Annotated in this window: 102 protein-coding genes, 1 other RNA gene and 2 pseudogenes (1 of these 105 running past the window's edge); 60 read left to right on the top strand and 45 right to left on the bottom strand. The window is 63.9% G+C overall.

Annotated features, from left to right (window positions below; translation table 11 throughout):
* Positions 1-451, bottom strand: partial view of a transketolase gene (gene tkt / locus D3226_RS11515; protein WP_202382746.1) — the beginning only. Its footprint begins 1,637 nt before the window's first position; only the first 451 of its 2,088 coding nucleotides appear in the window; its start codon is at positions 449-451; the stop codon falls past the left edge of the window.
* A 90-nt stretch (positions 452-541) separates the two neighbouring features.
* Between tkt and D3226_RS11510 the strand changes: the two genes are divergently transcribed.
* Together D3226_RS11510 and D3226_RS11505 are read left to right on the top strand one after the other, a co-directional pair.
* Positions 542-1,462, top strand: coding sequence for a heme o synthase (locus D3226_RS11510; RefSeq protein ID WP_202382745.1), 921 nt, complete (start codon positions 542-544; stop codon positions 1,460-1,462).
* Positions 1,463-1,543: 81 nt separating this feature from the next.
* On the top strand, positions 1,544-2,284 hold the full coding sequence (locus tag D3226_RS11505) for a hypothetical protein (RefSeq protein WP_202382744.1): 741 nt from the start codon (positions 1,544-1,546) through the stop codon (positions 2,282-2,284).
* Positions 2,285-2,304: 20 nt separating this feature from the next.
* Here D3226_RS11505 and D3226_RS11500 read toward each other — a convergent pair whose 3' ends face one another.
* Positions 2,305-3,252, bottom strand: coding sequence for a COX15/CtaA family protein (locus D3226_RS11500; protein WP_202382743.1), 948 nt, complete (start codon positions 3,250-3,252; stop codon positions 2,305-2,307).
* 263 nt (positions 3,253-3,515) lie between these two features.
* Between D3226_RS11500 and sufB the strand changes: the two genes are divergently transcribed.
* From sufB to D3226_RS11470, 6 genes are all read left to right on the top strand, one after another.
* On the top strand, positions 3,516-4,934 hold the full coding sequence (gene sufB, locus D3226_RS11495) for a Fe-S cluster assembly protein SufB (RefSeq protein ID WP_202382741.1): 1,419 nt from the start codon (positions 3,516-3,518) through the stop codon (positions 4,932-4,934).
* A gap of 2 nt (positions 4,935-4,936) precedes the next feature.
* Positions 4,937-6,115 carry a Fe-S cluster assembly protein SufD gene (gene sufD / locus D3226_RS11490; RefSeq protein WP_202382740.1) on the top strand — a complete coding sequence of 393 codons (1,179 nt, stop codon included), beginning with the start codon at positions 4,937-4,939 and terminating at the stop codon, positions 6,113-6,115.
* Positions 6,115-6,447, top strand: a complete 333-nt coding sequence (locus D3226_RS11485; RefSeq protein ID WP_202382739.1) for a non-heme iron oxygenase ferredoxin subunit — start codon at positions 6,115-6,117, stop codon at positions 6,445-6,447. Before sufD ends, D3226_RS11485 begins: the two co-directional genes overlap by 1 nt.
* Complete coding sequence (gene sufC, locus D3226_RS11480; RefSeq protein WP_202382738.1) at positions 6,444-7,202, top strand: Fe-S cluster assembly ATPase SufC; 759 nt, start codon at positions 6,444-6,446, stop codon at positions 7,200-7,202. The genes D3226_RS11485 and sufC overlap by 4 nt, the downstream gene beginning before the upstream one ends.
* Before the next feature lie 16 nt (positions 7,203-7,218).
* Entirely contained in the window at positions 7,219-7,569 is a 351-nt protein-coding gene (locus D3226_RS11475; protein WP_025132587.1) for a metal-sulfur cluster assembly factor, read from the top strand.
* Between the two features lie 118 nt (positions 7,570-7,687).
* The gene (locus tag D3226_RS11470; protein WP_202382737.1) at positions 7,688-9,286 is read left to right on the top strand and encodes an ABC-F family ATP-binding cassette domain-containing protein; all 1,599 of its coding nucleotides are present in this window, start codon (positions 7,688-7,690) and stop codon (positions 9,284-9,286) included.
* Positions 9,287-9,373: 87 nt separating this feature from the next.
* Here the strand turns inward: D3226_RS11470 and D3226_RS11465 are convergent, their stop codons facing one another.
* Genes D3226_RS11465 through D3226_RS11455 form a run of 3 tightly spaced genes read right to left on the bottom strand, consistent with a single transcriptional unit; the run spans position 9,374 to position 10,909 of the window.
* Positions 9,374-10,285, bottom strand: coding sequence for an SURF1 family cytochrome oxidase biogenesis protein (locus tag D3226_RS11465; protein WP_237462796.1), 912 nt, complete (start codon positions 10,283-10,285; stop codon positions 9,374-9,376).
* Entirely contained in the window at positions 10,275-10,520 is a 246-nt protein-coding gene (locus tag D3226_RS11460; protein WP_202382736.1) for a hypothetical protein, read from the bottom strand. The genes D3226_RS11465 and D3226_RS11460 overlap by 11 nt, the downstream gene beginning before the upstream one ends.
* A complete protein-coding gene (locus D3226_RS11455) occupies positions 10,517-10,909 on the bottom strand; it encodes a DUF3099 domain-containing protein (protein WP_202382735.1) in 393 nt (130 codons plus the stop codon). Before D3226_RS11455 ends, D3226_RS11460 begins: the two co-directional genes overlap by 4 nt.
* A 140-nt stretch (positions 10,910-11,049) precedes the next feature.
* Here D3226_RS11455 and fabG point away from each other — a divergent pair, with 140 nt between their 5' ends.
* Together fabG and D3226_RS11445 are read left to right on the top strand one after the other, a co-directional pair.
* Positions 11,050-11,760 (top strand): 3-oxoacyl-ACP reductase FabG, encoded by a 711-nt coding sequence (fabG, locus tag D3226_RS11450; protein ID WP_202382733.1) that lies wholly within the window; start codon positions 11,050-11,052, stop codon positions 11,758-11,760.
* 50 nt (positions 11,761-11,810) lie between these two features.
* Positions 11,811-12,620, top strand: coding sequence for an isocitrate lyase/PEP mutase family protein (locus tag D3226_RS11445; RefSeq protein ID WP_202382731.1), 810 nt, complete (start codon positions 11,811-11,813; stop codon positions 12,618-12,620).
* Between the two features lie 49 nt (positions 12,621-12,669).
* On the opposite strand, the gene serB is transcribed toward D3226_RS11445, so the two are convergent.
* Positions 12,670-13,311 carry a phosphoserine phosphatase SerB gene (gene serB / locus D3226_RS11440; RefSeq protein ID WP_202382729.1) on the bottom strand — a complete coding sequence of 214 codons (642 nt, stop codon included), beginning with the start codon at positions 13,309-13,311 and terminating at the stop codon, positions 12,670-12,672.
* Between the two features lie 75 nt (positions 13,312-13,386).
* On the opposite strand from serB, the gene D3226_RS11435 reads away from it, so the two are divergent.
* The gene (locus tag D3226_RS11435; protein WP_202382727.1) at positions 13,387-14,172 is read left to right on the top strand and encodes an ABC transporter ATP-binding protein; all 786 of its coding nucleotides are present in this window, start codon (positions 13,387-13,389) and stop codon (positions 14,170-14,172) included.
* Between the two features lie 113 nt (positions 14,173-14,285).
* On the top strand, positions 14,286-14,534 hold the full coding sequence (locus tag D3226_RS11430; RefSeq protein ID WP_202382725.1) for a type B 50S ribosomal protein L31: 249 nt from the start codon (positions 14,286-14,288) through the stop codon (positions 14,532-14,534).
* Between the two features lie 158 nt (positions 14,535-14,692).
* On the opposite strand, the gene D3226_RS11425 is transcribed toward D3226_RS11430, so the two are convergent.
* Positions 14,693-15,391 (bottom strand): exonuclease domain-containing protein, encoded by a 699-nt coding sequence (locus tag D3226_RS11425; RefSeq protein WP_202382724.1) that lies wholly within the window; start codon positions 15,389-15,391, stop codon positions 14,693-14,695.
* A 108-nt stretch (positions 15,392-15,499) separates the two neighbouring features.
* On the opposite strand from D3226_RS11425, the gene D3226_RS11420 reads away from it, so the two are divergent.
* From D3226_RS11420 to D3226_RS11405, 4 genes are all read left to right on the top strand, one after another.
* Complete coding sequence (locus D3226_RS11420) at positions 15,500-16,369, top strand: alpha/beta fold hydrolase (RefSeq protein ID WP_202382723.1); 870 nt, start codon at positions 15,500-15,502, stop codon at positions 16,367-16,369.
* Complete coding sequence (locus D3226_RS11415; protein ID WP_202382721.1) at positions 16,366-17,232, top strand: TrmH family RNA methyltransferase; 867 nt, start codon at positions 16,366-16,368, stop codon at positions 17,230-17,232. The genes D3226_RS11420 and D3226_RS11415 overlap by 4 nt, the downstream gene beginning before the upstream one ends.
* Positions 17,229-18,041: a phosphatase PAP2 family protein gene (locus tag D3226_RS11410; RefSeq protein WP_337248982.1), complete on the top strand. Its 813-nt coding sequence runs from the start codon at positions 17,229-17,231 to the stop codon at positions 18,039-18,041. The genes D3226_RS11415 and D3226_RS11410 overlap by 4 nt, the downstream gene beginning before the upstream one ends.
* Positions 18,042-18,578: 537 nt before the next feature.
* Positions 18,579-19,325 (top strand): VIT1/CCC1 transporter family protein, encoded by a 747-nt coding sequence (locus tag D3226_RS11405; protein WP_202382719.1) that lies wholly within the window; start codon positions 18,579-18,581, stop codon positions 19,323-19,325.
* An 87-nt stretch (positions 19,326-19,412) separates the two neighbouring features.
* Here the strand turns inward: D3226_RS11405 and D3226_RS11400 are convergent, their stop codons facing one another.
* On the bottom strand, positions 19,413-19,649 hold the full coding sequence (locus D3226_RS11400) for an Rv0909 family putative TA system antitoxin (RefSeq protein ID WP_202382718.1): 237 nt from the start codon (positions 19,647-19,649) through the stop codon (positions 19,413-19,415).
* 224 nt (positions 19,650-19,873) lie between these two features.
* Between D3226_RS11400 and D3226_RS11395 the strand changes: the two genes are divergently transcribed.
* On the top strand, positions 19,874-20,239 hold the full coding sequence (locus tag D3226_RS11395; RefSeq protein WP_237462794.1) for a VOC family protein: 366 nt from the start codon (positions 19,874-19,876) through the stop codon (positions 20,237-20,239).
* Between the two features lie 34 nt (positions 20,240-20,273).
* On the opposite strand, the gene D3226_RS11390 is transcribed toward D3226_RS11395, so the two are convergent.
* Genes D3226_RS11390 through D3226_RS11380 form a run of 3 tightly spaced genes read right to left on the bottom strand, consistent with a single transcriptional unit; the run spans position 20,274 to position 23,189 of the window.
* A complete protein-coding gene (locus D3226_RS11390; RefSeq protein ID WP_337248981.1) occupies positions 20,274-20,891 on the bottom strand; it encodes a type II toxin-antitoxin system PemK/MazF family toxin in 618 nt (205 codons plus the stop codon).
* Positions 20,888-21,955, bottom strand: coding sequence for a cell division protein ZapE (gene zapE / locus D3226_RS11385; RefSeq protein ID WP_202382717.1), 1,068 nt, complete (start codon positions 21,953-21,955; stop codon positions 20,888-20,890). Before zapE ends, D3226_RS11390 begins: the two co-directional genes overlap by 4 nt.
* Before the next feature lie 16 nt (positions 21,956-21,971).
* Positions 21,972-23,189 (bottom strand): alpha/beta hydrolase family protein, encoded by a 1,218-nt coding sequence (locus D3226_RS11380; protein WP_202382716.1) that lies wholly within the window; start codon positions 23,187-23,189, stop codon positions 21,972-21,974.
* Between the two features lie 84 nt (positions 23,190-23,273).
* On the opposite strand from D3226_RS11380, the gene D3226_RS11375 reads away from it, so the two are divergent.
* The 5 genes from D3226_RS11375 to D3226_RS11355 all read left to right on the top strand — a co-directional run bounded on the left by D3226_RS11375 (position 23,274) and on the right by D3226_RS11355 (position 30,764).
* Positions 23,274-23,906 (top strand): DUF3000 domain-containing protein, encoded by a 633-nt coding sequence (locus D3226_RS11375; RefSeq protein WP_202382975.1) that lies wholly within the window; start codon positions 23,274-23,276, stop codon positions 23,904-23,906.
* Positions 23,907-23,909: 3 nt separating this feature from the next.
* Positions 23,910-25,091, top strand: coding sequence for an HRDC domain-containing protein (locus D3226_RS11370; protein WP_202382715.1), 1,182 nt, complete (start codon positions 23,910-23,912; stop codon positions 25,089-25,091).
* A 126-nt stretch (positions 25,092-25,217) separates the two neighbouring features.
* Complete coding sequence (locus D3226_RS11365; protein WP_237462822.1) at positions 25,218-26,411, top strand: thiolase family protein; 1,194 nt, start codon at positions 25,218-25,220, stop codon at positions 26,409-26,411.
* A gap of 6 nt (positions 26,412-26,417) precedes the next feature.
* Positions 26,418-28,553: a 3-hydroxyacyl-CoA dehydrogenase NAD-binding domain-containing protein gene (locus tag D3226_RS11360; RefSeq protein WP_202382713.1), complete on the top strand. Its 2,136-nt coding sequence runs from the start codon at positions 26,418-26,420 to the stop codon at positions 28,551-28,553.
* Positions 28,554-28,769: 216 nt separating this feature from the next.
* Positions 28,770-30,764 carry an HNH endonuclease signature motif containing protein gene (locus D3226_RS11355; RefSeq protein ID WP_202382712.1) on the top strand — a complete coding sequence of 665 codons (1,995 nt, stop codon included), beginning with the start codon at positions 28,770-28,772 and terminating at the stop codon, positions 30,762-30,764.
* A gap of 155 nt (positions 30,765-30,919) precedes the next feature.
* Here the strand turns inward: D3226_RS11355 and dxs are convergent, their stop codons facing one another.
* From dxs to dut, 5 genes are all read right to left on the bottom strand, one after another.
* Positions 30,920-32,842: a 1-deoxy-D-xylulose-5-phosphate synthase gene (gene dxs / locus D3226_RS11350; protein ID WP_202382974.1), complete on the bottom strand. Its 1,923-nt coding sequence runs from the start codon at positions 32,840-32,842 to the stop codon at positions 30,920-30,922.
* A gap of 281 nt (positions 32,843-33,123) precedes the next feature.
* Positions 33,124-35,811 carry an aconitate hydratase AcnA gene (acnA, locus tag D3226_RS11345; RefSeq protein WP_202382711.1) on the bottom strand — a complete coding sequence of 896 codons (2,688 nt, stop codon included), beginning with the start codon at positions 35,809-35,811 and terminating at the stop codon, positions 33,124-33,126.
* Positions 35,812-35,873: 62 nt separating this feature from the next.
* Positions 35,874-36,650: a DUF3159 domain-containing protein gene (locus D3226_RS11340; protein ID WP_202382710.1), complete on the bottom strand. Its 777-nt coding sequence runs from the start codon at positions 36,648-36,650 to the stop codon at positions 35,874-35,876.
* Complete coding sequence (locus tag D3226_RS11335) at positions 36,647-37,360, bottom strand: DUF3710 domain-containing protein (RefSeq protein WP_202382709.1); 714 nt, start codon at positions 37,358-37,360, stop codon at positions 36,647-36,649. The genes D3226_RS11340 and D3226_RS11335 overlap by 4 nt, the downstream gene beginning before the upstream one ends.
* Before the next feature lie 55 nt (positions 37,361-37,415).
* Positions 37,416-37,862, bottom strand: a complete 447-nt coding sequence (gene dut / locus D3226_RS11330; protein WP_202382708.1) for a dUTP diphosphatase — start codon at positions 37,860-37,862, stop codon at positions 37,416-37,418.
* A 78-nt stretch (positions 37,863-37,940) separates the two neighbouring features.
* On the opposite strand from dut, the gene D3226_RS11325 reads away from it, so the two are divergent.
* Positions 37,941-38,435, top strand: coding sequence for a DUF3093 domain-containing protein (locus D3226_RS11325; RefSeq protein WP_202382706.1), 495 nt, complete (start codon positions 37,941-37,943; stop codon positions 38,433-38,435).
* A gap of 138 nt (positions 38,436-38,573) precedes the next feature.
* Here the strand turns inward: D3226_RS11325 and D3226_RS11320 are convergent, their stop codons facing one another.
* Complete coding sequence (locus D3226_RS11320; protein WP_125099741.1) at positions 38,574-38,864, bottom strand: DUF4193 domain-containing protein; 291 nt, start codon at positions 38,862-38,864, stop codon at positions 38,574-38,576.
* A gap of 221 nt (positions 38,865-39,085) precedes the next feature.
* Between D3226_RS11320 and sepH the strand changes: the two genes are divergently transcribed.
* Complete coding sequence (gene sepH, locus D3226_RS11315; protein ID WP_202382705.1) at positions 39,086-40,516, top strand: septation protein SepH; 1,431 nt, start codon at positions 39,086-39,088, stop codon at positions 40,514-40,516.
* Here the strand turns inward: sepH and D3226_RS11310 are convergent.
* Positions 40,513-41,784 carry an alkaline phosphatase family protein gene (locus D3226_RS11310; protein ID WP_202382703.1) on the bottom strand — a complete coding sequence of 424 codons (1,272 nt, stop codon included), beginning with the start codon at positions 41,782-41,784 and terminating at the stop codon, positions 40,513-40,515. The two genes, sepH and D3226_RS11310, sit on opposite strands and share 4 nt — an antisense overlap.
* A 10-nt stretch (positions 41,785-41,794) precedes the next feature.
* Here D3226_RS11310 and D3226_RS11305 point away from each other — a divergent pair, with 10 nt between their 5' ends.
* Positions 41,795-44,245 carry a DNA gyrase/topoisomerase IV subunit A gene (locus tag D3226_RS11305; RefSeq protein WP_202382702.1) on the top strand — a complete coding sequence of 817 codons (2,451 nt, stop codon included), beginning with the start codon at positions 41,795-41,797 and terminating at the stop codon, positions 44,243-44,245.
* An 18-nt stretch (positions 44,246-44,263) separates the two neighbouring features.
* Here D3226_RS11305 and D3226_RS11300 read toward each other — a convergent pair whose 3' ends face one another.
* Both D3226_RS11300 and D3226_RS11295 read right to left on the bottom strand, forming a co-directional pair.
* Positions 44,264-45,142 carry an EamA family transporter gene (locus D3226_RS11300; RefSeq protein WP_202382701.1) on the bottom strand — a complete coding sequence of 293 codons (879 nt, stop codon included), beginning with the start codon at positions 45,140-45,142 and terminating at the stop codon, positions 44,264-44,266.
* A gap of 249 nt (positions 45,143-45,391) precedes the next feature.
* Entirely contained in the window at positions 45,392-47,509 is a 2,118-nt protein-coding gene (locus D3226_RS11295) for a DNA gyrase subunit B (protein WP_202382700.1), read from the bottom strand.
* Between the two features lie 197 nt (positions 47,510-47,706).
* Between D3226_RS11295 and D3226_RS11290 the strand changes: the two genes are divergently transcribed.
* Complete coding sequence (locus D3226_RS11290) at positions 47,707-47,928, top strand: DUF7455 domain-containing protein (RefSeq protein WP_202382699.1); 222 nt, start codon at positions 47,707-47,709, stop codon at positions 47,926-47,928.
* A 113-nt stretch (positions 47,929-48,041) separates the two neighbouring features.
* Here D3226_RS11290 and D3226_RS11285 read toward each other — a convergent pair whose 3' ends face one another.
* A complete protein-coding gene (locus D3226_RS11285; protein WP_202382698.1) occupies positions 48,042-49,454 on the bottom strand; it encodes an RNA polymerase sigma factor in 1,413 nt (470 codons plus the stop codon).
* Positions 49,455-49,658: 204 nt separating this feature from the next.
* On the bottom strand, positions 49,659-50,600 hold the full coding sequence (locus D3226_RS11280) for a PAC2 family protein (protein ID WP_202382697.1): 942 nt from the start codon (positions 50,598-50,600) through the stop codon (positions 49,659-49,661).
* A gap of 245 nt (positions 50,601-50,845) precedes the next feature.
* Between D3226_RS11280 and lpdA the strand changes: the two genes are divergently transcribed.
* Together lpdA and sucB are read left to right on the top strand one after the other, a co-directional pair.
* Positions 50,846-52,219 carry a dihydrolipoyl dehydrogenase gene (gene lpdA, locus D3226_RS11275; protein WP_202382696.1) on the top strand — a complete coding sequence of 458 codons (1,374 nt, stop codon included), beginning with the start codon at positions 50,846-50,848 and terminating at the stop codon, positions 52,217-52,219.
* 41 nt (positions 52,220-52,260) lie between these two features.
* A complete protein-coding gene (gene sucB / locus D3226_RS11270) occupies positions 52,261-53,949 on the top strand; it encodes a 2-oxoglutarate dehydrogenase, E2 component, dihydrolipoamide succinyltransferase (RefSeq protein WP_202382695.1) in 1,689 nt (562 codons plus the stop codon).
* Positions 53,950-54,034: 85 nt separating this feature from the next.
* Here the strand turns inward: sucB and D3226_RS11265 are convergent, their stop codons facing one another.
* The gene (locus D3226_RS11265) at positions 54,035-54,352 is read right to left on the bottom strand and encodes a hypothetical protein (protein WP_202382694.1); all 318 of its coding nucleotides are present in this window, start codon (positions 54,350-54,352) and stop codon (positions 54,035-54,037) included.
* A gap of 345 nt (positions 54,353-54,697) precedes the next feature.
* Here D3226_RS11265 and D3226_RS11260 point away from each other — a divergent pair, with 345 nt between their 5' ends.
* The 3 genes from D3226_RS11260 to glnA (D3226_RS11250) all read left to right on the top strand — a co-directional run bounded on the left by D3226_RS11260 (position 54,698) and on the right by glnA (D3226_RS11250) (position 57,372).
* Positions 54,698-55,387, top strand: coding sequence for a DUF4191 domain-containing protein (locus tag D3226_RS11260; RefSeq protein ID WP_202382693.1), 690 nt, complete (start codon positions 54,698-54,700; stop codon positions 55,385-55,387).
* Between the two features lie 5 nt (positions 55,388-55,392).
* Positions 55,393-55,821 (top strand): RDD family protein, encoded by a 429-nt coding sequence (locus D3226_RS11255; protein ID WP_202382692.1) that lies wholly within the window; start codon positions 55,393-55,395, stop codon positions 55,819-55,821.
* A 126-nt stretch (positions 55,822-55,947) separates the two neighbouring features.
* Positions 55,948-57,372 (top strand): type I glutamate--ammonia ligase, encoded by a 1,425-nt coding sequence (gene glnA, locus D3226_RS11250; protein WP_202382691.1) that lies wholly within the window; start codon positions 55,948-55,950, stop codon positions 57,370-57,372.
* A gap of 58 nt (positions 57,373-57,430) precedes the next feature.
* Here the strand turns inward: glnA (D3226_RS11250) and D3226_RS11245 are convergent, their stop codons facing one another.
* From D3226_RS11245 to D3226_RS11225, 5 genes are all read right to left on the bottom strand, one after another.
* On the bottom strand, positions 57,431-59,071 hold the full coding sequence (locus D3226_RS11245; protein WP_237462789.1) for an MFS transporter: 1,641 nt from the start codon (positions 59,069-59,071) through the stop codon (positions 57,431-57,433).
* The gene (gene glsA, locus D3226_RS11240) at positions 59,049-60,080 is read right to left on the bottom strand and encodes a glutaminase A (protein WP_202382972.1); all 1,032 of its coding nucleotides are present in this window, start codon (positions 60,078-60,080) and stop codon (positions 59,049-59,051) included. Before glsA ends, D3226_RS11245 begins: the two co-directional genes overlap by 23 nt.
* A gap of 459 nt (positions 60,081-60,539) precedes the next feature.
* Positions 60,540-63,599: a bifunctional [glutamine synthetase] adenylyltransferase/[glutamine synthetase]-adenylyl-L-tyrosine phosphorylase gene (locus D3226_RS11235; RefSeq protein ID WP_202382690.1), complete on the bottom strand. Its 3,060-nt coding sequence runs from the start codon at positions 63,597-63,599 to the stop codon at positions 60,540-60,542.
* An 18-nt stretch (positions 63,600-63,617) separates the two neighbouring features.
* The gene (glnA, locus tag D3226_RS11230) at positions 63,618-64,955 is read right to left on the bottom strand and encodes a type I glutamate--ammonia ligase (RefSeq protein WP_202382688.1); all 1,338 of its coding nucleotides are present in this window, start codon (positions 64,953-64,955) and stop codon (positions 63,618-63,620) included.
* Between the two features lie 145 nt (positions 64,956-65,100).
* Positions 65,101-65,310, bottom strand: coding sequence for a methionine aminopeptidase (locus D3226_RS11225; protein WP_202382686.1), 210 nt, complete (start codon positions 65,308-65,310; stop codon positions 65,101-65,103).
* A 66-nt stretch (positions 65,311-65,376) separates the two neighbouring features.
* Between D3226_RS11225 and map the strand changes: the two genes are divergently transcribed.
* Positions 65,377-66,246, top strand: a complete 870-nt coding sequence (gene map, locus D3226_RS11220) for a type I methionyl aminopeptidase (RefSeq protein WP_202382684.1) — start codon at positions 65,377-65,379, stop codon at positions 66,244-66,246.
* Positions 66,247-66,329: 83 nt separating this feature from the next.
* Here map and D3226_RS14915 read toward each other — a convergent pair whose 3' ends face one another.
* From D3226_RS14915 to D3226_RS11180, 8 genes are all read right to left on the bottom strand, one after another.
* Positions 66,330-67,403, bottom strand: a complete 1,074-nt coding sequence (locus D3226_RS14915) for a hypothetical protein (RefSeq protein WP_202382682.1) — start codon at positions 67,401-67,403, stop codon at positions 66,330-66,332.
* A 218-nt stretch (positions 67,404-67,621) separates the two neighbouring features.
* On the bottom strand, positions 67,622-68,173 hold the full coding sequence (locus D3226_RS11210) for a hypothetical protein (RefSeq protein WP_202382681.1): 552 nt from the start codon (positions 68,171-68,173) through the stop codon (positions 67,622-67,624).
* Positions 68,174-68,246: 73 nt separating this feature from the next.
* An RNA gene (gene rnpB / locus D3226_RS11205) (RNase P RNA component class A) lies at positions 68,247-68,622 on the bottom strand.
* Between the two features lie 14 nt (positions 68,623-68,636).
* Positions 68,637-69,380, bottom strand: a complete 744-nt coding sequence (locus tag D3226_RS11200) for a zinc ribbon domain-containing protein (RefSeq protein ID WP_202382679.1) — start codon at positions 69,378-69,380, stop codon at positions 68,637-68,639.
* A 34-nt stretch (positions 69,381-69,414) separates the two neighbouring features.
* On the bottom strand, positions 69,415-70,317 hold the full coding sequence (locus D3226_RS11195) for a Nif3-like dinuclear metal center hexameric protein (protein ID WP_202382678.1): 903 nt from the start codon (positions 70,315-70,317) through the stop codon (positions 69,415-69,417).
* A gap of 2 nt (positions 70,318-70,319) precedes the next feature.
* A complete protein-coding gene (locus D3226_RS11190) occupies positions 70,320-70,985 on the bottom strand; it encodes a methionine ABC transporter permease (protein WP_202382676.1) in 666 nt (221 codons plus the stop codon).
* The gene (locus D3226_RS11185; RefSeq protein ID WP_202382674.1) at positions 70,985-72,013 is read right to left on the bottom strand and encodes an ATP-binding cassette domain-containing protein; all 1,029 of its coding nucleotides are present in this window, start codon (positions 72,011-72,013) and stop codon (positions 70,985-70,987) included. Before D3226_RS11185 ends, D3226_RS11190 begins: the two co-directional genes overlap by 1 nt.
* 151 nt (positions 72,014-72,164) lie before the next feature.
* Positions 72,165-73,058 (bottom strand): MetQ/NlpA family ABC transporter substrate-binding protein, encoded by an 894-nt coding sequence (locus tag D3226_RS11180; RefSeq protein WP_202382673.1) that lies wholly within the window; start codon positions 73,056-73,058, stop codon positions 72,165-72,167.
* 213 nt (positions 73,059-73,271) lie between these two features.
* Between D3226_RS11180 and D3226_RS11175 the strand changes: the two genes are divergently transcribed.
* The 4 genes from D3226_RS11175 to D3226_RS11160 all read left to right on the top strand — a co-directional run bounded on the left by D3226_RS11175 (position 73,272) and on the right by D3226_RS11160 (position 77,745).
* Positions 73,272-74,711: a glyceraldehyde-3-phosphate dehydrogenase gene (locus D3226_RS11175; protein ID WP_202382671.1), complete on the top strand. Its 1,440-nt coding sequence runs from the start codon at positions 73,272-73,274 to the stop codon at positions 74,709-74,711.
* Positions 74,712-74,769: 58 nt separating this feature from the next.
* A complete protein-coding gene (locus D3226_RS11170; RefSeq protein WP_202382669.1) occupies positions 74,770-75,618 on the top strand; it encodes a universal stress protein in 849 nt (282 codons plus the stop codon).
* 146 nt (positions 75,619-75,764) lie between these two features.
* Entirely contained in the window at positions 75,765-76,436 is a 672-nt protein-coding gene (locus D3226_RS11165; RefSeq protein ID WP_237462788.1) for an MBL fold metallo-hydrolase, read from the top strand.
* A gap of 34 nt (positions 76,437-76,470) precedes the next feature.
* Complete coding sequence (locus tag D3226_RS11160; RefSeq protein WP_337248980.1) at positions 76,471-77,745, top strand: MFS transporter; 1,275 nt, start codon at positions 76,471-76,473, stop codon at positions 77,743-77,745.
* Here the strand turns inward: D3226_RS11160 and D3226_RS11155 are convergent.
* On the bottom strand, positions 77,742-78,272 hold the full coding sequence (locus D3226_RS11155) for a flavin reductase family protein (protein ID WP_420029095.1): 531 nt from the start codon (positions 78,270-78,272) through the stop codon (positions 77,742-77,744). The genes D3226_RS11160 and D3226_RS11155 overlap by 4 nt on opposite strands.
* Before the next feature lie 133 nt (positions 78,273-78,405).
* Between D3226_RS11155 and D3226_RS11150 the strand changes: the two genes are divergently transcribed.
* Positions 78,406-78,894, top strand: a complete 489-nt coding sequence (locus D3226_RS11150) for a glutathione peroxidase (protein ID WP_202382667.1) — start codon at positions 78,406-78,408, stop codon at positions 78,892-78,894.
* 34 nt (positions 78,895-78,928) lie between these two features.
* Entirely contained in the window at positions 78,929-79,201 is a 273-nt protein-coding gene (locus D3226_RS11145; protein WP_202382666.1) for a DUF4031 domain-containing protein, read from the top strand.
* Positions 79,202-79,224: 23 nt separating this feature from the next.
* On the opposite strand, the gene D3226_RS11140 is transcribed toward D3226_RS11145, so the two are convergent.
* Together D3226_RS11140 and D3226_RS11135 are read right to left on the bottom strand one after the other, a co-directional pair.
* Entirely contained in the window at positions 79,225-80,142 is a 918-nt protein-coding gene (locus D3226_RS11140) for an NAD-dependent epimerase/dehydratase family protein (RefSeq protein ID WP_202382665.1), read from the bottom strand.
* Positions 80,139-80,387, bottom strand: coding sequence for a putative antibiotic biosynthesis monooxygenase (locus D3226_RS11135; RefSeq protein WP_202382664.1), 249 nt, complete (start codon positions 80,385-80,387; stop codon positions 80,139-80,141). Before D3226_RS11135 ends, D3226_RS11140 begins: the two co-directional genes overlap by 4 nt.
* An 88-nt stretch (positions 80,388-80,475) precedes the next feature.
* Here D3226_RS11135 and D3226_RS11130 point away from each other — a divergent pair, with 88 nt between their 5' ends.
* On the top strand, positions 80,476-81,093 hold the full coding sequence (locus tag D3226_RS11130) for a TetR/AcrR family transcriptional regulator (protein ID WP_202382663.1): 618 nt from the start codon (positions 80,476-80,478) through the stop codon (positions 81,091-81,093).
* A 377-nt stretch (positions 81,094-81,470) separates the two neighbouring features.
* On the opposite strand, the gene D3226_RS11125 is transcribed toward D3226_RS11130, so the two are convergent.
* The 6 genes from D3226_RS11125 to mobF all read right to left on the bottom strand — a co-directional run bounded on the left by D3226_RS11125 (position 81,471) and on the right by mobF (position 93,970).
* A complete protein-coding gene (locus D3226_RS11125) occupies positions 81,471-81,758 on the bottom strand; it encodes a hypothetical protein (RefSeq protein WP_202382662.1) in 288 nt (95 codons plus the stop codon).
* Between the two features lie 158 nt (positions 81,759-81,916).
* The gene (locus tag D3226_RS11120; RefSeq protein ID WP_202382660.1) at positions 81,917-83,986 is read right to left on the bottom strand and encodes an ATP-binding protein; all 2,070 of its coding nucleotides are present in this window, start codon (positions 83,984-83,986) and stop codon (positions 81,917-81,919) included.
* Positions 83,979-85,355 carry an SIR2 family protein gene (locus D3226_RS11115; RefSeq protein ID WP_202382659.1) on the bottom strand — a complete coding sequence of 459 codons (1,377 nt, stop codon included), beginning with the start codon at positions 85,353-85,355 and terminating at the stop codon, positions 83,979-83,981. Before D3226_RS11115 ends, D3226_RS11120 begins: the two co-directional genes overlap by 8 nt.
* 900 nt (positions 85,356-86,255) lie before the next feature.
* Positions 86,256-89,777 carry an NACHT domain-containing protein gene (locus D3226_RS11110; protein ID WP_202382657.1) on the bottom strand — a complete coding sequence of 1,174 codons (3,522 nt, stop codon included), beginning with the start codon at positions 89,775-89,777 and terminating at the stop codon, positions 86,256-86,258.
* 115 nt (positions 89,778-89,892) lie between these two features.
* On the bottom strand, positions 89,893-90,264 hold the full coding sequence (locus tag D3226_RS11105) for a sulfate permease (RefSeq protein WP_237462787.1): 372 nt from the start codon (positions 90,262-90,264) through the stop codon (positions 89,893-89,895).
* Positions 90,265-90,421: 157 nt separating this feature from the next.
* Complete coding sequence (gene mobF, locus D3226_RS11100) at positions 90,422-93,970, bottom strand: MobF family relaxase (protein ID WP_202382655.1); 3,549 nt, start codon at positions 93,968-93,970, stop codon at positions 90,422-90,424.
* 276 nt (positions 93,971-94,246) lie between these two features.
* Here mobF and D3226_RS14750 point away from each other — a divergent pair.
* The 21 genes and pseudogenes from D3226_RS14750 to D3226_RS11000 all read left to right on the top strand — a co-directional run.
* Positions 94,247-94,636, top strand: a pseudogene (locus D3226_RS14750) (DNA cytosine methyltransferase); the annotation flags it as partial.
* Between the two features lie 43 nt (positions 94,637-94,679).
* Positions 94,680-95,120 carry a hypothetical protein gene (locus tag D3226_RS14745; protein ID WP_237462877.1) on the top strand — a complete coding sequence of 147 codons (441 nt, stop codon included), beginning with the start codon at positions 94,680-94,682 and terminating at the stop codon, positions 95,118-95,120.
* A gap of 489 nt (positions 95,121-95,609) precedes the next feature.
* Entirely contained in the window at positions 95,610-95,663 is a 54-nt protein-coding gene (locus D3226_RS15185; protein WP_011113070.1) for a chloramphenicol resistance leader peptide, read from the top strand.
* 21 nt (positions 95,664-95,684) lie between these two features.
* A complete protein-coding gene (gene cmx / locus D3226_RS11085) occupies positions 95,685-96,860 on the top strand; it encodes a chloramphenicol efflux MFS transporter Cmx (protein ID WP_202382647.1) in 1,176 nt (391 codons plus the stop codon).
* Positions 96,860-97,848, top strand: a pseudogene (locus D3226_RS11080) (IS481 family transposase). The gene cmx and the pseudogene D3226_RS11080 overlap by 1 nt, the downstream one beginning before the upstream one ends.
* A 311-nt stretch (positions 97,849-98,159) precedes the next feature.
* Positions 98,160-99,815, top strand: coding sequence for an ABC-F family ATP-binding cassette domain-containing protein (locus tag D3226_RS11075; RefSeq protein ID WP_202382646.1), 1,656 nt, complete (start codon positions 98,160-98,162; stop codon positions 99,813-99,815).
* Positions 99,812-101,080, top strand: coding sequence for an MFS transporter (locus tag D3226_RS11070; RefSeq protein WP_202382645.1), 1,269 nt, complete (start codon positions 99,812-99,814; stop codon positions 101,078-101,080). Before D3226_RS11075 ends, D3226_RS11070 begins: the two co-directional genes overlap by 4 nt.
* Positions 101,081-101,091: 11 nt before the next feature.
* Positions 101,092-102,090 carry a helix-turn-helix domain-containing protein gene (locus tag D3226_RS11065; RefSeq protein ID WP_237462786.1) on the top strand — a complete coding sequence of 333 codons (999 nt, stop codon included), beginning with the start codon at positions 101,092-101,094 and terminating at the stop codon, positions 102,088-102,090.
* A gap of 224 nt (positions 102,091-102,314) precedes the next feature.
* Positions 102,315-103,403, top strand: a complete 1,089-nt coding sequence (locus D3226_RS11060; protein ID WP_202382644.1) for an ArdC-like ssDNA-binding domain-containing protein — start codon at positions 102,315-102,317, stop codon at positions 103,401-103,403.
* Entirely contained in the window at positions 103,403-104,308 is a 906-nt protein-coding gene (locus D3226_RS15180) for a bifunctional DNA primase/polymerase (RefSeq protein ID WP_202382642.1), read from the top strand. Before D3226_RS11060 ends, D3226_RS15180 begins: the two co-directional genes overlap by 1 nt.
* Positions 104,305-105,039, top strand: a complete 735-nt coding sequence (locus D3226_RS11050) for a DUF2637 domain-containing protein (protein WP_202382641.1) — start codon at positions 104,305-104,307, stop codon at positions 105,037-105,039. The genes D3226_RS15180 and D3226_RS11050 overlap by 4 nt, the downstream gene beginning before the upstream one ends.
* 497 nt (positions 105,040-105,536) lie before the next feature.
* Positions 105,537-106,382 carry a hypothetical protein gene (locus D3226_RS11045; RefSeq protein WP_202382640.1) on the top strand — a complete coding sequence of 282 codons (846 nt, stop codon included), beginning with the start codon at positions 105,537-105,539 and terminating at the stop codon, positions 106,380-106,382.
* A complete protein-coding gene (locus D3226_RS11040) occupies positions 106,379-107,449 on the top strand; it encodes a ParB N-terminal domain-containing protein (protein WP_202382638.1) in 1,071 nt (356 codons plus the stop codon). Before D3226_RS11045 ends, D3226_RS11040 begins: the two co-directional genes overlap by 4 nt.
* A gap of 70 nt (positions 107,450-107,519) precedes the next feature.
* Entirely contained in the window at positions 107,520-108,221 is a 702-nt protein-coding gene (locus tag D3226_RS11035; protein ID WP_202382636.1) for a hypothetical protein, read from the top strand.
* The gene (locus D3226_RS11030; protein ID WP_202382635.1) at positions 108,221-109,396 is read left to right on the top strand and encodes a M23 family metallopeptidase; all 1,176 of its coding nucleotides are present in this window, start codon (positions 108,221-108,223) and stop codon (positions 109,394-109,396) included. The genes D3226_RS11035 and D3226_RS11030 overlap by 1 nt, the downstream gene beginning before the upstream one ends.
* Positions 109,393-109,659, top strand: coding sequence for a DUF6112 family protein (locus D3226_RS11025; protein WP_202382633.1), 267 nt, complete (start codon positions 109,393-109,395; stop codon positions 109,657-109,659). Before D3226_RS11030 ends, D3226_RS11025 begins: the two co-directional genes overlap by 4 nt.
* 131 nt (positions 109,660-109,790) lie before the next feature.
* Positions 109,791-110,060, top strand: coding sequence for a DUF6112 family protein (locus D3226_RS11020; RefSeq protein WP_202382632.1), 270 nt, complete (start codon positions 109,791-109,793; stop codon positions 110,058-110,060).
* Between the two features lie 33 nt (positions 110,061-110,093).
* Positions 110,094-111,449: a conjugal transfer protein TrbL gene (locus tag D3226_RS11015; RefSeq protein ID WP_202382630.1), complete on the top strand. Its 1,356-nt coding sequence runs from the start codon at positions 110,094-110,096 to the stop codon at positions 111,447-111,449.
* A 6-nt stretch (positions 111,450-111,455) separates the two neighbouring features.
* On the top strand, positions 111,456-112,925 hold the full coding sequence (locus D3226_RS11010; RefSeq protein WP_202382629.1) for an SCO6880 family protein: 1,470 nt from the start codon (positions 111,456-111,458) through the stop codon (positions 112,923-112,925).
* 26 nt (positions 112,926-112,951) lie between these two features.
* Positions 112,952-113,728 carry a hypothetical protein gene (locus D3226_RS11005; protein ID WP_202382628.1) on the top strand — a complete coding sequence of 259 codons (777 nt, stop codon included), beginning with the start codon at positions 112,952-112,954 and terminating at the stop codon, positions 113,726-113,728.
* Positions 113,725-115,245 carry an ATP-binding protein gene (locus D3226_RS11000; RefSeq protein WP_202382627.1) on the top strand — a complete coding sequence of 507 codons (1,521 nt, stop codon included), beginning with the start codon at positions 113,725-113,727 and terminating at the stop codon, positions 115,243-115,245. The genes D3226_RS11005 and D3226_RS11000 overlap by 4 nt, the downstream gene beginning before the upstream one ends.
* Positions 115,246-115,343 lie beyond the last annotated feature (98 nt).

The raw sequence follows: 115,343 nt of genomic DNA, 5'->3' as shown, positions 1-115,343 counted from the left end.
CCGGCGCGGCCTCGGGATCGAAGAGACCGCGCTCGTAGCGGGCGGCATAGGCGAAGCCCACGGCGGAAGCGAGCCCCTGGCCGAGGGGGCCAGTGGTGATCTCAACGCCGTCGGTGTGACCGTACTCGGGATGACCGGGCGTCTTTGAGCCCCAGGTGCGGAGCGCCTTCAGGTCGTCGAGCTCCAGGCCATAGCCGCCCATGTAGAGCTGCACGTACTGCGTGAGTGAGGAGTGGCCCACAGAGAGGATGAAGCGGTCGCGGCCCACCCATCCGCTGTCGCTCGGGTCGTGGCGCATCACCTTCTGGTGCAGCAGGTACGAAACGGGTGCGAGGCTGATCGCCGTACCGGGATGCCCGTTCCCGACCTTCTCAACGGCATCCGCCGCGAGGACGCGCGCGGTGTTGACCGCGAGATCGTCGATTTCATCCCACTGCAATTCGATTCCCAAGACTGACCTTTCATTGGGGAAGAAGATACGGAGGCGCCGCCCGGCGGTCCACGGACAATCCTAGCCGGAAGGGGGTACCATGGGGGGGTGATGTCCACGCAGATCCCCACGCAGGAAGCGCAGCCCCGCCGCTCATTCGGTCGCACCGTCAAGAACTACGTTGCGCTGACCAAGCCACGAGTGATGGAGCTACTGCTCGTGGTCACCGTCCCCGCGATGATTCTCGCGCAGGGAGGGCTGCCGAACCTGTGGTTGGTACTCGCCACGCTTATCGGCGGTGCGATGAGTGCCGGGTCTGCGGGAGCGTTCAACTGCTACATCGATCGCGACATGGACCGCAAGATGAAGCGCACGGAGAACCGGCCGCTCGTCACCGGCGAGATCTCCGATCGCAATGCGCTGGTGTTCGCCTGGGTACTCGGTGCGCTCTCCGTGGTCTGGCTGTTGGCCACCACGAACTGGCTCGCTGCGGCACTCTCGGCCGCCGCGATCTTTTTCTACGTGGTCATTTACACTCTGCTGCTCAAGCGGCACAGCGAGCAGAACATCATCTGGGGCGGCATCGCCGGCTGCTTCCCCGTGCTCATCGGCTGGGCCGCAGTGACGGGTTCACTTGACTGGCCAGCCTGGGTCTTCTTCCTCATCATCTTCCTCTGGACTCCGGCGCACTACTGGCCGCTCTCCATGCGGTACCGCGACGACTACGCTGCAGCGGGGGTACCGATGCTCGGCGTGGTGCGCGGGCGCGCCACCGTCGGCCTGCAGGTGATCCTCTACGCGTGGGCGACCGTCGTGTCGAGCCTCCTGCTGATCCCCGCCCCAGGCATTGGCTGGCTGTACACGTCCGTCGCGCTCCTCGCTGGTGGCTACTTCATCCTCCAGTCGCACCGCCTCTACGGCAGCGCAATTCGTGGTCAGGAGGGAAAGCCGATGCAGGTGTTCCACGGCTCGATCACCTACCTCTCGGTACTCTCGATCGCAATCGCGGTCGACCCGCTCCTCCCGTTCTAAGAACGGCGAGTCGTCGTCGTGACGGAGCAGAGCTCCGGCGAACGAGTTGCGCTACCGCAACGACCACTTTCACGTCGCAGCGTGGTGATCGCCTCGTGCGCTGCGGGAGCGCTCGTACTTGGCGCTGGCGTTGCGAGCGCGGTGGTGCTTCGCGAGTACTCGCAGGAGACCGAACGTTTGTGTGCGGCCGCGCTGAGCGAGTACCGTGAGCTGCTCAGCACGGAGCTCAGCGGCGCGCGGGGCGACGCAGCGACCGCGATTGCGTCCGCAACGCCGGCCGAGCTCGCTGCCGCGGTGGCCGGGGCGAGTGACATCGCCCCCTCGCGGGCGGTGCAGGATGGGGTCGATGCGACGGAGCGCGCGCTCGACGACGCGAGTGAGGTGCGTGTGAAGCCAGCGTGCACGGACCGCAGCCAACTTGCCGCACTGGCAACAACGAAGAGCGAGGCGGAGGACCTCATCGCGGGGCTCACAACCGCTACGACTGCGCTCACTGACGAAGTGCGCGTGTTCAGCGCGGCGGAGCAGCAACGGATCGACGCCGCACGATCCCGGGCAGATGCAGAGCGACGCGCGAAAGAAGCAGCCGAACGCGAAGCTGCTGCCGCTGCGGAGGAAGCAGCGTTGGCCGAGCAGAACCAGCTCGTCGAGGAACCCGCCCAGGAGTTTGTGCCGGGCATGGGTGAAGGAGAGTGGCTGTCCGGCCCCGAACTCGCCGAGTCGCTCGAAGTCACCTGGGACCCGAGTGCCGGGCATGACAACTACCTGCCGAACACGCAGCCTGGCGGCGGCGGGGATGGGAGCGGCGGGCAACCCTGGTAGGGCCGCCCGCCCAACCGCGACTAGGCGCGCTCGGTGACCGGCGCCACCCGTTGGCGGGTTTCGACGAGCGCGAGGAAGAGCCCAGCGGCCAACAGGCACGCGAGCACCATGTGGATGCCCACAAGGATCGGTGGAAGCGCCATCCGTGCCTGGAGCACGCCGACAATGATCTGCGCGATCATTACCACGATTGACCAGCCTGCCCAGCGAGCGACGCGGTAGGCGCGCTCGCTCCGGGCCAGGAACACCGTTACTGCTGTGAAGAGCAGCGTGCCGTACGCGGCGACCGCGTGCACGGTCTGCAGCGCTTCGGAATCAAGTCCATTGCGAGCGGCTCCGCCGTCTCCGGCGTGCGGGCCCGAGCCCGTGGTGAGAATGCCGAGAACGACCGCGACGAAGCCAAAGATCCCTGCGAGCCACACGGTCTGCAGCAGGGGAGCGGACACCGAGAGACGACGCGGACCCGGGCCGCTGTACACGCGGAGCACGAGCAGAGCAGCGAGCATGACGAGCACCACGCTCGAGAGGAAGTGCAGCCCGACCACGTAGGGGTTCAGGCCAGTGAGTACCGTGATGCCGCCAATGATCGCTTGGATGAATACACTCAGTGCGGGCACCACGGTAAGCCAGAACAGGTCACGGCGCTGCTTGCGGAAGCGCCACACGGCGATGACCGCGAGGATCGCAACGATCTCCAGCAGGAAGAACAGCGTCCGGTTACCGAACTCGATGTAGGAGTGGATGCCCATCGCTGGGTTGTTGACGAAGGACTCGTCGGTGCACTTGGGCCAAGTATCGCAGCCCAAGCCAGAGCCGGTGAGACGCACGGCGCCGCCGGTCGCAACGATCAGCACCTGCGTGGCAAAGACCCACCAGGCGAGCGCCCGGACGCGGGAAGTCACCCCATCGGGCATCCAGCCGGAGAACCGGCGTGCTGTGGTCGCTTCGGTCGTGGTGGCGCTGGACACCGGGGCTCCTCTCGGGTGCCTCTCAGAGGTTGCTGAGGCGCTGCGCGCGCCCCTCCCGAAACCGGGTTAAAACCTGTAGAATGAGAAGCTGTGGTTGCGTACGGCGAACCCGGGTCAGGTGCAGGGCACCGGATCGGTTCCGTCCGAAGCCCAGACTACTGCACCGCTGCAGGGAACCCGATGCGTGCACTCCGCACCTCGCGAGCCGGATTCTCCGGATTTGCGCTGGGTTGCCCGGCGAGACGAATAATGAGGGAGGGATCATGCCGGAGGTATTGATCGACCGGCCCGAGCTTGAAGGCTTGGGTCAGTACGAATTCGGCTGGCACGACAGCGATAAGGCTGGCTCGGAAGCGAAACGCGGCCTGAGCGAGCAGGTCGTGCGCGAGATTTCGGAGCTCAAGAATGAGCCCGAGTGGATGCTGCAGCGTCGCCTGAAAGCTCTGCAGATCTTTGGTCGGAAGCCGATGCCCGCGTGGGGCGCGGATCTCTCCGGCATCGATTTCGACAACATCAAGTACTTCGTGCGCTCCACGGAGAAGCAGGCAACCTCCTGGGAGGAACTGCCTGAGGAGATCAAGGAGACGTACGAGCGGCTCGGCATCCCCGAGGCTGAGCGCCAGCGCCTCGTTGCCGGCGTTGCTGCGCAGTACGAGTCGGAGGTTGTCTACCACCAGATCCGCGAGGATCTGGAAGAGCAGGGCGTCCTCTTCCTGGACACGGACACCGCGCTCAAGGAGCACCCCGAGATCTTCGAGGAGTACTTCGGTACGGTCATCCCGTCGGGTGACAACAAGTTTGCCGCGCTGAACACGGCCGTCTGGTCGGGCGGCTCGTTCGTGTACGTCCCCAAGGGTGTGCACGTAGAGATCCCGCTCCAGGCCTACTTCCGTATCAACACGGAGAACATGGGCCAGTTCGAGCGCACGCTCATCATCGCCGACGAAGGCAGCTACGTGCACTACATCGAGGGTTGCACGGCTCCCATTTACAAGTCGGACTCGCTGCACTCGGCCGTGGTTGAGATCATCGTGAAGAAGAACGCGCGCGTTCGCTACACGACGATTCAGAACTGGTCGAACAACGTGTACAACCTCGTGACGAAGCGTGCGATCGCTGAAGAGGGCGCGACCATGGAGTGGGTCGATGGCAACATCGGCTCGAAGGTCACGATGAAGTACCCGTCGATCTACCTCACGGGCGAGCACGCCAAGGGTGAAACGCTCTCCGTCGCGTTCGCTGGCCCCGGTCAGCACCAGGACACCGGCGCGAAGATGATTCACCTCGCACCGCACACGAAGTCCTCGATCCTCGCGAAGTCGATCGCTCGCGGCGGCGGCCGTAGCGGCTACCGAGGTGAGGTTCGTGTTGAGGCCAACGCGCACCACGCAGCTAACTCTGTGGTCTGTGACGCGCTGCTCGTCGATACGATTTCTCGTTCGGACACGTACCCCGCGATTGACATCCGCACCGATGATGCAACCCTCGCGCACGAGGCCACCGTCACCCGCGTGAGCGAAGAGCAGCTCTTCTACCTCATGAGCCGCGGCCTCTCGGAGGAGGAGTCGATGGCGATGATCGTTCGCGGCTTCATCGAGCCGATCGCCCGTGAGCTCCCGATGGAGTACGCACTCGAGCTGAACAAGCTCATCGAGATGAGCATGGAAGGATCCGTCGGTTAACGATGACAACGCTTCAGACTGAACAGCACGGCGCAAAGGCGCACAGCGATGGCGATTGGGAGAACCGGGTCCCGGTTCAAACTCGTTCGGACCGCCTGAAGTCGGCGAATATTGCTGACTTTGCAGACGTCACGGGCCGCGAGGTGAACTGGAAGTACACTCCGGTCGCCGAGCTCGCTGAGCTTCTCTCCGGCGAACTCGCTGATGGGGCCTCCGCGCTTGAGATCTCGGAGGCCGAGGGCGTCGAGGTCACCTCGGTCCCCATGGACTCCGAGCTCGTTGGCCGCGGTGGACTTCCCGAAGACCGCGCCGCAGCGAACGCGTGGGGCCAGGCCGGAACCGCGCAGCGTATTCTCCTCACGAGCGAGGAGCGTCAGACGGTCACCGTGAAGCGCACCGCGCTCACGAGTACACCGACCGCAGCGCACACGATCATCGAGGCGGCCGCGCAGGCGAACGCCCTCGTGATTCTCGAGAACACGGGCGACGCGAACCTGACGGAGACCGTTGAAATCGTGGTCGGCGAGGGCGCAAACCTCACCGTTGTTTCGCTTCAGGAGTGGAACGAGGGCGCCGTTCACCTCGCGAGCCACAATGCGGTTGTTGCCCGCGACGGCAACCTCCAGCACATTGTGGTCTCGCTCGGCGGCAAGATCGTGCGGGTCAACCCCTCGATTCACCTCGATGGTCAGGGCGCGAACGGTGAGGCCTACGGTGCTTACTTCGCAGACGCCGGCCAGCACCTTGAGCACCAGGTCTACATCGACCACAATGCGCCTCACACCCGCAGCCGTGTCGCCTACAAGGGTGCACTGCAGGGTGAGGCCGCGCACGCGGTGTGGATCGGCGATGTGCTGATTCGTCGCGTCGCGACGGGAACGGACAGCTACGAGGAGAACCGCAACCTCACGCTCACCGAGGGCACCCGTGCAGACTCGATCCCGAACCTGGAAATCGAGACCGGTGATATCGAGGGTGCCGGTCACGCCTCGACGACGGGCCGTTTCGACGAGGAGCACATCTTCTACCTCCAGAGCCGCGGTATCTCTGAGGATGAGGCACGCAAGCTTGTGGTGCGCGGCTTCCTCTTCGAGGTCATCCAGCGCATCGGAAACGAGCAGATCGAAGAGCGCCTCCAGGCCGCAATTGAGGCCGAGCTGCAGCAGAGCGTGTTGGCGTAATGTCCCGAATGAAGGCGCTCGATTTGAGCGATCTTGTGCAGGACCAGGCGACCCGTGTCGTCCTGGACGGCGTGCCGATGGCCGTCGTTCTGGACGGCCAGGGCGTCGTCCACGCCATTGGCGACGTCTGCACGCACGGCGACATCAGCCTCTCCGAGGGCTTCGTCGAGGGTGACACACTCGAGTGCTGGGCCCACGGCTCCGCATTCTCGCTGTGCACCGGCAAGCCGCTCAACCTCCCGGCCTACGAGCCGGTACCCGTTTACGTCGTCGAAATCGAAGACGGCGTCGTATACATTGATCCCCACGTTACGAAAGAGATTGCCGTATGACTTCTGTGCTTGAAATCAAGGACCTGCACGTCAGCGTTGAGACTGAGCAGGGCCCCAAGCCCATCCTCAAGGGTGTGGATCTCACGATCCGCAAGGGCGAGACGCACGCGATCATGGGCCCCAACGGCTCGGGCAAGTCGACGCTCGCGTACGCTGTCGCCGGCCACCCCCGCTACGAGATCACCAGCGGGCAGATTCTGCTCGACGGTGAGGACATCACCGAGATGGGTCCCGACGAGCGCGCACAGGCGGGTATGTTCCTCGCCATGCAGTACCCCGTCGAGATCCCCGGTGTGACGAACGCGAACTTCCTCCGTACCGCGAAGACGGCAATCGACGGCGAAGCGCCCGCGATCCGCTCGTGGATGGGCGAGGTGAAGGAAGCCATGGCGAACCTGCGCATGGATGAGTCCTTCGCGTCGCGCAACGTGAACGAGGGCTTCTCGGGTGGCGAGAAGAAGCGCAACGAGATTCTTCAGCTGGAGCTCCTCAAGCCGAAGTTCGCTGTGCTCGACGAGACCGACTCCGGCCTCGACGTTGACGCGCTGAAGATCGTCTCGGAGGGCGTCAACCGTGCCAAGGAGAACACCGGTCTCGGTGTACTCCTGATCACGCACTACACCCGCATCCTGCGGTACATCAAGCCCGACTTCGTGCACGTCTTCGTCAACGGTCGCGTTGCCGAAGAGGGCGGCCCGGAGCTCGCCAACCGTCTTGAGGAAGAGGGCTACGACCGTTTCCTCGAGACTGCGTAAGGCGTAGGCTGATCGCATGAGCGAGGAAGCAGCAGTCGTTCCGCAGTCCATCGACCCGGAGTTTCGTGAGCAGGCGCTCGATGCGTTGAAGAACGTATCGGACCCTGAGCTTGGTGTGAACATCGTCGACCTCGGCCTGATCTACGATCTCGCCTTCGACGAGGAGCACGATGCGTTGGTCATCAGCATGACCCTCACGAGCGCCGGCTGCCCGCTCACTGACGTCATCGAGAACGACATCGCAGAGGCGCTGGACGGGCTCGTGACGGCATTCCGCATCAACTGGGTGTGGATGCCGCCGTGGACGCCGGAGCGGATCACCGACGACGGCCGGGATATGATGAGAGCTTTGGGCTTCTCGATCTAACCCGATCGCACCACGATGGTTCGGCCCGGGGCAGGGTTCTCCTGCCCCGGGCCGAACCGCGTGCTGGCCCAGGCTTCACACGCGGAGCCCGCACGCTACTACAGAAGAAGAAGGACCCATGATTATCGTCGAGGATCTCGCCATCGACGTTGGCGCGCGTCGACTCATGTCGGGCGTGAACTTCCGGGTGAACCCCGGTGACAAGATTGGCCTCGTCGGCCGCAACGGCGCGGGCAAGACGACGCTGACGCGCACGCTCTCGGGTGAGCTACAGCCTGCTGAGGGAAAGATCACCATCTCGGGGGAGCTCGGCTTCCTCCCGCAGGACCCGCGCACGGGAGATCCCGAGCAGATTGCGCGGCACCGGATCCTCGATGCGCGCGGCCTCGGCACACTTCAGCAAAACCTCGCAAAGGCCTCATCGGACATGGCGTCCGACGACCCCGCTGTTGCCGAGAAGGCAATGAAGCGCTTCGGCAACTTGACCGATCGCTTTCAGGCGCTGGGCGGCTACGCGGCGGAGTCTGAGGCAGCGTCGATCTCGCACAACCTCGGCCTGCCCGATCGTATTCTCGATCAGCCGCTCAAGACCCTCTCCGGCGGTCAGCGTCGTCGTATCGAGCTCGCCCGCATTCTGTTCTCCGATGCGGACACGATGATCCTGGACGAGCCCACGAACCACCTTGACGCTGATTCAATCGTGTGGCTGCGCGAGTTTTTGAAGACCTACAAGGGTGGCGTGATTGTAATTAGCCACGACATCGATCTTGTGGGAGAGACCGTCAACCGTGTCTTCTACCTGGACGCTAACCGCCAGGTCATCGATGTCTACAACATGGGTTGGAAGCTCTACCAGCGCCAGCGCGCCGCCGACGAAGAACGTCGTCGCAAGGAACGCGCGAACGTGGAGAAGAAGGCCTCCGCACTCAAGGACCAGGCCGCAAAGTTTGGTGCAAAGGCGTCGAAGGCGGCCGCTGCGCACCAGATGGTGGCGCGCGCCGACAAGATGCTCTCAGGCCTTGAAGAAGTGCGCCAGGTCGAGCGCGTGGCGAAGTTGCGCTTCCCCGATCCTGCGCCCTGCGGCAAAACCCCGCTGATGGCCGAGGGGCTCTCGAAGTCCTACGGCTCGCTCGAAATTTTCGCGGGCGTTGATCTCGCGATCGATCGAGGCTCAAAGGTGGTAATCCTGGGGCTGAACGGCGCCGGCAAGACGACACTGCTCCGCCTGCTTGCTCAGGTCGACGAGCCGGACACGGGTCAGATCGTCGCGGGCCATGGGCTCAAGGTCGGGTATTACGCGCAGGAGCACGAGACGCTTGACGTGAAGGCGAGCGTCCTGCAGAACATGATCTCGGTGTCGCAGCACCTCACCGAGATGGAAGCACGCAAGGTGCTCGGTTCGTTCCTCTTCACCGGCGACGATGTGCACAAACCCGCCGGTGTGCTCTCGGGCGGTGAGAAGACCCGCCTCGCCCTTGCAATGCTGGTCGTCTCAAGCGCCAACGTGCTGTTGCTCGACGAGCCGACGAATAACCTCGACCCCGCGAGCCGCGCGGAGATCCTCGACGCGCTTGCGCACTTCACCGGCGCCGTCGTGCTGGTTTCGCACGATGCGGGTGCCGTCGAGGCCCTCAACCCCGAGCGTGTGCTCATCATGCCCGAGGCAACCGAGGATCACTGGTCGAAGGAATACCTCGAGCTCATCGAGCTCGCATAACCGACTCGCATAGCCGACGAGTCATGCACAAGGGGGCGTGCCCGGGAGATTTTCCCTGGGCACGCCCCCTTGTGCATTGCGCGGCGCCTACCCGAGAAGCGCGTCCTCGATATCCGCGTCGCTCGGCCCACGGCGCTTCTTTCGTTCGGCGGCGCGGCGATCCTGCGCCTGAACAAGCCCGCTGTCCGCATTGAGGCTGCGATACTCACGGCGCGCGGCGATGATGACCCCGATGCTGGCGATGATGATGAAAACGTACCACTGCAGCGCGTAGGAAAGATGCGGCCCCTCGTCGCGCTCTGGCTCCGGGGGGAGCACGCCGTGCTCACCCGCGGGATCCTCTGAGACGAGCATGCCGTACGCGCCCGTGTACGCGTCCGCTTCGGTGCCGGTGAGCCGGGCGAGCTCGGGGAGCTCGATGCTGGCCACGGTGATGCCGACACTCGAACGACCCGCGATCTCGGGTTCGGACGCGCGCAGGCGCGCCTCTACCCGCACCGGCCCTTCTGGCGGAGCGGGGAGATCGGCGAGCTTCACCTCACCGCGCTCCGCGGCGCCACCGTCGGCGTTGACCCAGCCACGATCCACGAAGAACACCTCACCGTCATCGGTGCGGAACGCCTGAATGAGATCCGAGCCGACTCCTCCGGGGCCCGGTCGATTTCGTGCGAGGAAGGGGTCGCCCTCGTACTCGCCGCTCACCCAAACGGTGCGCCACTTTTGGCGGTCGGAGTCAAATGATGAGGGCTCGGGAAGCTCTTCGGCGAGCGGAGCGGCCTCGGAACCGTAGTTCGTGTCGAGCCGTTCGATCTCAGCGCGCGCCTCGGCGCGTCGTTCGAACTGCCAGTTGCCGAGCAGCACGCACGCGACGGAGAAGATGATGAGCATGGTGAAATAGCCAAACCAGCGTCCAGAGCGCAGGAATGACCACCCCACGGCGGGGGCGGCGGGGGAGTGATCGGTGGGTGGCAGCTGCGGCATCTCGTCCTCAGTCGTCAAGCTCGGTCACGGGCACGACCTCAAGCGGAAAGTCGCGTGCGGCGAGGAAATCGTGCAGTGTCTCGCGGTGCGCCTCGCACGCGAGCCAGGTCTTTCGTCGGTCGGGCGTGTGGATCTTCGGATTGCGCCAGTGGATCGCCCAGCTTGCCTCGTCCCGGCACCCCGCGCGCGAGCAGCTGAAGCGATGCTCCGGGGGAAGTCCCAGCGTGACGTGGGGGTTCACGATCCCGCTCATCCCTCGGCCCCGCCGTTCGCAGTTGGGTCATCCGGTGAGCCCGAGCTGCTCGCTCGGCGCGTCGGTTCGACATCGATCACGATGACTTCTGGCGCAACCGTGTCGCCGCGCTGATCGGGATCGGGTTCGGCCGACGCGAGCTGCAGCGGTTCCGGCGCCTCGGGCGCCTCACCCTCGCCGTGCGCAACGGCGTTGCCCACCATGACGGCGAACCAGGGGAGTAGCACGGCGCCCGCGGCAACGAGCAGGATCCACCACCCACGCACCCAGAAGAGCGACACGACGCACAGTACGCGGAGCACCATCGCGATGAAATACATTCGCATCCGATGGGCGCGATCGTCAGCCGGGTTCACTCCTGCTGACGTGACGCTCACACTCTTGGCCATGCGCTCCCTCTCCGGTCCAAGGGACAAGCCTACGCTGCCCAGCTGAACCCCAGCGCATTCCCGCCCGGCAGCGCGTCCCCGGGATGCGGTATGCGCCCTCCCGTAGGCTTGAGAGCAACTGTCAGGACGGAAGGACCCCCATGACCACCTCGCGCACCGTACTCATCACCGGCGGCAACCGCGGCATTGGCTACGCCATCGCTGAGCGGATGATCGCCGACGGGCACCGTGTCGCCGTCACCTCCCGCTCGGGTGAAGGCCCCGCCGGTTCGCTCACCGTGCGTGCCGAGATGACCGATGCTGCCTCGATCGACGCCGCATTCACCGAGGTCGAGGCCCAGCTCGGCCCCGTGGAGGTTGTGGTGGCCAACGCGGGCATCACGAAGGACACGCTGCTGCTCCGCATGACGGAGGAGGAGTTCACCTCGGTGATCGACACGAACCTGACCGGCACCTTCCGCGTGGTAAAGCGCGCCGCAAAGGGGCTGCTGAAGGGACGCTTCGGTCGCGTGATCCTGATCTCGAGCGTAGTCGGGCTCTACGGCGGGCCCGGCCAGATCAACTACTCCTCTTCCAAGGCGGCGCTCGTTGGCTTTGCGCGCTCCCTCACGCGCGAGCTGGGCAGCCGCGGCATCACGGCCAACGTCATCGCCCCGGGCTTCATCGAAACCGACATGACGGCAGAGTTGCCTGAGGCACAGCAGCAGCAGTACCTCGGCTCGATCCCTGCCGGGCGTTTCGGTCAGGTTGCCGAGATCGCAGGCGCCGCCTCGTTCCTCGCAGGTGATGACGCGGCGTACATTTCCGGCGCGGTGATCCCGGTTGACGGTGGCCTGGGGATGGGCCACTAATCTGCTGAACACCCCTGTTCACGCGGGTGGGGCGAGCGTAGCCTGAGTGTATGAACACTCACGCACATCATCGCAGCCTCACCCGCGTCGCCGTTGACGCTCAGGCTCTGGCCGAGCTGTACGCAGCGCCGGAGATTCTGCGCGTCGTGAACGTCTGGGACCCCGTCAGCGCCCGGGTCATCGCTGAACTCCCCGGCACGCGCGCCATCGCCACCGCAGGGCACGCAATCGCGGCGAGCCACGGCTACGGCGACGGCGAGCAGATCCCGCTCGAACTCATGCTCGCGGCGATTGAACGGATCACCGAGGTTGTTGATCTTCCGGTCACCGCGGACCTCGACGGCGGGTACGGGGACGCCGGCGAGACCGTGCGCCGCGCGATTGGCGTGGGAGCTTCGGGCGCCAACATTGAAGACCAGCTGCTGCCGCTCGACGCTTCGGTGGCGCGGATGCGCGCAGCGGTGCGCGCGGGTCGCGACGAGCACGTCGCCTTTGTGCTCAATGCACGCACCGATGCTCTGGTGCGCGCGGGCGACCGCCCCCGCGCAGACTCGATTGCGGATGCGATCAAGCGCGGCCGGGCCTATCTTGCTGAGGGCGCCAGCTGCGTCTTCGTTCCCGGCGTGCTCACGCGCACGGAGACCGAGGACCTCGTCGCGGGCATCGGCGAGCGTGCGATCAGCGTGATTGGCCTCCCCGGCGCGCTCTCGGCTGCGGAGTACGAGGCCCTCGGGGTTGCGCGAATCTCCTACGGCCCGGCGCCGCAGAATGTCGCGCTCACCGCCCTCAAGCGTCTGGGCGAGAGCCTGCTCGACGCCGGCGTGATTCCCGCGGATACCGAGCAGCTCAACAACTTCTAGCTTGGAGAACCGTGCCCGAACTGTCCCCGCGCGGGGACGGCGCCTGGCGCTACGCGGTGAGCTGATCGAGGAGCGGGATCGCGGCTGAGAGGTCGTGCTCAATCGACACGTCCGCCTGCTCTCGCACCACGGGCTTCCCGTTGAACGACACGCCGATGGCGGCGACGCGCATCATCTCGAGGTCGTTCGCGCCATCGCCGATCGCAACGGTCGCGGAGAGCGGGATGCCTGACTCCGCCGCCCACTCGCGCAGCGCGGTGGCCTTGGCGGCTGCGTCGATAACGGCTCCGACAGTGCGGCCCGTGAGCACGCCGTCCGCGAGCTCCAGGCGGTTTGCGCGCCAGAAGTCCAGGCCAAGATCCTTCGCGAGCGGGTCGAGGACCTCGTGGAAGCCGCCCGACACGACGGCCACCTTGCCGCCCCGCTCGTGCACCGCGGTGATCAGTTCACGGATGCCGGGCGTGAGCCGCACCCGCTCGTAGGTCTCCTGGAAGACGGACTCCGGCGTGCCGGCCAGCGTGGCCACCCGCTCACCAAGGCTCGCCGAGAAATCGAGTTCACCGCGCATGGCGCGCTCGGTGACCGCCGCAACCTCTTCGCGGGTCCCGGCGACGTCTGCGATCAGCTCGATCACCTCGTCCTGAATGGTGGTGGAATCACAGTCGAGCACTACAAGCGGTGTCACGGTCATGCGCTCCAGTTTAGGCACTCCGCGGTGCGTGGCGTGGCGCGCTCCGCGGCATGGCGCACTCGCTAGGCTGGGCCTATGGTCAATGTGCTGCGCCTCACCGATGTGTCTTATGTGCGCGACCGCCGCCCGATCCTTGACGGGGTCTCCTGGTCGGTCGATGAGTCCGAGCGGTGGGTGATTCTCGGCCCGAACGGCGCGGGCAAGTCCACGCTACTGAAGCTCGCCACCTCTGCAGACCACCCCACCCGGGGCACGGTTGAGGTGCTCAGCGAACAGCTCGGCAAGGTGGACGTGTTCGAACTGCGCAACCGCATCGGTTTCGTTTCCTCCGCAACCGCCCGCCGCATCCCGCCCACGGAGACCGTGCGAGACATCGTGCTCACTGCCGCGTACGCGGTAGAGGGACGTTGGAACGAACAGTACGAGGACATGGACGTGCGACAGGCCGATCGCGTCCTCGCGGAGTGGGATCTCGCCCATCTCGCAGACCGCATCTTCGCCACACTGAGCGACGGTGAGCGCAAGCGCACACTCATCGCGCGTGCGGTCATGACGGACCCCGAGATGCTGCTGCTCGACGAGCCGAGCGCCAGCCTGGATCTCGGCGCACGTGAGCGCCTGCTGCAGATGCTCTCCGGTTTCGCCGCGTCGCCCGCGTCGCCCGCAATGGTGATGGTGACGCACCACGTCGAAGAGATTCCGCCCGGCTTCACTCACGTCCTCATGCTCCGCGACGGCAAGATTCAGGCCGCCGGACCCGTCGCCGACACGCTGACGGCAGATAACCTCGAGGCCACCTTCGGGATGGCATTCGACCTCACGGTGAGCGGCGGTCGCTACGCGGCTGTGGCGCGTCCCTGATCTCAATCGCGATAAACACCGCCCTCGTCTGCTAAAGTGGATCCTTGGCGCGGTAGTACCGCAAGACTTCGGTGCGCTGAGCGCATCATCATCACGCGAAAATAAGGACACTCATGAAGACCGACATCCACCCCGAGTACAACGCAATCGTGTTCCGCGACCTGGCGTCGGGGGAGACGTTCCTCACTCGCTCCACGCTGACCAGCGAGAAGAGCATCGAGCTCGACGGCGTCACCTACCCCGTTCTCGACGTCGAAATCTCGAGCGCTTCGCACCCCTTCTACACGGGCAAGCAGCGCATCATGGACTCGGCCGGCCGCGTCGAGAAGTTCAACCAGCGCTTCAAGGGCTTCGGCGCCTAAGCACTCGGTACACAACGGGCGGCCCGGATCGAAAGATCCGGGCCGCCCGTTGTCGTGTGTGGGGCCGTAGCCTGTGGGCGCGTGGCCGGTGCCGGCACGCGCCTGGCGCTGTGCGTGCGGGGGAGTGGCCCGGCCTGCGCCGACCGGGCCACGCGCGCCTAGCGAATCGGCCAGCGTCCGTCCGCGACGAAGTGCGGATCGCGCTGGCGCCGCATGTAGTCCTGGAAGCTCGCGGCCTGCGCTGCTGCCCAACCCACCTGCGCGGCGTGCAGCTGCTCGAGATCTTCAGGAATCACGTCGGCGTACTTCCGGGCGAGCACCTGCAGTACCCGGCCCGAGGCGATCGCGTCGTCACCGGCGTCGTGCGCGTTCCCGAGTTCGACGCCATGGTGTGCGGCAACTGCCTCGAGCGTGCGCTTGCCCTTGCGGTAGCGATCAAGCTGCTTGTCGAGGATGAGCGGGTCGATTACGGGTGAGATCGTCTCCGGAAGGGGTACACCGTGACGTCGCGCCTCCGCCTGCAGCAGCGTGAGGTCATACGGGGCGTTGTACGCGACGATCGGAAAGCCGCGCTCAATCATCTCGAGCAACTGCGCCACGATCTGCTGCACGCCCACGTTCGCGGCGATCCCGCTTGAGCGCGCGATCTCGGTCGTGATGCCGTGTACGCGTGCAGCTGCGTCCGGGATCTCAACGCCGGGATCGAGCAGCCAGTCGTATCGTTCGGCGACTTCACCGCCGGGCCCAAGCAGGGCGATCGTCGCGCTGACGATGCGCGCCTCGGCGGTGTCGATGCCGGTGGTCTCCGTGTCGAACACGGCGAGGTTCGCGGCCCAAAGGGGGAGTTGCGCGGTCACGGCGCTCCTTTCGTTTCCCTCGATGCTACCGAGCATCGCCACAGTGTGCCTCGCCGCGCGCCCGCGTGGCCTAAGGAGCCTGTCAGCGGCCGCCAGTAAGATCGCTTCGTGAGCATCGCCCCCGTTTCCTTTTCCGAAGCGACGCTCGGGATCGATACCCGCGCGTGGCAGTACGGCGCGCCCGAAGGGCCCACGCTGATCCTCGTCCACGGCTTCCGTGGTGACCACCACGGGCTCGAGGGCATCGCCGTTCGCCTGGCCGAGCAGGCGCCCGAGCTGCGCATCATCGTGCCCGATCTGCCGGGCTTCGGGGAGACGCCCGCTGTGCCGGGCCGGACGCACGACATCGCCCTCTACGGCGAGTGGCTGCGCGCCTTCGCGGCAGCGGCCGCACCGACGGGATACGCAATCCTGGGCCACTCGTTTGGCTCGCTCGTCGTTGCCTCGGCGCTTGACGGGGGGCTGGACCCGCGACGCACGATCCTGATCAATCCGATCTCTGCCCCGGCCCTCGAAGGACCGCAGGCGCTCATGACGCAGCTTGCCATCGGCTACTACCGGGCGGCGGACCTGCTGCCGGAACGTGCGGCGCGCGGCCTGCTCGGCAATCCTGTGATCGTTCGCGTGATGAGCGAGGTGATGGCGAAGACGAGCGACCGCGAGCTGCGTGCGTGGATTCATGCGCAGCACGGCGCGTACTTCAGTACGTTCTCGGATCCGCGGACGCTGCTTGAGGCGTTCCGCGCGTCGGTCTCGCACACGGTCCCCGAGTTCGCTTCCGCGTTCACCGCGCCCACGCTGCTCATCGCGGGGGAGCGGGACGACATCACCCCGCTCGCGAAGCAGCTTGAACTGCAGCACCGCATTCCAGGCGCGCAGCTGGTCATTCTGCCCGGTACCGGGCACCTCGTGCACTACGAGGCAGTCTCCGAGGCGGTCGACGCCATCACTGAATTTCTGCGGGGGAGCGGCGCATGAGGGTCATTGAGATCACTGAGCTCGGGATCCCGGAGCTCGCCGACTACACACAGCTCACCGATGTCGCGCTGCGACGCGTGCGTGAGCCCGAGGAAGGTCTGTACCTCGCCGAGTCGCCGAAGGTCATCGAGCGCGCCCTGCGAGCGGGACACCAGCCGCGCTCGGTGCTTATCCTGCCCGAGTGGCTCGAAAAGATTGAGCCGCTGCTCTCCGATCATCCCGACGTGCCTGTGTATGTGGGGTCCTCAGCGCAGCTCGAGCAACTCACCGGTTTCCACATGCACCGCGGTGCGCTCGCTTCAATGCATCGCCCTGCGCCGCGTGACCCTGCAGAGCTGCTCCGTGCGTCGCGGCGAGTGGTGGTGCTCGAAGACCTCACCGATCACACGAACGTGGGCGCGATCTTCCGCTCGGTGGCCGCGCTCGGCGCCGACGCCGTTCTCCTGAGTCCTGCCTGCGCCGATCCGCTCTACCGTCGGGCCGTGCGCGTCAGCATGGGCGCGGTGCTGCAGGTACCCTGGGCTCGTTTGCCCGAGTGGCGTGAGGCGGGGCCGCTCTTCCGCGAGGAAGGGTATGAGCTCACCGCGTTCGCGCTGCGAGATGATGCGGAGGATCTCGCGGAGTACGTCGACGAGCTGCCCGAGCGACTCGCACTCATGTTCGGCACCGAGGGCGACGGCCTGAGTCGGCGCGCGCTCGCCTCCTCTGCGCGCTCGGTTGTGATCCCGATGGAGCACGGTGTTGACTCGCTGAACGTGGCCACCGCGGCCGCGCTTGCCCTGTGGGCGGTGCGTACGGGAGATCAACGCGCAGCGCGGGAGCCGCTGAGTGCGGCCGCGGCAGGGGAGGGGAGCCTCCGGTGACGGTGGCAGCCTCCGGCCCCGGGATCGTCGCGGGCGGGCGCAGCCGCGCGCTGTGGGCCACACTGTTCTGGCTCGCGGTGGGCATCGGCTCGTACGTGCTCGGCGTGCGCAATGCGCTCGGTCAGCGCGCGGAGAACAGTGTGCTCGACGCGGCGGAGTTCACCACGAATCCGCCGCCGCCGCTGAATCTTGTGTCGATTCCCACGGTCGCGCTCACGCTCGTGGCGATCGGGCTGCTCGCACTGTGGGCGCACGGAGTGAAACGCGCGTTCGTCGTCACGCTCGTGCCGGCTCTCGCGGTGATCGCCTCGCAGCTCTTGAAACTGCAACTGCTCACGCGGCCACAGCTCTTCGAGCTCGACGCGCCGAACACTTTTCCGAGCGGCCACATGACCGTGTTCACCGCAGTCGTGGGCGCGCTCATCTGGGCTGTACCCGCACGGATTCGATCGCTCGTAGCGCTCGCCGGCGCGGCGTTGCTCGGGGCGGTCGGCTGGCAGCTGCTCGCGTACGGCTGGCACCGCCCGAGCGACGTGTTTGGCGGGGTTGCGCTCGTGTGCTGTGTGTTCGCACTCGCTGGGCTCATTCGCCCCGCGCACACTCGGGGGCGCATGGCTGCAGGGCGCACGGTATCCGTGGGGCTCGCGCTCGTCGGTTGGATTGTGGCGGGCGCTGCGCTCGTGCTTGCCGCTCTCGCCGGCGTGCAGTCCAGCGCTGACCTCATGCTCAGTGCCGGAGAGTTCGGTGCGGTGGCGGCCGGTGCAATCGCTGCACGTTCGCTTCTGCGGCTGAGCGCCGGACAAGACTAAGCCGGGCACCGCCAGAGCCAACGGCGCCAGGGTCGACCGTCAGCACGAGCTGCGAGCACCCAGGCAACGAGGCGCGATGAGCGCTCCGTCACGTTATGTCAGCTTGTGCTGTGGTGGGTCACGGAGCGCGGGGGTGCGGCGTTAGGTGACACCGGAACCGGCACCGGCACATGTGCGGTCACCTGGCGCTGGCGGCTTCGTGGGGGTCGGTGTCTGCCTGAGCGCAGCTGAGTCGCCTGAGCGCAGCTGAGCCGCCTGAGTGCAGCCGGACCGTCGGTGCGCAGTAGACCATGCGAGCCCGCACCCACGCCCGCACACTACTTCGTTGATAATCTATATTATGTCAGCTCAAGCGGATTCAGTAACCTGTGGGGCCTCCCCGCCCGCCTCCTTGTGGACGTCGACTATGCAAGGTGAGCCTTGCCAAAGTTGCGGTTGAACTGGGGTTTAGTGCAGCCTCACCTTGCTTGCGCAAGTGTGCAAGCGGGTGCATACTGGTGTCAACGAAGCCACCCGGCGCAGCGAAGGAGTTTACAGATGACGCAGAGCACGGCAGCAACAATCCCCGTGGCTGGTGCTGTTCACGAGGCTGATCGCGCTTCCGGACGCGTGGGCGCAAAGCTCAACTGGCTCCGCGCGGGCGTGCTTGGTGCGAACGACGGCATCGTGTCCGTGGCGGGCGTGGTGATCGGCGTGGCCGCAGCGACGCCGGGCAACACCGTGGCGATCGCAAGCGCCGGCCTTGCGGCGCTGGTTGCAGGCGCCTTCTCTATGGCCGGCGGTGAGTACGTCTCCGTAAGCACCCAGCGTGACACCGAGCGCGCGTTGCTCGAACTGGAGCGTCGGGAGCTTGAGGAGATGCCGGACGCTGAGCTCGCCGAGCTGGCGGATCTGTATCGCCAGAAGGGCCTCTCCCCTGCGGTTGCGCAGCAGGTCGCCGAGGAGCTCACGGCGCACGACGCGCTCGCAGCGCACGCGGATATTGAGTTGGGAATTCGGCCCGACGAGCTGACGAACCCCTGGCACGCGGCGCTCTCGTCGTTCATCGCGTTCTTCGCTGGCGCGTTGATCCCGCTCGTGGTCATTCTCTTGCCGCTTGGTGATCCCGCGATCTGGGTGACCGTCGCCTCGGTGATCGTGGGCCTGGTGGCGACCGGCTGGATCAGCGCGGCGCTGGGCGAGGCCCCGAGGCGCCCCGCCATTCGCCGGAACGTGATCATGGGCTCGGCTACGATGGCCGCCACCTATCTGATCGGACTGATGTTTGGTGTCGCGGTGGGATAGCGCCACTGCTCCCCCGCGACTCGCAAAACAGACCGAGGCCCGACCCCGCACACGCGGGGTCGGGCCTCGGGACTGAGATCGTGCGACCTACTCGTTGCCGAGCTTGCCGTCGATGTTGTCGCGCACTTCCTGGATCTTGTCGGCGTGGCTGCCGCCCGTCACCTTGTTTGCGAGATCTGCGGCGCCGTCGAGGATCTTGTCGCTGATCGACTCGGCCTGGTCGCTCTTCAGCGCCTCACCGACCTTCTCCGCGTTCTCCTTCGCGAACTCCCCCACCTTGCCAGCGACCTCAGTCGCCTTCTTACCCAGTTCTTCGATACTCATCATCTATCCTTCGGAGTCGACGTGCCGCCGAGGATTCGGCTTGCTGTTGCCAGTATGCCGCTTTTGACGTCGCTCGGAAAGCCCTGAACTAGATTTTTGTTCTCCGTCCACCCGCGGAGCATCCGCCAGGAAAGAAAAGCGTGACCTGGGAGGCGTTTCGGGCAAGACTGAGCGGAGTACCCCGTGGTGCGGGGCCACTCGCACCCCCGGATGAGGAGGCCTGTATGTCCATGACCGTACCCATCGGAACCCTGTCAAGCGTCGTCTTCGACTGTCCTGATCCGGCCGCACTCGCCACGTTCTACCAGGGGGTATTCGGCGGCGTCTTGGAACCGGACGATGATGACTGGGTCGATCTCATTCTCCCCGGCGGTGGGCTGCGGATCGGCTTCCAGCGCGCGCCGGGCTACGTTGCTCCGGTGTGGCCCGGAGACGACGGGGCGCAGCAGCTCCACCTCGACATCGCGGTGGGAGATTTGGATCTCGCCCAGCGGCGACTCCTCGAGATCGGCGCGCGTCTGGTGGATGCGCAGCCCACGTTCCGGGTGTATCTCGATCCGGTGGGCCACCCATTCTGCACAATCCACTGAACGGATCGCAGGGTGCCCGGGCTACTTGCCGTGGCTACTCGCCGCGGCGCTCGCGCAGCACCGCGCGCACGGCAGGTTCGAAGCGCTCGCGCGATAGCACGGTTCCTTCACGGCGCATACCGTCGTGGGTGACGCGGAGGAACCGCTCGGGTGAGATGAAACTCTCGCGTCCCTGGCTGTCCCACGGCCCGGATCCGATCGAGACGAAACCGCGGTGCTGCTTGGTGCTGAGGTAGCAACCGACCGTTGCGTTCTCGTCGAGGCGTGCGATGATCAGCACCGGCCGGTCTTTTCCGCGCCCGTCGTTCTCCACGTAGGGCACCCAGGTCCATACGATCTCGCCCGGATCCGGATCGCCGTCGACTTCCGGCGAGTAGCTCGGCGAGATGCCCGCGAGTTCCTCCGGGCGTAGGTCGCGCGTCGCGCCCGCGCCGAACTGGCCGGGGCTCGCCTCGTACTCCTGCGGTCGGTCGGACGTGCGTTGCTCAGCCGTGCGCTGCTGCTTCGGTTGTTGGGGCCGCGGCTGTTGCGTGGTCTTCCGTGGGGCGGGCTGCTTCGCGGCGCCAGCGTTCGACGACTTGCGGGTCGCCTGCAGGAACGCGTTGATGAACGAGCGGAAGAATTCCGCCCAGCCCCCGGAAGACCCGCTCACGCTGCGGTCTCGCTTGCGGTGAGCGCGTTGAGACGCGAGATGCAGCGGAGGTACTTCTTCCGGTACCCGCCGTCGATCATGCCACCGCCGAAGATAGAGGTCAGCGGAACGCCGGTCGCACGGAGCGGAATCTGTGCGTCGTACACCCGGTCGATGAAGGCGACGAAGCGGAGCGCAGCCGACTGATCGGTGAGCTCCTGCACGTCGCGCAGGCCGATGCACTGGACTCCCCCGAGCAGCCCTGAGTACGCCGAGGGGTGCACGGTCGCGAGATGGGCGATCAGCTCCGAGAAGTCATCGTCGGTCATGCGATCACCCGCGGCAGCAACATCCGCGAGAGCGAAGCGGTACGCATCGTCCGAGAGCACCCGTGCATCGCCCTCGATGTCGCGCTGGCGGTAGTCGACGCCGTCGATGCGAATCGTGCGGAAACGATCCGACATCGCCTGGATTTCGCGCATGAAGTCGGACGCGGCGAAGCGGCCTTCGCCGAGCGCATTCGGCGGCGTGTTCGACGTTGCAACGATCTTTGATCCGGTCGAGGTGAGATCGCCGATGAGTCGGGTCATGAGCATGGTGTCCCCCGGATCATCGAGCTCAAACTCGTCGATACAGATGAGCTTCGCGCCCTGGAGCACTCCCACGGCGCCCGAGTACCCGAGCGCGCCAACGAGCGCCGTGTACTCGATGAATGTGCCGAAGTACTTCCGGCCCGCCGTCGCGTGCCAGGTCGCGGCGAGCAGGTGCGTCTTGCCGACGCCAAAGCCACCGTCGAGGTACACGCCCGGCTTCGTGGGCGCCGGTGCTTCCGCGGGCTTCTTCCGGCCGAAGCCGAAGAACCCGCCGCCGCCGTTGCGCGGTGCGGCCTTCGCGGGGCCTGCAAACGAGCTGAGGATGTCGCGTGCCTCTGCCTGCGACGGGTAGTCGGGATCGGGTCGGTACGACTCGAACGAGGCATGATCGAACTGGGGTGGCGGAACGAGAGTCGCGACGAGTTCGGTTCCGGAAACGCTCGGGCGCCGGTCTACCAGGCGGGCGGCGCTGTGCTGCTTGTCAGAGGACATCGGAGTCAGTCTAGCCCTATGACACGCCCCATACGGAGTCGGGCAGTTCACCGCGCCATCCTGGTTTCGGGAGCGCCCGCACGAAGCTCTCCGTCTGCTTTTCCCACCCGATGGGATCGGTATTCCAGATCTTGACATGCTCGCCATCACGGCTGAGGTGCAGCTGCACGAGGTCCGGGCGCGCGGCGGCGAGCCGTTCGGCGCCGGCGCTCGGCACGAAGGTGTCGCCGCGGCTTGCGTGCACGAGCACGGGCACGGTGAGAGCGGCGGCTACCGTCTCAGGTTGAATGCTCTCGAAATCGATTCCCGCGGCTTCGCCGCCGCGCACTACGCCGCGTTCAAGCAGCGAGATGCCGACGTCGGCGAGCCCCTGCGGAACGGGGATGCGGCTCGCCTGGTGGCGCAGCAGAGCTGGCCAATCAACAGCCGGTGAGTCAAGCACGATGCCGTCAACGGCGGCAGCGCACGGTCCGGCCGTCGCCGAGCGCAGCACCGCGGTGCCGCCCATGGACCAGCCGACGAGGGTCACTCGCTCCGCGCCCCGCCGCACGGCTTCCGCGATCGCCGCGTCGACGTCGCGGCTCTCCGCGATCCCAATCCCGTAGCGGCCGTGCTCTCCCGCGGGTGCGCCGGGATCATTGCGGTACGAGATTACGAGGCTCGTGATACCAGCACGTGCAAGCGGCGCGACGCCGCGCAGCGTCTCAGCGGGCAACGCGCCGCGGCCATGCACATGCACCGCCCAGCGGCCCCGGCTCCCCCGCCGCACACGATCCGGGTGGATGATCCAGGCATCAGCCGTGCCGAGCTCGGTCTCGTACGTGATGCGCTCGGTCCGGAACCCGGTTTCCTCCGGCTCCGTGAACCACCAGCCGGTGATCCGGCCGGTTGTGCCGGGCTCGAGCGACCCGCTCGGGATCCCGACCAGCTCGCGGCGTGCCTCGGTGCCGGAGCGCGCGATCACCGGGCCCAGGCGCGCGTGGCCCGCTCCCCCGGAGAACAGGAGGGAGTACTGGCCCGGCAGCGCAGCGTGGTCACCGCGGAGCTGCACGATGAGGCGCTCGCCCTCGCGGTCAATGCGCGTCACAGTCACGGGCTCACCCGGCGATCGCTCGGGAGTGACGAGAATTCTGGCGAGAGTGGCTCCGCCCACACCGATGACTGCGGCGCCCGCTGCCGCAACGCCCACGCCCACTCCGAGTGCGCGCCCGAGTTTGCTCTGCCAGTTCTGCATCGTCCGTCCTCACCTCGGTGATCCGGCGGAACCCGGCGTGGCTCCGCGAGTTGGTTCACAGGAAACTCTAGTGTCACGAGTGTGATGGCAATGATCGGCGGGTCCTCGATCGAGTTCGACGTCGCAGCAGCGCAGCTCCGAAACGCGCGGTTGCGTAGCGAACTCGTGTCTCAGGAGATCCCCGCACCCGAGCGGATCGCACCGCGTTCGATCGCGCTGGCCGCCGGCATCGTGCGGGGCCCGCGCCGGGACACTGATCGCGCGGCAGACCGCGCGGCAGCGCTCGAGTCCGCCTATGGCGCCGGGCGCATCGTGTTAATGCACGATCCCGAGTCGGCTGCCGAGTGGGGCAGCCCGTTCCGTATTGTGTGTTTCGCGCAGGCGCCGCTCGAGGTGGAGATCGGTGTGGATCCGTTCATCTCCGATGTCGCTTGGTCATGGCTCGTCGACGCGCTCGACTCCCGCGAGGCGGAGTACACGGCGCTCTCCGGCACCGCCACGAAGACGCTCTCAACCGGGTTCGGTACGCTGGAGTCGAGGGGCGATGCCGCTCAGATCGAGCTGCGCGCCTCATGGACGCCGCTCGGAGCCGATTTCACCGCTCACGCGGAGGCTTGGTCGGAGCTGCTCTGCCTGCTCGCCGGTCTCCCCCACGCGGAAGGGGTCGACTCGATCGCGGCGCGACGGGCGCGCCCGACACCCGAGGGAGCCGAGTAGAGCGTGGTAGAACAGTCGGAACTTGAGACCAATTGGTCGCTGATCACCGACAACGAGGGGCTTGCGCGCGCCGCGGCTGAGCTGGCGGCGGCCTCCGGCCCCGTGGGCGTGGACGCCGAGCGTGCATCGGGCTTTACCTACGGCTCGGAGGCGTACCTGGTTCAGGTGTTCCGACGGGACGCTGGCCCCTATCTCTTTGACCCCACCGGTATCACCGATTTTGCGCCGCTCGCTGACGCGATCCGCGGCGAGGAATGGGTGCTGCACGCCGCGAGCCAGGACATCCCCTGCCTCGCTGACCTGGGACTGCACCCGGACCACCTCTTCGACACCGAGCTTGCCGCTCGGTTGCTGGGATACGAGCGCGTGGGGCTCGGCGCCATTGTTGAGTCGCTGCTCGGGATCCATCTGGAGAAGGCGCACTCGGCGGCCGACTGGTCGAAGCGACCGCTGCCCGAGTCCTGGCTCGACTATGCCGCATTCGATGTCGCGCTGCTGCCCGATCTGCGCGATGCCGTGGCCCGCGACCTCGCCGCCCAGGGCAAAGAGGAGTACGCCGCGCAGGAGTTCGAGGCCGCCCGCACCAAGCGGCCGAAGCCGAAGAACCCCGAACCCTGGCGCAAGCTGTCCGGCGGCCACGCCCTGCGCACTCCGCGCAGCCTGGCGCTCGCCCGCGAACTCTGGGAAGCGCGTGATGCACTTGCCCGCGAGCGTGACGTCGCGCCCGGCCGACTCATTCCCGACTCTTCGGTCGTCGCTGCAGCCGCCGCGAACCCCCGCTCGAAGGGGGATCTCGCGCGCCTGCCCAACTTCAAGGGCCGCGCAAGTCGCACCGAGATCGATCGTTGGTGGCGGGCAATCCTCACGGGCAAGACGACCGAGGATCTGCCCGGCGCGAAGCCGCGCGATCCCGATGCGATCCCCCACCACCGCGGCTGGGCGCAGCGGCATCCCGAAGCCGCTGAGCGTCTCACCGAAGCCCGCGCGGTCGTGGAGACGGAGGCGGAGCGCCAGGGAATCCCAATCGAGAACCTGCTCACCCCGGATCACCTGCGGCGACTGGTGTGGCGCCCGCCCGCAGACCGCTCCCCCGAAGGAATTGCACTCCGTCTCACGGAGCTCGGGGCTCGGGCCTGGCAGGTTGGAATTGTCGCACCAATTCTGGCTCCCGTTTTTGTAGAGTAGCGCTAATCCTCCTCCCGATTTCTCGGGAAATATCAGGGAACGCGCACCGCCTCTTCTGAGTTTGAGACTCCGTCTCTAATATGGTGGAAGACCGATCACATACCTGATGGAGGCGAAGTGGCCGCAATGAGAGAAGTCGTGTTCGTAGATGGGGTGCGCACACCCTTCGGACGCGCGGGCGAAAAGGGCATGTACGCGGGAACCCGCGCCGACGACCTCGCGGTCAAGGCGCTGCAGGGGCTGTTGGCACGCAACGAGTCGCTCCCCCTCGACCGAATCGACGATGTCGGCATTGCCGCAACCTCGCAGCAGGGCGACCAGGGCCTCACCCTCGGCCGTACAGTGTCGATCCTTGCTGGGATCCCGCTCAGCGTCCCGGGCTTCGCGCTCGATCGCATGTGCGCGGGCGCGCTCACGGTTGCCTCGTTCATGGGCGCCGCGATCGGCTCCGGCCAGTACGACATCGCCGTCGCAGGCGGTGTCGAGCACATGGGGCGTCACCCGCTCGGCCTCGACGCCGATCCCAATCCCCGCTTTGTTGCAGAGAAGCTGGTGAGCCCCGATGCGCTGAACATGGGTCTCACCGCAGAGCGTCTGCACGACCGCTTCCCGGCACTCACGAAGGAGCGCGCCGATCGCTTCGGCATGCTGAGCCAGCACAAGGTGCAGGCCGCCTACGATCGCGGCGACATCCAGGCCGACCTGGTGCCCGTTGCCACGCGCTCTGCGGCTGGCTGGGGCCTCGCGACTGAGGATGAGGGCCGCCGGCCCGAGACCACGATGGAGGGTCTCGCCGGTCTCAAGACGCCGTTCCGTCCGCACGGTCGCGTCACCGCGGGAACCTCGTCACCACTGACCGACGGTGCGACCATGTCGCTGCTTGCCGGCGCGGATACGGCGCGCGAGCTCGGTCTCGGCGCGAAGATGAAGCTCGTGGGCTTCGGCTTTGCGGGTGTGGAGCCAGAGGTGATGGGACTCGGTCCCGTGCCCTCCACCGAGAAGGCGCTGAAGCGCGCGGGCCTTACGATCGATGACATCGGGCTGTTCGAGCTCAACGAGGCGTTTGCGGTGCAGGTGCTCTCGTTCCTCGACCACTTCGGAATCGCCGATGAGGATCCCCGGGTGAACCCGTGGGGCGGTGCGATTGCGCTGGGCCACCCGTTGGCAGCGTCGGGCGTGCGTCTGATGATCCAGCTGGCTCGCCAGTTCGCTGAGCGCCCGGACGTGCGCTACGGCATCACCGCGATGTGTGTTGGCCTGGGCCAGGGCGGTACTGCGATCTGGGAGAATCCTCACTTCAACGGCAAGAAGGGCAAGTAACTCGCCATGACTGACTACACCGGTATCGACTTCGCGCCGCTCCTCGCCGCATCGGACGACGAGGTCATCACGGACATGTTCGTGCGCGATGTTGCGCTCGCCTCTGGCGGCACGCTCGCGCTCATCACGATGGACAATGGGCGGGATCACACCCGGCCGAACACGCTCGGGCCGCGCACGCTCGAGCGACTCGGCGGCGTGCTCGACGAGCTCACGAAGCGTGCGGCCGTCGGCGAGATCACAGCAGTGGGTATCACGGGCAAGCCGTTCATCTTCGCCGCTGGCGCGGACCTCTCGAAGGTTTCCACGCTCGCCACCGCCGAGAACGCCCGACTCATGGCTCAGTACGGCCACCACATCCTTGGCAAGCTCGGCACCGTGGGCGTGCCCTCGTTCGCGTTTGTGAACGGCCTCGCGCTCGGCGGCGCGATGGAGATCGCGCTGCACTGCACCTACCGCTCAGTCGACGCGTCGGCCGCGGCCCTCGCCTTCCCTGAGGTCTTCCTCGGCATCATTCCCGGTTGGGGCGGCGCCACCATCGTTCCCAATCTGATCGGGATCGAGAAGGCGCTCGAGGTGATCGTCTCCAACCCGCTGAAGAACAACCGCATGCTCAAGCCGGCGCAGGCGAAGGAGATGGGCCTGTTCGACGAGCTGTTTGGTTCCGCAAGTTTCCTTGAGGAGTCGCTTGCGTGGGCGGATGCAGTGGTGAGCGGTGCGAAGAAGGTGGAACGTCCGAACGTTCCTGGCAAGCTCGAGCGCCTCACCAAGTGGCCCGCTGCGATCAAGATCGCTCGCGACATGCTCAAGGCGCGCATTGGTACGGCTGCGAAGGCGCCCTACGTCGCGCTTGACCTGCTGAGCGCCGCGAAGGACAACGACTTGACGCGCGGTTTCGAGCGCGAGGACGATGCGCTGACCGAGCTCATCGCGGGTGATCAGTTCGTCGCGTCGATCTACGCGTTCGACCTCGTGCAGAAGCGTGCGAAGCGACCCGCTGGCGCGCCGGACAAGTCGCTCGCGAAGCCTGTGCAGAAGGTTGGCGTCATCGGCGCAGGCCTGATGGCCAGCCAGTTCGCGCTGCTCTTTGCGCGGAAGCTTCGTGTCCCCGTGGTCATCACGGACTTGGATCAGGGCCGCGTGGATAAGGGCCTCGAGTACATCCGTGGTGAGGTCGACAAGCTGCGCGACAAGGGCCGGCTGTCCTCGGACGACGCGAACCAGGTGAAGGCCCTCGTGAGCGGCACGACCGACAAGGCACTGTTCGCCGATTGTGATTGGGTGATCGAGGCTGTGTTCGAAGAACTCGGTGTCAAGCAGCAGGTCTTCGCAGAGATCGAGCCGATCATCTCGGAGACCGCGGTGATCGCCACGAATACTTCTTCGCTCTCCGTGGAGGAGATCGGTGCGAAGCTCGCGCACCCTGAGCGACTCGTAGGCTTCCACTTCTTCAACCCGGTCGCGGTGATGCCGCTCATCGAGGTTGTGAAGACGCCGAGCACCGACGACGCGACGCTTGCCACCGCCATGGTTGCGGCGCGTAAGCTCGGCAAGAGCGCCGTGATCACCGCCGACCGCCCGGGCTTCGTGGTGAACCGTCTGCTCGCTAAGGTAATGGGCGAAGCAGCGCGGGCGCTCGATGAGGGCACCCCGATGCCCGTGGTCGAGCGTTCGCTTGCCCCGATCGGCCTGCCGATGGGTCCGTTCGAGCTGATCGACCTGGTGGGCTGGAAGGTTGCGGCACACGTACAGGACACGATGGTGAGCGCATTCCCTGAGCGTTTCTACGCCTCACCGAACCTGCACGCGCTTGCTGAGGTGGAAGCCCCGCTCGTGAAGTCGAAGCAGGGCAAGGTTGAGGATCTGTCGAAGGCGGGCCGAAAGGCGCTCAAGCTGGGTTCGACGGCCGTGAGCGAGGAAGAGATCCTCCGCCGCGTGGAGGATGAGCTCGCTGGCGAGATCAAGATCATGCTCGACGAAGGCGTGGTTGCTGCGGCCGAGGATATCGACCTGTGCCTCATCCTGGGCGCCGGCTGGCCCTTCCAAGCGGGTGGCGCGACGCCGTACCTGGATCGTGTGGGCGCAAGCGAGCGTACCTTCGGCGGCACCTTCCACGATCCGCGTATCGCGGCGGCGGGCTAACCCCCTCCCTCGTCAATCACGACGCTGCGTGTGGCCCCGGCCTCGGCCGGGGCCACACCTGCTTTCTCACCTACTGCATCGCATGTTCTCTCTCTACTTGAGGGTGAGGGGACTTTCCAGAGTGGGATCAGGGCTTCCTCACGGTGTCCTGTTTTGCCGCGTGTTTCCGCGGTTTTCTGGGGTCTGAATGTCAGTGGTCACTGCTTGAATGAGCACATGACCACCACCCGAGGTTCTCCCGCTACTGGCTCGCCGCTCGCGCCGCGCCGGGCTTCCCGGGTGCGTTTCCAGAAGACCCCCGCTCCGGCAACCGGCGCGGCCTCCTCTGCGCCCGCTTACCCTACGCGCCGACCCCATTCCGGCGTGGGACCCGCCCCCGGATCTTCCGCTCCCGACTCTCCTGCTGCCCCGGAGTTCGACCCCACCGAGCTCATCACCAAAGCATTCGCGTCCGCCGCCCCCGGTGTCATCCCACCCGTGTTCTCTGTTCGGGTGGTCGATGACGTGGTCGGCATGCTGGAACAGTTCTCTCGCTTCCAGAACATCCTCACCGCCGCACGCCTGAACGTTCTCTCCTTCGCGATGGAGACCGCGGTGCACCGTGCCCCTTCCGGCAGCGGCGACATCCCGTACCGTTCCCTGCGTGCCGAGATCGCGACCGCCCTTCATCAGAGCGAACACATCGTGGAACGCGATCTGAACCTTGCGAGCGCGCTCACGATGCGTTTCCCGGCCACCCTGCCACGTATGCTCACCGGGCAGGTTTCTCCCGAGCACGTCCGCGCACTCGTGGAATCCGCGGACGCGCTGGGCCTTGGGCAGGATCCAGATTCGGTGCGTGTGCGGGGCAGATACGAGGCGGAGGTGCTGCGGCGTGCTGAGTCCCAGACTCCGCAGCGTTTGCGGCCGATCGCGCGGAAGCTTGCCCGTGAACTCGCGAGAACCCTTCCGAAGCCGGCCCTATTCCCGGGCATTGATCCCACGGCCGATGACCCATCTAGCACTGACCCGGCCAGCACCGACCCAACGAGCACCGATCCCGACGGCGCTGCCCCGAACAACCTCGACCCGGAAGCTAGCACTGCTGCTAGCGGCGTCCCCGTTCCAGCGCCGGAGTGTGAGCGAAAAGTGTGGGTGCGTGATCATGAGAACGGGATGGCGGAACTGGTGGCGTTCATGCCGTCACCGGTGGCGTATGCGATTCATGATCGTCTGACGCGGCTCGCGAAGTCCGCGGAAGTCACCGAGCACCAACTCACACGCACCCTCACTGGTCGCGATGGTGTTTCCGCGGGTGCAGGCACCGGCACCGGCACGGGCACGGGTGAAGCGTCACCCGCGCACCCCACGCGCAAGCCACGGGGTGTGAGAGCACAGAGTGTCGCAGAACGACGGCGCATGCTCCGGGAACTCCGTCCGGGCATGAAAGGCGGGCGTCCCGGGGTGCGAGAAATCCGGGCAGGGCTTCCCAAGCGCAGTCGCGCGCAGACCCGCACGGATGTGTTCCGGGACTTGCTCCTTGCCGGGGATCCGATGCGGCTGGTTGCGGGGTCTCCGGAGGAGGCGGTGCGGGCGCACATCCAGGTCGTGGTGACCACCACAGCACCCCCGGGCACCAACTCACCGACCGGCACTGACTCCACTGCTTCGGCGCCGCCGGAGTTCACGGATGCCGAACTCATCGGATCCGGACCCATCGACCCCGAACAGATCCGCGGATACGCAGGTCACGCGGACTTCTGGGAGAAAGTCACCGTGTCCGGTGAGAGGGGGGATGTACTGAGTGTGGATCGGTATCGCCCCAGTGCACAGATGCGCCGCTTCCTCGGCGCCCGCGACCTGCACTGTAGATTCCCTGGCTGCCGGGTGCCGGTGAACCGCTGCGATATCGACCACACGATCCCCGCAGCAGACGGCGGCACGACATCAACAAACAACCTCGCACACCTCTGCCGAGGCCACCACACCATGAAGCACAACTCTGACTGGGACCACCGTTTGTTGCCGGACGGGACAATGCGCTGGCGATCCCCAACCGGACGCGTGTACGAGGACGAACCGCCAAGCCGGGTGAGATTCCAGAAACACGCGCACACCGGGACACCACCACCCGTATCGTCAGCATCGCCAGGACTGCCAGCACCCTCGGCCTGGCCCCTCGTTCCGCCGGGGCCGGTGGAGGAAGAAGCGCCGGACGACCATCCCTTTTAGCGTGGGTGGGTTTCACCAACGCGGGTTCACGATCCGCGGTGCATGTTCCCGGCCTGTGGTCGGAATGCCACTACGAAGTAGACGAGGTTCAGAACTACGTCGAAGTGACTGCGCGTTCGGAGAGGACGAGCACCCCTCGTATGGTCTCCGGAGGACTAGATTGCGTGATCAGGCCGCGCGATCGGGATCTTGTCTCCGCGCACCTGCGCGGAAACATCAGCTGCAATCTGCGCGGCGGTGAGCCCCGCGTCCTCCAGCAGCTCATCGCGACTCGCGTGTGCCGGGAACTCGTCGGGTGTGCCCAGCTCACTGACTGCTGTATCGACAGCGGCATCGCGGAGCGCCTGCCGAATTCGAGTGCCGACACCTCCGACCCGGATGCCATCCTCAATGCTGATGAGGAGCCGATGGGTGCGAGCCAGATCGACCACCGAGGCTGCGACGGGAACCACCCAACGAGGATCGACAACGGTCGACGAGATTCCCTGCGCGGCGAGGAGCTCAGCAGCTTCACGCGCGATGTGAGCCATCGGGCCGACGGTCACGAAGAGCACATCGCGTTCGCTCGCCTCAGGCGGCACCTCGCGCAGAATGTCCACGCCATCTTCGGTGCGCCGCACAGCGGGAAGTGGGGCTCCAACGGAGCCCTTCGGGTAGCGGATGACCGTTGGGCCGTCGGTGATTGCGACCGCCTCGCCCAAGAGCTCTCGGAGCGACGCCTCGTCGCGGGGAGACGCGATCCGAATGCCGGGAACGACCTGCAGCGTGGCCAGATCCCACACGCCATTGTGGCTGGCGCCGTCTGGTCCCGTGAGGCCAGCTCGATCGAGCACAAAGGTCACGCCAGCGCGGTGGAGCGCCACATCCATCAGCAACTGATCGAAGGCGCGATTCATGAAGGTCGCGTAGATCGCTACGACAGGGTGCAAGCCCCCGTACGCCAGGCCGGCGGCGCTGGTGACTGCGTGCTGCTCAGCGATACCAACGTCGTAGACGCGGCCGGGGTGTCGCTCCGCAAGCGCGTCGAGCCCGGTCGGGGCGAGCATCGCCGCGGTGATCCCCACGATCCGCTCGTCCGTGTCGGCGAGTTCCACGATCCGATCTCGGAAGACACCCGTCCAGCTGGGACCACTTGAGACCGAAACGGGTTCACCGTTGCCCGGATTGATCTGGCCCACCGAGTGGAACTGATCTGCCTCGTCGTTTTCCGCGGGAGCGTAGCCGCGTCCCTTCTCTGTGATGACGTGCACCAGCGTGGGCCGGCCGTAGCCCTTGGCCTGACGCAACACCTCTTCGACCGCGGCGAGATCGTGGCCGTCCACAGGACCGAGATACTTGATATCGAGGTTGGAGTATAGGTGGTCGTTGTTGCTGGCACGGCTGAGAAAACCGTGCAGCGCACCGCGGGCCCCGCGGTAAATGGTGCGGCCGGGGCGACCGAAGCGGGAGAAGAGCTTCTCGCTCCCCTCCTGAAGGTCACGATAGGTGTCCTTCGACCGGACGGAGTTCAGGAAGCGCGCCATCCCGCCGATCGTCGGTGCATACGAACGACCATTGTCGTTGACGACAATGACGAGGTTCCGATCATTATCGTCAGTGATGTTGTTGAGCGCTTCCCAGGTCATTCCGCCCGTGAGTGCGCCGTCGCCGACCAGCGCGACCACATGGCGGTTCTCCTGGCCGGTGCGGGCGAAGGCGCGTGAGATGCCGTCCGCCCAGCTCAACGAGCTGGAAGCGTGCGAGCTCTCGACGATGTCATGCTCGGACTCTGCGCGCTGTGGGTAACCGGCGAGACCCCCGCGACGGCGAAGCAGCGAGAAGTCCTTGCGGCCGGTGAGAAGCTTGTGCACGTAGCTCTGGTGCCCCGTGTCGAAGACGATCGGGTCACGCGGCGACTCAAACACCCGGTGCATGGCGATGGTCAGCTCAACCACACCGAGGTTGGGGCCGAGATGGCCGCCAGTCTTCGCGACTTCAGCGATGAGAAACTCGCGGATCTCAGCAGCGAGCGTGCGACACTCCTCTGGGGTCAGGTGATCGAGATCGCGTGGACCGTCGATTCCATCCAGGATCGCCACCCGCATACCTCCCCTTCAGCCCGCCACGTGCGGCGGAGCATCCCATCAGTCTACCCGGCGGCGGATACCGCGCTGAGCAGACCGGCCCGCGTATCGCCGGGGTGGGGCCGGCCACGCCGTGCTCACACGATGGGAGCGCGACGGCGTTGGACGTGGGAATCTCGTGAAGGGTCAGAGTAATGACCCCTCCTTTCTGCGGCGTATCGGTGGGCGGCAGAACGCACAGCGCCCCGCACGATTCGTGCGGGGCGCTGTGCGTTCTCTCCAGGAGATGCCGGTGACTAGACCAGCGAACGGAGCACGTACTGCAGGATGCCGCCGTTGCGGTAGTAGTCGGCTTCGCCCGGGGTGTCGATGCGCACGACCGCGTCGAAGCTGACGGTGCTGCCGTCTTCCTTCGTGGCGGTGACCGCGACCGTCTTCGGGGTGACACCCTCGTTCAGCGCGGTGACGCCGACGATGTCGAAGGACTCGGTGCCGTCAAGGCCGAGCGAATCTGCGCTCTCGCCCGCCGGGAACTGCAGCGGCAGCACGCCCATACCGATCAGGTTCGAGCGGTGAATACGCTCGAAGCTCTCGGTGATGACGGCCTTGACGCCCAGCAGGCGGGTGCCCTTCGCCGCCCAGTCGCGCGACGAGCCCGAGCCGTACTCCTTGCCACCAAGCACCACGAGCGGAACACCAGCTGCCTGGTAGTTCTGCGACGCGTCGTAGATGTACGACTTGGGGCCGCCCTCGAGCGTGAAGTCGCGGGTGAAGCCACCCTCGACGCCAGCGCCATCATTCTCAGCCGCAAGCAGCTGGTTGCGCAGGCGGATGTTCGCGAAGGTGCCGCGAATCATGACCTCGTGGTTGCCGCGGCGCGAGCCGTAGGTGTTGAAGTCGCGAACGGCGATGCCATTCTCGATCAGGTACTGGCCAGCAGGCGTCTCGGCGCGGAAGCTGCCCGCGGGGCTGATGTGGTCAGTCGTAACCGAATCGCCCAGCTTCGCGAGGACGCGGGCGCTGGAGATGTCGGTGACGGGCACCGGCTCGAGCGTCATGCCCTCGAAGTAGGGCGCCTTGCGTACGTAGGTCGACTTCTCATCCCACGCGAAGGTGTTCCCGTCCGGGGTGGGCAGCGAGGTCCAGTGCTCGTCGCCATCGAAGACCGTCGCGTACTTCGACTTGAACATGTCCGAGTCGATGGATGCGTCGGCGATCTTCTGCACCTCGGTGGGGTCGGGCCAGATGTCGCGGAGGAAGACGTCGTTACCGTCCTGGTCCTGCCCCAGCGCCTGAGTCTCGAAGTCGAAGTCCATCGTGCCGGCAAGCGAGTACGCGATCACGAGCGGGGGGCTCGCGAGGTAATTCATCTTGATGTCCGGGTTGATGCGACCCTCGAAGTTACGGTTACCCGAGAGGACAGCGGTGACCGCGAGGTCGTTGTCGTTGACCGCCTGCGAGATCTCCTCGTTGAGGGGGCCCGAGTTACCGATGCAAGTGACGCAGCCGTACCCGACCGTGTAGAAGCCGAGCGCCTCGAGGTCCTGGTTCAGGCCGGACTTCTCGTAGTAGTCCGTCACTACCTTGGATCCGGGAGCGAGCGTGGTCTTGACCCACGGCTGCGCCTTCAGGCCCTTCGCAACCGCGTTGCGAGCGAGCACGCCGGCGGCGAGCATCACGGAAGGGTTCGAGGTGTTCGTGCAGGAGGTGATCGAGGCGAGGGTGACCGCGCCGTGATCGAGCTCGAACTCGTTGCCGGCCTGATCCTTCACCTTGGCGGGGTTCGCTGCCGCGGCGTAGTTCTTGAGATCGGTCTCGAACTGCGTCTTCGCTGCGGTGAGCTCGATGCGATCCTGCGGGCGCTTCGGGCCGGCGATCGAGGACACCACCGTGCTGAGGTCCAGCTCAAGGTACTCACTGAACGAGGGCTCAACGGCGGGGTCGTGCCACATGCCCTGCGCCTGCGTGTACGCCTTGATGAGCTCGATCTGCTCTTCGCTACGGCCGGTGAGGCGCAGGTAGTCGAGGGTGACGTCGTCGACCGGGAACATCGCCGCGGTCGAACCGAACTCGGGGCTCATGTTGCCGATGGTGGCGCGGTTCGCGAGCGGCACGGAACCAACACCCTCGCCGTAGAACTCGACAAACTTGCCGACGACGCCGTGCTTGCGGAGCATCTGCGTGATCGTGAGCACGACATCGGTCGCGGTCACGCCAGCGGGGATCTTGCCCGAGAGCTTGAAGCCCACAACGCGCGGGATAAGCATGGAGATGGGCTGGCCCAGCATGGCTGCCTCAGCCTCGATGCCGCCAACACCCCAGCCGAGAACGCCGAGGCCGTTCTCCATGGTGGTGTGCGAGTCAGTGCCGACACAGGTGTCGGGGTACGCCTGCAGCTTGCCGTCCACCTCGCGGGTGAACGTGACGCGCGCAAGGTACTCGATGTTGACCTGGTGCACGATGCCGGTCCCCGGGGGAACGACCTTGAACTCGTCGAACGCGCCCTGGCCCCAGCGGAGGAACTGGTAGCGCTCGCCGTTGCGCTGGTACTCGATCTCCACGTTGCGGGCAGCCGCGCCTGCGGTGCCGTAGACGTCGGAGATGACCGAGTGGTCGATGACCATCTCGGCGGGTGCGAGCGGGTTGATCTTGTCGGGCGTGCCACCCAGGTCGACAACGGCCTCGCGCATGGTGGCAAGGTCGACCACACAGGGCACGCCGGTGAAGTCCTGCATGATGACGCGCGCGGGCGTGAACTGGATCTCGGTGTCGGGCTCAGCCGACGGATCCCAGTTGCCGAGAGCCTCAATGTGCGCGCGGGTGACGTTTGCGTCATCCTCCGTGCGGAGCAGGTTCTCGAGCAGTACCTTCAGGCTGTACGGCAGACGCTCGTGACCTGGGACCTGATCGATCCGGTAGATCTCGTACTCCCGCTCGCCGACGGCGAGGGTGCTCTTCGCGTCGAAGCTGTTGACGGCTCCCATGAGGCTCCTCCAATTTATCTCGATGTCAAGATAACTCTACACCGAAGTGGAGCCCTTCGCTGTCACTCCGGCGGGGCGTTTTGCCCTGTGCTCTCAACGATATCGGGGTTCGAATCATCAGATGATTTACTCACCCGGTGCACGACAAACCATGTCAGCGCGATGACTGCAGCGAAGAGGGGCGTTCCCATGACGATTCGCGCCGTTCCGAGTGCGGCGACCTGCTCGCCGAGATACATCGGCAGCTGCACGGCGAGCCGCGCGACGAACATGGCGAGCCAGAGGAGCGTGAGCAGCGTTGCGGCGCGTCGCAGCTTCAGGTCGTGGCGCCAGGCGCGGAAGTTTCCGCGGGTGAAGCCGATCACCAGGCCGATTGCGGGCCACCCCACAAGCAGTGAGATCACGAGGCCGAGCGACCAAGCCGCGTTGACCACGAAGCCCCACACGAAGTAGTCGACGCCGCGTCCGGTGATCAACGTAATGACGACCGCGATGCCGACGCCGAGCATGCCGGAGAGCGCCGCGATGGGCGTCTCCCGGCGTACCAGTCGTACGACGAAGAGAAGAACGGCGAGTGCACCGGGGATTACTGCGGCGAGTCGTGCGTCCTGCGTCGGCACGTAGATGCCGAGGAACAGCAAGCTCGGGATCAGGGTCTCTGCGACGCCGCGCCAGCCGCCGATCGCGGCGAGGACGCTTTCCGCGGTGAGTTCTTCGCCGGAGACTCCGCCCTGAACCGCGCGGGCCATGCCGCCGAGCCGGCCCAGGGGCGACTCGGTGGCGTTCTCTGCGGCATTCTTAGCCGAGGGCTGCGCGCCGCTCTCCTCCGCCTCGCTCACGCGGGCTGGGCCCCGCCCTGAGCAGCAGCGTCGCCCTGAGGGCGCTGAGCCTGCACGCCGGCAGGAACGCGCAGCGGGAGCAGCTCGCTCGGGGGCATCGGCTGGTCGCCGCGCACAACGACCACCTCGCGGAACAGGTCGATCACCCGTTCGCGTGCAGAAGCATCGACTGCCGCCTTGCCCATGATCACACCGCGCAGCATCCAGCGGGGGCCGTCCACGGCGATAAAGCGTGCCGTGCGCGTGCCGCCCTGCTCGGCCGGTGCGGGGGTTTCGACGAGGAGCTCGGGGCCGAGCGGACCGGTTTCTTCGACCGCGCTGGCGCCCTGGGCGGCCATCTGCTGAGTGAGCTCGCGGCGCACGCCGTGCCACAGTCCGGTGGTCTTGGGTGCCGCAAACGCCTGTACCTGAAGCAGCGACTCTGCGTACTCAAGGGACACAGCAACGACGCGATTCGCGCGCTCATCGACCTCGAGGCGCAGCTGCAGGCCCTCGCGCGGAGCGACCTTGATGCCGCCAAGATCGACGTACGGGCGCATTGCGGGGACCTCTGCCGCGTCGAACGGGCCGGCAGTATCTCGGTCCGCGGGGTGGGACTTGCTCTCGTCGAGCTCCTCGCCCGCGCTCTCGTGGAGCTCGAGGGCCTCCGCGGAATCTGCGGCCTCCGGGGTGTTCTTCTCGACGTCCTGCGTCTCTGACTTGTCGCTCATGCTCTCTTCGTTTCTTTCGTGTCCTGCGAAATCTGGGTGGTCTGCCCGTGCCGGCCTAGTGCGTCCCCGACTGCACTCCGGTGGAGCCAAAGCCGTTTACGCCGCGGACGCTGTCGGGCAGCGTGTCGACGGGAACAAACACGGCGCGCGACACGGGCATCACGATCATCTGAGCGATTCGATCCCCCACTGCCACGTCAAAGGATTGCTCGCGGTCGGTGTTCAACAGAGTGACTTTGATCTCCCCGCGGTACCCGGCGTCGACGGTGCCCGGGGAATTGACCACCGTGATACCGTGCTTCGCCGCGAGGCCGCTTCGCGGTACGACGAATGCGGCATATCCCGTTGGTAACGCGATTGACACCCCGGTGCTAATGAGGGCGCGCTCGCCGGGGCCGAGTGTCACAGCCTCCGTGGCCATCAGATCGGCGCCTGCATCCTCCGCGTGGGCATAGCGGGGCGCGTGCTCGGCCAGAAGTGGAATCTCTACTACATCGCTCACCCGGCCAGGGTATCGGATGCGCATGGGGCGCGCCCGCGCGCACACGCGTCGCGCAGGTGTTCAGGCGATAATGGAGGCATGACGAGTGACGCCGCCGCGGTCCCCGCGGCCTCCGCTGCCCCCAGCTCCGCCGAGTACCGGGAGCGCCTCGTTCCCGGGCCGGGAATGTTCATTGCGCTGCTGCTGGTGGCCCCGGCCGTGGCGCTCATCACGACGCCGATCAACATCAACGCTGCAATCCCCGCCGGGATCATCGTGTACCTCATCGCCGCGGTGACGCTGATCCTGCTCTCCCCCACGATTCGCGTGACGGGCGGGACGCTGGTGGCGGGACACGCATCGATCCCAGTCTCCCAGCTCGGCGAGATTGAGCTGCTGGGCGCGAGCCGGCTCCGCGCCGCGATCGGGCCCGGCCTTGATGCGCGAAGCTACCTGTTGGTGCGCGGCTGGGTGAACCGTGGGATTCGCATCGAGAACATCGACCCCAATGATCCCGCTCCCGTGTGGATCATCACGACCCGGCATCCGCAGAAGCTCGCGGACACGATTCGGTCAGCGCAAACGGGCAAGTGACACGTGGGCGCCACCATTGTGGCGCCCACGTGTCGGCACACCCGACGAAAAAAGCCTTCGGGCCCGGCTCCACCACTCAGGTGGGGCCGGGCCCGAAGGCGTCTGTCGCGAAGATCCGCGTCGGAAACGCAGCGCTCGTTAGGCCGCGCACTCCGCACAGATCGGACCGAGGTCGGTCTGGTGGTCCATCTGCGAGCGGTGTCGCACCAGGAAGCAGCTCACGCACGTGAACTCATCATCCTGCTGGGGAAGCACGACAACGTCGAGCTCAACGTCAGAGAGGTCCGAGCCGCCCAGGTCGAAACTCGGGTTGTCCGCATCCTCCGAGTCGAGTCCAGATGCACCCTTCGCCGGGCCGCGTTCTTTCAGGGCCTCGATGGAGTCGGCTTCTTCTTCGGACTTCCGGGGGGCGTCGTAATCGGTGGCCATTCTCTCCTGCAATCTTGTGCCGCACTTCGGCACCTCAACCTTCGAGCGGCCACAGTCTGCCGTACGATTCCCCTTTCGCGCAAACTGTGAGGCTTAGAGTTCTCTGTGCGCGTACTCGGAGCAGTTCCTCGGGGCACGAACTTTCCCACGCGCCGCGGCAATGTCGCCTGCTGCCCGCGAGGTGTGCCACCCTGGTTCGCGAGCGAGGAAGGGATGCGCCGATGGACGAACTGCGCTTTGTGCGACGCGAGGATCAGACACTGATCGTTGCGAATGATGCCGACCAGGAATTCCGGCTTGTCGTGGACGACGCCGTGCTCAGCGAGCTCCGGAACCTCAGTCGCCGTGAACGAGATGCCTCGAAGGTGCGTCCGCGTGAGATTCAGTCACTGATTCGTGCGGGTAAGACCCGCGCGCAGGTGATGGAGATCACCGGGCTTGAGGCCTCCGACATCGAGCGGTATGAGGAGCCGGTTCTTGCAGAGCGTCGGTACATCCTTGAACGCGCGCACGCCGTCCCGGTGCGCGCAGATGCACACAGCGAGGCTGATCAACACTTCGGTTCCGTGATTGCGGAGCGCCTGGTGTCGCTTGCGGCAGAGGCCAGTGAGTGGGCATCTTGGCGCGACGAGGAGACAGGCTGGATGGTCAGCCTCGAATTCATCTCACGCGATGTTGCGCACCGTGCCGTGTGGGCGTTCGACCACCGCAAGGGTGGGCTCTCTCCCGTGACCCCGGACGCGGTGACGCTCTCGAAGCAGGGCGACGTGGGCGATCGACTGATCCCCAAGCTCCGCGCTGTGGGCGGCAACGACGGCGCATCGAAGTTCGACTCGGGCGCGTTCGACGCCGCCGATCTCCCGGAGGCGACCGATGTGGACGGCGCGGCGCCCGCGGCTGATCCCGAGAGCGCAGCTGGAGACACTGCCGGTGCGAGTGCCCCGACCAACACCCCGATCGGTGTCGGTGGCGGTGCGAGCACCACGGGCAGCCCGGACGATGACATCGAAGCTGACTATGCTCGTCGGCGCGAGATCGATCAGCGCGCCATTAAGACGCACGAGACCCAGCCGATTGACCTGAGTCAGACCGCCGACCTGCTCGATGCCCTCCGCCGCAGACGGGGTGAGCGTGACGAGGCGAACCGCGCCGCGGCACAGGCAGACGTCGATTCGCTCGAGGCGGCGCTTGAAGCACCCGTCTCCCAGCTCACCGATGGTGAACTGGACGAGCGTTCGCAGAAGCTGGACTCGCCGGCTCCTGCTCGGCCTGTCCCCGCCGCTGAGCCGAAGCCAAGCGCCCCACGCAGCATTTGGGGTGCGAGTGGAGTGAGCGGTTCCGCTCCCCCGCTCCGCAGCGCCGACGATCAGCCATCGGCTCCAAGCGGCTCGCGTGCCGCCGGCCCGAGCGACGCTGACGACGATGACAACGACACGGCCCCCGTGGTGCGTGGTGGACGTCCGGCGTTGCCAAGCATCGGCCTTGCGGCCCGTCCTGGTGCCGACACCAACGGCGCTCGACCGGAGGCGGAGGATCGCACGCCCGGTCGACCGAACAGCGATGCGGAGAAGGGCGGCCGGAAGGGACGCGCCTCGATTCCGAGCTGGGACGACATCCTCTTCGGCACCCGGAGTGACGAAGACCCGAACTAGCCGGCGAGCGCTACGCCGCGCAGCGCGGCAACTCGCGTGACGAGCGCGGTGAAGCCCGTGCCGGCCAGTGCGCCGGCAAGCGCCAGGGGCACACCGCGCTCGTCCTCGCTGAAGGATCCGTGCTGCCCAACGAGTGACCGTGCCGACGGGGTATCCGCGCTGACGTAGTACGCGACGCGCTTGCGCGCTGCGATGAACACATCGCCCAGCCTGGGCGCAACCTCTGGCGCAACCGGGCCGAACACGTCGGCGGTGATTGCTTCATCGCGCGTGAAGACCCAGGCGCGATCGCCCTCTGCAGCTGCGATGCGATCTCGCACCTCTGCAATCAGCGCGGGATCGGCCTCGGCCCCGTTCTCTGCGAGGTACAGCGCGCGGAATCGCGGCTCGCCTCCGATTTCGACGACCCCGTCAAGCAGACCGGGAACTGAATCGAGCAGCACGTGCTGCTCAGCGGGCACGTCAATGATGCCGTGGTCCGCCGTCACTGCGACTCCGACGCCACCAGGAAGTGCGCGCAGGAAGTCGGCGAGCGCGGCGTCAAGCTGCTCCAGGCGACGGACCCACTCCGAGCTCTCCCAGCCGTGCTCGTGGGCCGCGCGGTCGAGCTCATCGACGTAGAGATAGATGAGCGTTGACTCCTGGGCTGGTCCGGCTGCCGCGGCGCGGAGTGTCTGCGACGCAATGGCGAAGCGGTCATCGATGCGCTGGCCGGACAGGTAGTCGGCGTCGCTCAGGATCGCGCGTGTGAGCCCGCCCTCTTCGTGCGCTGGCCGGCCGATGACGACGGGGCGGGCGCCGACCTCGCGTGCCTGGGCGAAGAGCGGCGTGGCCCGCTGCCATGAACGCACGTCCGTGATGCCGTCCCACTCGCTGAGCGTGGCGCGAAGGCCGAACTCGGGATGGCGGATACGGTAGCCCGCGAGACCGTGCTCGCCCGGCAGTCTGCCGGTCGTGATCGCGGTGAGCGCGGCTCCCGTCGTCGACGGGGCGACGGTCTCGATCCTGCGCTGCTGGAGTCCCGTGAGGGTGGGCGCGTGCCCTTTTCGTGCGGCGAGGTTCGCGTGACCCAGCCCATCGACCACGATCAGTACGAATGAGCGAAGCTCGGGCACGAGTGAGACATCAAGGTCGTCAAACGATCCTGGGGCGCTCGCGTGTGCGAGAACCGCGCGAGGATCTTTGCCCTGACCACGGGCGATGGCGGCCAAGCCGCTTGGCAGAATTGCGGCAAGCCTCGCGCCGTTGTCGGCGGCTGTCGGTAGCATATTGACCATTATGACCGAATCGTCCGGAGCACCCCACGAGATCGCCGGCGAACGCATCGAGGACATCGACATCTCGGAAGAGATGGAGGGTTCGTTCCTCGAGTACGCCTACTCCGTGATCTATTCCCGCGCGCTGCCAGATGCGCGCGATGGCCTGAAGCCTGTGCAGCGCCGCATCCTCTTCATGATGACGGACATGGGCCTGCGCCCCGAGAAGGGGCACGTGAAGTCGGCCCGCGTGGTTGGCGAAGTGATGGGCAAGCTGCACCCGCACGGCGATTCGTCGATCTACGACGCACTCGTGCGGATGGCGCAGGGCTTTGCCATGCGCCTGCCGCTCGTCGACGGGCACGGAAACTTCGGTTCGCTCGATGATGGTCCCGCCGCGTCGCGGTACACGGAGGCGCGCCTCGCGGGCGCTGCGCTCGCGATGACCGAGTCGCTCGACGAAAATGTCGTCGATTTCGTGCCGAACTACGACAACCAGATTATGCAGCCGGATGTTCTGCCCTCCGCAGTGCCCAACCTGCTCGTCAATGGCGCGAGCGGTATTGCTGTGGGTATGGCGACGAACCTCGCACCGCACAACCTCATCGAGGTCGTCGATGGGGCGAAGCATCTGCTCCAGCATCCCGAAGCGACGGTTGATGAACTCATGGAGTTCATCCCGGGGCCCGATCTCCCCGGCGGTGGCACCATCGTTGGGCTTGATGGCGTCAAGGATGCGTACCGGACCGGGCGCGGCGCGTTCCGCACGCGAGCGAAGGTTGCTGTTGAGCAGCTCGGCCCGCGTCGTACCGGCCTCATTGTGACCGAGCTCCCGTATCTCGTGGGGCCCGAACGAGTCATCGAGAAGATCAAGCAGGGCGTCGAGGCGAAGAAGCTTTCCGGCATCTCCGATGTGGCCGATCTCACGGATCGCAAAAATGGCTTGCGCCTGGTGATCACGCTGAAGACGGGCTTCGCGCCCGAGGCCGTACTCGAGCAGCTCTACCGCTACACGCCGCTCGAGGACTCCTTCAGCATCAACTCGGTTGCCTTGGTGCAGGGTCAGCCCCAGACGCTCGGGCTGCGCGAGATGTTGCGCGTCTTCCTTGACCACCGCATCTCGGTGATCACCCGTCGCACTGAGCACCGCTTGAGCAAGCGCCGTGACCGCCTGCACCTGGTTGAGGGCCTGCTCATCGCGATCCTCGACATTGACGAGGTGATTCAGCTCATTCGCACGAGCGATGACGCTGAGACCGCACGCACGCGCCTCATGCAGGTCTTCGATCTGTCCGAGCTGCAGGCAGAGTACATTCTCGAGCTGCGACTGCGTCGCCTCACGAAGTTCTCGCGCGTTGAGCTCGAGGCCGAGCGTGATGAGCTGAACGCCGAGATCGCGCAGCTGCTCGAGATACTCGGAAGCGACGAGCGCCTCCGTGGCGTGGTGTCCGATGAGCTGGATCAGGCCGCCGCCGCCTGGGGCACTCCGCGACGCACACTGCTCACGGGTGCGGTGATTCGTCCCACCCGCGCTGCCGCAGCGTCTGCCTCGCTCGAGGTTGCTGACTCCCCGTGCACCGTGCTGCTCTCCGTGACGGGGCGCATGCTGCGGATTGATCGGGATCCGGAAGCCGCTGACGCTCCGCGCGGTCCCTCACGCGCGACCAAGCACGGCGCCATTCTCGCGAGCGTTGACGGCACTGTCCGCGGCGAGCTTGGTGCGGTGATGAACGATGGGACGCTGCACCGCTTTACGCCTGTGGATCTGCCCGTTGTGCCGACCGCGAGCATCGCATTCTCGGCTGGCGTGAAGCTCGCGGACTACCTCGGGATCACGGACAAGAAGCTCCGCGTCGTGGGGATCGTGCCGATCGATACGGATACGCCGATCGGCATGTTCACACAGCAGGGCATCGTGAAGCGCGTGCTGCTCACGGACCTCCCGGCGAAGCCGAGCTTCGAGGTGATCGGACTGAAGGCGGGCGACCAGCTCGTGGGCATCTTCCCCGCACCCGACGGCACCGAGTTTGCAGCGGTGACGAGCGATGCACAGCTGCTGCGCTTCGACGCGACATCCGTGCGCCCGCAGGGCCGCCCGGCCGGCGGCATGGCCGGCATCCGCCTCGGCGACGAGGCGCGTGTGGTGTTCGCCACGGCGATCCCCGCCGCCGGCGAGGCCCGGGTAGTGACGGTGGCGGACAGCTCGATCACGCTTCCCGGCACTGACGTCGCCACCGCCAAGATCACGGACTGGGCAGAGATCCCCGCGAAGGGCCGCGCCACGGGCGGCGTGCGCATTCAGCGCTTCCTGAAGTGGGAAGACCAAATCGCGTGCGCCTGGGTGGGCGTCGGCGAGGCGCGTGCGTTGGCCGCTGACGGCACCGCCCGAAAGCTGCCCAGTGAACTCGGCAAGCGCGATGGCTCGGGCACGCCAATTGACGGGGCCGCAGCGTTCGTCGGGCTCGCATCCTAGACGTGCGTCGCGTGGGGGTTATCCACCGATGAGGGTGACCCCCACGACCACCACGAGCGCCGCCGCGATGCGCAGCACGGGGCGAGACTCGCGGAAGCGCCACGCGCCGTACAATCCCACAAGCACAACGCTCACCTCGCGCATCGGTGCGACGAGCGCAACCGGTGCCAGCGTGATCGCGGTGAGCACGAGCACGTAGGAGAGCGGTGACAGCACGCCGAACGCGAGCAGCCGCTTCCAGCTGCCGCGCCACTCCGCGGCGAGGCGCGCGGCCGCGGTCCGGGCACCGCCACGGCGCAGCAATGCGAGGGTGAAGAACGGCACCTCAGCGAGCGCGCAACCGACCATAAACGCGACGGGTGCAACCCCGAGCTCGGTGACCGTGTAGGCATCCCACACCGTGTAGCTCGCGATCGCGACGCCAGTAAGAAGCCCGTAGACGAGCGCGGGATCGAGGCCTGGCTGGCGCCGCCCCTGCCGTCCCACGAGCCCGAAGGCAACGACACCGAGAATGATGAGCGCGACGCCACCGAGCGCCCACCCGCCAGGCCGCTCCTCCAGGAAGAGCACCGCGATGAGCACGGTGAGCAGGGGCCCAGTGCCGCGCGCTGTTGCGTACACCGTAGAGAGGTCCCCGCGGGCATATCCCCGCTGCAGCACAACCATGTAGACGACGTGCAGCACTCCGGAAACGAGCACGCCCAGGAGCACGCCCCCAAGGGTGGCGTCCCCGATTCCTCCCGTGAACGGGATGACCCACACCCAGATGAGTGCGGAGACCAGTGAGCCCCACCACAGGAACGGCATGCCGGAACCGCTCGCGCGGTGGGCGATGATGTTCCACGCAGCGTGGCAAACCGCAGCGGTGAGAACGAGGAGGAGCGCGGTGGGCGACATGGGGGAACCTTCTCTTCGCCGCGGGCGCGACGAAGTGGTTCCTCCAGGCTTTTGTCCGTTCAGATGACGCCCAGCCGGGTGGCGGAGCGTGGCGCCGCTCGGACCACGGCGGACGGATGTCCCGGAACCCTAGGCGCTATCACTCTCCACCCTAGCGAGCCTTCGCGGACCTGGCCGACGGCACGCACGGTGGCCCCGAGTGTTCACCTGATCGCCGAGTGTGACACTCAGAGTTCACCTGGCGTGGGGTTATGCGTCGATGCGATCCCGATCGAGATCGTCAGCGTTCTCAATAATGAACTCCTTGCGGGGCGCAACCTCGTTGCCCATGAGCAACTCGAACACCTGAGACGCAGCGTGCGCGTCCTCGACGCGAACCCGGCGCAGCGTGCGATGCTCCCGGTCCATGGTCGTTTCAGCCAGCTGATCTGCGTCCATCTCGCCGAGGCCCTTGTAGCGCTGAATCGGCTCCTGGTACTTCTTATTGCGCTTTCGGAGGTCCGTAAGCAGCGCGGTGAGCTCGCGCTCGCTGTACGTGTAGATCACGTCATTGGGCTTGCGGCCCGCATTTTGCACGATGACGCGGTGCAGTGGCGGCACCGCGGCATACACGCGCCCGGCCTCGAGCATCGGTCGCATGTAGCGGAAGAACAGCGTGAGCAGCAGCGTGCGGATGTGCGCGCCGTCGACGTCGGCGTCGCTCATCAAGATCACCTTGCCGTACCGTGCGGATTCGATGTCGAAGTCGCGTCCGGAACCCGCGCCGATCACCTTGATGATCGCGCCGCATTCCGCGTTGCTCAGCATCTCAGCAACCGACGCCTTCTGCACATTCAGGATCTTGCCGCGAATGGGCAGCAATGCCTGGAACTCGCTGTCGCGCGCAGGACGCGCAGTGCCGAGCGCGCTGTCGCCCTCCACGATGAAGAGTTCAGTCTCGGCGACGTTCTTCGAGCGGCAATCGATGAGTTTTGCCGGCAGTGAGGAGCTCTCGAGCGAACTCTTCCTGCGTGCAGTGTCGCGCTGGGCACGGAGCGCGATGCGCGCCTTCATCTCCGAGACCATCTTCTCGAGCAGCGCGCCGGTCTGCGCCTTATCCGGCTTCTTCGTCGATTCGTAGCGCTCCGTGAGTCCCTTGACGATGGCGCGGGTGACGATCTGGCGCACGGCCGCGGTGCCGAGCACCTCCTTCGTTTGGCCCTCGAACTGTGGCTCGGGCACGCGCACTGTCACGACGGCGGTGAGGCCGGTGAGGATGTCGTCCTTCTCGGGCTTATCGCTGCCCGCCTTGAGTTTTCGTGCGTTCTGCTCAATCTGCTTGCGGAAGAACTTCGTGAGCCCCTGCTCGAAGCCGGCCAGGTGCGTGCCACCCTTGGGGGTCGAGATGATGTTGACGAAGCTCTGAATTTCCGTGTCGTAACCGGTGCCCCAGCGGAGCGCAATGTCCACCTCGCACTCGCGCTCAACCTCGCGGGACACGAGGTGCCCGGTCGCCTCATCCATGACGGGCACGGTCTCCCGGAACGTGCCGGAGTCAGTCACGCGCCAGGTATCGGTGAGCGCGGCGTCAACGGCGAGGTAATCCACGAACTCCGAGATCCCGCCCTCGTATGCGAAGCGGTGCACCGACGCGGCACCGTCTTCCCCGAGCGACTCGGGCCGCTCATCGGTGATCTCAATGCCGAGACCCGGGACGAGGAACGCGGTCTGACGGGCACGCGCCACGAGCGAGTCGGGCTCGAACTGGGCGGAGGCGAGGAAGATCTGAGGGTCAGCCCAGTACCGAACGCGCGTTCCCGTGACGCCCTTCTTGACTTTCCCCACGGCGCGCAGTTCAGAGGAGCTCTCAAACGGGGTGAACGGGCTGTCCGGGCCCTCACCTGCAAAGGTGCCCGGTTCGCCGTGGCGGAACGACATGGCCCAGGTCTTCCCATCGCGGTCGACCTCGACGTCGAGACGTGACGACAGTGCGTTGACAACCGAGGCGCCCACGCCATGCAGGCCGCCCGAGGAGGCGTAGCCGCCGCCGCCGAACTTTCCGCCCGCGTGCAACTTCGTGAAGACGAGCTCGACACCGGAGAGGCCACTCTTTGGCTCGATGTCTACCGGGATCCCGCGACCGTTGTCGGTGACCGTCACGCTGCCGTCAGCGTGCAGGCGGATGCCGATCTCGTCACCGTGACCGGCGAGCGCCTCATCGACAGAGTTATCGATGATCTCCCAGAGGCAGTGCATCAGGCCGCGTGAGTCGGTCGTGCCGATGTACATGCCGGGGCGCTTGCGGACCGCCTCGAGTCCCTCGAGGACGGTGAGATGGCGCGCGGAGTAGTTCGACTCCGCCGCCTGCGATGCTCGCTCAGTGGCCACGTGCAAGGACCCCTTCTGTAAGTTGACTCCCCCACCCTAGGACACGCCACCGACACCCACGTGCAGCGACCCCGGCGAGTGCTGAAGCGGCGCCGCACGCTACGCGGTCAGCGAACCTGAGCGTTCGGAACGCGAGAAAGCTCGCTCGACGTGTTTGGATAGACGTGAACAAAACCCTAGATGGACGGGAGGTCGCCATGACGACAATCGAGCAGGGTCGTACGGATACGATCGATGCCGCGGATCGCCCGCTCTCCGCACTCGACCGCTGCGACAGCTGCGGCGCACAGGCATACGTGCGCGTCATGCTGAGCGGGAGCGAGCTGCTATTCTGCGCGCACCACGCCCACAAGCACGAGGCCAAGCTTCGCCCCATGGCGGAGGTCTGGCACGACGAGAGCCACAAGCTGAACGCGTAGGCGTTCGAGTCCACTTCCACCGCGGGAGCGGGCCCAAGCAACACAGAGAAGGGGCCCGGGAGCAAATGCTCCCGGGCCCCTTCGCGTTCTCCGCCGAAGCGGCAAATGCCGGCCTACTCGAGGTAGTCGCGCAGCTGCTGGCTGCGCGAGGGATGGCGAAGCTTCGCCATCGTCTTCGATTCAATCTGACGAATGCGCTCACGCGTCACACCGAACGTGTCGCCGATCTGGTCCAGCGTCTTCGGCATGCCGTCGCCGAGGCCGAAGCGCATCCGGATGACGCCCGCCTCGCGCTCGGAGAGCGAATCGAGCAGCTGCTCGAGCTGCTGCTGGAGCATGGTGAAGCCGACCGCGTCAGCCGGGACAACCGCCTCGGTGTCCTCGATGAGGTCACCGAACTCGCTGTCGCCATCCTCGCCCAGCGGCGTGTGCAGGGAGATCGGCTCGCGACCGTACTTCTGCACCTCGATGACCTTCTCGGGGGTCATGTCGAGTTCGCGGCTCAGCTCCTCGGGGGTGGGCTCGCGGCCCAGGTCCTGAAGCATCTGGCGCTGTACACGTGCCAGCTTGTTGATGACCTCGACCATGTGCACGGGGATACGGATCGTGCGGGCCTGGTCTGCCATTGCGCGAGTGATGGCCTGGCGGATCCACCACGTCGCGTAGGTGGAAAACTTGAAGCCCTTCGTGTAGTCGAACTTCTCGACCGCTCGAATGAGGCCCAGGTTGCCTTCCTGGATGAGATCCAGGAACTGCATGCCACGACCCGTGTAGCGCTTCGCAAGCGACACGACGAGGCGGAGGTTCGCTCCCAGCAGGTGGCTCTTGGCGCGCTGGCCATCGCGTGCCACCCACTTGAGCTCGCGCTCAAGCTTCTTCGGAAGCCCCTTCTCGGTTGCCAGCTTCTCCTCTGCGAACAGGCCGGCCTCGATGCGCATCGCAAGCTCAACCTCTTCAGCGGCGTTGAGGAGCGCGACCTTGCCGATCTGCTTCAGGTAGTCCTTCACCGGGTCGGCCGTTGCGCCGGGAATCGCGGTCGTGACGGTCGGAACGTCCTCTTCCTCGCCCGCCTTCAGCACGATCGCGCCACGGGGAAGGGGAACGGTCGGCGCAGGGGCCGGCTTTTCTTCCTCAGCAGCTTCGTGTGACTCGTCATCAACGTCGTCAACGTCGATGTCCTCGAGTGCCTTCGCCGCGGCCCGCTTGGTGACAGGCTTCTTCGCGGGTGCCTTCTTTGCCGCCGGCTTCTTTGCGGCCGGTGACTCTTCGGTTTCGCCAGCCGCGGCAGCCTCAGCTGCGGCCTTGTTGGCCGCACGTGTTGCCGCGGCCTTCTTTGCGGCCTCGGAACGGGCCGATGCCGACTTCGTGGTGGTCGCCTTCGCCGCAGTCTTCGTTGCGGCAGGCTTCGTTGCCGCCGCGGTCGACTCCTGGGCTGTCTCGACGGTGTTCTCGATCGCATCAGCGTCGGACGCGGTGGAAGCCGCCTTCGTCGTTGCGCGAGTCTTGGGGGTGGATGCAGTTGCCACGCAGCCGCCTCTCTCTATCGAATGCCGCGCTGTGCTGTCGAGGCGTCTCGACAAGTGCTCACAGCATGAAAACCCATGTCAAGCCCGAACGATTTCCTCGCAGAGGAAACCGACTCGGATTGAATGGGTTGGTCAGGTTCATTTTAGCACGGCAGCGCCTGCATGGTTGACAGGAGCGGCTGCGCGTCGGATACTCGCGCGGGTTTACTTCGCGTCGCTTCCGGGCTCCTCGTCACCTTCCGCGGTGCGCTGCTGCTCCGCAAGGAAGCGTTCGAGCTCGCTGGCGATCTGGTCGGCAGTAGGGATCGTGCCGTCCTCACTCATCAGGGGTGAGCGCGTGGTCTGGTCCTCCATGTAGGCGTCGTAGCGACGCTCAAGCGTGCGAACCATCTCGAGGGATTCGTCGTTGTCGGCGAGTTGCGAATCGAGCTGAGTCTCGAAGCGTCGCGCCGCCTCACGCACCTCGTCGGTCGACAGCATGAGCCCCGTGGCGGCCATGATGCTGTCGAGCGCGACTCGGAGCGCTTCGGGGTACTCGGTGTTCGCCAGGTAGTGCGGGATTAGGAGCGCAAACCCGGCCACCTCCTCCCCCAAGCTGTGGAGACGGTACTCAAGCACATGCGCGGCAGATGCTGAGATCTTCGTCTTCGGCCGCCACACGGACCGGGCCTCAATGAGGTCGTCGCGTGATCCACTCACGGTGAGCGACAGTGGCCTCGTGTGCGGAACCGGCATCGGGATCGCGTGCGACCAGACGGTGATCGACACCTCGAACTCATGCACCAGCAGGAGCACCGTGTCAATGAAGTGGTCCCAGCGGAAGTCAGGTTCAAAACCGCTCAGCAGAAGGAAGGGGGCACCAAACTCGTCGCGTGCCAGGCTGAGGCTGAGCTCCTCCGGGGCGTAGTCGACGAAGTGGTCCTCATCGAACGTGATGATCGGTCGCCGTGCGCGGTAGTCAAGGAGCATGTCGGCGTTGAACCGCAGAATCTCCTCCGGCTGGTACTTGCGCCACAGGTACTCCTCGAGTTGCGCGACTGTCCCGCCGGCGTCGCTCAGGCCCTGCATGGCGATGATCAACGGGAGACCGCGCGGAACGCTCGCTCGGCGCTCGGCGTACTCGGCGGAGAAGATTGATTCGGTCACGCTTCCATCCTACGAATTCCCACGTTTTCTGGTGTGGAAAACATCACGCCAGCAGCGAACCCGATATTCCCTCCGTGTGCTGCCGGGTGCGCCACCCCTCCGGGTGCGAAGCATCGCGGAGGAACCCGCCGCAGACCCTGCGGGATCCCGGCCGAAGGCAGAGTCCCGGGTGTAGGGTGGGCAAGGACTGCCCGCACACGAGCGGGTACCCGCCTCTATTGCGTACATACCGAGGGAGATCCCACTTGGCCGATCAGCAGTTTGACATCGTCGTCTTGGGCGGCGGAAGCGCCGGATACGCCACCGCGATCCGCGCAACGCAGCTCGGGCTCACCGCAGCCGTTATTGAGAAAGACAAGCTGGGCGGCACCTGCCTGCACCGAGGCTGTGTGCCGACGAAGGCGCTGCTTCACGCGGCGGAGGTCGCGGATGTGGCGCGCGACGGCGAGACCTACGGCATCCTTTCGAGCGTCGCAGGCATCGATATCGCAAAGGTGAACAGCTACCGCGAGAACCTTGTCGCCGGCAAGCACAAGGGCCTGCAGGGCCTCCTCAAGGCGAACAAGATCACCGTCATTGAGGGTGAGGGCAAGCTCGTCGCCGCGAACACCGTGCAGGTTGGCGCGGATCGCGTGATCGGAAAGCACGTCGTGCTCGCAACCGGTTCCTACTCGCGTTCGCTTCCCGGTCTTGAGATCGGTGGGCGTGTCATCACGAGCGAGCACGCGCTTGAGCTCCAGGAGGTGCCCGCTCGGGTCATCATCCTCGGCGGCGGTGTGATTGGCGTCGAGTTTGCAAGCGTTTGGCGCTCCTTCGGGGCTGAAGTGACCATCGTTGAGGGTCTCCCCCATCTCGTGCCGAACGAGGAGGAGTCCGTCTCGAAGCAGCTCGAGCGTGCCTTCCGCAAGCGCAAGATCGACTTCAAGCTCGGAGTTCGTTTCCAGTCGGTCACGCAGGACGCATCGAGCGTCACCGTCAACCTCGAAGACGGCACGGTGCTCACCGCTGACTACCTCCTCGTTGCAGTGGGCCGTGGCCCCTCGACGCAGGGGCTCGGCTACGAAGAGGTCGGCATCCAGATGGATCGTGGCTTTGTGCTGACGAACGAGCGGCTCGCTACGAACGTGCCCGGCGTATACGCCGTTGGCGATATCGTTCCCGGCCTGCAGCTCGCGCACCGTGGCTACCAGCAGGGCATCTTCGTTGCCGAGGAGATTGCTGGCCTGAACCCGGTCATCGTTGAAGACGTGAACATCCCCAAGGTGACCTACTGCGACCCGGAGATTGCCTCCGTCGGTCTGACCGAGGCCAAGGCCAAGGAGAAGTACGGCGCTGAGAACGTGACCAGCTACGAGTACAACCTGGCAGGGAACGCGAAGAGCTCGATCCTCGGCACCGCGGGTTCGGTGAAGGCCGTTCGTGTGGTTGATGGCCCCGTCGTCGGTGTCCACATGATCGGCGCCCGCGTGGGCGAGCTGGTGGGCGAGGCACAGCTCATCGTGAACTGGGAGGCGTACCCGGAGGACGTTGCACCGTTTGTGCACGGCCACCCCACGCAGAACGAGACCATCGGCGAGACGATGCTGAAGCTCGCCGGCAAGCCGCTGCACGCAATCTAAGCGCGGCGATAGACAGACTGATACGAACGGAGAAATACACGATGAGTGAATCGGTGGTCCTCCCCGCACTGGGTGAGAGCGTGACCGAGGGCACGGTGACCCGCTGGCTGAAGAACATCGGGGACACCGTCGAGATCGATGAGCCCCTGCTTGAGGTCTCGACCGACAAGGTCGACACTGAGATCCCCTCGCCCGTGGCGGGCGTGCTCCAGGAGATCCTGGTGCAGGAGGATGAGACCGCTGAGGTTGGCGCGATTCTCGCGGTCGTGGGCGACGGATCGGCCGCTCCCGCGGCACCTGCCGCTCCGGCAGCAGAGGCGCCCGCAGCTCCGGCCGCACCCGTGGCAGAGGCCCCCGCGGCCGCTGCGCCCGCGGCTCCTGCTGCGCCCGCGGCTCCGGCCGGCGGTGAAGAGGTTGTGCTGCCCTCGCTTGGCGAGAGCATCACCGAGGGTACCGTGACGCGCTGGCTCAAGAATGTTGGTGATGCGGTCGAGGTCGACGAGCCGCTGCTTGAGGTGTCGACTGACAAGGTTGACACCGAGGTGCCCTCGCCGATCGCCGGTGTGCTTCAGGAGATCCTGGTGCAGGAAGACGAGACCGTCGAGGTCGGTGCAGCGCTCGCTCGTATCGGCTCGGGCGCAGTGCAGGCAGATCCGGCCCCGGTCGCAGAGGCTCCCGCGGCGGCTCCGGCCCCCGCAACTCCTGCCCCTGCCGCCGCCCCGGCACCTGCTGCTGCTCCGGCACCTGCTGCTGCTCCGGCACCTGCTGCTGCCCCTGCACCCGCACCCGCAGCTGCACCGGCAGCCCCCGCGGCAGCTCCCGCCGCTGCTGCGAACTACGTCACCCCGATCGTGCGCAAGCTCGCGAACGAACGTGGCGTTGATCTGAGCACGGTGACCGGCACCGGTGTGGGCGGTCGCATCCGCAAGGAGGACGTGCTCGCCGCGGCTCCCGCTGCGCAGGCCGCGGCTCCCGCACCTGCAACCGCTGCTGCCCCCGTGGTCGAGGTTTCGGAGCTGCGTGGCACCACGCAGAAGATGAGCCGCCTTCGCAAGGTCATCGCGGAGCGCGCGGTCGCATCGCTGCAGGAGACCGCACAGCTGACTACCGTGGTCGAGGTCGATGTGACCAAGGTTGCCCAGCTGCGCCAGGCAAAGAAGGACGAGTTCCTCGCGAAGACCGGGTCGAAGCTCTCCTTCCTGCCGTTCTTTGCACTCGCTGCCGCCGAGGCGCTACGGACTTACCCGATCATCAACGCCACCGTTGAGGGCGACTCGATCGTCTACCCCGATACTGAGAACATCAGCATCGCGGTGGACACCGAGCGCGGGCTGCTGACCCCGGTGCTCCGCGCTGCCGGTGAGAAGAACCTCGCAGAGATTTCGGGCGAGATCGCGGACCTTGCCGCGCGTACGCGCGACAACAAGCTGACCCCGGATGAGCTGAGCGGCGGAACCTTCACGCTGACCAACACCGGATCACGCGGCGCGCTCTTCGACACGCCGCTGGTCTTCCTCCCGCAGGTCGCCATCCTCGGTACCGGTGCGGTCGTGAAGAAGCCCGTGGTGGTCTCGGGGCCCGAGGGCGATGCGATCGCCGTGCGCTCCACGGTCTACCTGGCGCTCTCCTATGATCACCGAATCGTCGACGGTGCAGACGCAGCGCGCTTCCTGACGCAGGTCCGCCTGCGTCTTGAGGCAGGCGACTTCGCGGCGAATCTCGGAATCTAAACACACATCCCGCGGTGTTCGGCTCGGTCGGCCACCGCGCGGATGAACCCATGTAGGGCCGCAGCACTCACAGAGCGCTGCGGCCCTACGTGCGTCTGTGGGCTGTGCGCCTTCGTCTCTGCTTCGCAGCCTCAACGCCCGCGTCCTGTGTGGCCTCCGCCGGGGTGATGCGACTCCGGACGGCTGCCTGCACCGCCTCACGTGCGCGAACCGGGTGCCACGTTTTGCCGAGTGCGCTGAGCTCTGCGAGGCACTCTGCAAGCGCCTCCATGAGGAGTGCTGCGCCGCTCATCTCCCGCCGCCCGGTTTGCCGCACCCGAATGCAGCGATGGAGCTGTTCCAGGGGCACGCCGAGCACCTCGCAGCCGACATCGTGCCCCACGCGTGCGTGTGCGCCTCCCATCGCCTCGCCCAGGCACCGGCCGATTGTTCGCGCGGCGATCCCCCGTTCGCACAAGGCTTCGAGTCGTGCTGCGGCTCGCGCGGCTGATCCCGGGTGTGAAGCTTCAGGGTGAGCAGCCGCTGCGCGCGTGGCTCCGGGGCGGGCGTCCGGAGTATTCACACAGTATCGTTTCATGCGGCAAGCCTGACTGATCATTCAGCGTGCGAACGAGTTCTGTGATGCACTCCACAGAGTTCGACTGAGGCTCGCGTTGACCGCGGGGTGTGAGCGGCTTTCGCTCACGGCACAGCGATGGGCGACTCCCCGTGTTCGGGGAAGGGCGCGAGAACCGATATCCTAAGGGGTATGGCAGCAGAGAAGGCGAAGCGCGACGGTCGCATCAAGCAGATGATCGAGATCTATCGGACCACGAAGGTCCATGATCGGAATCTCCCTTGGGTGTTGCTCGCGGTCTTTATCGCCCCGATCCTCGTGGCCGTGCTGCTTGCATGGCTGCTCCCCGGCGGTTGGTTCGGCTGGGTCATCTGGCCGATCTCGGGCATCCTTGTGGGCCTGCTCCTGGTCATGATTGTGCTTGGACGGCGCGCCGAGAAGATGGCGTACCAGCAGATTGAGGGCCGCGCGGGCGCTGTGGGCGCCGTCGTGCAGGGCGCGCTTCGCCGTTCGTGGCGCGGTTCAGAGGTTCCGATTGCAATCAACCGCAACCAGGATGCTGTGTACCGCGTCGTGGGCCGCGGTGGTGTCGTGCTGATCTCGGAGGGCTCGCGCAGCCGTACCGAGCGCATGGCAGCTGATGAAGAGCGGAAGGTCAAGCGAGCGCTTCGCAATGTCGAGGTTGTGCACCTCTACGTCGGCCCGGACGGTGACGGAATCCCCCTCGCCAAGCTTTCGAAGACGCTGGTGAAGCTGAAGCCGAAGCTCTCGCGCAACGAGGTTGCAGCGGTCTACAACCGACTGAGCTCCCTACAGGCGGCTCCCGTCGGTATCCCGAAGGGCATGGACCCGAACCGCATCCGTTCGCAGCGCCCGCGCTAAGCACGATGCCCGCTTCGACTCCCCAGCGCTTCGGCGACCTCGAGCCCAGCAAGTGGCCCGGCGAACGGCTCGGACTCCCTGAGTCTGGGCCGCGCTCGGTTGGCAGAATCGGTCGGCGCATCGTCGCGATCCTGATCGACTGGGGCCTCGCAGCGCTCCCGGCCTACTTTCTTGTGGGTGGCCCCAATGCGAGCCTGTGGAACTTCCTGTTCTTCGCGTTGATGCAGATCATTTTTATCCCGACTATTGGCGGTTCGATCGGTCACCGACTGGTGGGGCTCCGCGTCGTGCCGATTGCCGGCGGATGGGTCGGCGTCTGGCGGCCGTTCGTGCGCACCCTGCTCCTCTGCCTCGTCATCCCCCTCCTCGTGTGGGATTCGGATCAGCGCGCATTCCACGACAAGATCGCGGGAACCGTTCTCGTCAGGGGATGAATTCGGATCACTTTTCTGCGTCGTGTAACACTCGCGAAACATGAGAATCACGGTTCCGAAACGGTGGGCGCATAAGCTGGAGTGAAGCGAACGGTGCCGAAGGGCACACTGGCAATGAGGAGCAGCATGTTCACCACCCCCCAGGAAGTCATCGACTTCATCAAGGAAACCGACGTCAAGTTTGTTGATATCCGGTTCACCGATCTCCCCGGGGTGCAGCAGCACTTCAACATCCCCGCAGCAACAGTCGAGGACGATTTCTTCGAGGTCGGCCAGATGTTCGACGGTTCCTCCATTCGCGGGTTCTCCGGCATTGCTGAGTCGGATCTGCAGCTGATCCCCGATGTGACCACGTGCTACGTCGACCAGTTCCGCCTCGAGCGCACCCTCATCGTGGTGTGCGACATCTTCAACCCGCGCACCGGCGAGATCTACTCGAAGGATCCCCGCCAGGTCGCCAAGAAGGCGGAGCAGTACCTCATCTCGACCGGCATCGCGGACACCGCGTTCTTCGCGCCCGAGGCCGAGTTCTACATCCTCGACTCCGTTCGGTATGAGAACACCCCGCAGCGCACCTTCTACGAGATCGACTCCGAAGAAGCGCACTGGAACTCGGGCCGCAAGGTCGAGGGCGGCAATCTTGGAAACACGACGCCCGCGAAGGGCGGCTACTTCCCCGTCTCCCCCGTCGATAAGCAAGCCGATCTGCGCGACGACATCTCGCTGCGCCTCGTCGAGGCCGGCCTGCACCTCGAGCGCGCGCACCACGAGGTGGGCGCGCCCGGCCAGGCGGAGATCAATTACCGCTTCGACACCATGGTGAACGCGGCTGACGATGTGCTGAAGTTCAAGTACATCGTGAAGAACACGGCAGAGCTGTGGGGCAAGACGGCCACGTTCATGCCGAAGCCTGTCTTCGGCGACAATGGCTCGGGCATGCACACCCACATGTCGCTCTGGAAGGGTGGGGATCCCCTCTTCTACGATGAGAACGGCTACGCAGGCCTCTCGGACACCGCGCGCTGGTACATCGGGGGCATCCTCCACCACGCGCCTGCGCTGCTCGCGTTCACGAACCCCACGATCAACAGCTACCGCCGCCTGGTGAAGGGCTACGAGGCCCCGGTGAACCTCGCGTACTCGGCAGGAAACCGCTCCGCCGCCGTGCGGATCCCGCTCACCGGTTCGAACCCGAAGGCAAAGCGCATCGAATTCCGCGCTCCCGATGCATCGGGCAACCCGTACCTCGCGTTCGCGGCGCAGCTGATGGCGGGCCTGGACGGCATCCGCAACCGCATCGAGCCGATGGAGCCGATCGACAAGGATCTCTACGAGCTCCCGCCGGAGGAGGCAAAGAACATCCCGCAGGTGCCGGGTTCGCTCGAGGAAGCTCTTGCGGCGCTCGAGGCTGACCACGACTTCCTGCTCGAGGGTGGCGTGTTCACCGAGGAGCTGATTCAGACCTGGATCGATCTCAAGCACGAGCTCGAGATTGCCCCGATGGCGCTCCGCCCGCACCCGTTCGAGTTCGAGCTCTACTACGGCGTGTAACTCACACAGCGCGCGGGTTGGCGACCGGTTTCGGTGCCAACCCGCGCGTGCGTTTCTGCTACCTTCCCCCCGCCTCCGCCGTTGGGTCGGGGATCTCATGATGCTGTGCGTTGGGCAGGCGGCTCGCGGGAAGGATCGCGACGGCGCTGACGCCAGCGAGGATCAATAGCCCGAGCTTGAGTGCCGCCAAGCGGGCGCTCTCGTTCACCTCGATGAAGGCCGCGACTTGCGCGGGGCTCGCATCAGTTTCATCGAGGGCTTCGGCAAGCTGGTCGTTGGAAACAAAGCTCGATGCGTCGATATCGGCCTGAGCAATCAATTCCGGTGAGACATCGACATGGCTCGCGAGGGATGCCGCGATGTTTGCGCTCAAGAGCCCCACGAGGAGCGCACCGGCAACTGCAGTGCCGACAGCGCTTGCGAGGTTCTGCGTAGTCCCACGCACAGAACCCACGTCACCAGCAAGTTCCTTGGGGGCCGAGGTCACCAGCACGTTGAAGACCAGCGTGACTAAGGCGCCCTGACCCACCCCGAACACGAACAGCCCGAGGATGGTCGGGAGCGTCTCCCAATTGTTGGTGACGACGAGCGCGAGCCAGACAAGCGCAACAGTAGTGAGCGTGAAAGAAAACACGCCAATTGCTCGCGGGGTAAACCGCCGGTAGAAGCGAACCACGAGCGTCGCCGTGATGAATACGGTGAGGTTGAACGGCAGCATCGCCAGCGACGTATCAAACGGGGTTCTGCCCTGAACAATCTGAATGTACAGCGGAACAGTGAAGTTCAGCGCTGCTTCAAGCCCAACGACAATAAACATCGCATAGATTGCAGCGCGTTCAGGGCCTGAGCCAAACACGCGGAGGCTGACGAGTGGTTCTTCTCCACGGCGAGTCCGGCGTCTCGTCCAGACGAAGAATGCCTGGACGAGAACGATGCCGAGCACAACGAGAAGCGGGGCCGGGGACAGGCCCACCACGGAGAACGGGGCTTCGTCCGTCGAACTCAGCACTCCCCACCGGTTGAGATTGTTCACGCCGAGGGTTAGCGCGACGATACCGGCGCCGATGAGCGTAGCGCCACCAACATCGATCTGAACCCTGCCGTCCCCGCGATCGGCTCGAAGCCGAAAACTGAGTACAAACACTGCGACCGCGATCACGAGCACCACGAGAAACACGGGTCGCCAGCCGACAAATGTTGCGAGCGTGCCCCCCAGCAGGAACGCGGTGACTCCGGCAAGTGCGCGTGCGGAGCCCAGCGAACCGATCGCTGTCGCCTGCTGCGCGCCCCGGTAGTTCTCCGCGATCAACGCGACGAGACTCGGAACGATGATTGCCGCGGATGCGCCCGCGAGCGCCTGAGCGAGCACCACCCAGCCCACGCTGGGCGCGAGCACCATAGTCAACGCGGAGAGCGCGAACACAGCGATCACGCTCCGAAACATGATGACCCAGCCGATTCGTTGACCGAGTTTTGCGCCCACCATCACGAGTGCGGCGACGACGAGTCCGTAGGTGACGATCGCTGTGCTGACGTCCGTGGCGGGGACATTGAACTCCGCGACCATACCCCCGAGCGTGACCGGAAGGGCCGCGACGTTGTACGACATCAAGATCTGCGCGAGGAACAGCCCGATCATCGGCACCCAGGATCTTCGGGGCATGACGTCAGATACGTCAGGACGTGCTGCGAGTGACATGAGGCTCTCCATCCTGGGCAAAGTGTGAAGCTGAAGCGAAGACGTTGAGTCCCAGCGCCCGCGAGAGATACGCGGCGGCGATCTGCCCGCGTACGCTGTTTCCTGCCAAGTCGAGCGGAGGCGCAAACGTTCCGATGCCGGCCTTCCCCGGGGCGACAGCGATGAGGCCCCCTGAAACGCCTGACTTTCCGGGGAGGCCGACTTCGAGCAGCCATTCTCCCGAGTTCTCGTAGAGGCCGGAGGACGCCATGACGGCAAGTGTGTCGCGTGCCACGTGCGCGGAGACGACTCGCTCACCAGTGACGGGATTGACTCCGCCGTCTGCAAGCGTGGCGGCCATCACCGCGAGATCGTGAGCATCGACGCTCAGTGCGCACTGGCGGGTGTACACATCAACGAGTTCGTCGGGGTCCTGCCGAATGCGTCCGTAGCTCACGAGCAACTGGGCGATTGCCGTGTTTCGGTGACGGGTCTCAAGCTCTGATCGATACACCCGCTCATCCACCTGCAGTGCGCGTCCAGCGAACCGCGATAGCCCGTCGTGAATGAACTCCCAGCGTTCGGCGGTACTCGCGCCCGGAACAAGCCCGGTGGTCGTCAGTGCACCCGCATTCACCATTGGATTCCGCGGGTGCCCGTCGTGCAGCTCAAGCGCGATGATGGAGTTGAACGCGAGCCCGGTGTTGTTCACGCCGACCGTCGAAAAGGCGGCGTCGTGCCCAAGGTGCTCGCAGACAAGCGCGTACACAAACACTTTGGAAATCGACTGGATCGAGAACTCGTCTCGCGTGTTTCCTTCCTCATGTGCTTCACCATGAACATCAACAACGCTGACCCCGAAGGCTTCTGGGTCGGCGAGGGCGAGGGCCGGGATATAGCTGGCGAGCCCGCCTTCGGCATGACGACCAGCGTGCCGGTAGGCAGCTTCGACAAGCTCGTCAATGCGGTGGCGCTCTGGAAGTCGCCCCGTGGCTACCTGCTGGTCAACATGCGCGACATCGAGCTCCATCACTCCCCCACCTTCAATGGCGTGGGTGGCGTCGACCACGGCTCGCACCGCGATCACCGTCACTCTCTGTGCACAATGTAAACCCTTCACGGGTCCATGTCACGGTTTTCTTTGCGCGATGCTGGGCGCATGCGAAGCCCTGCTGCTCCCCCGCGCCCTGCACCGCGTATGGAGACGCGAACAGGCCCGCGACCAGTTGCCTGGTCGCGGGCCTGTTGGTGCGGGCGGGAAACCCTCCCGATGCAACGTCGCTGTTGCGGCGCTGAGTAGCGCGGTGGCGCTAGGACTCGAGTTCGTCGTCGAACTCGGAGCCATCCTCGGCGAGGATAGCCTCAAGAAGTGACTGTAAGTAATGCATAACGATCAGGTTACGCTTCGATAACGTCCTTGGGAAGCCCTTTGGGTAAACACAGGGGAAACACTTCGTAAGGAACGCGTGACTCCCCCGGGTCAGCGACGCTAGAGGCGTTCGGGAAACTCGAGCTCGTCATACCCGAAGAACTCCCGCTCGACCACGCCGCGGGCACGACGAGACACCGAGAACCAACGCTCCTCGAGTTCGGATGTGCGTCGCTCAGGCAGGCCGAGCACGCTCGCGATCCCCTCGAGCTCCACGCGATCGGTGGGAAGCGAGTCGCTCGCGCGCCCATTCCAAAGCTTCAGGGCGGAACGCACACTGCTCGCGTATCGCCACGAGTCGGCAAGGTGGGCCGCGTCCTCCGCGCCGATGAGCTCATGGTCAACAGCCGCATCGAGCGCCGACAGCGTCGACACCGTGCGAAGCGCCGGGATCTCGGCACCATTTCTGAGCTGCAGCAGCTGTACCAGCCATTCGACGTCGGTGAGCCCGCCGGGACCGAGCTTGAGATGCCGCTTGGGATCCGCACCGCGCGGCAAGCGCTCCGCCTCGACCCGGGCCTTCATGCGGCGCACCTCGCGCACCTGCTCGTCGGTGAACGTTGCCGGATAACGGATCTGGTCGGCGAGCGCTACGAACGCGGCGCCGAGCGTGCTGTCACCCGCGACGGGGCGAGCCCGGAGCAGCGCCTGTGCTTCCCAGGTGACGGACCAGCGCTCGTAGTAGACACGTGAGGCCTCGAGGCTGCGTGCGATGGGACCGTTCTTCCCCTCGGGTCGGAGATCGAAATCGAGGTCGACCGGAAAACGAGGATCCGACACCAGCCGACGAAGCTCGGTGACGCGCTTGATCGCGGCGCGGGCGGCCTGGTCAACCGCGATGCTCGGTGCGGGTTGGAACACGGCGATCAGATCGATGTCCGAGGCAAACCCGAGCTCGCCACCCCCGTAGCGACCCATGCCGATGAGCGCGAGATCAAATTCGTGCGGTTGTTCCGCCGCGACCGCAGCCCGGTCCAGCATGATGAGCAGGGCGTCGAGGAGTGCTGTGTGCGCCGCGTCGAGACCCTGCGCGACCTCGGGCTCATCAATCACGCCCGTGATGCGCCCCATCGCGAGCCGGAGCACCTCTCGCCGGTGCACGCCGCGGAGCGCTGCTCCGGCCTCATCCACAGTGGCGCGCCGTGATGCGAGTGAGCGCATCTCGTCGCGCAGCGTATCGAGCGCTCGCGGGAGGAGGGCCGCATCGCTTTCGAGCCAGGCGACTGCCTCAGGAATCGTCTCCAAGAGCTCCGCCGCGAAGCGAGAGGAGGAGAGCACGCGCGTGAGCCGCTCGGCAGCCTCAGCTCCGTCGCGGAGGAGGCGCAGGTACCAGGGTGATTCACGGTTCGCCTCGCTGACCCGACGGAATGCGAGGAGCCCGAAGTCTGGGTCCGTGCCGTCTGCAAGCCATTGCAGCAGAACCGGGAGGAGATTCCGGTGAATGCGCGCGCGACGCGATGTGCCGCGCGTGAGTTCAGCGAGGTGTCGAATGGCGCCCTCGGGGTCGCGGAAACCGATGCTCGCGAGTCGGGCGCGCGCCTCGGCGCTGCCGAGGGCGAACTCCTCCTCGGGGAGCGCCGCGACGGCACTGAGGAGCGGAGCGTAGAAGATCTTGAGGTGCAGCTCGCGCACCTCGCGCTTGACGCTCTCCCACTCGCGCAGCAGGGCAACACCCGTCGGTGCGAGTCCGCTCGCACGGGCAAGTACTCGGAGGCCCTCCTCGTCGAGCGGCATGATCGCCGTTCGACGAAGCTCGCGCAGCTGAAGCCGATGCTCCAGAACACGGAGGAACCGATAGTCGGTCGCGAGTCGCTCACCGTCGCTGCGCGCAATGTAGCCACCGTCTACGAGCGCCTGGAGTGCCGGTAAGGTCCCGCGGAGGTGCAAGCGGTCGTCGTACTGGCCATGGACAAGCTGCAGAAGCTGCACACTGAACTCGATGTCGCGCAGCCCACCTGGGCCAAGCTTCAACTGGACTTCAAGGTCATCCGTGTCGATGTGCTCCGTGACTCGCTCGCGCATGCGCTGCACCGAACCGACGAAGTCCTCACGATTGGACGACGCCCACACCGCGTCCCGCGTGCCAGCGACAAACTCGTCGCCAAGCTCGAGGTCGCCGGCAAGCGGCCGAGCTTTGAGCAGCGCCTGGAACTCCCACCCCTTCGCCCAGCGCTCGTAGTACGTGAGTATCGAACCGAGTGTGCGCACGAGCGCACCGTGGCGTCCCTCGGGACGCAAGTTCGCGTCGAGTTCCCACAGGGGCGGTTCGATGCACGGGTCGTGGATTCCGCGCATCGTCTCGCTCGCGAGGCGGGTGGCGATCCTGATCAGCGTGTCTGTGTTGAGGAGATCTGCGCCAGCATCTTCGTCGGTGCCCGGCTGCGTGGCGCTGCGCGCGATGAACACGACGTCAACGTCCGAGACGACGTTCAGCTCTTCGGCGCCGCACTTGCCCATGGCAATCACCGCGAGCTGCGTGGCGTCAATGCGCTCGCGCCGCACCGCCGGTCCGCTCACTCCAGCAGCAAGGCTGGCGCGGGCGACGGCGAGCGAGGCTTCCACCGCGGCGCCCGCAAGCGCGGAGAGGCTCGAAGCGACGTGCTCAAACGACTCGAGCGCGAGTCCCTCGGCCGTGCGCTCGAGATCGAAGAGCATGACGCTCGCGAGAAGTGAGCGATACGCCACACGCAACTCGGCCCAGCCGGCAGGACCCGCGAGCGCAACGCCCGTTGCTGTGTCGTGCACCGAAGAGAGGAGCACCGCGAGCGCCTGCTCCGCGGGCACGAGGGCTCCCCCGCGTGCAAGGAGCTCCGCGAGCCCTTCGGGTCGGCGCACGAAGAAGTCGCCAAGCGCGGGAGACGCGCCGACGAGACGGCACAGGCGAACGAGCTGCTCGGCATCCAGCGACGCGACAAGCTCCGTCTCCCCCTCAGCGAGCGCTCGAATGCGCACGAGCGCCGCATCGGGGTCAGCTGCGGCAGCGAATGCCGCGAGCAGCTCACTCTGCGTCACGCTCACGCAGGGCAGCAGCTCCTGGAGTGCCGTGCGTGAGGCGGTGAGCTCCTGGAAACCGGCGCGCGCGAGCTCGGCGAGCTTCAATTCGGGGCGTGGATCCGCCATTGCGGGGAGAATCCTCGCCTAGACCGTGTCGAGCATGGATGACAGCTCGTACGGCGTGACCTGGCTCCGGTACTCGGCTACCTCGCGCCGCTTGTCACGCAGGAAGTAGGCGAACACCTGCTCACCGAGAGTCTCTGCAACCAGCTCGGAGCGTTCCATCACCGCAAGCGCGTGGTCGAGGCTCGTGGGAAGTGCGTCGAAGCCCATTGCGCGGCGCTCGCCGTCCGAGAGCGCCCACACGTTGTTCTCGGCCTCGGGCGGCAGCTCGTACTCTTCCTCGATGCCCTTGAGGCCGGCCGCGAGGAGCACGGAGAACCCAAGATAGGGGTTCACGGCGCTGTCGAGTGCGCGGTACTCCACGCGGGCCGCGCCACCCTTGCCCGGCTTGTACATCGGGACGCGTACAAGCGCAGAGCGGTTGTTGTGCCCCCAGCTCACGAATGAGGGGGCCTCGTCGCCGCCCCACAGGCGCTTATAGGAGTTGATGTACTGGTTGGTGACCGCGGTGATCTCCGGAGCGTGGCGAAGCAGGCCCGCGACGAAACGCCGGCCAGTCTGCGAAAGCTGGTACTTCGCACCCGGGTCGTAGAACGCGTTCGTGTCGCCCTCGAATAGCGAGAGATGGGTGTGCATGCCGGAGCCGGGGTGCCCGGCGAGCGGTTTCGGCATGAAGGTTGCGTGCACGCCCTGGGTGATCGCCACCTCTTTCACGACCGTGCGGAAGGTCATGAGGTTGTCGGCCGTGGTCAGTGCGTCGGCGTACCGCAGGTCGATCTCGTTCTGCCCGGGGCCGGCCTCGTGGTGGCTGAACTCGACCGAGATTCCGAGATCCTCAAGCATCGCGACGCTCTCGCGCCGGAAGTCATGTGCGGTGCCGCCCGGCACGTTGTCGAAGTAGCCCGCGCGGTCGACCGGGGTCGGGCCCTCAGCTCCAAACTCCTTGGACTTCAGGAGGTAGAACTCGATTTCCGGGTGCGTGTAGAAGGTGAACCCACGGTCGGCGGCGTGCGCGAGTGTGCGCTTCAACACGTTGCGCGGATCCGCAACCGCGGGCTCCCCGTTCGGGGTGCGGATGTCGCAGAACATGCGCGCGGTCGGCGCGTCCTGACTGCGCCAGGGCAGCAGTTGGAACGTTGCGGGGTCGGGGATCGCGAGCAGGTCTGACTCATACGCCCGGGTGAGGCCCTCAATCGCGGAGCCGTCGAAGCCGATGCCTTCGCTGAAGGCACCCTCGACCTCGGCCGGCGCGAGCGCAACCGATTTCAAAGTCCCGGAAACATCGCTGAACCAGAGGCGCACGAACTTGACGCCCCGCTCCTCGATCGTGCGAAGGACGAAATCGCGCTGCTTGCTCACACCGGCTCCGTTCGTTGCCGCGCGGCGGCTCGCGCCACGCGTGGGTGTCTCGCGCGCCGCGTGCTCCGCGGTGCGCTCGCGTTCAGACTACCGCGCACGCGTGTCGAGCGTGTTACGGCGACCGGAGAGTGCGCCGAGTAGCGGTCTAGTAGTCCTCGGTCGACTCTTCTTCCTCGCGCCACGCACGTGCGCGCTCCTCGAGAATCTGGTTGGCGTGCGCCGCTTCCTCCCGTGTCGAGAACGGTCCCACGCGATCGACGGACAGCGACTGCGGCCCCTCCTCGACCTCACCCGTGCGCGTGTTGAACCAGTAGGTCTCCTCGGGATCCTCGATCCCCCAGTCCCGCTTACTCATGATCCGAGTCCTTCCGCTTCGGCGGTGCCCGCAGCAAGCACTGCGTGCACTTCATAGACTAGAGCCATGCCCTTCGACGCACACGGACATTTGACTCCCGGTATTCGCCCCGCGCAGCGGCAGGTTCCCGCAAGCATTGCGCGGCCGCCCTACGTTGGCCTCGTGACGCCGCCGCCGTACGAGGGCGACAACACGTACACGGCGGAAGAGGTCGCGAAGATTCGCGCGGCCGGACGGATTGCTTCCCGCGCGCTCGACGCGGTGGGCGAGGCGGTTCGCCCCGGCGTCACGACCGCAGAGTTGGATCGCGTAGCGCACGAGGTGGTCGTCGCCGCCGGCGCGTACCCCTCGACTCTCGGCTACCGCGGTTACCCCGCGTCATCGTGCACCTCGGTGAACGAGGTGATCTGTCACGGCATCCCCGATGACACTGTGCTGCGCGAGGGTGACCTTGTGAACGTCGACGTGACCGCGTATCTGGATGGCTTCCATGGCGACACGAACCGCACCTATCGCGTGGGTGAGGTAGCCGAAGAGGTTGACCTGCTCATCGAGCGCACGCACGAGGCGATGATGCGCGGCATCAAAGCCGCGAAGCCGGGCCGCGCTGTCAACGTGATCGGTCGTGTCATCGAAACGTATGCGAAGCGCTTCGGCTATGGGGTGGTGCGTGACTTTACCGGACACGGCGTCGGCTCTTCATTCCACTCCGGGCTCATCATTCCACACTACGACTCGGCGCCGAGCTACGGCGACATCATCGTTCCGGGCATGGTGTTCACGGTCGAGCCGATGCTCACGCTCGGCGGACATGAGTGGGATCAGTGGGACGACGGCTGGACGGTCACGACGCGCGACAAGAGCATCACCGCGCAGTTTGAGCACACCGTCGTGATTCGCGAGGATGGCTTCGAGCTGCTCACGGTCTCGGACTAGCGGCCTGCCACGATAGCTCACACCCGGTAGGTGCTCAGCCCGAAGCTCCGGTCCAGAATTCTGGATCGGAGCTTCGCACCGGCTTAGCGAACGATACGGCGGATCGTGAGGAGGCCGGCACCGACGAGCAGCAACGCTCCCGCTGCGAACCCCAGGGTGCTGGGGCTCATGGGGCTGCCGGTTCGAGCGAGTTCGGTAGCAGTGCCCTTTCCGGAGTTCGGAGACGTCGTACCGGAGTCGGTGGTGCCTGCGTCGGTCGTTCCGGGCTCGGTGGTCCCGGGGTCGGTCGTTCCGGGCTCGGTGGTCCCGGGGTCGGTCGTTCCGGGCTCGGTGGTGCCAGGATCCGTCGTCCCGGGGTCGGTGGCGCCCGGATCCGTCGTTCCAGGGTCGGTGGGCCCGGGGTCGGTCGACTTGTCCTCGAACTCTACCGAGCAGGTGACGGGCGTGCTGAACTCTACGTCTTGGTCCTTGCTCCAGGTCCACGTGGCCTGACTCCAAGCCGTAGTGACGAAGGAGCCGGCAAGTGACGTGATCAATGGGACGGTGCCAGTCGCATCATCGGGAACCGTGAGCGTGAACTGAAGCACGCTGGTCGAGTCTTCACTCAGGAGCCACGGAAGCGGAAAATCGCTCGGTCGCACTTGCTCCCCGACGACACCATTTGTGACGACGGTGCGGGCGTCGACGTCGTGTACCCAGGTGATTTCCTGGTGTGCAAGCGCGGCGCTTTCCCAGGGTGCGGCCTCGTTGCCGATCACTTGATCGACCTGCCAGTCGGATTGTGAGGGGTCACTCGCAGGCCCTGTCACCACACTCTGGCTCACACGCAACGCACTTGCGGCAACCGCATCCCCGAGGGTGATCCTGTTTGTTGCATCACGGAACTCTGCGGGAAGCGGCGCATAGCGGTCATCCACGCCGGGTGCGGTGTCCTGACCGGCGAGCGTGTTCTGGTCAACGTAGGTCACCTCGAAGGTCCGGTCGCCGGATTGCACAACCTGGAGGTTTCGGATGCCGCCGTGGAAGATGTCGCACACAATGTCACCAGCCGCTGCCTGCGCAGGTTCGGTGTTCCCCGGTCCCAAAGTGATTCCTGTCGCGACGCCGACTCCGAGGGTCGCGATTGCTCCGGCAGCGAGGATCTTCTTGTTCTTCAATACCGTTCCCTTACCTTCTCGCGCGCATGCGCCCGAGGTCTCAAGTTCGAGACCATGAGTGACCCGTCTCAATGTGCACGGGCGGGCTGGGCGAGGCGGTGATCGCCACGCATTCCCATTCTGGCCCGACCAGCACACTAACACGGATGTGGGGTTCTCTCAGAAAGACAAAAGGTCACGGCCGAGATTTACATAGTGGCGCGCATTGCGGTCACCCGTCATCGCGAGCGAAGTGCGCGTGAGCTCGCGTACTCCCAACCCAGTGGCACAGCGAGCGCAGCGGGGGCAGCCATGAGCAGGAAGATGGGGTCCCCCAGGTTGACGGCGGAGATTCCTCCGGCGGACGAGGCGATGAGACCGAGCTCGGTGAGCACCCCCACGGCTGCGCCCAAGCCAGTAAAGGCAACCCGATGCACCCACTTGTTCGACTGGGATCGCAGGAGCTTGCCGAGCAGCCAAGCGAGAGCCGGCCCGTACGTGACGCACGCGAACGCGGACGCCATCAGCGAGAACATGAAAACTGGCAGCAGGTACATGGCGTCTTCGAGGGTGGGCGGGGCAAATGTTGCCGTGCCAGCCAGCCACGTAGCGAGGGCGGTGACCATCTGTGCGAGGATCAGCGTGCCGATCAGTAGCGCCTGGTAGAGCACGAATGCGACGATCACGCCGGGAACCAGCTCGTCGAAGGTGAAGTCCATCGGGAAGCGTGCGGAGCGCACTGAACTGCGCGCGTACCGATCCGGGCGCGACGCCTCGAGAAACTCGCTCATAGGATCAGCATAGGTCAGTCACTGGGGCGGCCCGAGCGGCCAAGTAGGCCGAGGAGCTGTGCACGCGAAGGGTGGAATGGGCCGGATCATACGCCGGGTTCTGTCTCCCCGACCGCAGCCGGGGTGACGGTCATCTCTCTCGGGGCACTGTTGCCAGTACCCTCTAGCGGCCTACCCGAGGACTCGGCGGGGCGCGTCATCATCCTCTGTCTGGCCTTGCTCCGAACGAGGTTTACCTGGCCGCCCGTGTCACCACGAGCGCCGGTGGTCTCTTACACCACCCTTTCAGCCTTACCGCGCTCAGCATGCTGGGCGCGGCGGTCTACTCTCTGTTGCACTTTCTCGCGGGTTACCCCGGGTGGGCGTTACCCACCGTTCTCCCCTGCGGAGCCCGGACGTTCCTCGGCGCGTGCACTTTCGTGCCGCGACGCGACCGTCTCACCAGCCCATTCCAACGTCGATTCTACACCTCGGGGGTCGTGTCCTCCGCGACGCGCACCAAGATCGCGCCAGTGCCGGGGCAGAACAGCAGCTCGTCGGGTGCGGCGGCGTTGAAATCACTGAGCTCGGCCGGGGTGAGTGCCATGTTGCTGGCCTCAGACACGGCACCGCGCAGACGCGCAGCCCCGATCCCGATCCGGCCGCGCAGCTCCTCGTACACACCGAGCAGATCACGCTGGATCTCGGCTGCAAGCCCGCCACGCTCCTCGGTGTTCGACGCAAGCTCGCGGTCGATCTGCGCCTCCGCGCTGTCAATCGACTCCTGAATCTTCGCGCGCCGGGCATCTACGCCACCAAGCACGCGCTCTGCTTCGGTGAAGGCTGCCTGTGCGGTCTCCTGCTGCTCCATGAGCTCGAGCTCGCGTTCCTCAAGCTCGCCCATGCGGCGCGCCAGCGTGTCGAGTTCGCTCTGCAGTGCCTGTGCCTCCTTCGGGGAGGTGCTGACCGCCATGAGTTCCTCGTCGCGGGTGCGGCGCTGGCGCACCATCGCGACGTCCGCCTCGATGCGCTCAATCTCCGCGGTGAGCGTGTCGAGCTCACGCTGCGCGGCCATGAACTGCTCGCGTGAGGCCGCGATCTCGTCGGCGAGGCCGTCAAGTTCAGCGCGCTCCGGCAGCGTTGTACGCTTGCGGCGCAGGCGCGCAATCGTCGTGTCGAGGTCGTGGAGATCGAGCAGCAGTTGCTGCTGCCGGGGGCTAGCCTTCATAGGGCTAGCCTACCGTCGCGCACCGGCCACTGGGTTACGCGGCGGCACCCGGTTCAGCGAGAGCGCCCACCGCAAAGGCCCACGGGTCAGTGCGCGCGCTGCTCACGCTGAATGCCACGCCGGGGAGCCTCGCGCCGAGCGTCTCGGCGGCGCCCGCGAGCCACAACGACTCGCTCGCCCAGTGCGCGACGTCGATGAGCGCGGGGCCACCCGCCGCTGCGCCGAGCTCCAGTGACTCCTGAGCGGGGTGATGCCGCAGATCAGACGTCACGTAGACATCCGCTGCGCGCACGAGCGGATGGTCGAGCAAGCTGTCTCCCGCACCGCCGAGAAGCGCGACGCGAGATACCTCTCGATTGGGATCCCCTCCGACCCGTACTCCGCTCACAGTCTGCGGGAGGATCTCTGCGAGACGCTCAGCGAGTTCGCGGAGCGACGTCGGGTGCGGCAGCGTGCCCACTCGGCCGATTCCTGCGCCAGGGTGCGCGGCGGGGTGCTGGCTCGGGACAATGGGCTGCGCGTGCACAAGCCCCAGACGGCGCGCGAACACATCGGACACCCCGTCTGCCGGCGCATCGGCGTTCGTGTGCGCCGAGTAGAGCGCGCAGCCACCTCGAATGAGCCGAGCAATGAGCGCCCCCTTCGCCGTGTCTTCGGCGAGGGTGTGCACGCCGCGGAGCAACAGCGGGTGGTGAGTGAAGAGGAGATCCGCTCCCGTCTCGAGCGCCTCGGTCACCGTCGCCTCAGTCACGTCGACCGCAAGGAGTGCGCGCGTCAGGGCGGCCCGCGGGTCACCAGAGGTGAGGCCCACGCGGTCCCAGCTCTCCGCCGTGGCGAGCGGCCAGAGTTCGTCTGCCACCTCGAGGAAGTCTGCAAGCCGGGTGTCCGGCTCGGTGGCGGACGCCTCGGGTGTGGTGAACTCTGAGCGATCGGACACGCTTACCTCCGGAGCAGCTTGCGGGCGATGACGTTGCCGAGCAGCTGCACGAGCTGCACGATCACGATGATGACGAGCACGGCAGACCAGGTGACCCACGGGTTGAACTGCCGATACCCGTACTGTAGCGCGAGGTTGCCGAGCCCGCCGCCGCCCACGACTCCGGCCATCGCGGTCATGTCGACCACCGCAATGAACGCGAAGGTGTAGCCGAGTACCAGCGGCCCGAGCCCCTCCGGGATGAGTACCGTGAAGATCGTGCGGACCGGTCCCGCACCCATGGCGCGCGCGGCCTCGATGACACCGGGCGATACCGTGAGCAAGTTTTGCTCAACGAGGCGTGCGATGCCAAACATCGCCGCGAATGTCAGCACGAATAGCAGCGCGCGTGCGCCCATACCCGTGCCTACGACGAGACGAGCGAGCGGGGTAAGCGCGCCAATCAACACCACGAAAGGAATGGGGCGGAAGAAATTCACGAGGAAGTTCAGGGTCCAGAAGACCGGACGATTCTCGAGGAGCCCGCCCTGCCGAGTCACAGTGAGCGCAACGCCCACGATGAGGCCGAGCGCGCCACCGACGCCGAGCGTGAAGACGGCGTAGAAGATCGTCTCGAGGGTTGCCTCGAGGAATTTGCCGTTCGCAAGGAGTTCAAGCAAGCGATCCATTATGCGAGCACCTCCAGCTCGGTCTCCTGCGCGAGCGCCGCAACCGCGTGCTCGACGCGCAGCTCGTCGCCGATGAGCTCCAGCGTGAGCTTGCCAAAGCTGCGTCCGCCCACGTCGGTGATCCCGCCGTGAATGATACTGACGCCCACACCGCGTTCCGCCAGGGTGCGGAACACGACGGGCTGATCGACATCACCGTCGCGGAAAGTCAGGCTGACGAGCCGGCCGCGATGACGCCGGCGGAGTTGCTCAAGATGCTCGGATCCCGGCTCGCTCGGCAGCGCGGTGGCAACGAACTTGCGCGTTGTCTCGCTCGTGGGCGCCGAAAAGACCTCGAACACGTCGCCCTGCTCGACTGCGCGACCGCTGTCCATCACGGTGACTCGGTGGGCAATCTCTCGCACCACGTCCATCTCGTGCGTGATCAAAATGATCGTGATGCCGAGCTCGTCGTTGACGCGCTTCAACAGGCCGAGTACCTCACGGGAGGTCTCGGGATCGAGCGCGCTCGTCGCCTCGTCAGCGAGCAGCACGCCAGGGTTCGTCGCAAGCGCGCGAGCGATGCCCACACGCTGCTTCTGGCCTCCGGAAAGCTCATCCGGATAGGCCCCCGCGCGATCCTGGAGCCCTACGAAGCTGAGCAGCTCGGCGACGCGGGCAGCGCGCTCGTCGGGAGCGACGCCCGCCACCACGAGCGGGTACTCCACGTTCTTCGCAATCGTCTTCGACTGGAAGAGGTTGAACTGCTGGAAGATCATGCCGATCTGTGAGCGCACCGGCCGCAGCTGACGCTCGCTGAGTGCGGTCAGCTCGTTGGCGCCAACGGAGATCGTGCCGCTCGTGGCGCGCTCCAGCCCGTTGATCAGGCGGAGAAGCGTGCTCTTGCCCGCACCGGAGTACCCGATGATGGCGTGGATCTCGCCCGACGCAACCTCGATGGAGACATCGTCGACCGCAACAATCTCAGGATCGTTCTTGCCACGGCCGGGATACCGTTTTCCCACCCCGCTCAGTTGCACGCGTGTCACCCTGTGGGTCCTCTCGCTCGGCTGTGGCCGCCTCGCGCGGCCGGAATCTATTGTGACGGGCGCGTGCCCGAAGACCACAATCGGGGCGGTGAGAATTCTCACCGCCCCGATGCGGGACGCGGGCCAAGGCCTGCGCTGAGTGCTCGCGCGACTACTTCGTAGCTGCGTAGTCCTTCTGCGCCTGGGCGAGAATGTCGGCAAGCTCAGCAGCCGGCGTGTTGAGCGGCACCGCGCCCTCACCGACGTAGTCCTTCACTGCCTTCTGAACCTCGGGATTGTTCTGGTAGATGTCCACGAGCTTCAGGTAGGTCTTATTGTTCTTGTCCTCCGCACGCGCAGCGAAGATGTTCGTGTACGGTGCGGCCGCGGGATCCTCGGCGCTGTCGGAACCGAGCGAGTCGGAGAACTTCAGGCCCGCCGGCTCCACAAAGTCGTTGTTCACGACGCCGCCATCAACGTCGGGCAGCACGCCCGGGATGCCGGCCGCGTCGAGCTCGGTGACCTTCACCTTCGACGAATCGGCGAGGACGTCCTCGAGCGTGGAGCCCGAGTTGCCGCCGTCCTTCAGCTCAATGAGGCCGAGCTTCTGGAGCACGAGCAGCGCGCGTGCGCGGTTCGAGGGATCGTTCGGCACCGCCACGGTGCCACCCTTCGGGATGTCCTCGATCTTGTCGTACTTTGCCGAGAACAGGTTCATTGGGTAGATCACGGTGGAGCCGAGGGCCACCAGGTCGTCGCTGGCCTCCTCGTTGTACTCGGCGAGGTAAGCGATGTGCTGGAACTGGTTGAGGTCGAGCTCGCCCTCGGCCAGCAGCGGGTTCGGCTGCGGGTACTCGGCGAAGTCAACGATCTCGACGGTGATTCCCTCGTCAGCTGCCGCTGCAACAAAGGTGTCCCAGTAGGGCTGACCGCCGGGCACGACGCCGATCTTCACAGTCTCGCTCTCGCTGTCCGCTGCGGGCGCGCAGCCCGCGAGGGCAGCTGCGCCGGCGAGGGCGAGGGCGGTGAATGAGGCGGCGATGGTGCGGCGCTTCGTGAAAGTCATGGGGATCCCCTTGGCTCGGTGCGATGAAATGTCGGTGGTGGCTGCGAGGCTGGGCTCGAGCCGAACACCTCAAGCCTCAGGCATGTCCGCCGCCACGCGGTAATCGCGGTGTCACACAGCGTCATGCGCGTGGGATACTGGAGGTGACGCGACAGCGTACCGGCGGGCAGGCCGATCCCTCTTCATACCGTTTGGAAGGAACCCTCCGTTCACATGAACCAGCGTGCTGATGCTCACCTCGAAGCTTGGAAGGCGAAGCAGGAACTCGCAGAGCGGATGATTCCGCTGATCGGTCAGCTGTACCGCGACCACGATGTGGTGATGTCGGTGCACGGCCGCAGCCTCATCGGCCGTTCCTCCGTCGACATCATCCGCGCCCACCGCTCGGCGCGCAAGATTGACGACGTTGAGCTCCCCCTCGCTGAGACCTCGGCGATCGTCGAGACGCTCGCGCAGCTGCAGCCCGGCCCGGTATCCGTGGACCTGGCGCTCCTCGCCAACGGCTTCCGCGCGTCGGGCAGCTCCGACCTTGCGGCGTACCTCCGCGAGGTGCTCGCTCCCGCGTTCGAGGCGAAGCCCGGTACCGGCACCGACGTGGTGCTGTACGGCTTCGGTCGAATCGGGCGCCTCCTCGCTCGCATCATCATCGACCACTCGGGCTCGGGCAACGGGCTGAACCTGCGCGCCATCGTGGTGCGGAAGGGCTCCGAGAATGACCTGCAGAAGCGCGCAAACCTCCTGCGCCGCGACTCGGTGCACGGCCCCTTCAACGGCACCATCACCGTACTCGAGGACGAGGACGCGATCCTTGCAAACGGCGTGCGGATCCAGGTCATCTACTCGAACGATCCCGCAAGCGTTGACTACACGCAGTACGGCATCGAGGACGCGATCCTCGTTGACAACACGGGCCGCTGGCGCGACGCCGAGGGCCTCGGTCAGCACCTGAAGAACCAGGGCATTGCCCGCGTGCTGCTCACCGCTCCCGGTAAGGGCGACATGCTGAACGTCGTCTACGGCGTCAACAACGACAAGATCACCGACGCAGACACGATCGTGTCGGCCGCATCGTGCACCACGAACGCGATCACCCCGGTGCTCAAGGTGATGAACGATCAGTTCGGAGTGAAGCGTGGGCACGTTGAGACCGTGCACGCGTACACGAACGATCAGAACCTCATCGACAACTTCCACAAGGGCGATCGTCGTGGCCGCTCGGCAGCACTCAACATGGTGCTCACCGAGACCGGTGCGGCGAAGGCCGTGTCGAAGGCGCTGCCCGAGTTCGAGGGCAAGCTGACGGGCAACGCTATTCGCGTTCCCACCCCGGACGTGTCGATGGCTGTGCTGAACCTGCAGCTCGAGCGCGAGACCACCGTCGAGGAGATCAACTCCTTCCTCGAGCAGGTGTCGCTCACGGGTGCACTGCGCACGCAGATCGACTATGTCGAGTCGCCCGAGATCGTCTCGACCGACTTCGTTGGCGCGAACCGCGCGGGCATCGTCGATGGCCTCGCAACGATCGTCACTGGCGATTCCGCGGTGCTCTACGTCTGGTATGACAACGAGTACGGATACAGCTGCCAGGTCGTGCGCGTCATCGAGCAGCTCGCAGGGAGCCACCCGGCTCAGCTGCCCGCGCTGACGGCGTAACCGCGTCGCCGCGCCGCGCGGCTACGCTCACGAAACATCCCGAGAGAAAGGACCGAACATGTCGGAGAAGTACCTCATCGGAGTAGACGGATCGGAGCAGAGCCGCGTGGCGCTCGCGTGGGGCCTTGCGCGCGCCACGGAGCGTGGGGCAAGCGTTCGCTTGCTGCACGTTGCGGATGACTCGTTCCTTTCGGAGAGTGTCGCATTCCTCTCCGAGGCTCAGAAGGCCTCAGAACAGATGCTCGAGGCAGAAATCGCGCACGCGCGCAGCCTCGGATTCGTTGGCGAAATCAGCGGCACGGCGGTTGTGGGACACCCGATCGCCGAGGTCGAGGAAGCCTCGAAGCAGGCCGATCTGCTGGTCCTGGGCCAGCACGCCGGCAGTCGCTTCTCGGGCTCCTTCTTCGGCACGCGCGCGGTGAAGGTCGCAGCGACGGCGCACTGCCCCGTAGCGGTGATCCCGAACAGCGAGGTGCAGCCCAACGCCGGCGTGGTCGTCGGCATCGACGGTTCTGAGGCCTCGCAGCGTGCCATCGCCTACGCCGCAGAGGAAGCGTCGTTCCGCGGCGTGCCCCTCATCGCGGTCTACGCGTGGATGCCGCCCCTCACGCCGGGGCTCGAGTACCTCTGGAGTGAGGAACTCGTCGAGTCCCAGCGGAGTGCCGCGGAGGAAGCAATCGCCATTGGTGTGGCCGGTCTTGCGGAGCGCTACCCTGATCTCGAGGTGCGCCGCGAGATCGTGCAGTCGCCTCCGGTTGCCGCGCTGGTGCAGGTGGCGCAGGGTGCAGAACTGCTCGTCGTCGGAAGCCGCGGCCGCGGTGGGATCTCCCGCCTGCTGCTCGGATCCGTCAGCCACGGCGTACTGCAGGCGCTGCCCTGCCCCGTGATTGTTACGCGCGCGGACTAGCCCGCACACTACGGCACGTACAGTGCCGGGGAGGGGCGCGCTCGGTCGGATTCAATCCGCTCCGGGGGCGCCCCTCCCCCTTTGTCTCGGCCCGGGCCCGGCCGCCGCCGCCGAGTGTCAGTCTGGAATGCCCGGGATGTATCTCAATGAATCAGAAAGAAGGCATCGCCATGGCTGCCGTGTCAATCGAACGCATCATCACCAGCGGCTTCATCGGCGCGGGGCGACCTGGCTTCCCGGCCGGGGGCATTGCCCTCGAGAACAACGTCTGGTTGGTGGGCGACGAGGAGCGCGTACTCATTATCGACGCAGCGCACGATGCTGACGCTATTGTCGCGGCTGTCGGCGACCGGGAGGTCCTCGGACTGCTCCTCACCCACGGGCACGAAGACCATGTCAACGCCGCGGTGCAGGTGGCTCAGGCGCTCGACACGCACATCTACCTGCACCCTGCCGACCTGTTCCTCTGGCACGAGACCCACGGCGAGGCGCTCCCGGACTTCGAGCTGGCACACGGTGCGACATTCCAGGTGGGCGACATTGAACTCGCAACCCGTCACACCCCGGGCCACACCCCGGGCTCCGTCTGCTTCGTCGCCCCCGCGCTCGACACCGTGTTCTCCGGGGACACACTCTTCCAGGGTGGTCCCGGTGCAACTCGCTGGGAGTACTCGAGCTTTCCGGGCATCGTCGAGTCCATCCGAACGCAGCTCTTCACGCTGCCAACGGAGCTTACGGTGCAGCCCGGACACGGTGACCACACGACGATTGGGATCGAGCAGCCCGCGCTCGAAGCTTGGCTCTCGCAGCGCCCGTAACCTCACGGTCGCTCGCGGCGGGTAAGATTCCGGGGTGTTCTCCCCCGCTTCTCCCGCCGCCACTGCCCTGTCCCGCAACCGTCGCGTCATTGCGCTCTTCGCGCTCGCCCTCGGCGGTTTCGGGATCGGGGTGACCGAGTTCGCCACGATGGGCTTGCTGCCCAACATTGCCCAGGATCTGCTGCCCGGATTCGCAGCGGCGCCGGAGGCGGAAATCGCGCGTGCGGGGATCCTGATCACGGCATACGCTCTCGGCGTTGTGGTGGGGGCACCGACCGTCGCGATCGCGGCCTCCCGCATGTCGCAGTCGAGCCTCACCTTCTGGCTGCTCGGCGTCTTTGTGCTGGGCTCGCTCGCCTCTGCGCTGATGCCGAGCTTCGGAACACTTGCCCTCGCTCGGTTCATTGCGGCGCTCCCCCACGGCGCGTACTTTGGTGTCGCCTCGCTGCTCGCTGCGCGGCTCATGGGACCGGGCAAGCAGGGGCAGGGCATCGCGCTCGCGCTGTCGGGGCTGACGATCGCAAATGTCGTGGGCGTTCCGCTCGCAACCTGGTTGGGGCAGCTCGCCGGGTGGCGGGCCGCGTACATCTTCGTCGCGGCGATCTTTGCGATCACCCTTGTGCTGACGCTCGCTTTTCTCCCACGGGTTCCAGGAAATCCGTCGCGTACGCCCGCGCGCGAGCTCGTGGCCTTTACGAATCCTCGCATCTGGCTCATGATCGGGGTTGGGGCGATCGGTTTTGGCGGTTTCTTCGCCGTCTACTCGTACATCGCAGAGGTGGCAACGCGGGTGGCCGGGCTGCCAGCCGGCGCGGTGCCGTGGGTGCTCGCGTGTGTGGGCGTTGGCATGACGCTCGGAAACCTCCTCGGCGGGTGGGCGAGCGACCGTCACCTGAGCAGAACGATTGTGTGGGGGTTCAGCAGCCTGATCGTGGCGTTGATCGCCTACGCCCTGTGGGCGGACACTGCGGTGTCACTCATCGTGCTCGCAGTTCTCGTGGGGCTCACCTCGTCGGTGCTGGTGCCGTCAATTCAGGCGCGACTCATTCGCATTGCCCACGAGGCGGAACTGCTGGGCGCTGCGGTGAACCACGCAGCCTTCAATATCGGTAACAGCCTCGGTGCGTGGCTCGGCGGTCTCGTGATTGCGGCAGGCTTGGGCTATCTCGCGCCGGGCTGGGTCGGCGCAACGCTTGCCGCGGTGGGCCTGGCGCTCGCAGGGGTGAGCTTCGCGGTGGAGCGCCGTGACAAGCTGCGAGGCCGCGACACCGTGGGCATTCGCGTCGTTGGCGACCCGAAGCTGGACTAATCGATCGTTTCGCCCAGCTCGTGGAACTCGCGGTCGATGTAGCTCATGGCCGGCCCGACCTCACCAAATACGGCGCCCACAACTTCCGCCACGACGATCACCGACGAGCCAACGCCGAGCGAATGCAGCGTACGGCAGCGGAGCGCGACACGCGTGTTCGGGAGGTACGGTTCGCCGGTAACGAGCTCCGCCCATCCCTGCTCCGGGGTAAAGCGCTCCGCGCCGGAGACAGCGAAGGAGCGCGCCACCTCTGCGTGCCGCGCATCAAGCAGGTGTACGAGGTAGCTGTCTGCACCCAGAACACCACCGGCGCTGCCCGTCGCCCGTGTCACGGAAAATGAGAGCGTGGGCGGATCGATCCCAACCGAAGAGACGCTCGACGCGGTGAGTCCGACGGGGCCTTCCTCGGTCAGCGCCGTGATCACGGCGACACCCATGGGGTGGTGCCTGAACGCGAGCTTCAATGCATCGACGCCCTCATTCAGATCGGCATCGTAGCGCCGCAAGCCCGGATCCTGATCAGTCACGTGAGTCCTCCTGTGTCTCCAGTGCGTAGCGGAACGCAGCACTCCGGTGCGCCCGTGCCGTGAACTGCAACGTCTGCGCGACGCACAGCATTCCCGAAGGGCGATCGCGCCGTTTCGAGCGTACCCTGAGGGTATGCAGCTTCGAGATATTCCCCTCACCACGATCACCGGGACACGCACCTCGCTCGCAGAGTTCGGAGAGCAAGCGATTCTGGTCGTGAACGTCGCATCGAAGTGTGGGCTCACGCCGCAGTATGCGAAGCTCGAGGCGCTGCAGCGGGAGTATGGTTCGCGCGGCTTCACCGTGCTTGGCGTACCGTGCAACCAGTTTCTGGGGCAGGAGCCGGGTACGGCAGATGAGATTGCGACGTTCTGCTCGGCGAGCTACGGGGTCACCTTCCCCCTACTGGAGAAGACACTCGTGAATGGGCGCCGCTCCCACGCGCTCTACCGCGAGCTTCGCTCAGTTCCCGATGCGGGCGGCCGCGCCGGGCGGGTGCAGTGGAACTTTGAGAAGTTCCTCATTGCTCCTGATGGCCGGGTCTCTCGGTTCCGCCCGAAGACGGAGCCGGATGATCCGTCGATCATCGCGGCAATCGAGGCGGCGCTTCCCGCCGCATAACCGAATCCGTGGCGCGGGGGCGTATCCTCTTCGGATGACCGTTCTCATTGATCCTCCCGCCTGGCCGGCGCACAACCGGTTGTGGTCGCATCTCGTGAGCGACTCATCGCTCGGCGAGCTGCATGCGTTTGCAGCAGCGAACGGGATCCCTGAGCGTGGCTTCGATTGGGATCACTACGATGTGCCCGAGGAGATGCACGCGCGTCTCGTCAGCGCTGGCGCGGTGACGGTGAGCGGCAACGAGCTTGTGCGCAGGCTCATCGCCTCGGGCCTCCGCGTGCGGGCGCGGGATCGCCGAGCGGCGTAGCGGAGCGCTCGATCTCTGCGCGGCTAGGAAACCTCCTCGCGCAGATCCGGCACCTCGTGAAGGGTGAGCACATCCGCGGTATTCACGGCGCGTCCAGGCGACGCAGCGTGCAGGGCCGCAGCGCCGAGTGCCGTCAGCACCCCGGTCGCGCGAGACTGGCCGAGACCGCGAGCCGAGAGCAGCGTCCCGGTGCGTCGATTGACAGCTACGAGTGACCACTCCGCGCTCCCCCAGTGCGGCACCTTGGCGAGCAGCGGCGAGAGTTTGGGTGCCCGGCCAACGAGTCTGAGCGCCGCTGTCGTCGGGCGGTTCCCCGTTACCAGGTAGCTACGCACCGTCACCTTCTGAGCAGAGCCAAGTAGTAGGTGATCGGGGAAGTCAGCGCGGAGGTAGCTCCGCGTGCCCGTCGGCGAGGGGAGACGACGGAGCTCTCGCAGATTGATGATCGCGCGTCGCTCGGGGGGCTCGTGGATCGGCGCGCCAGCGAGCCCCGCCGTCCAGGCGACCGCCGCAGGCCCGTGTGCCTCGCCCGTCCCGAGCGCGATACCGAGATCGATCTCATCGTCCGGCTGCGTCGGAAGCGCGTGGACCAGCAGCGTGCTGAGCCCAGGGGCGAGGCCCGCCCCGAGCAGCACCGACTGCCCCGGGGCGGCCTCAGCAGCGACGCGTTCAAGGTACCTCCCGGTGGCCGAGATATCGACGAACGCGGCTGGGAATGACGCCGCCGCGAGCGCCGGGTTCTCAACGCCCGAAGCGTTGATCACGACATCGTGCGTGCTCGCATGTGCCATGAGCTGCCCGATCCCGGCAGGCGTGGACAGGTCGATGCGGGCGGCAGCGCTCCGCCGTCCGGCAACGGTCGTCGTGTGGCCCGCTCGTTCAAGCTCTGCGGCGATGACTTGGCCCACCGCCCCGCTGCCGCCGAGCACGAGCGCCCTCACGCTTGCGCTCCCGTGGAGGGACGCGTGCGGAGTCGCCGAGCGCGAATTGTGGCGATGCCACGCAGCGCGAGCGGCACCGCCCACAGCACCGCGACGGGAACCACGATGCTGATGGTGAGGGCGAGGGCGAGCGGTTCGGGCCAGCCTGCCGCGAGGGGCGCGATGAGGGCGCGCGTTGCGAGCGCGAGAGGGAGGATTGCGGCCCAGGTGGCCAGCACGCGCAGGTGCGCGGGAAGCGGTGACATGTTTCTCCAAACGTATGTTTGGAAGTGAGCATATGTCCCGTGGTGCCCATTTGCAAACATACGTTTGGAAATGGGCTACGCTGTCCCCATGGCATGGGACACGGCAGCAACGCGGCACGCACTCCTCGAAGCGGGGGTGCGTCAGTTCTCGCGTCACGGCTTCGCCGGTGCGCGCATGGATGCAATTGGGGTCGACGCGGGCGTCAATAAAGAGCGCGTCTATCAGTACTTTGGGAACAAGCGCGGACTGTTCGATGCCGTGCTGGCAGACCGACTCGGCGATCTGCTCGGCGCCGCAGGAAGCCCAGCTCCTGGCTCCGGCCCCCGAGGTGTTGGTGAGTACGCTGGCGCCCTCTTTGACCGCTTTGCGGAGCACCCAGAACTTGCGCGACTCCTCGCGTGGGAGAGCTTGGAGCTGGAGGACGCGGCTGACGCGAATGATCGCGCTGCCAACTGTGCTGTGCAGGCGCGTGCGCTCAGCGCCGCACTTCCGGGCCTCTCCGTCAACGCGGCACCGCAGTTGCTCTTGTCTGTGGTGTCCCTCTGCGCGAGCTGGTGGGCGCTTGGTCGCATTGCGGAGATGATTGCGCCCGCCGTCACGGTGTCGGCGCGGCGCGCGGAAATCGTCGCGCAGGCGATCCTCCTTGCGGAAGCGACCCAGGCGCCGCGCGCGGAGACGCCGAGTTCTCACACCGCCTCACCGTGAAAAGCACAACGCCCCATCGGCCGTGGGCGGATGGGGCGTTTCTGGTGGACCTTCCCAGGCGATTCTCAAACATTAGTCCGGCCCAGAAAACGCTGATTTCCCGTGTTCTAAAGGGCACGGAGGGGCGTGGAACAAAAGTCGGCCACTCGCCGCGACACGATTTGCGAGGTCCAGTCGCGAAAAATTCCCTAAAGCCTCAAACACGATTGACGCCTGTGCAGCAAGCAAAACTGGTCACTGACTATGAGTTGGGCGTTCCAGTTCGAACAATCGCCGACAAGTATGGGCTTCATCGTGGGACCATCTCGACGATTGTCCGTCGCGCGGGCGGTGAAATCCGGGGGGCTGGGCTCGACGCAGAAGCTAGCGCACTCGCCTCAGATCTCTATTCGAGTGGGTTGACTCTCGTTCAGGTTGCCCGAAAGTTGAGGATTGGAGACGAGGTAGTTCGACGAGCGGTGCTCGAACATGGAGGGCAGATCCGACCACGTGGGCGTCGCGGCGGCGGCGATTCCCGATAGGTCGCCCCGGACAGCTGGGGAACCATCACCCGAAAACGCAAAGTTGAGGAAAGTGTGGCCCAGCAGCAAACGGTTACGAGGCGATTTACCTTGGCGCTTTTCGAGAATGCAGCAGTTCCATGAAACTTCAATCCCGATGATCATGAGATCCAACAGTACGGTTGACTCATGATGATCGGATATTTCCGGCTAGGTCAACGATGACTGTCGGCGTATTGGTGAGTGGCGAGGCTGTTCCGATAAGTACAGAAATATCTGATGGGTTCAGTTTCCCGCACGGCTCCCGCCCAGAATTGCCACGACTAGGGTGTTTTTGGACCTTGCCAGGCGCTTACGACCCTGTCGATATGGGCAGGTAGCCCCTTTCGGCGTTCAGGGTCAGTCCAGCTCGCGATGAAGTCAGGGTCGTTACTCTTCGGCGGGTCTGATACGTCCCTTACCCGTACGGCCACAGGTACGCCCGTGCTTACACCGGTGACGAGGGCATGTTGCTGAGCAAGCCCGGGAAGTTGATCTAGTAACGCCCTGGAGCTCAGTGCTGTCGCGTGCCTCAGCAACGCTTGATCAGCCTCGTGGGTGAGCCGATGCGCGATCACAGTGCCGCACTGCGCCACAACCGTCTCACTGAGTTCACTCGGACGCTGGCTCGCAAGCAGCAAGGATAAACCAAATTTTCGTCCTTCCTTCGCTATCCGTTCAAAAACTGCGGTCGACCTCATCCCGGTACCACTAGCCTCCAGACGAGCTGGAACGAACCGATGAGCCTCTTCGAGAACCAAAAGTAGCGGGTGTTCTGCCCTTGGGTTGCTGCGAACTGAAAAATCGAAGAGAATTCGACCAAGTAGAGAGGTGACACTTTCAAGCACGTCACTCGCGACCAAGCTGAGGTCAAAGATAACCACAGATGGACCCGTTCCATGGTTTTGGCTTTGAGTGTCGTATGTTGCTGAGGCTGGCCAGTCTGAACCTGAATTACCTTTTGTCGGATCTTCACCCATGAGTAAACGAAGATATGATCCGAGCGGATCGTCATGTCGCTCGATACGGGTCATAAAGTCATATCGCCCGTCAGCCAGAAGCCGGCTTAAGCGCATCTGCAACGTTGCTACATAGCTACCAATTCGATTGTCGTTCGCCTGTTCCCTCTGAATGCGATTTGGGAGGAAAAAGTCGCACAGCTGTTGGAGTTCGTAGTAAACGGGAGCATCAAAGTCCGCACCGGTGGAGGCACTGCCAATTCCGAGTGCACCGAGTGCGCCCACAATTTCCACATTCATGGACGAAATGAACTGGCTCAAACGATGACGATGCAAAGCTGTGAGCGGCGTGTATCGTTCTCCGTCTCGGAGAGCGGATGAAGTCATCACCTGTGAAACGAGAGATTCCATGTTCTGCCAGCGAGATTGGATTTGCGTCCCTTGGGAGGCCTGCCATTTCGTCAGCCCTTTGAGGGACTCCAATTGGCGAAAGGCTGGCGATTCGCCGTCCATAGCGTTTGAAAAGTAGGACTGGATAATCGCTAGCGTACTGCGGACGTTTTCAAGGCTGTCAGCTTCTGCTTGCGAGTATGCGCCTGCGATCCTCGCATCTGCTACAGCTCGCTGAACCACGGGAGCTTGCACACCTTCGCTTGCGCGGAATAGGGATAGATGCTCCTCGTTGTTCATGAACCAATGCGGCAAGAAGAGTCCAGATTCTGCTCCTGGTTCGGGGCCGAGAATCAGGGGCCGGCACTTCTTTCCACGAGGAGTGTCCTTTGCGAAGGACTGAGCATATTCGCCATTGATGTCGAATATGACAATGTGCCCACTTGGAATGTCGTGATCGAGAAGGCTGTCGATTATCGCTGTAACAGTACAAGACTTGCCGGAGCCGGTCGATCCCACAACAGCGCAGTGATGTCCAAGGAGCAGATTGGCGTCAAGGTAGACGTCTTGCTCCGCTGCGACCACAGATGATCCAAGACGCAGCGAGGAAACGTCTTTGGGTAAAAAGATGTTCTTGACTTCAGGGGGTGTCGCAGTTCTCACGGGAGCGTGTAGCGACGGGTACGCAGTCAAACCTGACTTAAACTTCTCGCCTTCAAACCGACCAACGACGGCGGCCTCAAGCTCATATTCAGCCTGGTCATCTTCGCTTAGTAAGTCGCGTCCGGCCTGTCGGTCGTGACCTCTTACAATCGAGACACCAGTAACTATCGCAACAACTCGATGTGCCCCTGCCGGTGCCGTGATGTAAGAGTTGACGACACCCACGGTTTGGAGTCCGTCGGGACCTACCTTGGTGAACCCCTTCGAGCCCATTTCGAGCGAGACTCGGATCACGGTGCTCTGCACCGACGAAACTCGTCCAATTACGCCTACATCACTCATTATGTTTCTCTCCACGCGATGTTTCGGCCGCCGTGAACCGTTCGAGCGATTCGATAAGAGTCATTACTGCGGCAGGAGGATTTATGTTCATATCAAGCCCAGACTCGGGCAGCAGATCCACCATCTTCTCGAATTTTCCCGCTGACCCAGTCAATACTGCGATTCGGGAGTCATCAGCTGCGGCTAGTGCTCCGATTGGGGTATCGAGCACTTCGTGGTCGCGGTGAGCCAGGGTTTGTCCTACCAACTCGTCATCCAACATTGCTATGCCGAGTTCACGGCCACTCCCCAGTACCGCAAATGGATCAATCGCAAGAATATTGAGGGCAGGGTTGATCGCCAAGCTTCGCAGAAGAATACGATTTATATGTGGATCGCTGTATCCATACCCAATGGTGATGACAGCCGTGTCATTCTGCTGAACAGCATCACTCAAAAGCCTCATCAAATCTGAGTAAGGGTAAGAGAGAGAATCACCCTCCTTCGCTGTTGTCGGGTAAATCAACACCGGCTCATCAATCGACGCACTTCCTTCGGCTACTTGGATCACTTCGAGCGTTGTCACTCCAGCCGAACCATCAACGATTGCTTTCCAATTTAGGCTGCCGTGAATTTTGTGCAAGTACAGTGCACTGTCTGCACGGGCGACAACTTGTTGCGAGGCAGTCTCGACCCTATGGAAATCCAGTCCGTAGTAGGCGAGATTGAGTCTGCGGTCCACGGTGCCGCTGAAACCATCGATATATGGGTATCCAAGCTGATCCAACGCTCGTTCAATTACCAGGTCATAGTTTGTTGTGAAGACCTTTGTCCTCGGCAAATTGGAACGCCTGCTTCGGACAATTCGAGAGAAGAATTGTCGGTGGGCAGCAAGCGGATCGGAAAGCGATGAGTCTTTCCTCGGCAACTCGCAGGCTTTCGCAAAAGCGACGTTGATCTTCCCTTTGAGCCTGTCAATCTGATCCCGTGTAAAGCTCTTGGCTGAAGAGCCCTCACCAAAAGTCACCTTCGCAAGTGCGGCTTGCTCAGCGAGTGAAGCAGCAAGTTGAAGCCCGTTCAGAAGCTTCTCCAAATCCCCGTTATCATTTGGGTTCAAGAAAGAAAGTAGCTCCCGATCAGGGCCCTCGACGGTTTGCCCTGCAGCTTCAATGAGTGCGACCACTGCCTCGTTCTTGAGGTTGCGAGTCTGAGGTGAGTCCAGATGGAACGAAGCTCCGGAACCGATCAAGATCACTAGGTTATGTACTTGTAGAAGAGAAGCGAAGTAATCAGTCATAATGTACCGATCGTGCTCGGAAATCAACGACTTGACCTTCCCACCGACAACAAATAGTCCCCGGTCGCCATCGACCTCAAATGCCTCGCTCATGATAGTTTCTCCATGCTGTGCCGTGAAACGTCGTATCTCACGATATCTAGTTTTGTATCTGCTTACTGACCGCATCCTATTGAGTGCCTCAGCTAGTTGAGTTCACCTTGCTTACCTCTGAAAAGGGGCGCATTAAAGATTCCAGAAGAGCTTGGTAAAACACCAGTGCTCGCAAGGCGCCGGTCACCGCCAACAAGGGCAGTGCCCTTGTTCAAGTAGTCGATTTTCTTCCGCTGATGCCTCTCGCGGCAGTGGCACGTCTCACAGTGATGTGAGTAAGTGAAGTCGCACTCGTAGATTGATGCCTGTTTCGCCTAATTTGATCTCTTATTCCTTCCCAGCAGGGCCAGCCGCTTCACAAACCTAGTGGTGGCCATTGAACTGATGCTATCCAGTCCAGCCTTCAGTGCCGAACTATCTGGTCCTCCGTGTTTAGGGGGCAGCTTCGCAATGGATATTCCTACCGAATATCCCTAGACGATCTATGGCTGGTCTGTCTCAGGATGGGTATCGACGGCATCCAGTGAGGCAAAATTTGGTACCAAATCTCTCGTGGGAGAACTGAAGTTCGGTTGCCAACGGGTGTATCCGGTGGAAATAACTCAGCAGAGGACAAAACACAGTACCCTCGAATACGTGCAGGATTCCGTCGACGAGGCCTACCGCACTTGCTCTCAATGCGGTAGCGACTGCGAGCCTGATCCCTTCACAACTGGCAACGGGATTCGCATTGCTTTCATCTGCGCGCAGTGTGGGATTCACAGCGTCATTGATCCATTTGAGAGCAGTAGGTAGTGGCTTCCTGACCTTAGGTTGCTAGGCAACTGTCGAGGATGAAGGCGTCATCCGTACTCGTGGATGCCTCTTGCCTGACCCGAAGTCGATACTTTGACGCAGCGCCTATTGGTTAAACCATGAGCAATTGAAGTGACACTCTTCGCAAGAATCCTGAGTGATTGGATTCTCGGTGAAGCAGTGACGACATGTCCAGACCTCAGCCAGACGAGCATCACCAGCGCAATGGAAGCGGACCGCCGCATCACGGTCCTCACGCAGCTGAGATAACAAATCCGGGTATTCAGCCGATAAAGAAACGACGATTAGTGCAACTGCTGCACGCTGAGGGCTTCCGGATCGTCGATATCGCTCGATGAGCTCATCGCGTTCCACTGATGTAGCAATCGATACCGCAGTACTGAGGAAACGTCCCTGCCATGTCATACGAACATCAAGCTCTTCAATCACCGAGCTAACTCCCGAGCAGGCGGTATTGATGGTTAGATGGGCGGCCAGGGTAACGATGTCTTCAGAGCCCGAAGCAAAACACTTTGCGAGCAAGGTGGCCGCATCGCAACCCAAAGTCCGAACTGTTTTGCGCGTAGAAAGACTAGGAGTACAGATCTGACTAAGAATCTCGTCACCATCTTCAAGCAGGATCGCCCGCGCTTCCGATGCGAGTCGTCCACGATCGAGTCCATAGGCATCGACAACTGCTTCGATCCAGATCTGCTGAAGTTCCTGAGGAGTATCTAAAAGCTGTTGCATGCTTCCTACCGTCGACTCGCCCCATCGGATTACGGACACAAGCTCTGAGAGTTCTCCCCAACGCCAGGGTTCGGGAGCAATCCCTGGGTTGTCTTCTTCGGGCCAATCCGCCAATATCCTCAAGAGCCACCCGAGCCCATGCTTGTCAGCGAAGAGGTCCGTAATACCGGCCAATCGTTCGAATGCTGGATACAAATTGGAAAGATCAACCTTGTACCCACGTTGTGAGAGCTCAGTCGTCACTTTTTCGAAAGTTCCGTGGTTCATGCCCTTTGCCAACTCTACAAATTTGTCGGACGAACCCTCCGGCAGTTGATCCACGTATTCGACCGCCAGTTTTATCACGTCGGCAGCGCCCTCCATGAACCACATATCGGCGCTAATCTCTATAGTGCTCTCTGAAGTCTTAGTTGGAGGTTTCGCTGGTTTCGGCGAATTCAGCAGAGCGGTTATTCGCGTAACCTCGTCCTGGTCTAGAGCGCGCTGTAGTCTCTTAGCTTCTGTGAGCACTATGTAGAGTTCTAGAAGTTCGCGTTGTTGACCAGTGACTGAAAGTCCCAAGAGACGGTTGCGGTGGTGTGCTCTGTGCGCTGCTGTCGGACTGAACCTAGCTAGTTGGATAGCAAAGTGCCAACCGCCGCTGTCACTGGTATAACTTGTGATGCGCTCGATGAAGGACGTTCCAGGTGCTGCTGGCATCAAGTGATCTTCGGCAGCATCTGCAATTAGATCGATGATTCGTTTTTCTGTCGCTGTCGCTGTCGCTGTCGCTGTCGCTGTCGCTGTCGCTGCGCCTGGCCAGTTCCCCGCGAATCCATTTACCCACTGAACCGCCCGATTGCGCGTAAGCTCCGGAGCCCCCGGTTCCGCAGCTTCCAGGAGGTGTAAACGAAGTGAATAGTCGTTCTGCACCGCAAGTTGCACGGTCTGTCTTAGATCAGCGTCTTCTAGGGCAGCCAAGATCCAGGACTTCTTCTCCGAATCAGGTAGGTTTCCCGCTCGGCGTGCATCAGCAAGTTCCGCGAACTGACGGCTTCGAGCTATAAGTTCTTCGCCATTCTTGACGAACACACCGACTCGTTCGTCCCAAAAGTGAACGACCTGTCGTGCCAGCTGTTCTCTGAGTGGTTTGGCAAAGTTCCAGGGTTCGAGCTGCTGTTCCACAGCTGCTTCAGCAGCAGTAACTGTTGCTACTGCTGCTGTGTTGATTAGGCATCCAATAGTCACGAAGCCCTCCGTCAGCATTGAGGAGCGCATCTCAGTGTCAAGACCATCTGAGTGGCTCGACTTGAGGCGTTCCCAAGTCATGATGCTGTCGTCGATCACGTTGCTTAGAAGCTCGACCGAGTTTGTTGTCTCGCTCTCATCATTCACGATTCGGAGCGTTGCGAATGTCGCCAGTAGCGGAACTTTCCATATGTCGTCAGCTCGTTGTGAGGCTGTCTGCAATCGCCTAGTTCGTTCCTCGATCCAGGCTTCACGACCGGCAATATTTGTTGGGGCGAGGGCGCCGATGATTGCGGGTAAAGACCTGTCTAGACTCGTTGGTGATTCTAGCTCGACAGTGGGGAGCCCCAGCTGAAGTGCAGCATCCACCGCGCTTGGTCGAGTCGACAGTATGAAGCCGGTTGCTGGGGGTAGGTCTTGGAGGATCCTCGCGAGATGAGCCGCGAAATCTCCTCGCTTACTTCTGGCTTCGTCAAGCCCATCAACGATGAGAATGGCATTCCCGGAGAGGAGTGCTTCCCGCAAGGCGGATGTCGTCACGACTGGTTCGATGCCCCCCACGAGGCTGGAGGCCTGGCGAAGTAGGCTGTCAAGGGTAATTGAGGCCCCGGAACGAACCGTCGAAAGTGATTCCTTTAGATCAATAAGAATGGGTACGGGAGCTTTAACGTCTGACGCAAGAAATGCAGCGAGTTGGCGTAACGCCTCGCTCTTTCCTAGGCCAGGTAAGCCAGTTAGAACAAATCGTGTGTTGCGGCGAGCTACATGAATGAGGTTCGCAGGGGTTGATCCAGAACCCCACCGAACCTGCCAATCCTTTAGCAAATCATCGACATTCACATCTCCAATTCCAGGACTCAATGACGAAAGTGAAATCAGATCACGACGTCGTGAAACGACCTCACGGTATGCGCGAACTGCCCGTCGCTTAGCCTCGGTGGCCGCAACTGGCGCACCACCTATTTCAGCAGTGATTTCTAAGCCAGCGCCATCAAGAGCCGTCATCCAGTCGGTCATGTCTGTCCAGCGCCTGTTTGCTGCCGATTCTTGCATCCAGCTTCGTAGCGCGCGAAACGCCGAACCGGTTTCGCTAGTCGCCACAACCTGTCCTAGAAGTGCGCATGCAATCTGCTGCTGAGCATCGACCGGAGAGTCTGTTGCGCAGAGAAAGAACAAGGCGTCATGAACCATCTCGTCAGCATCTGCGCAACCTGCTGCTATGAGTTCGCGCTTCAACATGGCATGGATCTTGATCTGCCCATCATTCAGCGGTGCGGCATTATCATCGTTCAGCTGGTCGATCACTTTCTGAATGACGCGAAGATCACCGCGAAACTGATGTGCAACTAAACCCAGCCGGTCTCCCGGAGCATACGTCTGCCGGCACCACTGAGAAAGGGTCGCCCGCAAAGCAGCATCTACTCCTGCTGAACGTTTGCACTGTAGGTACCACTTCGAGCCATCGATCATCTCGACAACGATGTCGTCAACGGCCTCAGACGCTTCCAGATAAATACGGGCTGGGATCGCACCGGGGCGTCCTTCGACAGGTCGGCCGAGCATCCCGTGAACCGCTAGATAGGCGGCCGCTCCACTCCTGTGTAGGCTACCGAGTTCGTTGGCTGCACCACCAGTATTCCCGTTCGACATCGCCCTCCAAATTGCAAGGGCGCGTGGACTTCACAGCAGTGCCCCATTTAAGAGAACTCTATCGGCCAAGCTCTTCGCGCTATTAGAATGTATGGCTCGACAGTTACGAAGGCGGCTATTTGGGCAATGATCTGGGCGAGTGCGCGATCAACCCGTTGGACTCTGGCTGTCCAGTTGAGCTTGTGAAGGCTGCACGGATGCGTGCGCGAATCAGCAGGACCAGGCTGACTGGTCCCATAATGATGAGCTTTATTGCATTCCAGAAGCAAATGAACACAAGGAGGTTGAGCCATCCAGGGCCGCCCTCTGCGATGACTGTTGTAAGCGTGCCCGCGGCCAGGAGGTAGGGCACGGAGAGGAACATAGTGGGGATGCCCCATTTCAAGCCTCGTCTGGTGCGGATGATGTCGAGGAGGAGGTTGGTGGGCATGTAGCGGCGCAGGAATGTGCGGGTGTGGACGCTGAGAGTCCAGAGTTGGCGGATCATGACGGGATTCCTCTCACATGCACGACGGATTAACGGAAGCGGTGCGTGTGTGAGTGGCCGTAGCCTGCTCTAGGAGCGTCATATCAAGGAGGAAGCCGCCTCCCTTCAAGGGTACGACGCGCCAACGACATTCGGAAGAGGTGCTGTGGAGGAGCATTCACAATGCCCGACTGGAACTCTCGCGTTGTACCGCTCGTGACCGACCATCACTGGAATCCGTGATTGTGAGTTCCTGAAGTCGTAATACCGCTGCTTTGGCTCGTGCGGCATCGATCTTCTGAGCGTCACTGTCCGCTGCTGCGCCGAGCGGGGTCTTCGTAGTGATGCCATAGCGGTCGCGATACGAAGCCACCGTTCGGGCGTGCTCCCGCCAGGTTGCCGCGGAACTAGCGCCAACGGGTGTTTCTCCGAGCGCGATGACCCAGCTCTGCCCTTCTGCGATTGCTTGCTCGAGGATTGCATCGGCCCGGTACCGGATCAGGTCTCGTCGTTCGGTAAGGGCCTTCCGCATGTCGTTGCTCATCGAACCGGTCGCTTCGGGGATGAGTCCGGCTATCAAGCGTGCTGGTTTGCGGGTGCGGCCAGGTCCAGCGGGCCGGGCGACAGCGCGCGAGAGACGGTGATGGAGCACAGAGGCAATATCGTCGGCGTCGCTGAAGCCTCGGGCCGCGACGAGGCGCGGCATGAGTGCGGCTACGTTGTGATGGTTCGCTTCCGCACGGCGGAGCTCTGCGGTGAGCGCACCGAATGTGTCGGATTGGATAGTGTCTTCTGCTTCCTCTGGAGTGAGACCGGAGTCGCGGATGAGGGTTGCCCAACGGTCGTGTTGGGCGGCTTGGGCGATGGTTTCGTACTCTGCTGCGAGTTGCGCCACCGATCCCCATTGTTCTTGTTCGGCGATGATCATCTCGTGCGCTGACAGTTCCGCGCCGACGTGCTGGAGAACTCCGTAGAGCACGCTTCGTGCTGTTGCATCAGGGTTGTCGGTGGGGTGCGGGCCATCGTGGGCGTCGTCGGGCCGGTCGGTGGCAACGTACATCCGATTCATGTCCCGGCCGCGAGTCATCGCGACATACAGGTTCTCCCTCGTGGTGCTGGGGTCAGCGAGGAGGTGGGCTGTGTCTGTGGTGATGCCTTGGGCTCGGTGCGCGGTCACCGCGTACCCGAGCTCAACATGTTCGGCAACATATCCGGCAGGCAACATTACGACCCCGCGGGAGCCGGCGCGGCGGACGGTGAGCGATCCGTCATCACGAACATCGGTGACAGCCCACCGGTCTCCGTTGCGTACCCATCCGCGCCCGGCGCGGAGTCGTCTGTCATTGCGACGGGTGATGATCAAATCCCCAACGGCTGCTCGGGAGTCGTTGGGGAGTTCGACTTCGCGGAGGGCGTTCACGGTGCCATCGAGGATCAGGTCGGCGCGGGCACGCTGGTTCAAGGCGTGGACTGACTCATTAGAATCGGCGATCAGCACAGACGCGACCCCGGCGAGGGTGTCGGTACGCCAGGCGGTGTAGGCGGCATCGATCATCGTCTCAGTATCGCCACCGAGGATGCGTCCGCGGTCTGAGTAGGCATCGATCGCTTCGGTACGGCCGTGGCGGAGGTCGAGGGATGCGATCTTCTCCCAGGCGTTGACGAAGCGGTGCACGTCGACCAGCTCGGGGGCGTCGTCGCGGTCGTGAACGAGGAGGGCGAATGCGCCACCGGCGGTGACGGATTGGAGCTGTGCCCAGTCGCCCACCAGCAGCACCTTCGCCCCAGACTGTTGAGCAAGAGAGGTGATGCGGTCGAGGGAGAAGGTTCCGGCGAGGGATGCTTCATCGATGATGACCAGCTGATCTTTGCGAAACGGTGCGCTGGTTCGCTGGTGGATGTCCCACCATTTCGCGGTGTTCTCGGTTTGGATACCGAGGTCATCGGCGAGGACCTGCGCCGCGACCGCCGACGGCGCGAGCCCAACCACGCTGTCGAGTCCATGCTCACCCTCCCAGGCCGTGCGGAGCGCACGCATGGCCGTCGTCTTCCCGGCACCTGCGGGGCCAACCAGTACGTCCACCACCCGGCCTGACACGGCGACCGCCGCAAGCGCGGTGGCCTGATCCTCGCCAAGTATTCGCCCTTCACTGTCGGGCCGGGAGGTGACTTTCTCCACGACTTCGACGTGCAGCGTTGGTGCGGTGGTGGTCTTGGCGCGTTTGAGGAGTCGGTCTTCCGCAGCGAGGAGCTCTTCTGAGGAGTACACGGTCGAGGACTTCGGGCGGAACGTGCTCGTGCCGTCTTGCCGACGATACACAGCAGGGCTCGATGCCAGCTCGGGCGGAGTTAACCGGAGGGATGACTGTTCGGCGGCGTCCACTACCATTCCGACGATCGCTTCGCGGTCTCTGGTCGTGACGAACCTGAATTGCATGGTTTGACGTGCGGCTTCGGCGGTGAGATTCCATCTGCGCCATGTCGATCGTTTCTCTCCAACCGCTTCGACCACGCTGTGCCCGAGGGCCGCGACGACATCGAGCGGCATATCATCCGCACGTAGTAACTGCGGCGCATTATTCGCAGCAACCGCGCGCGCCCAAGTGGTGGCGTCTCTACTAAGGAGGTGTGTCGCGCGTGCACGCCACACAGAAGTGAGATCTGCGAGCGAACGAACCTGCTTCTCAGGTCGGGTGGCGAGCGTGGCCTGTGCGCGTAACCGCACGATTACCGCCAGCGTCGGCCGACGCCCATGAGTAGCGACGTACTGCTCGATCAGGCGATCAGTTTCTAAGTCGATATGGCGCGCACGAGTGGAGAACTCAGCCACAAGCTCCTCCGGCACCGTACTAATTGCCCACGCCGGGTTCCGATCGTGTCCCTTGTCTCGTGACTCCCACTCGACACCAAAGGCGCGAGTGAGGTGGTCAGCAAACACAGCCTCATGCAATTCCGATAACGCGACCGTTGCGGCGTGCAGGGGGCGGCCGTCGAGGGATCGCCACTTTCCGTCATGCGCGGTCTGCACCTTGTTTGAGATCACTACATGCGTGTGCAGATGCGGGTCGCCCGCGCGGGAATCGTAATGGTCGAACGCGGTTGCGATCACCCCCGTCACATCTGCTTGCGCAACCGCCCCGTTGCGCCCTGCCGCGCCGACGCGGGTTGCTGCAACTTCGCGTTCGATGAACGCAACCATCTCCGCAACCGCTGCGTGGTGCGCGTCCGCAATCAGCGATTGCATGCCCGCATCCGACACCGCCCACAGCACCGACGCGGACTTCGGAATTGAGAACGTGAAGTCGAACCCCGCAACGGCCTTCCGCGACCCCTTCATGGTCTCTTCCCTCTCGATTGCGGCGACCGCCTCCGCGCGCTCCGTCAGCGCGAGTTCGGGATCAAGTGCGGTGGTGCGTTGTTGGATGCGCTCGGTCACCGTCGGATAGTTCCGATACGCACTCCCGAGCGGATCACCTGTCACAGGGTCAACACCCCTACCGATCAGGAGTTGAAGCTGAGCCTCAGTGACCTGATCACCCACGACGATCGCACCACCTCCAAGGGCGGTAACCGCGGAGCCAAGCCACCGACCAGGAGGACTGCCCTTTTCTGAGTAGTAACGGGTCAAAGGTGTCGAGAGCATCCGGTCACCGTCACCCGCAGCAACGGTGCGCAGGAGGTACTTGTAACCGTCGCCGGCGGACATCACCCGCATCGAAACCGTCATCACACACTGCCTTCGTCTTGCTGACGAGGTGAGCGTCAGTAACCGTCGGAACGGTCAACTTTGAGTTGACTCGCGAACAGCGGCGGACCTCGCTTGCAAGAGGCGTGACAGCGCGTTCGAGCGAACCGCGAGAAATCGAAAGCACTGGGTGCCGGCGGCGGCCAGCTTGACCTGGGTCGGATCTGCTGAGCATCGGCAGACGGGGTGGTTCGTGCACCTGGTGAGTGACCATCTCTAAGCAGCAGTTGAGCTCTGAGGATCTCACTACTAGGAGGCATGCTCGTGGCAGACCAACCACTCAACGATCCGCACGCGCCGATGCGCGTCGGGTCGCTCTTCTCTGGGTACGGCGGGCTCGATCTCGCCGTCGAGGACGTCTTCCACGCGAGGACGATCTGGTTCTCCGAGATCAACGAACCCATCGCCCGCGTATTCTCCCACCACTGGCCGGATGCTCCGAATCTCGGCGACATCACCACCATCGACTGGAACACCGTCCCGCCGGTGGACATCCTTTGTGGCGGGTTCCCTTGCCAAGATGTTTCTACCGTCGGGAAGATGGCCGGCCTCGTACCAGGCACCCGCTCTGGCCTCTGGACGCACATGGCAGATGCGATTGAAACGCTGCAACCCCAGTGGGTAGTGATCGAAAACGTCCGCGGGCTACTCTCCGCACGCGCGATCCGTGCCAATCTCGAAGGAAACGACAATGAGCAACGAAACTCCAGGCATGCAAATCTCGATACAGCACCCCCTTGCGATGTGGAACCAGACCTTTGGCATTTGGGAGAAACCGAACGCCGACCTCTTCGGGCGGCAGGAGCAGTTCTCGGAGATCTGGCCGACCTCAGGTATGACGCGCAATGGATCGGTCTACCCGCTTCCGCCATCGGTGCACCCCACCCCCGATATCGCGTCTTCATCCTCGCCCACCGCACTTTTTCGAACGCCGCTCGCGTCAGACGCGTCCCGTGGCGGAGAGAGTTTGCAGCAGGTCAAGGCGAGACGCGGGACCATAGCGCTCAGCCATCAGATCATCGACCTCGCCCTCCACGGACCGGACGGATACCCGCGAGCCGACGAGCTCGAGAGCCTGTGGAACCTGATAGGGCAGCTCTTCAACGATGGGGACGGTACGCCGAGGCAGTGACCCTGTGGGAGCAACGCACCGGCCGTCGGGCACCGGCACCAGCGATTCTGAGCGATACGGCTGGCCCCCGACCTGCACCAGAGTTCGTTGAATGGCTCATGGGATTACAAGCTGGGTGGGTTACTCATGCCCGTTTTGGGCTCACCGCGAGCCAGCAGCTTGCCGCTCTCGGCAACGGCGTTCTCCCCGAGCAGGCTATTGTTGCCCTCCGTGTTAGCCGTACCGCTATGAACTGGAACGTCGAACCCCCGCCTCCCTACCGTTTCATTGGCCCCAGAGGGACCTAGCTGTGATGTCCAGGGACGTTGTTCTGCCCCCGCGCGCCATGACATCGTGCCGATTCAAGAAGTATCTATCCAGACCGCTCGCCATTGAAGGCATGTAGAGTTTAGGGCATGTCGAGTCCCGAATCAGACAGGTCAGGGGTTGTCGGTCACACCGCCAGCCCCTTGAACCACTAGTTACGACGCCCACGATCTGTGTGGGCGTATGTCTGGCGTACCCGGGGCGCTGGCCGTGGTGACAAGAAGAACCATCTCTTGATCTCACACCTCGGAGTACTCGATGCCTTTTGCTCTCTACATGCTTGCCCTGGCGGTCTTCGTCATGGGCACTTCAGAATTCATGCTCGCGGGATTGCTCCCCGCGATCGCGACCGAACTTGACGTCTCGGTCGGCACTGCGGGCCTGCTGACCTCCGCATTCGCGGTCGGTATGGTCGTCGGCGCGCCAGTGATGGCGGCATTCGCTCGCCGTTGGCCACCGCGGCTCACATTGATCGTCTGCCTTCTCGTGTTCGCGGGAAGCCACGTCATCGGAGCGATGACACCAGTGTTCTCTCTCCTGCTCATCACCCGGGTGCTCAGCGCTCTCGCAAACGCGGGATTCCTCGCCGTAGCACTGAGCACGGCCACAACCCTCGTGCCAGCGAACCAGAAGGGGCGTGCACTGTCGATCCTGCTCTCCGGCACGACGATCGCAACCGTCGTGGGCGTCCCCGCCGGGGCACTGCTCGGCACAGCGCTGGGCTGGCGAACGACGTTCTGGGCGATCGCCATCCTCTGTATTCCCGCGGCAGTTGGAGTCATTCGTGGCGTCACGAACAATGTTGGTCGGAGCGCGACTAGCGCGACCTCACCAAGGCTCCGTGTCGAGCTCAGCCAGTTGGCGACGCCACGGCTCATCCTGGCCATGGCACTCGGAGCGCTGATCAACGGAGGGACCTTTGCGGCATTCACGTTCCTGGCACCCATCGTGACCGAGACCGCGGGCTTGGCCGAAGCGTGGGTGTCCGTCGCGCTGGTGATGTTCGGCATCGGATCGTTCCTTGGCGTCACGATCGCAGGACGACTATCAGATCAACGACCTGGCCTCGTGCTCGCAGCCGGCGGACCGCTATTGCTGACAGGCTGGATCGTGTTGGCAGTGGTCGCATCCCATCCCGTTGCGCTTATCGTCCTCGTCCTCATTCAGGGCTTCCTGTCGTTCGGCGTCGGCAGCACTCTGATCACGCGTGTGCTGTATGCAGCATCGGGTGCGCCAACGATGGGCGGTTCGTACGCAACCGCAGCATTGAATATCGGAGCTGCCGCGGGGCCCGCGCTTGGTGCGTTCGGGCTCGCGACCGGGCTGGGGCTGCTCGCGCCGGTTTGGGTCGCTTCTGTGCTGACAGCGATCGCTCTCGTCATCATGCTTCTCGCAGGGCGCGCGCTTACGAAGACCGCGGCGGAGGCCAATTGATGACCCATCCGAACGCTCTTCTCACTCCTCGTGCCCGTCTCCGGTTAGCCCGGCTGATTGTCGAAGACGGCTATCCGGCCACGATCGCCGCAAAAATGTTCATGATCTCCCCGATCACTGCCCGGAAATGGGCCGGTCGCTACCGGGAAGAGGGTGAGTTTGGGATGCAGGATCGCTCCAGCAAGCCGCACCGGATCCCAGGCAGGACGCCCGAGCATGTCAAGAAGAAGATCATCAACCTGCGCTGGCGGCTTCGACTGGGGCCAGCCCCGATCGCTGCGCGACTTGGTCTCTCGACGTCGACTGTTCACGCGGTCCTCGTCCGTTGCCGCGTGAACCGCCTCTCGCATATCGATCGTGTCACTGGCGAGCCATTGCGGCGATATGAGCATCCTTATCCGGGATTGTTGATTCATGTCGATGTCACGAAGTTCGGCAACATCCCCGACGGCGGTGGACATCGTTACGTAGGTCGGCAGCAAGGCGCACGGAACAAGCTCGCGACTCCGGGATTACCACGAGGAAAAGATCACAAGCCGCGCACCGGGACGGCGTTCGTTCACACAGTCATCGACGACCACTCCCGCGTCGCATACGCAGAAATCTGGTCGGATGAGCAGGTGAGCACAGCGGTGGGAGTTCTCGAACGCGCCGTGGCCTGGTTCGCCGAACGAGGCGTGACCGTCGAGCGAGTCCTATCCGACAACGGTCGGCATATAGATCCCACGTATGGAGGGACTTCTGCGCTCGGGTCGGCATCCGACACAAGCGGACACGCCCCTACCGTCCGCAAACGAACGGGAAGATCGAGCGATTCCACCGCACGCTCGGGGACGGCTGGGCCTATGCCAAGTTTTACGGTTCAGAAGCCGAACGACGCCTGGCGCTGCCCGGCTGGCTCCATTTCTACAACCACCATCGACACCACTCTGCAATTGGTGGCGCACCCTTCGACAGACTCAACGACGTCCCTGGGCATCACACTTAGCTGCCGTCGACGTGACCCGAGTACTGCAACACCAGACATGGACCCGGTCGTTCAGCGGTCCCGACGACTTGAGTCCGTCCCTGCACTCTTAGGCACATACACCCATAGCCCGGGCAAGCACAACTCCAGATACTCATGCGCTAGAGTAGTGGCATGCATCTGTACTTTCTGTAACGGCTGAGCAGGCTCACCACGCTCGTTGAGTATCTCCGAGTTCGTGGAGGCCGCTTTTTTGACCCATTTTCTGGGTCGCCGTCATCTTGTGCGCTTAGTGCCTCTGTGCACTCAGCCTGCTGTTTCGAAGGATTCACATGCTTACCCCAACCAACCGTCATCCGGCGCGCCATCGCGCACAATTAATCGCAACGAACGTCTCTCTAACTCGCGGCACAACACATGTTCTCTACGATGTGAACCTCGTGGTAAGGCCATCCTCTCGTGTGGCCATCGTCGGTGAGAACGGCCGAGGCAAGACCTCTCTTCTCCACGTGATTGCCAGTGAACTGTCGCCTGACAGTGGAGCTGTCCATTTGATCGGCACAGTCGGTCTCGCCGAACAAGAAATGACCGCTGACGAGAACCGAACTGTGGGACAGGTCGTTGCAGAGGCAATCGCCGCGCCGCTCGCAGCGCTGTCTGACCTTGATGCTGCATCATCTGCCCTCACACAACACAAGGACGGTGCGGACGACTGGTACGCAACCGCACTGGAGACGGCAGATGCACTCGACGCGTGGGACGCGGAGCGTCGTGTGCTTATTGCTCTCGAGGCTCTCGGAGCTGAGACCGACCTGACGCGGCATCTCTCAGCATTATCTGTGGGGCAACGGTATCGAGTGCGCCTGGCGTGTCTACTCGGAGCAGACCATGATTTTATTCTGTTGGACGAGCCAACTAATCACCTCGACCGCGAGGGGCTCGACTTCCTCACCGCTCAGCTCCGCTCACGTGCCGGCGGGGTTATCGTGGTCAGCCACGATCGTGCGCTGCTGATCGATATCGCCGAGACGATCATCGATCTCGATCCTACGCCCGATGGTCGACCGCGTATCTATGGCAACGGCTACATCGGATACCGGGAAGGTCGCGCGGCCGAACGGGAGCGCTGGGAGCTGGAGTACGAGCGCCAACAAATCGAGCACGCAAGGCTGCAGGCCAGCCTGAGCACCGCCCAGAATCGACTCATTTCAGGGTGGCGCCCGGAGAAAGGGACGAACAAGCATGGGCGAGCGACCCGCGCGGGGGGCCTGGTTCAAAGCGTGCGTCGGCGACAGGAAGCGCTGGAAGGGCACGCCATCTCGGTTCCGCAGCCGCCGCATATCTTCCGCTTCCCAGAGCTCGAGGCTCGAACCGGGACCATCTTGCTAAGGGCGGATGGAATCAGCGTTGCAGGACGGCTCACTCCACTGGTGACTGTTTCTCTCTCTCGCAGTGATCGTCTGGTCGTGACCGGCCCCAACGGTGCTGGCAAATCGACCCTCTTGGGCGTGCTGAGCGGGGAACTGCAGCCAGACACCGGCGCCGTGCACCGTCCAGAGAACACCCGCATTGCCTTCCTTCGCCAAGAGACTGACTTACCTCTTGGGCGCCGGGTAAGTGAAATTTACGCAAATCACATTGCGTCGCTCGTCAACGCAGGAACGCTGCCCGAATCGCAGGTAGTTGGGTTGTCTCAGCTGGGCCTTCTGAAACCGCATGAGACAGCCAAGCGGGTCGGCGAGCTTTCCATGGGGCAACAACGTCGTCTTGACCTTGCGCTAACACTCGCGACGCGGCCCCATGTGCTTCTCCTCGACGAACCCACAAATCACCTGTCGATCGCTCTGGTCGACGAGCTCACCGATGCCTTGGGAACTACCCAAGCCGCGGTCGTCCTGTCCACCCATGACCGACAACTCCTACGAGACACAGAGGCATGGCCCCGGCTCTCACTTTCCGCCACGATCACGAGCGAGGTGGCAGCATGATTGAGCAGACCCCCAACCGGCTGCGCGCACTACGACCGTTATCCTCTCGTGACTACCGCCTCCTGTTTGCGGCAATGGGGATTCAGGTGTTTGGCACAGGCATGTGGACGATTGTCATGGTTTTCCAAGTGCTGGCGCTTGATGACAGCCCTCTTGCGCTCTCCGCCGTGGCGACAGGGACGAGCTTAGGACTGTTCCTCTTCTCGATCCTAGGCGGCGTGGTCGCGGACAGATTCTCCAAACGAAAGATCATCATCACGGTGCAAGGTCTCATTGCCGTCATGATGACCGGAGTTGCGACCCTCTCCATGACAGGAATGATCGAACTCTGGCATGTCGGTGCTGCATCCTTCGTCATAGGTGCAAGCAGCGCATTCTTTTACCCCGCGTACAGCGCGTATCTACCGCAAGTGCTCCCTTCCGATCAATTGCTCGCGGCCAATGGGCTCGAAGGCGCCTTGCGCCCGTCGATGGGACAAGGACTTGGTCCCGCCCTCGGCGGGCTGGTCGTCGGCCTATTCTTCCCCGCAATCGGGGCGGCACTCGTGGCAAGCTCCTACGCGATCGGGTTTATCATCACTCTCTTCCTGAGCCATCGGAACGAAGCGTTGCTATCCGCTCCGCCCGAGGAGCGGGCGAGCGTGTGGGGAGACCTACGTGCGGGAGTGAAATATGTCGTTCGAACTCGTTGGCTCTTGTGGACTCTCATATTCGGCTCTTCAATTGCACTCCTTATCCAAGGACCGATTGAAGTTCTCCTACCTTTCCTGACCCGCGATCGTTTCGACGATGCTGAGGTTACCTTCGGATTGCTCCTCGCTGCTTACGGTGTCGGTGGAGCCATCGGTTCCCTAGCTGTGTCATCCCTGAAGCTCCCACGCCGGTATCTGACTTTCATGATCCTTTGCTGGGGCGGAGGAACCCTCCCGCTTGTAGTGATCGGTGTCGCTAACAACTTCATCGTGATGCTCGCGGCGCTGTTTGTTGTCGGCGCGGCGACTGGAGCTGGCGTCGTCATCTGGGGAACTTTGCTGCAGCGATTGGTTCCGATAGAGATGATCGGCCGAGTTGCGAGCCTCGACTTCTTCGTGTCGATCGCTTTCATGCCAGTCTCAATCGCCATCGCAGGTCCGCTCTCGTTGCTCGTGCCCATACCGGTGATATTCACAATCGCTGGCATCGTGCCACCCGTTTTGGCAGCAATCGTCCTCCGTGCAGGACACATGTGCACTGTCGAAAGGACGCATCCGCTAGATACTCACTGAGGCTCAGTTCCTTGACTTCCGAGAACGCGCCACCTTTTGGCTTCGAGCAAATGCGACCTCGAAGTCAAAAGGTGAACGCTGCCCGCGCAACCGATAGGAAGGATTACTCACCATTAACAGCACGCACCCAATCGCTGTACGCTCCGATTGATCCAGTCGCGTTCGATTGCGTAACGTTCATTGTGGTGCGTGCCGGCGGCGCACGACTTTTCAGCGAGTTCGGGTGCCGTCACGTCAATGTTGGCGACGTTGTCGTCCTATCTGCGAACACATTATGCGGTGCTGAGCCGGAGGGCGGGATCACTACTACAACTCTGTACCTTGATCGCGAGTACCTGATTGATCAAGTTTTTTGGCAGTATGCGGCACAGTTCAACACGCGTCACGATGCCAACGCCTTTCTTGAAACAAACTATGCCGAGCCAGCTCAGGTCGTCCGTCTCGGTGAAGCGCGTGCAGGTCTGCTCATGCCTTGGTTAGACGAGCTAACGGCGTTGAGCCTTGACGGTGTGTCTCCTGAGAGATTTTATCGAGCGCAAGCACTTCTGTTCTCCATCTTGGACATCGTCGTGCCGATGCTAGCGATGACTGGTGAGCGGATCAGCTCGACCCAACGAAGCACATCGCTGCCAGTGCTTCCCCGTCACCGTCGATTTCGGCCGTTGCGCACTGAAGCGCGCGAAGTTGCAGATATGCTCCGCAATCAGATGAGTACCCGGTGGACGATTTCTGAGATTGCTGCTTCTGTACACCTTTCCACATCGCAATTACGCCGAATCTTCGTCGAGGCATTCGGGAAGTCACCAATTGCTTATCTGACCATGTTGCGGGTAGAGAAAATGATAGAACTTTTACGAACTACGGATTTTCCTATCGCAAGCATCGCATCGGAGGTTGGGTGGGGAGATTCTGACTTTGCGGCGCGTCAATTCCGTCGCAGTGTCGGAGTTTCACCTAGTGAGTACCGACTTATCAGTGACAAGGCTCGTTTTTCGTCATACCCGGAGTAAACGTGCGTCGCACCGGGTGAAAACGCCCTGATTGGACGCTTGAATCACCGTGAGGCCCAGTTCTGAGGTAAAAGTGGGCTGACTACGTCGGGTTAGCGATGCACTTGGCGGTCATTCACTTCGTGTCCACCGTCCGAATGCTGTCTTCGCTGTTTCACCTAGCGCACCTTCTGGTCGCAAGGGTCACCCGCCGTTGGGGGTGACTGGCCGAGGGGAGGTTGGCAATGGCGACGGTAAAAGAACGTAGAGCCGTTCGTGACGAAAAAATAGATGCGCTCCACGAAAAGCTCACGAGCGCAGTTGAACAAATAGTGTCTGGTGAAGACTGGAAAAGAGCTCTGGAGTTCGCTGCTCGGTTCAGGGCTCGCAGCTTCAACAACACGCTGCTCATCTGGACACAACATCTGGTTGCATTTGAGGGAGGCAACGTAGCCGCTCCAGCGCCTTCCCACGTGGCGGGATTCAAGCAGTGGCAGACGCTTGGCCGGCAGGTCGAGAAAGGTCAAGCCGGTTACATGATTTTTGCGCCAGTCATGGGACGTTTTGCGTCACGCACACCATCGATTGCGGAGTCGTGGCGAAAGCTGGCCCGGTACGAGAAACCAGTGCCTGGCGAAACGACTCGGTCACGACTCGTAGGTGTTCGGCCTGCCTACGTGTGGGATGTTTCCCAAACCACAGGCGACCCAGTTCCGTCTCCACCGCAACCACGCCTCCTACCCGGCGAGGCACCTACCGGGCTCTGGGAAGGACTCACCAGACAAATTGAATCCGCCGGGTTTACCGTGATAGGAGTGCCACATGAAGGCATGATTCGCGGAGCAAATGGCCTCACCGATTTCGGAGAACGAACCGTTGCTGTGCGAGAGAATATGGACTCTGCTGCGCAAGTGAAGACCTTGTCTCACGAGCTTGCCCATGTACTCCTGCACGGACCCGATCAACCAGAGGCCCTGCAGCATCGAGGTATCGGTGAAGTGGAAGCAGAATCGATTGCGTTGATGATCGGTGCCGCACATGACATGGATACGTCCTCGTACACAATCCCATACGTTGCTGGCTGGGCAAGCAACGTCAATGGAAAGTCACCGGTCGAGGTAGTGCAGGCAACTGGGGAACGGGTGCGCAAGACCGCAGCCGGCATTCTTGACCAGCTTGATACCGACATGATCGGTAACGGCGACCCACCTGGGCTCACCCGTGACACAACAACGCAAAAGCGAGATCCAGAACGGCACGGTCTATCCGCAAGTAATGATCCGCTTGCATCCCTGCCACCCTCTCAAACAATTGCGCCGGTGAGGGGGCTGTGATGTCACGGTTCGACGTGTTCTCACAAGTCGCTGGCTTATCACTTCCGGATGCGGCTTCGCGGTTCGTTTCCGAAGGGATGCCGGTGTTTCCCTGCGTGCCTGGCGAGAAACGCCCGTTGGTGAAGCACGGCTTCCATGAGGCCACCATCGACCCAGAAGTCGTAGCTGGCTGGTGGAAGAAGTGGCCTTCCGCGAACATCGGCATCCCAACTGGCCCTGCATCAGGTATCGACGTGGTCGATGTCGATGTCGCCGCACACGGAACCGGATACCCAGCGTTTCGTGTGGCGCACGAGCAGGGGTACGCGACCGGGTGGGAAGCACTGATTCGTACTCCATCCGGCGGACTCCACGCCTACTTTCCGGCAGCCACTGAACAGACGCAGCCTTCGTGGCAAGTCGCACGGGCGCATATAGATTTCCGAGGCTCTGGCGGCTATGTGATCGCCCCGCCATCTGTAATCAATCGCCTGGACGGAGTACGTGCCCCATACCGTTTGATCGTGGCCTCTGCAACACCAGGAGTCACGGTTGATGCGGCTAGGCTCCGAAACGTCTTAGACCCACCCTCGGCTCTACCAATGCGAGTACCAATTGCGGCGGGTTCCCGACGTGCGAATCCGCGCGTGCTCGCTGAATGGGTCGCTGATCGGGCAGAAGGTGAACGCAACAGGGGCCTGTTTTGGGCGGCATGCCGACTCGCTGAAGCTGGCACCCCGCCGTCAATAGCGCTAGACGCGTTAGGGCCAGCGGCTGAGCATTCGGGACTACAGCCTCGGGAAATCATTGCCACAATTCATTCTGCCTACCGCGCCAGTCAAGGTTCGATTACCAGGAACTCAGATCAATCGAGCACAGATCTGCCGAGTATCGCTCAGCCATCTCGTGGACGGAGGATGGCATGAATACAGAAGCTCGTCCAGCTCGACGGTTGGCCGTCGTGACCGCGATAACCGGCACCGTGTTTATTGCTGCGGGCGCGTTTTGGTTATCATTCACGTCGCTGGCTGATCTTGCCCACCGTTCAGGGATCTCGAACAGCCAGGCATGGGCATGGCCGTTAATCGTGGATGGAATTATTGTCGTCGCCACTGTCGCAGTGGTTGCACTCGCTGGGCAACGTCGCCCCACCTGGTACCCCTGGACGTTGCTTGCGGCCGGCGCGATTGTGTCCGTCACCGCGAACGCGATTCATGCAGTGATCGCGGCCGACGCCGACGTGCCGAGCTTCCTCGCCGCCAGCGTCGCCGCAGTGCCACCACTCGTGTTGCTAGCGATCACCCATCTCACCGTGATTCTCACAAGACCCATCCCGCTGACAGCAGTAGAGGGAACTGGTCTCGCGCCAGTTGACGCTCCGGGACCCGAGCACACTGAACAAGATCAAGAAAGTCCGGCGCTTCCCGTTGAGACCTCGCCATCTGGAAATGGGATGGAGCCTTCATCTGTGCTGGCCGATCTTGTAGAGATGGCGTCCGTGCATGAGCGGCGTGCGGTTGCGTCGCAGTTGCGATATTCGGAGGGCTGGTCAAACAAACAGATCGCCCGCCACCTGGGCGTACATCCATCGACAGTAGGTCGCTGGTTTACCCCGGTTACGACTTCATCGACTGACCCATTGGAGCGCACATTATGAATGACACCCCGTTCCCGCCGGAGAGCGTACCGGATCAAGAACCGTTCGTCGCTGCCACTGTTCCTGCTGGTGCGGTGCAGGAAGCTGAACGGTCAGCGTTGGCGATGCACCAAGATCCATCGCTCATACGCCAGAGCGCTACTTCGAAGGTCGGGCGCGGCCTGGAATGGGTGAGACCTTCCGATCTGATCGCCGCGAATAGTGCAAAGTTAGCGGGTCGCGGATTGAACTTCCAAGCCGACCTCGCCTATCGGGCTCGACACCTTCCACATCGGGCACGTGCTGCTCGACAGCAGAGTCGGATGATCACACGGCCTGGTCAAGACACGACCGTGTTTGATTCGTTCAACGTGTTCAGCACGTCCATAACAAGCCCCCAGGCTGTTCGCAACAGAAGCGCTGAGCTCGGGTTCCGGTGAGTTGACATGTCTCCGCTCCCGACGCCCACTCTTGGTGCTGGGGAGCGCGTGTGCACCTCTCTTGTAGGAGGTGCCGCAATGCGACGCAATCAGACAGGAACCAGACCCGAGTTCGAACACCCGGAGAGTCTGCGACGGCTATTGATCCGTCTCGATCAGGCGGGACCCGGTGCCTGGCGTACCGACCCAGACGCCACCCAACTCATGCAGCACGCGGCCACGAAGTATGCAGCGTTGGCGAAAAAACATGGCCTGGACCCGTGGGAAGCCGCGACGGCCGCATTCGAAGCGATGCGGACCGCGTCGGTGCGCCGAGCTGATGACCCATGGGCCGTCATAACTCGTGCCGTCCAGATCACCTGCATTGCGGAGGGTCGCGCGCACGGACTGCTGTGTTCAGTCCATCAAGCTCGCAGACCCCGCTACTCACAGTTTCATGACGCAGAGCGCTTCTCAGACCGAGAAAACCAACTCACCGACTACCACCCGGCATTTCACGCAACCACATCACCATTCGAAGACGATGAAAACCCTGACGATGACACCCACGGCGTGGGAACTGCCGTTAGCGACACCATCTTGATGTTCAACCTGCTGGGCTGGGACCCTCGGGTCGCACGGGCGGCCGTCGAGTACGTGTGCGCCCGACTTGCGGAATCTTCGTCTCGGGCAGGAGCATATGAGTCGTTGCGGAGAGACCGGCATGCACGCGCCTTGCTCGATCTCCCCGCTGACACGTGGTTCAGGATGCTGCGCATCCTGCTTGGTACCCCTGATGCTCACCTTGCAGGCACCAATGCTGGACGTGGCCTTCTGCTGCGACTACTGATCGGTGAACCGCTCAGTTACCTCTTGCACGACAACGAACTCGTGAAGGCAATTATTCGCGCAGTTCCCGCCCCTCAGCACAGGCAACAGCTATGAGCGCCAAGACCGGGCACATCGAACTCGAACGTGCAGTCGAGTCGATCTGGACAGGCAACCGTCATCGTCAAGACCTGGGCGATCTGGATGCGCTCATAGAGTCGATTGCAGGTGACGGCCTGTTGCAACCGATCACGATCGCCCCAGACGGGATGCTGATCTGCGGTGCCCGCCGCCTCGCCGCGATACGCCGGATCGGGTGGAAGACGGTCAACGTCTGGGTCCGCTCCGGGCTCTCTACGAGACTTGGGCAACTCCTCGCCGAACAAGACGACAACCTGTTGCACAAGCCCCTCACCCGTACCGAGGAAGCAACTCTCTACGCCGAGGTAAAAGTGGTGATTGCGGAGGATGCCGCACGCCGCCAGGAAGCCTCACGGTTCACCTCGTTGGAAGAAAACCCCAGGTCAGACGGTGCCGCCACCGTGGCGGCACCGTCTGCTGGCGATACCCGAAAGCAGGCCGCGCTCCTGGTAACTGGCCGCAACGCGTACACGTCCTTGGAACGCATCAATGAACTCCAAACATGCGCGAACGACGAAGCACAGCCCGACGATGTGCGCGCCCGTGCGCGAGCAGAGCTTGATGGAATTGATGAAGGTGGATCGATCACCGGCGCTCAGCAGCGCATTCATGCGGCACAATCTCTGTCTCAACTTGATGCTCTTGCCAGTGACCCGGCGCAGCCTGGCGGAGTTCGGGAAACTGCCGCCTCCGGTGCTGCACGAGTGCGGGAACTTGAACACACCGCTCGTGCCGCTGACCTTGAGCAGTTAGCACTGCAAGCACTCGAACGTGCCAAGAGCACTACCAAGCGACGTTCAGACAAACGGATTGAACAAGTCTTGCGCCCGGTTGCGCCGTCCGTCCAGACGATCCTTCCCACACGGTCCTTTGTCTATCTCTGGAACGACCTTGCAAATTGGGTTGATCGGTACGACCCGATTGTGATTGGTTCAGAACTCACTACAGAGCAGTGGGAACAGTTCGAACGGACCCTGGCGGTAAGCAACGAATTCGCTGCCACCGCTCGCGCCGCCCGCGTCCAGCGCCGCGAAATCGCTTAGCCTGCCCAGATTCCAGGGTTCAGATGTGCACCTTCCATGCGACCACATTTTGCATGGAAGGACACCCAGGATGGACCACACAGATCGTCGCCACCGCGCCGCCCTCATCGCCGCTATCTCGGGTGGCCTGATCCTTCTTGCTCTCATCGGCATCGGCCTTTACGGACTCTTCACCGGACCAAACAACACCGGTGAGCCCCCGGTCACTCAGAAACCGCACACCTCAACACCAGGTCCCACTCCAGGTGCCGTTCAGGAGTACGGACCGCAATCGGTGCCCACGAGTAGTGATCCCCAAGCAACGGCGCTCGCCATCATCGAAGCCCTCTTTACTTGGGACACGACGAGCGGCTACACCCCGGCTGACTATGCACAGCCCCTTGCCGATGCGACCGCGGGTTTGGAAGCGGATGCTGCGGCGAGTGATGTGCGCGCTTACCTCCCCACGCCGGCAGCTTGGACACAGCTTCGGACCCATCAGACCCAGCAGTGGATCACCGTTACTGACATCGAAGTTCCAGCAGCGTGGGAGACGGCGGTGCAGCAGGCTGCGCCCGGACAGATCCTTCCCGGGATGACGGCGTACACCATTACTGGCACTCGGCATCGTGCAGGAACGTGGAGCACCGAACCCATCGAAACCGAACGACCAGTCACCTTCACTGTGTTCCTGGTGTGCGGCGAATCCCGATCTGACGACGAAACTGACGAAGACACTGACGGATCATGTGAACTGCTGCGGCTCTCACAGCTTGATACTCCATTGCGGTGATGACGGTGTTTCGTAACGTACTGGTCGCGCTCGCACTCCTCGGTCTGTTCTTTGGGCCGACGATTACCGTCGTCTCGGTCGCGGCACTCGCAGGCCCCGCGACGACCGCCTGCACTCCGGGCTCGCTCACGGTTGGGCCGATCCCAGAGTCTCTCAACGCAACTACCAAGAACGGCGAAACGGTCACGCTGAACCGGAAACAACTCACTCATGCGGCCACGATCATCACCGTCGGCGGGCAGACCACTGGGGTGGGGCGGCCAGGGGTTGTGATCGCACTCATGGCGGCACTCACCGAATCGGATCTCCGGATGCTCGCGAACACGGGCAACTACCCAGAATCCGGCGATTACCCCAATGACGGCAACGGATCAGATCATGACTCCCTCGGCCTCTTCCAAATGCGTCCCACCGCCGGTTGGGGCACCGTTCACGATCTCATGAACCCGAACTATCAGGCTCAAGCATTTTACGGTGGGCCTTCGGGGCCGAACTATCCATCGCCTCGCGGACTCCTAGACATTTCGGGCTGGCAGCAACTCGACCCGGGAGCCGCCGCCCAAGCCGTCGAGGTGTCCGCCTATCCGGACCGCTACCAAAACTTTCAACCCGTCGCAGAAACGATCCTGACCGCCCTCACGAAACCTGCGGGCACCGGAGGTCGCGGAGACTCGTCCGTGCCAGAAACGACCCGGGTCGTATTCCCGCTCCCAGATGGTTCGTGGGTGAAAACTGGTGGTTTTGGTTCCAGAACCGACCCGATCACATTCGAACCGGACTACCACTTTGGCACCGACTATGGAGCCGCTGACGGCACCCAGATTTTCTCGGTCGCTGACGGAGTCATCGTGCACGCCGGCTACACCGGCACCTGGGGTGGACTCATCATTATCGAGCACACGGTCAAAGGTGAACGGGTCGCGTCGTACTACGCACATATGTGGGAACACGGCATCCATGTCACCGAAGGCATGACTGTCACCGCCGGTCAACATATCGGTGATGTGGGGTCATCAGGGAAATCCACCGGCGCGCATCTGCATCTGGAAATCCGGCCAGGCGGGCAAGGACAACCGGCGATTGATTCCGAGCAGTGGCTCGCCGACCAAGGGGCGGAAGGCCTCACGGAGAGTAAAACAAGTCGCGCAAGCTGCACCTTGGGAGGACGCAAATGAACGTGTTTCCTGACTTTGGCGGAGTGGGCGCTGCGAATGACCTTCGCGCCATCATTGGTGCGCTCCTCATGTTCGTTCTCATCGCCGCCGTGCTGATGCTGATCGTCTCAGCCATCATCTGGGCCATCGCAGCAAGCACCGGTAACTATCAGGCCGCCACCAAAGCCCGCATCGGAGTTTTCGTCGGGATCGGTGCCGCAGCTTTAGCCGGTGCCGGGGTTGCTTGGGTGAACTTCCTCATCGGTATCGGCGACCAGCTGTAACCTGCCCCACTTTCCGGAGCGGTGCAAAGAACCGCGTTGATGCGCGTTCCTTGCTTGTATCCGTGGTGGCGGGTGGTGCACCTCGCTGGAAAGCCCGCTATCTCGGAGGGCTCAAGTGAAGGAGTCTCATCGTGATCGACATTGCCCCCAATGGAACCGGTCTTCCCGGCATCGAACAGCTGCGCATCATCGTCGGTGCCGTCATGACTGTGGGATTAATCCTCTCCGTCCTCGCGCTCATCATCTCCGCAATCGTGTGGGGATTCGGGGCGAATAGTTCAAACCCGCATCTCGCGGGCCGCGGCAAGATCGGCGTGCTCATTTCCTGCGGTGCAGCGGTGATCTGTGGCGCATCAGTCACGCTCATCAACTTCTTCTGGGGCGTCGGCCAAGCCGTCTAACCGTCAATCAAACCGAAGAGGAAGGAGAACCCGGTGAGTGTCTGCGACGTACCCGTTATCGCCCAGGTCTGCGAAACCGTCGGACAAGGCGCTGCGACCCTGGTGGCTGCCCCATTTGATTGGCTCGCCCAAGCGATGGGTGGCGCGGCTGCTTGGCTCTTTGAAGCCGTCTGGTCCGTGTTCGATTCCACCACGCTCGTGGACGTCACCGACCCCGGCTACATCAGCGTGTACAACATCCTCTTCGGAGTGGCCGTGTTCTTCGTCTTGATCTTCTTCTGCCTGCAACTCATCACCGGACTCGTACACCGAGACCCCACCGCGCTCACTCGTGCGGCGCTCGGGGCTGCAAAAAGTGTGCTGGGTGCCTTTCTCGCGATCACCCTCACCGGGCTGCTCCTAGAGATCACGGATCAACTCGCGGTCGGGATCGTGCAGGCGACCGGGAACACGATGGAGTCCATTGGTGACCGCATCACGCTGCTTGCCGCAGGGTTCGCCGGCATCCAGATCGCCGCTCCAGGGGTCGGGGCGATCATCACCATTTTCCTCGCCGGCCTCGCCATCAGCGCTGCCGCAATCGTCTGGTTCTCACTCCTGATCCGTAAAGCCTTGCTGTTAGTCGCCATCGTGTTTGCACCCATCGCACTCGCCGGAGCGTCATGGGATGTCACCAAGGGCTGGTTTGGAAAGTGGGCCACCTTCGTGATCGCGTTGATCTTGTCAAAACTCGTTCTCGTGGTGATCTTCCTCGTCGCGTTTACACAGGTGGCCGCCCCGATTGAACTGGATCTCGCGTCCATCGGTGACCCAATCTCGGGAGTGGTGCTGATGTTCATTGCCGCGTTCGCCCCATATCTCACCTACAAGTTCTTGGCGTTTGTGGGCTTTGACATGTACCACGCGATGAGTTCCGAACAGGAAGCCAAATCTGCGCTGAACCGGCCAGTCCCGGTGGCCTCTGCGCCCAAGAGCGACAGTGCTATGAAGGTGCTCGACGGCGGCGGTAAATCCGGAGGCTCAGCGAGTGGCTCATCTGCTGCTGGCGGTTCAGGCTCTTCTGGGGGTACGGCTGTGGCGGGAAGTGCAGGGGCAGGCGGAGCCGGGTCAGGTGCAGGAGCCGGTGCGAGTGCTGGGGCGGCTGCGGCAGGACCTGCGGCAGCCGCGGTGATTGGTGCACAAGTAGTCAAAGAAACCGCGACCGCGGGACCAAAACTGGGTGGCGCAATTGGCGGAGTCGCGGAAGGACATGCCGCTGGTGCAGAGCAGACCACACCCCCTTCTACTCCGACCCCCACCGCATCGCCCACACCAGCGCCATCAAGCCCCCCGCCTGCCGCCCCACCGGTTCCTCCGGCACCGTCCGCTCCACCTGCCACAGGAAAGTAGTAGTCCATGTCGAATCACCAAGCCGCACGAGCAGCAGAGTTTGAACTTCGACCAGTCCAGTTTTCTCGCCTCACCCGACGCGGCATCATGCTCGGGCTCTCGCTCCCACAACTCATCGTGCTCTCCATCGGCGTGTTCTCCATCGTGGGCGCACTGTATGCGGGCGGCGGGATGCTGCTCGCATGGACCGCCCCCATTTGGGTACTCAGTGCGACGCTCGCCTGGGTACCCGTAGGAAGCAGAAAACTGGTGGAATGGGTGCCAGTCACGACCCGATGGTTTGCACGAACCGTCGCAAGACAGCGGACGTATCGCCGCAAAATTGTGAAGCCACGTCCGGCAGGCACACTCGCGCTCCCGGGAGACGCAACGGCGTTGCGTGAATGGCACGATCCAGAATCAAGTGCCGCGATGATCCATGATCCGTACGCGCACACACTGACCGCAATCGTCGGAGTCAGCCATCCTGCATTCGTGCTGCTTGATCCGGGGGAACAGGATCGCCGCGTATCAACGTGGGCGCGCGTGCTCGCGACCATGTGCCGGTCGGGGCGGATTGCGCAGCTCCAAGTACTCGAACGAACTCTCCCAGACGGAGGGTCAGGACTGCTGGAATGGTGGCGCAGTCGCGGTCACGACGATGGGTCATGGACGTCGAATGTGTACCGGGAACTCATCGAACGGGCAGGGCCCGCTGGAGAACGGCACGCCACCACCATCAGTCTCGCCCTCGATATGCGGGCCGCTGCAAAACAGATTCGCACTAACGGGGGCGGCATCAAAGGCGCGGCAGCGGTGCTCCGTCAAGAAATGACTACCCTCACCACGGCCTTGCGTGCCGCGGACCTCGCCATTATCGGCTGGCTGTCGCCATCCGAGGTCGCAGTGATTCTTCGTTCCGCGTACGATCCCGCGTCGGCTGCGATTCTTGAACGGCACGGCGATATTGGTCGTTCGCTCGCAACGGCAGGGCCGGTGGCGGTGACTGAAACGTGGGACACATTGCGGTCGGATTCCGCACATCATGCGGTGCTGTGGATTAGTGAGTGGCCCAGATCTCAAGTCTTTCCTGGATTCCTCTCACCCGTGCTGTTGTCCACGGGAATCCAACGCTCGTTCACGATTCTGTGCACCCCCATCCGCTCGGATGCGGCAGCCCGCGATATCCGAAAAAAGAAGACCGAGCTGATCTCAGATTCGGCACAACGGCAAAAAATGGGGCAGATCGAAGACGCAGCACAGACCGCAGAATACGGGGACGTGCTGCAACAAGAAGCCGACCTCACCGCTGGCCACGGGGTCCTGCGTTTCACCGGTCTCATCTCCGTGAGCGCCCCCACTCCGGACGAGCTCGACACCGCCGTCGCCGCGATCGAACAAGCCGCAATCCAGGCCTCGTGTGAAACCCGTCGCTTGGTTGGTCAGCAAGCCCAAGCGTTCACCGTTGCAGCACTCCCACTGTGCCGCACCGTCTAACCCACCCATCCGGAAGGAACAAGATTATGGCCCCCACCGACCCACCGGTTGTCGACGCCGCAACGGCATATCAAGCACTGCGCTCGCTGGCACACAGCACCACACAGTTTGAAAACCCCGCCGACACATACCCAGTCACCGGGGAACTGTTGGGTGGCGTTCGTGCGCTCGAACAAGTCATGCGGCACGTCGCAACCGCTCACACGGTTCACGAAGGGCAAGCAAGCACTGATCGTGGTGATGCTGCGGACGGACTACAAGCGGCGCAATTAGCTGCGGTAGAACTTCGGGCAGCTGCAGCCCTGCTCGGGCAGGCAGAAGCCTGTCTCGATGCGGCCTCGCAACATTCAGGCCGAATCGCCTGGCAACCCGCAACCCCGAAACATCTGGCAGCACCTCGATGGGTGAACATCGTATTTTTCGAAGGGCATGAAGCCGACCGGCTACTCAACCTTCTCGACCGTGACGGGAGCGACGCGGTGATCACGGAACTTACTGGATACGACTTCGGAGAGGAGACCACCCAAGCAGCACTGGTCAACGGATACATCTACGACGAAGTCCCCACCGGCGCATTGGACCGGGTCGTGACGCGAGACGACTACACCCTCACTTACAACTACGACCTCGGCCACGTCTCACTCCACCGCGCCCACCATCCCGCAGAACCCGAACCCGAACGCGTAGCGGCTCCGCAGCCACCAGTACAACGAGCCTCTCGTGCTCGCGACATTGAAGATGCGGACGACTGGTTTGCCCCCGCGCCTGCGCCACTGTCCACGAGAGTGGGGCGGTCGCTGTGACAAAAGAGACGAGCCGACTGCACACAGCGGCACTCATTGCACCGGCTGGGGAGAGCCGCAAGCATCGACAGGCTCGTAAGAAAGCTGCGACCCAGATCGAACGAAATGCGCGCCAAGTGGAACAGGCCGCTGCACGGGACAAATATGAAGCGGAACGCGCGGAACGTCGCGCCACGAACTTCTTACCCGCGGCAGGTGAAGCACGGGCCGACGCGCTACGGACCCCTGCAAAGTTTCGGCTCCCCAGGCACCAAGACACCTCAGCCACGTTAGCCGGGGCGTATCCGTTTCTTGCCGAAGGAGGACTCGGAGCGGACGGGGTGTTCGTCGGTCAAGATCTCTACTCTGGCGGCTCATTCGTCTACGACCCCTGGACGCTTTACGCACGCGGAATCATCACCGCCCCCAACATCGTCCTAGCTGGCATTGTCGGTTCGGGGAAGTCCTCGCTCGCGAAAAGCCTCTACACTCGGTCGATCCCGTTCGGGCGACGCGTATATGTGCCGGGTGACCCGAAAGGGGAACATACTGCCGTTGCCGAAGCCGTCGGCGGGAAAGCCATCGTGCTCGGGCACGGGTTGAGGAACCGTTTGAATCCTCTCGATGAAGGGCACCGACCCTCGGGGCTCTCCAACGCTGAATGGGAATCCCAAGTGGCGTCGCGCCGGCGAGAACTCATCGGCGCGCTCGCGGAAACCGTGTTGGACCGGACACTGTCACCGCTTGAACACACCGCCATTGATCTTGCCCTCCAAGATGCGGTGCGCTCCGCAGATGTACCGATTCTCCCGATGGTGGTTGACCGCGTCCTCGCACCCGACCACGCAACAGACACCGACGGGCGACTGGCAGAAGATGGCCGGCTCGTCGGCCACGCCTTGCGCCGCCTCGTGGCTGGTGATCTTGCCGGACTCTTCGACGGCCCCTCAACGGTGCGGTTTGATCCGTCACTGCCGATGGTGAGTCTTGATTTGTCGCGGGTCGCCGAAAACTCGACCCTCATCTCAGTGCTAATGACATGCTCCTCAGCCTGGATGGAATCAGCACTGTTGGACCCGACAGGCGGGCAACGCTGGGTGATCTATGACGAAGCCTGGCGACTCATGGCCTACCCAGCACTACTGAAACGGATGGACGCCCAATGGCGGATGGCACGGCATTACGGCATCGCCAACATGCTCATCTTCCACAAGCTCTCCGACCTCGAAAACGTTGGGGATTCCGGCTCCGCAATGCGCGCCCTTGCAAACTCTCTCCTTGCGAACGCAGAAACCCGAATCATCTACCGGCAAGAACCTGACCAGCTCGGGAACACCGCGGCCGCGCTCGGGCTGACCGGTACGGAGCAAAAACTCCTTCCAGGGCTCGGCACGGGGCAAGGACTCTGGCGGATTAAGGAACGCAGCTTCGTGGTGCAACACCAGATGCACCCGGCAGAACTCGACGTGTTCGACACGACCGCTCGCATGACCGGAGAAACCCGCAAGTTCAGGATTCCTGAAGACGATTCGGCGTGAAGTTGCGGGTCGACGGGGCGCTGGACTGGGTGTGAGGGTGCGTATTCGCAGAAGATGCACCCTCACTTCGTTCTCCATCTGTGCGGCGTTCGACGAGG

It is taken from the genome of Leucobacter chromiireducens subsp. chromiireducens (assembly GCF_016758255.1).
Taxonomy (GTDB): domain Bacteria; phylum Actinomycetota; class Actinomycetes; order Actinomycetales; family Microbacteriaceae; genus Leucobacter; species Leucobacter chromiireducens.
This window is presented reverse-complemented; position numbering and strand designations above follow the sequence as displayed.

Coding starts and splice junctions, on each gene's coding strand:
- D3226_RS11260 (WP_202382693.1), top strand. CDS start 54,698: ATGGCAGCAGAGAAGGCGAAGCGCGACGGTCGCATCAAGCAGATGATC.
- D3226_RS11300 (WP_202382701.1), bottom strand. CDS start 45,142: ATGTCGCCCACCGCGCTCCTCCTCGTTCTCACCGCTGCGGTTTGCCAC.
- D3226_RS11415 (WP_202382721.1), top strand. CDS start 16,366: ATGAGGGTCATTGAGATCACTGAGCTCGGGATCCCGGAGCTCGCCGAC.
- sucB (WP_202382695.1), top strand. CDS start 52,261: ATGAGTGAATCGGTGGTCCTCCCCGCACTGGGTGAGAGCGTGACCGAG.
- D3226_RS11255 (WP_202382692.1), top strand. CDS start 55,393: ATGCCCGCTTCGACTCCCCAGCGCTTCGGCGACCTCGAGCCCAGCAAG.
- D3226_RS11025 (WP_202382633.1), top strand. CDS start 109,393: ATGAACGTGTTTCCTGACTTTGGCGGAGTGGGCGCTGCGAATGACCTT.
- D3226_RS11045 (WP_202382640.1), top strand. CDS start 105,537: ATGCGACGCAATCAGACAGGAACCAGACCCGAGTTCGAACACCCGGAG.
- D3226_RS11145 (WP_202382666.1), top strand. CDS start 78,929: ATGACCGTTCTCATTGATCCTCCCGCCTGGCCGGCGCACAACCGGTTG.
- D3226_RS11125 (WP_202382662.1), bottom strand. CDS start 81,758: ATGATCATCGGGATTGAAGTTTCATGGAACTGCTGCATTCTCGAAAAG.
- D3226_RS11010 (WP_202382629.1), top strand. CDS start 111,456: ATGTCGAATCACCAAGCCGCACGAGCAGCAGAGTTTGAACTTCGACCA.
- D3226_RS11320 (WP_125099741.1), bottom strand. CDS start 38,864: ATGGCCACCGATTACGACGCCCCCCGGAAGTCCGAAGAAGAAGCCGAC.
- D3226_RS11470 (WP_202382737.1), top strand. CDS start 7,688: ATGATTATCGTCGAGGATCTCGCCATCGACGTTGGCGCGCGTCGACTC.
- D3226_RS11435 (WP_202382727.1), top strand. CDS start 13,387: ATGGTCAATGTGCTGCGCCTCACCGATGTGTCTTATGTGCGCGACCGC.
- D3226_RS11355 (WP_202382712.1), top strand. CDS start 28,770: ATGACCACCACCCGAGGTTCTCCCGCTACTGGCTCGCCGCTCGCGCCG.
- glnA (WP_202382691.1), top strand. CDS start 55,948: ATGTTCACCACCCCCCAGGAAGTCATCGACTTCATCAAGGAAACCGAC.
- D3226_RS11245 (WP_237462789.1), bottom strand. CDS start 59,071: ATGTCACTCGCAGCACGTCCTGACGTATCTGACGTCATGCCCCGAAGA.
- D3226_RS11130 (WP_202382663.1), top strand. CDS start 80,476: ATGGCATGGGACACGGCAGCAACGCGGCACGCACTCCTCGAAGCGGGG.
- D3226_RS11175 (WP_202382671.1), top strand. CDS start 73,272: ATGAACCAGCGTGCTGATGCTCACCTCGAAGCTTGGAAGGCGAAGCAG.
- D3226_RS11335 (WP_202382709.1), bottom strand. CDS start 37,360: ATGAGCGACAAGTCAGAGACGCAGGACGTCGAGAAGAACACCCCGGAG.
- D3226_RS11510 (WP_202382745.1), top strand. CDS start 542: ATGTCCACGCAGATCCCCACGCAGGAAGCGCAGCCCCGCCGCTCATTC.
- D3226_RS11265 (WP_202382694.1), bottom strand. CDS start 54,352: ATGGGAGGCGCACACGCACGCGTGGGGCACGATGTCGGCTGCGAGGTG.
- D3226_RS11225 (WP_202382686.1), bottom strand. CDS start 65,310: ATGAGTAAGCGGGACTGGGGGATCGAGGATCCCGAGGAGACCTACTGG.
- D3226_RS11115 (WP_202382659.1), bottom strand. CDS start 85,355: ATGAGCGAGGCATTTGAGGTCGATGGCGACCGGGGACTATTTGTTGTC.
- D3226_RS11150 (WP_202382667.1), top strand. CDS start 78,406: ATGCAGCTTCGAGATATTCCCCTCACCACGATCACCGGGACACGCACC.
- D3226_RS11060 (WP_202382644.1), top strand. CDS start 102,315: ATGGCGACGGTAAAAGAACGTAGAGCCGTTCGTGACGAAAAAATAGAT.
- D3226_RS11180 (WP_202382673.1), bottom strand. CDS start 73,058: ATGACTTTCACGAAGCGCCGCACCATCGCCGCCTCATTCACCGCCCTC.
- D3226_RS11190 (WP_202382676.1), bottom strand. CDS start 70,985: ATGGATCGCTTGCTTGAACTCCTTGCGAACGGCAAATTCCTCGAGGCA.
- D3226_RS11035 (WP_202382636.1), top strand. CDS start 107,520: ATGGACCACACAGATCGTCGCCACCGCGCCGCCCTCATCGCCGCTATC.
- D3226_RS11405 (WP_202382719.1), top strand. CDS start 18,579: ATGACGCAGAGCACGGCAGCAACAATCCCCGTGGCTGGTGCTGTTCAC.
- D3226_RS11485 (WP_202382739.1), top strand. CDS start 6,115: ATGTCCCGAATGAAGGCGCTCGATTTGAGCGATCTTGTGCAGGACCAG.
- D3226_RS11430 (WP_202382725.1), top strand. CDS start 14,286: ATGAAGACCGACATCCACCCCGAGTACAACGCAATCGTGTTCCGCGAC.
- sufD (WP_202382740.1), top strand. CDS start 4,937: ATGACAACGCTTCAGACTGAACAGCACGGCGCAAAGGCGCACAGCGAT.
- D3226_RS11290 (WP_202382699.1), top strand. CDS start 47,707: ATGACGACAATCGAGCAGGGTCGTACGGATACGATCGATGCCGCGGAT.
- D3226_RS14745 (WP_237462877.1), top strand. CDS start 94,680: ATGAGCAACGAAACTCCAGGCATGCAAATCTCGATACAGCACCCCCTT.
- D3226_RS11200 (WP_202382679.1), bottom strand. CDS start 69,380: ATGAAGGCTAGCCCCCGGCAGCAGCAACTGCTGCTCGATCTCCACGAC.
- sepH (WP_202382705.1), top strand. CDS start 39,086: ATGGACGAACTGCGCTTTGTGCGACGCGAGGATCAGACACTGATCGTT.
- zapE (WP_202382717.1), bottom strand. CDS start 21,955: ATGTCCTCTGACAAGCAGCACAGCGCCGCCCGCCTGGTAGACCGGCGC.
- cmx (WP_202382647.1), top strand. CDS start 95,685: ATGCCTTTTGCTCTCTACATGCTTGCCCTGGCGGTCTTCGTCATGGGC.
- D3226_RS11305 (WP_202382702.1), top strand. CDS start 41,795: ATGACCGAATCGTCCGGAGCACCCCACGAGATCGCCGGCGAACGCATC.
- D3226_RS11365 (WP_237462822.1), top strand. CDS start 25,218: ATGAGAGAAGTCGTGTTCGTAGATGGGGTGCGCACACCCTTCGGACGC.
- D3226_RS11030 (WP_202382635.1), top strand. CDS start 108,221: ATGACGGTGTTTCGTAACGTACTGGTCGCGCTCGCACTCCTCGGTCTG.
- D3226_RS11460 (WP_202382736.1), bottom strand. CDS start 10,520: ATGAGCGGGATCGTGAACCCCCACGTCACGCTGGGACTTCCCCCGGAG.
- D3226_RS11210 (WP_202382681.1), bottom strand. CDS start 68,173: ATGAGCGAGTTTCTCGAGGCGTCGCGCCCGGATCGGTACGCGCGCAGT.
- D3226_RS11325 (WP_202382706.1), top strand. CDS start 37,941: ATGACGAGTGACGCCGCCGCGGTCCCCGCGGCCTCCGCTGCCCCCAGC.
- D3226_RS11040 (WP_202382638.1), top strand. CDS start 106,379: ATGAGCGCCAAGACCGGGCACATCGAACTCGAACGTGCAGTCGAGTCG.
- glsA (WP_202382972.1), bottom strand. CDS start 60,080: ATGGAGCTCGATGTCGCGCATGTTGACCAGCAGGTAGCCACGGGGCGA.
- D3226_RS11135 (WP_202382664.1), bottom strand. CDS start 80,387: ATGTCACCGCTTCCCGCGCACCTGCGCGTGCTGGCCACCTGGGCCGCA.
- D3226_RS11235 (WP_202382690.1), bottom strand. CDS start 63,599: ATGGCGGATCCACGCCCCGAATTGAAGCTCGCCGAGCTCGCGCGCGCC.
- D3226_RS11105 (WP_237462787.1), bottom strand. CDS start 90,264: ATGATCCGCCAACTCTGGACTCTCAGCGTCCACACCCGCACATTCCTG.
- D3226_RS11050 (WP_202382641.1), top strand. CDS start 104,305: ATGAATACAGAAGCTCGTCCAGCTCGACGGTTGGCCGTCGTGACCGCG.
- D3226_RS11475 (WP_025132587.1), top strand. CDS start 7,219: ATGAGCGAGGAAGCAGCAGTCGTTCCGCAGTCCATCGACCCGGAGTTT.
- D3226_RS11445 (WP_202382731.1), top strand. CDS start 11,811: ATGAACACTCACGCACATCATCGCAGCCTCACCCGCGTCGCCGTTGAC.
- D3226_RS15180 (WP_202382642.1), top strand. CDS start 103,403: ATGTCACGGTTCGACGTGTTCTCACAAGTCGCTGGCTTATCACTTCCG.
- D3226_RS11005 (WP_202382628.1), top strand. CDS start 112,952: ATGGCCCCCACCGACCCACCGGTTGTCGACGCCGCAACGGCATATCAA.
- D3226_RS11165 (WP_237462788.1), top strand. CDS start 75,765: ATGAATCAGAAAGAAGGCATCGCCATGGCTGCCGTGTCAATCGAACGC.
- D3226_RS11360 (WP_202382713.1), top strand. CDS start 26,418: ATGACTGACTACACCGGTATCGACTTCGCGCCGCTCCTCGCCGCATCG.
- D3226_RS11120 (WP_202382660.1), bottom strand. CDS start 83,986: ATGAGTGATGTAGGCGTAATTGGACGAGTTTCGTCGGTGCAGAGCACC.
- D3226_RS11170 (WP_202382669.1), top strand. CDS start 74,770: ATGTCGGAGAAGTACCTCATCGGAGTAGACGGATCGGAGCAGAGCCGC.
- acnA (WP_202382711.1), bottom strand. CDS start 35,811: ATGGGAGCCGTCAACAGCTTCGACGCGAAGAGCACCCTCGCCGTCGGC.
- sufC (WP_202382738.1), top strand. CDS start 6,444: ATGACTTCTGTGCTTGAAATCAAGGACCTGCACGTCAGCGTTGAGACT.
- D3226_RS11310 (WP_202382703.1), bottom strand. CDS start 41,784: ATGCTACCGACAGCCGCCGACAACGGCGCGAGGCTTGCCGCAATTCTG.
- sufB (WP_202382741.1), top strand. CDS start 3,516: ATGCCGGAGGTATTGATCGACCGGCCCGAGCTTGAAGGCTTGGGTCAG.
- D3226_RS11400 (WP_202382718.1), bottom strand. CDS start 19,649: ATGAGTATCGAAGAACTGGGTAAGAAGGCGACTGAGGTCGCTGGCAAG.
- map (WP_202382684.1), top strand. CDS start 65,377: ATGCCCTTCGACGCACACGGACATTTGACTCCCGGTATTCGCCCCGCG.
- D3226_RS11395 (WP_237462794.1), top strand. CDS start 19,874: ATGTCCATGACCGTACCCATCGGAACCCTGTCAAGCGTCGTCTTCGAC.
- D3226_RS11110 (WP_202382657.1), bottom strand. CDS start 89,777: ATGTCGAACGGGAATACTGGTGGTGCAGCCAACGAACTCGGTAGCCTA.
- serB (WP_202382729.1), bottom strand. CDS start 13,311: ATGACCGTGACACCGCTTGTAGTGCTCGACTGTGATTCCACCACCATT.
- D3226_RS11070 (WP_202382645.1), top strand. CDS start 99,812: ATGATTGAGCAGACCCCCAACCGGCTGCGCGCACTACGACCGTTATCC.
- D3226_RS11380 (WP_202382716.1), bottom strand. CDS start 23,189: ATGCAGAACTGGCAGAGCAAACTCGGGCGCGCACTCGGAGTGGGCGTG.
- mobF (WP_202382655.1), bottom strand. CDS start 93,970: ATGACGGTTTCGATGCGGGTGATGTCCGCCGGCGACGGTTACAAGTAC.
- D3226_RS11455 (WP_202382735.1), bottom strand. CDS start 10,909: ATGGCCAAGAGTGTGAGCGTCACGTCAGCAGGAGTGAACCCGGCTGAC.
- fabG (WP_202382733.1), top strand. CDS start 11,050: ATGACCACCTCGCGCACCGTACTCATCACCGGCGGCAACCGCGGCATT.
- D3226_RS11375 (WP_202382975.1), top strand. CDS start 23,274: ATGGCAATGATCGGCGGGTCCTCGATCGAGTTCGACGTCGCAGCAGCG.
- D3226_RS11075 (WP_202382646.1), top strand. CDS start 98,160: ATGCTTACCCCAACCAACCGTCATCCGGCGCGCCATCGCGCACAATTA.